Source organism: Microvirga sp. GCM10011540 (assembly GCF_042650665.1).
In the GTDB taxonomy this organism is placed as follows: Bacteria; Pseudomonadota; Alphaproteobacteria; order Rhizobiales; family Beijerinckiaceae; genus Microvirga; species Microvirga lenta.
In genome coordinates, this window is the sequence record NZ_JBHSBQ010000024.1 from 53,398 (window position 1) to 165,039 (window position 111,642).

General features: G+C 62.3%; 106 protein-coding genes, 1 tRNA gene and 2 pseudogenes (2 of these 109 cut by a window edge). 60 read left to right on the forward strand and 49 right to left on the reverse strand.

Translation table 11 applies throughout. From position 1 onward, the window contains the following. The 3 genes from ACFOYU_RS08695 to ACFOYU_RS08705 form a co-directional block, all read right to left on the reverse strand. Window positions 1-317: the 5' portion of a hypothetical protein gene (locus tag ACFOYU_RS08695; RefSeq protein ID WP_226736638.1), read on the reverse strand. Its footprint begins 670 nt before the window's first position; only the first 317 of its 987 coding nucleotides appear in the window; the start codon lies at window positions 315-317; the stop codon falls past the left edge of the window. Between the two features lie 109 nt (window positions 318-426). Beyond that, window positions 427-1,029 (reverse strand): DUF1134 domain-containing protein, encoded by a 603-nt coding sequence (locus ACFOYU_RS08700; RefSeq protein ID WP_226736636.1) that lies wholly within the window; start codon window positions 1,027-1,029, stop codon window positions 427-429. Window positions 1,030-1,207: 178 nt separating this feature from the next. After that, window positions 1,208-2,098 carry a 3'(2'),5'-bisphosphate nucleotidase CysQ gene (locus ACFOYU_RS08705; RefSeq protein ID WP_377033229.1) on the reverse strand — a complete coding sequence of 297 codons (891 nt, stop codon included), beginning with the start codon at window positions 2,096-2,098 and terminating at the stop codon, window positions 1,208-1,210. 107 nt (window positions 2,099-2,205) lie between these two features. Here ACFOYU_RS08705 and chpT point away from each other — a divergent pair, with 107 nt between their 5' ends. Next, window positions 2,206-2,847, forward strand: a complete 642-nt coding sequence (gene chpT, locus ACFOYU_RS08710; RefSeq protein WP_377033230.1) for a histidine phosphotransferase ChpT — start codon at window positions 2,206-2,208, stop codon at window positions 2,845-2,847. A gap of 80 nt (window positions 2,848-2,927) precedes the next feature. On the opposite strand, the gene ctrA is transcribed toward chpT, so the two are convergent. Continuing rightward, entirely contained in the window at window positions 2,928-3,629 is a 702-nt protein-coding gene (ctrA, locus tag ACFOYU_RS08715) for a response regulator transcription factor CtrA (protein ID WP_226736632.1), read from the reverse strand. Window positions 3,630-4,143: 514 nt separating this feature from the next. On the opposite strand from ctrA, the gene ACFOYU_RS08720 reads away from it, so the two are divergent. Beyond that, the gene (locus tag ACFOYU_RS08720) at window positions 4,144-4,545 is read left to right on the forward strand and encodes a flagellar export protein FliJ (RefSeq protein WP_226736630.1); all 402 of its coding nucleotides are present in this window, start codon (window positions 4,144-4,146) and stop codon (window positions 4,543-4,545) included. 51 nt (window positions 4,546-4,596) lie between these two features. On the opposite strand, the gene ACFOYU_RS08725 is transcribed toward ACFOYU_RS08720, so the two are convergent. Further along, entirely contained in the window at window positions 4,597-5,217 is a 621-nt protein-coding gene (locus ACFOYU_RS08725; RefSeq protein ID WP_377033231.1) for a GNAT family N-acetyltransferase, read from the reverse strand. A gap of 261 nt (window positions 5,218-5,478) precedes the next feature. Here ACFOYU_RS08725 and ACFOYU_RS08730 point away from each other — a divergent pair, with 261 nt between their 5' ends. Further along, window positions 5,479-6,474 carry a lysylphosphatidylglycerol synthase domain-containing protein gene (locus ACFOYU_RS08730; protein WP_226736626.1) on the forward strand — a complete coding sequence of 332 codons (996 nt, stop codon included), beginning with the start codon at window positions 5,479-5,481 and terminating at the stop codon, window positions 6,472-6,474. Window positions 6,475-6,481: 7 nt separating this feature from the next. Beyond that, window positions 6,482-7,315, forward strand: coding sequence for a class I SAM-dependent methyltransferase (locus ACFOYU_RS08735; protein WP_377033232.1), 834 nt, complete (start codon window positions 6,482-6,484; stop codon window positions 7,313-7,315). A 29-nt stretch (window positions 7,316-7,344) separates the two neighbouring features. On the opposite strand, the pseudogene ACFOYU_RS08740 reads toward ACFOYU_RS08735, so the two are convergent. Continuing rightward, a pseudogene (locus ACFOYU_RS08740) lies at window positions 7,345-7,542 on the reverse strand (helix-turn-helix domain-containing protein); the annotation flags it as partial. A gap of 250 nt (window positions 7,543-7,792) precedes the next feature. After that, window positions 7,793-8,068: a DUF1153 domain-containing protein gene (locus ACFOYU_RS08745; RefSeq protein WP_114187418.1), complete on the reverse strand. Its 276-nt coding sequence runs from the start codon at window positions 8,066-8,068 to the stop codon at window positions 7,793-7,795. 229 nt (window positions 8,069-8,297) lie between these two features. Between ACFOYU_RS08745 and mnmA the strand changes: the two genes are divergently transcribed. The 4 genes from mnmA (at window position 8,298) to ACFOYU_RS08765 (ending at window position 10,668) form a co-directional block, all read left to right on the forward strand. Next, window positions 8,298-9,452, forward strand: a complete 1,155-nt coding sequence (mnmA, locus tag ACFOYU_RS08750) for a tRNA 2-thiouridine(34) synthase MnmA (RefSeq protein ID WP_377033233.1) — start codon at window positions 8,298-8,300, stop codon at window positions 9,450-9,452. Window positions 9,453-9,474: 22 nt separating this feature from the next. Continuing rightward, on the forward strand, window positions 9,475-10,116 hold the full coding sequence (locus ACFOYU_RS08755; protein WP_226736620.1) for a class I SAM-dependent methyltransferase: 642 nt from the start codon (window positions 9,475-9,477) through the stop codon (window positions 10,114-10,116). Window positions 10,117-10,199: 83 nt separating this feature from the next. Continuing rightward, the gene (locus ACFOYU_RS08760; RefSeq protein ID WP_226736618.1) at window positions 10,200-10,418 is read left to right on the forward strand and encodes a hypothetical protein; all 219 of its coding nucleotides are present in this window, start codon (window positions 10,200-10,202) and stop codon (window positions 10,416-10,418) included. A 173-nt stretch (window positions 10,419-10,591) separates the two neighbouring features. After that, a tRNA-Met gene (locus ACFOYU_RS08765) sits at window positions 10,592-10,668 on the forward strand. Window positions 10,669-10,891: 223 nt separating this feature from the next. On the opposite strand, the gene ACFOYU_RS08770 is transcribed toward ACFOYU_RS08765, so the two are convergent. The 4 genes from ACFOYU_RS08770 to ACFOYU_RS08785 all read right to left on the reverse strand — a co-directional run bounded on the left by ACFOYU_RS08770 (window position 10,892) and on the right by ACFOYU_RS08785 (window position 14,441). Further along, complete coding sequence (locus ACFOYU_RS08770; RefSeq protein WP_226736588.1) at window positions 10,892-11,818, reverse strand: glycosyl hydrolase; 927 nt, start codon at window positions 11,816-11,818, stop codon at window positions 10,892-10,894. After that, the gene (locus tag ACFOYU_RS08775) at window positions 11,815-12,585 is read right to left on the reverse strand and encodes a TIGR04290 family methyltransferase (protein ID WP_226736586.1); all 771 of its coding nucleotides are present in this window, start codon (window positions 12,583-12,585) and stop codon (window positions 11,815-11,817) included. Before ACFOYU_RS08775 ends, ACFOYU_RS08770 begins: the two co-directional genes overlap by 4 nt. A gap of 155 nt (window positions 12,586-12,740) precedes the next feature. Then, complete coding sequence (locus ACFOYU_RS08780; RefSeq protein WP_377033234.1) at window positions 12,741-13,340, reverse strand: histidine phosphatase family protein; 600 nt, start codon at window positions 13,338-13,340, stop codon at window positions 12,741-12,743. 18 nt (window positions 13,341-13,358) lie between these two features. Then, window positions 13,359-14,441 carry an inositol-3-phosphate synthase gene (locus ACFOYU_RS08785; protein WP_377033342.1) on the reverse strand — a complete coding sequence of 361 codons (1,083 nt, stop codon included), beginning with the start codon at window positions 14,439-14,441 and terminating at the stop codon, window positions 13,359-13,361. Window positions 14,442-14,850: 409 nt separating this feature from the next. On the opposite strand from ACFOYU_RS08785, the gene ACFOYU_RS08790 reads away from it, so the two are divergent. The 14 genes from ACFOYU_RS08790 (at window position 14,851) to ACFOYU_RS08855 (ending at window position 35,066) form a co-directional block, all read left to right on the forward strand. Beyond that, window positions 14,851-15,963 carry an NAD-dependent epimerase/dehydratase family protein gene (locus ACFOYU_RS08790; RefSeq protein ID WP_377033235.1) on the forward strand — a complete coding sequence of 371 codons (1,113 nt, stop codon included), beginning with the start codon at window positions 14,851-14,853 and terminating at the stop codon, window positions 15,961-15,963. After that, complete coding sequence (locus ACFOYU_RS08795; RefSeq protein WP_377033236.1) at window positions 15,960-17,075, forward strand: SDR family NAD(P)-dependent oxidoreductase; 1,116 nt, start codon at window positions 15,960-15,962, stop codon at window positions 17,073-17,075. Before ACFOYU_RS08790 ends, ACFOYU_RS08795 begins: the two co-directional genes overlap by 4 nt. A gap of 202 nt (window positions 17,076-17,277) precedes the next feature. Then, window positions 17,278-18,372, forward strand: coding sequence for a glycosyltransferase family 4 protein (locus tag ACFOYU_RS08800; RefSeq protein ID WP_377033343.1), 1,095 nt, complete (start codon window positions 17,278-17,280; stop codon window positions 18,370-18,372). Then, on the forward strand, window positions 18,369-19,481 hold the full coding sequence (locus ACFOYU_RS08805; protein WP_377033237.1) for a glycosyltransferase: 1,113 nt from the start codon (window positions 18,369-18,371) through the stop codon (window positions 19,479-19,481). The genes ACFOYU_RS08800 and ACFOYU_RS08805 overlap by 4 nt, the downstream gene beginning before the upstream one ends. Then, window positions 19,478-20,572: a glycosyltransferase gene (locus ACFOYU_RS08810; RefSeq protein WP_377033238.1), complete on the forward strand. Its 1,095-nt coding sequence runs from the start codon at window positions 19,478-19,480 to the stop codon at window positions 20,570-20,572. The genes ACFOYU_RS08805 and ACFOYU_RS08810 overlap by 4 nt, the downstream gene beginning before the upstream one ends. After that, entirely contained in the window at window positions 20,569-21,684 is a 1,116-nt protein-coding gene (locus ACFOYU_RS08815; protein ID WP_377033239.1) for a glycosyltransferase, read from the forward strand. The genes ACFOYU_RS08810 and ACFOYU_RS08815 overlap by 4 nt, the downstream gene beginning before the upstream one ends. 106 nt (window positions 21,685-21,790) lie before the next feature. Further along, a complete protein-coding gene (locus ACFOYU_RS08820) occupies window positions 21,791-22,819 on the forward strand; it encodes a UDP-glucuronic acid decarboxylase family protein (protein WP_226736569.1) in 1,029 nt (342 codons plus the stop codon). Window positions 22,820-23,353: 534 nt separating this feature from the next. Further along, the gene (gene asnB / locus ACFOYU_RS08825) at window positions 23,354-25,285 is read left to right on the forward strand and encodes an asparagine synthase (glutamine-hydrolyzing) (RefSeq protein WP_377033240.1); all 1,932 of its coding nucleotides are present in this window, start codon (window positions 23,354-23,356) and stop codon (window positions 25,283-25,285) included. Further along, a complete protein-coding gene (locus ACFOYU_RS08830) occupies window positions 25,278-26,417 on the forward strand; it encodes a glycosyltransferase (RefSeq protein ID WP_377033241.1) in 1,140 nt (379 codons plus the stop codon). Before asnB (ACFOYU_RS08825) ends, ACFOYU_RS08830 begins: the two co-directional genes overlap by 8 nt. A gap of 42 nt (window positions 26,418-26,459) precedes the next feature. Continuing rightward, complete coding sequence (locus ACFOYU_RS08835; protein WP_377033242.1) at window positions 26,460-27,770, forward strand: O-antigen ligase family protein; 1,311 nt, start codon at window positions 26,460-26,462, stop codon at window positions 27,768-27,770. A 387-nt stretch (window positions 27,771-28,157) separates the two neighbouring features. Next, window positions 28,158-30,524 carry a GumC family protein gene (locus ACFOYU_RS08840; RefSeq protein ID WP_377033344.1) on the forward strand — a complete coding sequence of 789 codons (2,367 nt, stop codon included), beginning with the start codon at window positions 28,158-28,160 and terminating at the stop codon, window positions 30,522-30,524. 73 nt (window positions 30,525-30,597) lie between these two features. Continuing rightward, window positions 30,598-32,580 (forward strand): asparagine synthase (glutamine-hydrolyzing), encoded by a 1,983-nt coding sequence (gene asnB, locus ACFOYU_RS08845; protein WP_377033243.1) that lies wholly within the window; start codon window positions 30,598-30,600, stop codon window positions 32,578-32,580. A gap of 60 nt (window positions 32,581-32,640) precedes the next feature. Next, complete coding sequence (locus ACFOYU_RS08850; RefSeq protein ID WP_377033244.1) at window positions 32,641-33,801, forward strand: polysaccharide deacetylase family protein; 1,161 nt, start codon at window positions 32,641-32,643, stop codon at window positions 33,799-33,801. Then, a complete protein-coding gene (locus ACFOYU_RS08855) occupies window positions 33,798-35,066 on the forward strand; it encodes a glycosyltransferase family 4 protein (protein WP_377033245.1) in 1,269 nt (422 codons plus the stop codon). Before ACFOYU_RS08850 ends, ACFOYU_RS08855 begins: the two co-directional genes overlap by 4 nt. Before the next feature lie 30 nt (window positions 35,067-35,096). Here ACFOYU_RS08855 and ACFOYU_RS08860 read toward each other — a convergent pair whose 3' ends face one another. Continuing rightward, a complete protein-coding gene (locus tag ACFOYU_RS08860; protein WP_377033246.1) occupies window positions 35,097-36,128 on the reverse strand; it encodes a glycosyltransferase in 1,032 nt (343 codons plus the stop codon). Window positions 36,129-36,389: 261 nt separating this feature from the next. Here ACFOYU_RS08860 and ACFOYU_RS08865 point away from each other — a divergent pair, with 261 nt between their 5' ends. The 4 genes from ACFOYU_RS08865 (at window position 36,390) to ACFOYU_RS08880 (ending at window position 41,673) form a co-directional block, all read left to right on the forward strand. Next, window positions 36,390-37,478, forward strand: coding sequence for an AraC family transcriptional regulator (locus ACFOYU_RS08865; RefSeq protein ID WP_377033247.1), 1,089 nt, complete (start codon window positions 36,390-36,392; stop codon window positions 37,476-37,478). A 236-nt stretch (window positions 37,479-37,714) separates the two neighbouring features. Continuing rightward, window positions 37,715-39,004, forward strand: coding sequence for a GNAT family N-acetyltransferase (locus ACFOYU_RS08870; RefSeq protein ID WP_377033248.1), 1,290 nt, complete (start codon window positions 37,715-37,717; stop codon window positions 39,002-39,004). Window positions 39,005-39,174: 170 nt separating this feature from the next. Then, a complete protein-coding gene (locus ACFOYU_RS08875; RefSeq protein WP_226736552.1) occupies window positions 39,175-40,404 on the forward strand; it encodes a polysaccharide biosynthesis/export family protein in 1,230 nt (409 codons plus the stop codon). Window positions 40,405-40,494: 90 nt separating this feature from the next. After that, a complete protein-coding gene (locus ACFOYU_RS08880; RefSeq protein WP_377033249.1) occupies window positions 40,495-41,673 on the forward strand; it encodes a GNAT family N-acetyltransferase in 1,179 nt (392 codons plus the stop codon). A gap of 70 nt (window positions 41,674-41,743) precedes the next feature. Here ACFOYU_RS08880 and ACFOYU_RS08885 read toward each other — a convergent pair whose 3' ends face one another. Next, window positions 41,744-43,435 (reverse strand): GNAT family N-acetyltransferase, encoded by a 1,692-nt coding sequence (locus ACFOYU_RS08885; RefSeq protein WP_377033250.1) that lies wholly within the window; start codon window positions 43,433-43,435, stop codon window positions 41,744-41,746. Between the two features lie 415 nt (window positions 43,436-43,850). On the opposite strand from ACFOYU_RS08885, the gene ACFOYU_RS08890 reads away from it, so the two are divergent. The 4 genes from ACFOYU_RS08890 (at window position 43,851) to ACFOYU_RS08905 (ending at window position 48,311) form a co-directional block, all read left to right on the forward strand. Then, entirely contained in the window at window positions 43,851-45,080 is a 1,230-nt protein-coding gene (locus tag ACFOYU_RS08890; RefSeq protein WP_377033251.1) for a sugar transferase, read from the forward strand. A 166-nt stretch (window positions 45,081-45,246) separates the two neighbouring features. Further along, window positions 45,247-46,344 carry a GNAT family N-acetyltransferase gene (locus tag ACFOYU_RS08895; protein WP_377033252.1) on the forward strand — a complete coding sequence of 366 codons (1,098 nt, stop codon included), beginning with the start codon at window positions 45,247-45,249 and terminating at the stop codon, window positions 46,342-46,344. 131 nt (window positions 46,345-46,475) lie between these two features. Then, on the forward strand, window positions 46,476-47,327 hold the full coding sequence (locus tag ACFOYU_RS08900) for a heparin lyase I family protein (protein ID WP_377033253.1): 852 nt from the start codon (window positions 46,476-46,478) through the stop codon (window positions 47,325-47,327). Window positions 47,328-47,591: 264 nt separating this feature from the next. Further along, entirely contained in the window at window positions 47,592-48,311 is a 720-nt protein-coding gene (locus ACFOYU_RS08905; RefSeq protein ID WP_377033254.1) for a LuxR C-terminal-related transcriptional regulator, read from the forward strand. Window positions 48,312-48,444: 133 nt separating this feature from the next. Here the strand turns inward: ACFOYU_RS08905 and ACFOYU_RS08910 are convergent, their stop codons facing one another. Then, window positions 48,445-48,759: a DUF6894 family protein gene (locus tag ACFOYU_RS08910; protein WP_226736538.1), complete on the reverse strand. Its 315-nt coding sequence runs from the start codon at window positions 48,757-48,759 to the stop codon at window positions 48,445-48,447. Window positions 48,760-49,195: 436 nt separating this feature from the next. On the opposite strand from ACFOYU_RS08910, the gene ACFOYU_RS08915 reads away from it, so the two are divergent. Next, window positions 49,196-49,918, forward strand: coding sequence for a LuxR C-terminal-related transcriptional regulator (locus ACFOYU_RS08915; RefSeq protein WP_226736535.1), 723 nt, complete (start codon window positions 49,196-49,198; stop codon window positions 49,916-49,918). Window positions 49,919-49,944: 26 nt separating this feature from the next. On the opposite strand, the gene ACFOYU_RS08920 is transcribed toward ACFOYU_RS08915, so the two are convergent. Further along, on the reverse strand, window positions 49,945-50,871 hold the full coding sequence (locus tag ACFOYU_RS08920; RefSeq protein WP_377033255.1) for an NAD-dependent epimerase/dehydratase family protein: 927 nt from the start codon (window positions 50,869-50,871) through the stop codon (window positions 49,945-49,947). Window positions 50,872-51,135: 264 nt separating this feature from the next. Here ACFOYU_RS08920 and ACFOYU_RS08925 point away from each other — a divergent pair, with 264 nt between their 5' ends. Beyond that, window positions 51,136-52,227, forward strand: coding sequence for a mannose-1-phosphate guanylyltransferase/mannose-6-phosphate isomerase (locus tag ACFOYU_RS08925; protein ID WP_377033256.1), 1,092 nt, complete (start codon window positions 51,136-51,138; stop codon window positions 52,225-52,227). Here the strand turns inward: ACFOYU_RS08925 and ACFOYU_RS08930 are convergent. The 6 genes from ACFOYU_RS08930 to ACFOYU_RS08955 all read right to left on the reverse strand — a co-directional run bounded on the left by ACFOYU_RS08930 (window position 52,224) and on the right by ACFOYU_RS08955 (window position 58,600). Further along, window positions 52,224-53,864 (reverse strand): GMC family oxidoreductase, encoded by a 1,641-nt coding sequence (locus tag ACFOYU_RS08930; RefSeq protein WP_377033257.1) that lies wholly within the window; start codon window positions 53,862-53,864, stop codon window positions 52,224-52,226. The genes ACFOYU_RS08925 and ACFOYU_RS08930 overlap by 4 nt on opposite strands. A gap of 66 nt (window positions 53,865-53,930) precedes the next feature. Beyond that, window positions 53,931-54,896: a branched-chain amino acid ABC transporter permease gene (locus tag ACFOYU_RS08935; protein WP_226736528.1), complete on the reverse strand. Its 966-nt coding sequence runs from the start codon at window positions 54,894-54,896 to the stop codon at window positions 53,931-53,933. Between the two features lie 4 nt (window positions 54,897-54,900). After that, window positions 54,901-55,788: a branched-chain amino acid ABC transporter permease gene (locus ACFOYU_RS08940; protein ID WP_226736526.1), complete on the reverse strand. Its 888-nt coding sequence runs from the start codon at window positions 55,786-55,788 to the stop codon at window positions 54,901-54,903. 7 nt (window positions 55,789-55,795) lie between these two features. Continuing rightward, window positions 55,796-56,503 (reverse strand): ABC transporter ATP-binding protein, encoded by a 708-nt coding sequence (locus ACFOYU_RS08945; RefSeq protein ID WP_226736525.1) that lies wholly within the window; start codon window positions 56,501-56,503, stop codon window positions 55,796-55,798. After that, complete coding sequence (locus ACFOYU_RS08950; protein ID WP_226736523.1) at window positions 56,496-57,254, reverse strand: ABC transporter ATP-binding protein; 759 nt, start codon at window positions 57,252-57,254, stop codon at window positions 56,496-56,498. The genes ACFOYU_RS08945 and ACFOYU_RS08950 overlap by 8 nt, the downstream gene beginning before the upstream one ends. A gap of 134 nt (window positions 57,255-57,388) precedes the next feature. Further along, entirely contained in the window at window positions 57,389-58,600 is a 1,212-nt protein-coding gene (locus tag ACFOYU_RS08955; RefSeq protein ID WP_226736521.1) for an ABC transporter substrate-binding protein, read from the reverse strand. A gap of 330 nt (window positions 58,601-58,930) precedes the next feature. On the opposite strand from ACFOYU_RS08955, the gene ACFOYU_RS08960 reads away from it, so the two are divergent. Continuing rightward, window positions 58,931-60,418 carry an NAD-dependent succinate-semialdehyde dehydrogenase gene (locus ACFOYU_RS08960; RefSeq protein WP_377033258.1) on the forward strand — a complete coding sequence of 496 codons (1,488 nt, stop codon included), beginning with the start codon at window positions 58,931-58,933 and terminating at the stop codon, window positions 60,416-60,418. Window positions 60,419-60,484: 66 nt separating this feature from the next. Here the strand turns inward: ACFOYU_RS08960 and ACFOYU_RS08965 are convergent, their stop codons facing one another. Next, on the reverse strand, window positions 60,485-61,327 hold the full coding sequence (locus tag ACFOYU_RS08965) for an endonuclease/exonuclease/phosphatase family protein (protein ID WP_377033259.1): 843 nt from the start codon (window positions 61,325-61,327) through the stop codon (window positions 60,485-60,487). A 53-nt stretch (window positions 61,328-61,380) separates the two neighbouring features. Then, window positions 61,381-62,193, reverse strand: a complete 813-nt coding sequence (locus ACFOYU_RS08970; protein WP_377033260.1) for an HAD family hydrolase — start codon at window positions 62,191-62,193, stop codon at window positions 61,381-61,383. Between the two features lie 222 nt (window positions 62,194-62,415). Between ACFOYU_RS08970 and ACFOYU_RS08975 the strand changes: the two genes are divergently transcribed. Both ACFOYU_RS08975 and ACFOYU_RS08980 read left to right on the forward strand, forming a co-directional pair. Further along, window positions 62,416-63,459, forward strand: coding sequence for an aldose epimerase family protein (locus ACFOYU_RS08975; RefSeq protein WP_377033261.1), 1,044 nt, complete (start codon window positions 62,416-62,418; stop codon window positions 63,457-63,459). Window positions 63,460-63,493: 34 nt separating this feature from the next. Beyond that, the gene (locus ACFOYU_RS08980) at window positions 63,494-64,744 is read left to right on the forward strand and encodes a glycerate kinase (RefSeq protein ID WP_377033262.1); all 1,251 of its coding nucleotides are present in this window, start codon (window positions 63,494-63,496) and stop codon (window positions 64,742-64,744) included. 34 nt (window positions 64,745-64,778) lie between these two features. Here ACFOYU_RS08980 and ACFOYU_RS08985 read toward each other — a convergent pair whose 3' ends face one another. Then, window positions 64,779-65,558, reverse strand: a complete 780-nt coding sequence (locus ACFOYU_RS08985; RefSeq protein ID WP_226736510.1) for a sensor histidine kinase KdpD — start codon at window positions 65,556-65,558, stop codon at window positions 64,779-64,781. A 349-nt stretch (window positions 65,559-65,907) separates the two neighbouring features. Between ACFOYU_RS08985 and ACFOYU_RS08990 the strand changes: the two genes are divergently transcribed. Further along, window positions 65,908-66,087: a CsbD family protein gene (locus ACFOYU_RS08990; protein ID WP_226736508.1), complete on the forward strand. Its 180-nt coding sequence runs from the start codon at window positions 65,908-65,910 to the stop codon at window positions 66,085-66,087. A gap of 54 nt (window positions 66,088-66,141) precedes the next feature. Here ACFOYU_RS08990 and ACFOYU_RS08995 read toward each other — a convergent pair whose 3' ends face one another. Genes ACFOYU_RS08995 through ACFOYU_RS09005 form a run of 3 tightly spaced genes read right to left on the reverse strand, consistent with a single transcriptional unit; the run spans window position 66,142 to window position 68,177 of the window. Continuing rightward, complete coding sequence (locus ACFOYU_RS08995) at window positions 66,142-66,363, reverse strand: sulfurtransferase TusA family protein (RefSeq protein WP_226736506.1); 222 nt, start codon at window positions 66,361-66,363, stop codon at window positions 66,142-66,144. Window positions 66,364-66,405: 42 nt separating this feature from the next. Further along, window positions 66,406-67,050 (reverse strand): molybdenum cofactor guanylyltransferase MobA, encoded by a 645-nt coding sequence (mobA, locus tag ACFOYU_RS09000; protein ID WP_377033345.1) that lies wholly within the window; start codon window positions 67,048-67,050, stop codon window positions 66,406-66,408. After that, complete coding sequence (locus tag ACFOYU_RS09005; protein ID WP_377033263.1) at window positions 67,050-68,177, reverse strand: P-loop NTPase; 1,128 nt, start codon at window positions 68,175-68,177, stop codon at window positions 67,050-67,052. Before ACFOYU_RS09005 ends, mobA begins: the two co-directional genes overlap by 1 nt. A 254-nt stretch (window positions 68,178-68,431) precedes the next feature. Here ACFOYU_RS09005 and ACFOYU_RS09010 point away from each other — a divergent pair, with 254 nt between their 5' ends. From ACFOYU_RS09010 to ACFOYU_RS09035, 6 genes are all read left to right on the forward strand, one after another. Beyond that, window positions 68,432-68,935, forward strand: a complete 504-nt coding sequence (locus tag ACFOYU_RS09010) for a pyridoxamine 5'-phosphate oxidase family protein (RefSeq protein WP_226736502.1) — start codon at window positions 68,432-68,434, stop codon at window positions 68,933-68,935. Window positions 68,936-69,109: 174 nt separating this feature from the next. After that, on the forward strand, window positions 69,110-70,375 hold the full coding sequence (locus ACFOYU_RS09015) for a PQQ-dependent sugar dehydrogenase (protein WP_377033264.1): 1,266 nt from the start codon (window positions 69,110-69,112) through the stop codon (window positions 70,373-70,375). Window positions 70,376-70,431: 56 nt separating this feature from the next. Continuing rightward, window positions 70,432-70,761, forward strand: a complete 330-nt coding sequence (locus ACFOYU_RS09020) for a cytochrome c (RefSeq protein WP_226736500.1) — start codon at window positions 70,432-70,434, stop codon at window positions 70,759-70,761. A gap of 94 nt (window positions 70,762-70,855) precedes the next feature. Then, window positions 70,856-72,148 (forward strand): nicotinate phosphoribosyltransferase, encoded by a 1,293-nt coding sequence (gene pncB / locus ACFOYU_RS09025; RefSeq protein ID WP_226736498.1) that lies wholly within the window; start codon window positions 70,856-70,858, stop codon window positions 72,146-72,148. Window positions 72,149-72,153: 5 nt separating this feature from the next. Further along, the gene (locus tag ACFOYU_RS09030; RefSeq protein WP_377033265.1) at window positions 72,154-72,918 is read left to right on the forward strand and encodes a LamB/YcsF family protein; all 765 of its coding nucleotides are present in this window, start codon (window positions 72,154-72,156) and stop codon (window positions 72,916-72,918) included. 2 nt (window positions 72,919-72,920) lie between these two features. Continuing rightward, window positions 72,921-73,664, forward strand: a complete 744-nt coding sequence (locus tag ACFOYU_RS09035) for a class I SAM-dependent methyltransferase (protein ID WP_377033266.1) — start codon at window positions 72,921-72,923, stop codon at window positions 73,662-73,664. Here the strand turns inward: ACFOYU_RS09035 and ACFOYU_RS09040 are convergent. Genes ACFOYU_RS09040 through ACFOYU_RS09050 form a run of 3 tightly spaced genes read right to left on the reverse strand, consistent with a single transcriptional unit; the run spans window position 73,661 to window position 76,836 of the window. Next, window positions 73,661-74,542: an alpha/beta fold hydrolase gene (locus tag ACFOYU_RS09040; RefSeq protein ID WP_377033267.1), complete on the reverse strand. Its 882-nt coding sequence runs from the start codon at window positions 74,540-74,542 to the stop codon at window positions 73,661-73,663. The genes ACFOYU_RS09035 and ACFOYU_RS09040 overlap by 4 nt on opposite strands. A 23-nt stretch (window positions 74,543-74,565) precedes the next feature. Continuing rightward, complete coding sequence (gene ade / locus ACFOYU_RS09045; protein ID WP_377033268.1) at window positions 74,566-76,275, reverse strand: adenine deaminase; 1,710 nt, start codon at window positions 76,273-76,275, stop codon at window positions 74,566-74,568. A gap of 15 nt (window positions 76,276-76,290) precedes the next feature. Continuing rightward, window positions 76,291-76,836, reverse strand: a complete 546-nt coding sequence (locus ACFOYU_RS09050; RefSeq protein WP_377033269.1) for a YcbK family protein — start codon at window positions 76,834-76,836, stop codon at window positions 76,291-76,293. A 337-nt stretch (window positions 76,837-77,173) separates the two neighbouring features. On the opposite strand from ACFOYU_RS09050, the gene ACFOYU_RS09055 reads away from it, so the two are divergent. Together ACFOYU_RS09055 and ACFOYU_RS09060 are read left to right on the forward strand one after the other, a co-directional pair. After that, window positions 77,174-77,611 (forward strand): DUF4112 domain-containing protein, encoded by a 438-nt coding sequence (locus ACFOYU_RS09055; protein WP_377033270.1) that lies wholly within the window; start codon window positions 77,174-77,176, stop codon window positions 77,609-77,611. Between the two features lie 2 nt (window positions 77,612-77,613). After that, complete coding sequence (locus ACFOYU_RS09060) at window positions 77,614-78,003, forward strand: hypothetical protein (RefSeq protein ID WP_377033271.1); 390 nt, start codon at window positions 77,614-77,616, stop codon at window positions 78,001-78,003. Between the two features lie 3 nt (window positions 78,004-78,006). Here the strand turns inward: ACFOYU_RS09060 and ACFOYU_RS09065 are convergent, their stop codons facing one another. The 5 genes from ACFOYU_RS09065 to ACFOYU_RS09085 all read right to left on the reverse strand — a co-directional run bounded on the left by ACFOYU_RS09065 (window position 78,007) and on the right by ACFOYU_RS09085 (window position 82,288). Then, the gene (locus ACFOYU_RS09065; protein WP_377033272.1) at window positions 78,007-78,798 is read right to left on the reverse strand and encodes an ABC transporter ATP-binding protein; all 792 of its coding nucleotides are present in this window, start codon (window positions 78,796-78,798) and stop codon (window positions 78,007-78,009) included. Further along, window positions 78,791-79,516 carry an ABC transporter permease gene (locus ACFOYU_RS09070; RefSeq protein ID WP_377033273.1) on the reverse strand — a complete coding sequence of 242 codons (726 nt, stop codon included), beginning with the start codon at window positions 79,514-79,516 and terminating at the stop codon, window positions 78,791-78,793. Before ACFOYU_RS09070 ends, ACFOYU_RS09065 begins: the two co-directional genes overlap by 8 nt. Continuing rightward, on the reverse strand, window positions 79,516-80,238 hold the full coding sequence (locus ACFOYU_RS09075) for an ABC transporter permease subunit (RefSeq protein ID WP_319004797.1): 723 nt from the start codon (window positions 80,236-80,238) through the stop codon (window positions 79,516-79,518). Before ACFOYU_RS09075 ends, ACFOYU_RS09070 begins: the two co-directional genes overlap by 1 nt. Before the next feature lie 140 nt (window positions 80,239-80,378). Beyond that, window positions 80,379-81,224 carry a lysine/arginine/ornithine ABC transporter substrate-binding protein gene (locus ACFOYU_RS09080; protein WP_377033274.1) on the reverse strand — a complete coding sequence of 282 codons (846 nt, stop codon included), beginning with the start codon at window positions 81,222-81,224 and terminating at the stop codon, window positions 80,379-80,381. Between the two features lie 218 nt (window positions 81,225-81,442). Further along, window positions 81,443-82,288: a transporter substrate-binding domain-containing protein gene (locus ACFOYU_RS09085; RefSeq protein ID WP_377033275.1), complete on the reverse strand. Its 846-nt coding sequence runs from the start codon at window positions 82,286-82,288 to the stop codon at window positions 81,443-81,445. Window positions 82,289-82,555: 267 nt separating this feature from the next. On the opposite strand from ACFOYU_RS09085, the gene ACFOYU_RS09090 reads away from it, so the two are divergent. Both ACFOYU_RS09090 and ACFOYU_RS09095 read left to right on the forward strand, forming a co-directional pair. Next, entirely contained in the window at window positions 82,556-84,025 is a 1,470-nt protein-coding gene (locus ACFOYU_RS09090) for an FAD-binding oxidoreductase (protein ID WP_377033276.1), read from the forward strand. Beyond that, entirely contained in the window at window positions 84,022-84,948 is a 927-nt protein-coding gene (locus ACFOYU_RS09095; protein WP_226736472.1) for a sugar kinase, read from the forward strand. Before ACFOYU_RS09090 ends, ACFOYU_RS09095 begins: the two co-directional genes overlap by 4 nt. Before the next feature lie 57 nt (window positions 84,949-85,005). On the opposite strand, the gene ACFOYU_RS09100 is transcribed toward ACFOYU_RS09095, so the two are convergent. From ACFOYU_RS09100 to mbfA, 4 genes and pseudogenes are all read right to left on the reverse strand, one after another. Next, complete coding sequence (locus ACFOYU_RS09100) at window positions 85,006-85,812, reverse strand: DUF4142 domain-containing protein (RefSeq protein WP_226736470.1); 807 nt, start codon at window positions 85,810-85,812, stop codon at window positions 85,006-85,008. A 232-nt stretch (window positions 85,813-86,044) separates the two neighbouring features. Further along, window positions 86,045-86,524 (reverse strand): YbaK/EbsC family protein, encoded by a 480-nt coding sequence (locus ACFOYU_RS09105; RefSeq protein ID WP_377033277.1) that lies wholly within the window; start codon window positions 86,522-86,524, stop codon window positions 86,045-86,047. Further along, window positions 86,521-87,435, reverse strand: coding sequence for a metallophosphoesterase family protein (locus tag ACFOYU_RS09110; RefSeq protein WP_377033278.1), 915 nt, complete (start codon window positions 87,433-87,435; stop codon window positions 86,521-86,523). Before ACFOYU_RS09110 ends, ACFOYU_RS09105 begins: the two co-directional genes overlap by 4 nt. Before the next feature lie 53 nt (window positions 87,436-87,488). Next, window positions 87,489-88,459, reverse strand: a pseudogene (gene mbfA, locus ACFOYU_RS09115) (iron exporter MbfA). Between the two features lie 320 nt (window positions 88,460-88,779). On the opposite strand from mbfA, the gene ACFOYU_RS09120 reads away from it, so the two are divergent. Further along, window positions 88,780-89,262, forward strand: coding sequence for an NUDIX domain-containing protein (locus ACFOYU_RS09120; RefSeq protein ID WP_377033279.1), 483 nt, complete (start codon window positions 88,780-88,782; stop codon window positions 89,260-89,262). A 151-nt stretch (window positions 89,263-89,413) separates the two neighbouring features. After that, the gene (locus ACFOYU_RS09125; RefSeq protein WP_377033280.1) at window positions 89,414-89,923 is read left to right on the forward strand and encodes a GNAT family N-acetyltransferase; all 510 of its coding nucleotides are present in this window, start codon (window positions 89,414-89,416) and stop codon (window positions 89,921-89,923) included. Window positions 89,924-89,925: 2 nt separating this feature from the next. Here ACFOYU_RS09125 and ACFOYU_RS09130 read toward each other — a convergent pair whose 3' ends face one another. Genes ACFOYU_RS09130 through ACFOYU_RS09145 form a run of 4 tightly spaced genes read right to left on the reverse strand, consistent with a single transcriptional unit; the run spans window position 89,926 to window position 96,773 of the window. After that, window positions 89,926-91,998, reverse strand: a complete 2,073-nt coding sequence (locus ACFOYU_RS09130; protein WP_377033281.1) for a hypothetical protein — start codon at window positions 91,996-91,998, stop codon at window positions 89,926-89,928. Window positions 91,999-92,013: 15 nt separating this feature from the next. Beyond that, window positions 92,014-94,815: a DUF4159 domain-containing protein gene (locus ACFOYU_RS09135; RefSeq protein ID WP_377033282.1), complete on the reverse strand. Its 2,802-nt coding sequence runs from the start codon at window positions 94,813-94,815 to the stop codon at window positions 92,014-92,016. Window positions 94,816-94,818: 3 nt separating this feature from the next. Then, a complete protein-coding gene (locus tag ACFOYU_RS09140) occupies window positions 94,819-95,745 on the reverse strand; it encodes a DUF58 domain-containing protein (RefSeq protein ID WP_226736454.1) in 927 nt (308 codons plus the stop codon). A gap of 11 nt (window positions 95,746-95,756) precedes the next feature. Next, window positions 95,757-96,773, reverse strand: a complete 1,017-nt coding sequence (locus ACFOYU_RS09145) for a MoxR family ATPase (protein WP_226736452.1) — start codon at window positions 96,771-96,773, stop codon at window positions 95,757-95,759. 200 nt (window positions 96,774-96,973) lie between these two features. On the opposite strand from ACFOYU_RS09145, the gene ACFOYU_RS09150 reads away from it, so the two are divergent. From ACFOYU_RS09150 to ACFOYU_RS09165, 4 genes are read left to right on the forward strand one after another with little or no spacing between them, the layout of a single operon-like run. Further along, window positions 96,974-97,573, forward strand: a complete 600-nt coding sequence (locus ACFOYU_RS09150) for a DUF1285 domain-containing protein (protein WP_377033283.1) — start codon at window positions 96,974-96,976, stop codon at window positions 97,571-97,573. Further along, window positions 97,573-98,211: a CoA pyrophosphatase gene (locus tag ACFOYU_RS09155; protein WP_226736448.1), complete on the forward strand. Its 639-nt coding sequence runs from the start codon at window positions 97,573-97,575 to the stop codon at window positions 98,209-98,211. The genes ACFOYU_RS09150 and ACFOYU_RS09155 overlap by 1 nt, the downstream gene beginning before the upstream one ends. Then, window positions 98,208-98,465, forward strand: coding sequence for a DUF6111 family protein (locus ACFOYU_RS09160; RefSeq protein WP_226736446.1), 258 nt, complete (start codon window positions 98,208-98,210; stop codon window positions 98,463-98,465). The genes ACFOYU_RS09155 and ACFOYU_RS09160 overlap by 4 nt, the downstream gene beginning before the upstream one ends. After that, window positions 98,462-99,721: a CCA tRNA nucleotidyltransferase gene (locus ACFOYU_RS09165; RefSeq protein WP_377033284.1), complete on the forward strand. Its 1,260-nt coding sequence runs from the start codon at window positions 98,462-98,464 to the stop codon at window positions 99,719-99,721. The genes ACFOYU_RS09160 and ACFOYU_RS09165 overlap by 4 nt, the downstream gene beginning before the upstream one ends. A 3-nt stretch (window positions 99,722-99,724) precedes the next feature. Here the strand turns inward: ACFOYU_RS09165 and hemF are convergent, their stop codons facing one another. Together hemF and ACFOYU_RS09175 are read right to left on the reverse strand one after the other, a co-directional pair. After that, complete coding sequence (gene hemF / locus ACFOYU_RS09170; RefSeq protein ID WP_377033285.1) at window positions 99,725-100,621, reverse strand: oxygen-dependent coproporphyrinogen oxidase; 897 nt, start codon at window positions 100,619-100,621, stop codon at window positions 99,725-99,727. Further along, window positions 100,618-101,112 (reverse strand): tRNA (cytidine(34)-2'-O)-methyltransferase, encoded by a 495-nt coding sequence (locus ACFOYU_RS09175; RefSeq protein WP_377033286.1) that lies wholly within the window; start codon window positions 101,110-101,112, stop codon window positions 100,618-100,620. The genes hemF and ACFOYU_RS09175 overlap by 4 nt, the downstream gene beginning before the upstream one ends. A gap of 97 nt (window positions 101,113-101,209) precedes the next feature. On the opposite strand from ACFOYU_RS09175, the gene ACFOYU_RS09180 reads away from it, so the two are divergent. The 7 genes from ACFOYU_RS09180 to ACFOYU_RS09210 all read left to right on the forward strand — a co-directional run bounded on the left by ACFOYU_RS09180 (window position 101,210) and on the right by ACFOYU_RS09210 (window position 108,306). After that, window positions 101,210-103,057: an ABC transporter ATP-binding protein gene (locus ACFOYU_RS09180; protein WP_377033287.1), complete on the forward strand. Its 1,848-nt coding sequence runs from the start codon at window positions 101,210-101,212 to the stop codon at window positions 103,055-103,057. 187 nt (window positions 103,058-103,244) lie between these two features. Next, complete coding sequence (gene petA, locus ACFOYU_RS09185) at window positions 103,245-103,811, forward strand: ubiquinol-cytochrome c reductase iron-sulfur subunit (RefSeq protein WP_377033288.1); 567 nt, start codon at window positions 103,245-103,247, stop codon at window positions 103,809-103,811. Between the two features lie 36 nt (window positions 103,812-103,847). Next, entirely contained in the window at window positions 103,848-105,128 is a 1,281-nt protein-coding gene (locus tag ACFOYU_RS09190; RefSeq protein ID WP_377033289.1) for a cytochrome bc complex cytochrome b subunit, read from the forward strand. A gap of 23 nt (window positions 105,129-105,151) precedes the next feature. After that, window positions 105,152-106,036 (forward strand): cytochrome c1, encoded by an 885-nt coding sequence (locus ACFOYU_RS09195; RefSeq protein WP_226736432.1) that lies wholly within the window; start codon window positions 105,152-105,154, stop codon window positions 106,034-106,036. A gap of 101 nt (window positions 106,037-106,137) precedes the next feature. Next, window positions 106,138-106,752, forward strand: a complete 615-nt coding sequence (locus ACFOYU_RS09200) for a hypothetical protein (protein ID WP_377033290.1) — start codon at window positions 106,138-106,140, stop codon at window positions 106,750-106,752. 67 nt (window positions 106,753-106,819) lie between these two features. Further along, a complete protein-coding gene (locus ACFOYU_RS09205; protein ID WP_377033291.1) occupies window positions 106,820-107,695 on the forward strand; it encodes an S-methyl-5'-thioadenosine phosphorylase in 876 nt (291 codons plus the stop codon). 65 nt (window positions 107,696-107,760) lie between these two features. Then, complete coding sequence (locus tag ACFOYU_RS09210) at window positions 107,761-108,306, forward strand: adenine phosphoribosyltransferase (RefSeq protein ID WP_226736427.1); 546 nt, start codon at window positions 107,761-107,763, stop codon at window positions 108,304-108,306. Between the two features lie 25 nt (window positions 108,307-108,331). On the opposite strand, the gene ACFOYU_RS09215 is transcribed toward ACFOYU_RS09210, so the two are convergent. The 4 genes from ACFOYU_RS09215 to nfi form a co-directional block, all read right to left on the reverse strand. After that, a complete protein-coding gene (locus ACFOYU_RS09215) occupies window positions 108,332-108,970 on the reverse strand; it encodes a substrate binding domain-containing protein (RefSeq protein WP_377033292.1) in 639 nt (212 codons plus the stop codon). 12 nt (window positions 108,971-108,982) lie between these two features. Further along, window positions 108,983-109,360, reverse strand: coding sequence for a LysR family transcriptional regulator (locus ACFOYU_RS09220; protein ID WP_377033293.1), 378 nt, complete (start codon window positions 109,358-109,360; stop codon window positions 108,983-108,985). Between the two features lie 174 nt (window positions 109,361-109,534). After that, window positions 109,535-110,554: a MaoC family dehydratase gene (locus tag ACFOYU_RS09225; protein ID WP_377033294.1), complete on the reverse strand. Its 1,020-nt coding sequence runs from the start codon at window positions 110,552-110,554 to the stop codon at window positions 109,535-109,537. Between the two features lie 47 nt (window positions 110,555-110,601). Then, window positions 110,602-111,270, reverse strand: a complete 669-nt coding sequence (gene nfi, locus ACFOYU_RS09230) for a deoxyribonuclease V (protein ID WP_377033295.1) — start codon at window positions 111,268-111,270, stop codon at window positions 110,602-110,604. 197 nt (window positions 111,271-111,467) lie between these two features. Between nfi and ACFOYU_RS09235 the strand changes: the two genes are divergently transcribed. Further along, on the forward strand, window positions 111,468-111,642 hold the 5' portion of the coding sequence (locus ACFOYU_RS09235; RefSeq protein WP_377033296.1) for a hypothetical protein. It continues 1,046 nt past the right edge of the window; the window shows 175 of its 1,221 coding nt (coding positions 1-175); the start codon lies at window positions 111,468-111,470; the stop codon falls past the right edge of the window.

The window sequence follows — 111,642 nt, forward strand, 5'->3', positions numbered from 1 at the left end:
ATCGTCTGGTCGCGGTCGGCGACCACTCCTTCGAGCGTCTCGATCCGGACCGCCCTTCGGCCGAGCTCCTCCATGCTCTGGTGCTTGACGGCCAGAGCCTCCTCGGCCTTGCGCTCGATGCGCCGCTGCAGAACCGCGAATTCGGCGCGCAGGTGGTCCTTCTCGGCGGTCAGTTCGGAGACGGACAGCGGAAAGAGAGCCTCGGCCCGCCGACGCGCGAGGCGCTCGGCACGGGCGTTGATGGCTGGGATGATGAGAAGCGCGATCAGGGTTGCCGCAAGAAACCCCAGCGCAAAGATCATGACGGTTTCGACCACGCGGACGCAAACTCCAAGGTGCCTGACCGGAAAAGGCTCAAGCACCTTGCCTTGTGCCTGCGCAGCCTTCCAGAGCTCTTCTGCCCCAGACTGCCGGTTCTAGCGCATTCTAGAACGGATTCCAGGTCGGTTCGGGCGTGAACTTGAGATAGCCCATATTGACGCCGAGCCTCGCGCCGACCCCGGTCCGGATCGGAACGACCACCATTTCGTCGGCCTTCGCGGCCGAAACGCCGAAGCCGCCGATCAGATAGGCCGAGCCGTCGAGGCCGACGAAGCGCCGGTAGAGGGAATCCGTGCTGGGAAGGTTGTAGACCAGCATCATGGTGCGGGCGCCCTCGCCGCCGACGTCGAAGCCGAGGGAGGGCCCCTGCCAGAAGATGCGGCGCTGCCCGGCATTGCGGGTGAAGAGCTTGCCTTCGCCGTAGCGAAGGCCGCCGAAGAAGGCGCCGGAGGCCTCCTGGCCGAGAATATAGCCGTTCGGCTCACCCCACCGGCGCACGGCTTCCTGGACGGCCAGCGCCAGTCCGCGGGCCGCGGAGCCGAAGAACTGATGGCCGGATTCGATCAGATCGTTCGAGTTGTAGGAGTTCGGATCGCCGGGATTGGCCGCATAGGCAGGCTGGATGCTCTGGGCAGCGACCTGGCTGGGCGTGGCGCCGAACAGGGCGGCGGCCGCAGCCGCCACAAGAAACATGTAACGCGAGCGCATGAAGCTATCTCCTCGCAAGAGACGCCGGGCCTGTCGGCTCCGGCACGGGGCGGAGAAGGAGGTCTCGAAGACGAGCTGCAAACCTTCCGTCGAGCCGGGAGCTTAAGCCCATCAACCCTAACAATCTCTGTATGAGGGTCGGCCCGCGGTACCGTGGGCCGATCTTTTCGAGGATGCGCTAGGAGGAGGCTACGGGCAGAGCAAGGCGGGGGGCCAGAGCGACGTCGCCCAGGGCCGCGAAGGGCCCGTTCCGGTAGCCCCGGTCCTCATGGCCGTAGGTCAGGGGGATGCCCCCGGGGCCGACCACGCAGCCGCCGGCGCGGGAGAGGATATGGTCACCCGCAGCCGTGTCCCATTCCATGGTGGGACCGCAGCGGACATAGACATCCGCCTCGCCCGAGGCGATGAGACAGAATTTCAGGGCGGACGATGCCATTCGTCTGGTGCCGATGGAAAGCGTCGAGAGGCAAGCTTCCGTCGCGTCATCCCCATGGCGGCGGCTCACGAGGGCGACCAGATCCTGAGCGGGAGCGGGTCGGGCTTTGACCTCCTTCCAGGCGAGGCTTTCTCCTGCGGAATCGGGGACCGGAGCGGACCGAGTGGTGGTGCCGGCGGCCCAGACGATCCCCATGGCAGGCGCCGCTACGACCGCCGCGATGGGCCTGGAGCCCTGGATGAGGGCGATGTTCACGCTGTACTCGCCGGTCCCCCGGATATAGTCGCTCGTCCCGTCGAGGGGATCGACCAGAAAGAAGTAATCGTCGGGCTCGACGGTGCTGGCGGTTTCCTCGGCAATGACCGGGATGCCGTTCCAGACTTCGCCGATGCGCCGGATGATCAGTTCCTCGGCGGCCAGATCCGCGGCGGTGGTCGGGGTGCCGTCGTCCTTGATCCGGCTTTCGATCAGGGCACGCTCCAGTCGTCGCAGGACGTGCCCGGCTTCCAGGGCGATCCCAGCGAGCCTGAGCGCAATTGCATCGGTATCATTGTCGTCGAGCCGCATCATGGCTTTCCTGCCCGTTCCTGCGCCAGGAGACGATCCGTCATGCCCGCTTTTCAAAGAACTCATTGCCGGTTATCCGGTTCATGTTTTCTTTCCTCGTCAGCTGTCACCATGCCGGTCGAACTCCCGATTTCATGCGTGTATAGCTGAACCTACGTCATTCCGGAGCCCTCATGGCCACGATTTCGCTCGATTCCCTCGACCTCGCCGCTCTTCTCTGCTCGCGCGTCTGCCATGACGTGATTTCTCCCGTCGGAGCGATCGTGAACGGGCTCGAGGTTTTGGAGGACGACAACGACGCTTCCATGCGGGAATTCGCCCTCGACCTGATCCAGAAGAGCGCCAGGCAGGCCTCTGCGCGGCTCCAGTTCGCCCGTCTCGCCTTCGGGGCCGCCGGATCCGCCGGAGCCTCCATCGACCTCGGCGATGCCGAGCAGGTGGCCCGCGGGCTCTTCCTGGACGACAAGATTTCCTTCGCCTGGTCGGCGCCGCGGCTGCTCTTCCCGAAGAACCGGGTCAAGCTCCTCCTCAACCTCATCATGATCGCCATCACGGCCATCCCGCGCGGCGGCTCCATCGCCGCGAACGTGTCGGGCGATGCGGAGCGGTGCGAGTTCATCATCAAGGCGAAGGGGCTCAATGCCCGCATCCCGGCCCATTCGGAGGCTCTGCTCGCCGGCGATTCCGAGAGCGGCACGGTCGATGCGCACGGCATCCAGATCTACTATGCCGGCATGATCGCCCGCGCTTCGGGCATGTCCATCGCGTTCAGCATCGAGGGCGACGAGGTGACGATCCGCGCCGTGACGGAATAGGCGACGGCTCTAACCCGATCGGTCACAACAAAAAGCCCGGCGAAAGCCGGGCTTTTTGTTGGAACTGGGGACGTTCCTGATCAGACGGCCATTCGCACGTCGGAGTCGCCGGGCTCGCGCAGCACATAACCGCGGCCCCAGACCGTCTCGATGTAGTTCTTGCCCTGCGAGGCATTGGCGAGCTTCTTGCGGAGCTTGCAGATGAAGACGTCGATGATCTTCAGCTCCGGCTCGTCCATGCCGCCATAGAGGTGGTTGAGGAACATCTCCTTCGTGAGGGTCGTGCCCTTACGCAGGGAGAGGAGTTCCAGCATCTGGTATTCCTTGCCCGTGAGGTGGACGCGAGCGCCTCCCACTTCGACGGTCTTGGTATCGAGATTGACGATCAGGTCGCCGGTGGTGATGACCGACTGCGCGTGACCCTTGGAGCGGCGCACGATCGCATGGATGCGGGCGACGAGCTCGTCCTTGTGGAACGGCTTGGTCAGGTAGTCGTCGGCGCCGAAGCCCAGGCCCTTCACCTTGTCCTCCGTGCCGGCCATGCCGGACAGAATCAGGATCGGAGTCTTCACCTTCGCGACCCGCAGGGTCCGCAGGACCTCGTAGCCCGACATGTCGGGGAGGTTCAGGTCGAGAAGGATGATGTCGTAGTCGTAAAGCTTGCCGAGGTCGACGCCCTCTTCCCCGAGATCCGTCGCATAGACGTTGAAATTCTCGGACTTCAGCATCAGCTCGATGCTCTGCGCAGTTGCGCTGTCGTCTTCGATCAGAAGTACGCGCATGTTTAATCCCCAGCCCTTGCCCTTGGGCCACTGAGCAACCGTGAGCTGCCCATTCGCCACAGGGCCTGTGGCGAATGCCCTTCTGAACTGATTCGCAACGCTAATGCAGAATGGTTAACAAACCCTGATTCTGACATGCAAGCTCTTAACGACTCGACCTCGACAATCGATCGTCCGAAGCTCCTGCCCTGTGGATTCTGCGTTACCATCCGGAATCGCGCCGCATCATCAGAAAGCTTTGTTCTTGAGGCTTTCAGGCCCCGTCCGGCTGCTCCCCGAAGAGCCGCAGCCGTAACGAGACCAGTCTTAACGAAACCGGTAAACGAAACGTTGACGAACCCGGCCGGTACAGGCTCCACGAGAGCTATTTCCGCCAGTGTCCTGTATTTCCAGAATTTTTTCGCCTCTTCGGTAAGGAAGGGTCAACTTCCATGGGCGATGGTTGCCCATGCCTGGCGGATAACTGAGCGATCCGTGCGGCAGATGAAACAGCGACGTGTGGAGTTCAATCAAGATGAAGTCGCGGGATACGCTCATCCGCCTCAAGCGCTTTCAGGTCGACGATAAACGCCGGAGAGTGGCGCAAATCGAGATGATGATCGCAGAGTTCGACCGCATGGCGGCTGACCTTGATCGAGAAATCGCTGCGGAAGAGCAAAAAGCCGGGATCACTGATCCGAACCATTTCGCCTATCCGACCTATGCCCGCGCCGCTGCACAGCGACGCGACAACCTGCGCCAGTCAGCGGAGAATCTGCATACGCAGCTCGACGATGCCAAGGCCGAACTCGGCGAGGCCTTCGAAGAGCTGAAACGAGCCGAAAGCCTGGAGGACCGGGAGCGCTCCGCCGAGCGCACGCTGGAAACCGTCATCGGTCATACCGGTCAGGCACGCACCCTGCGCGCTTCTGCTTGAAGTCTTGTTACCGATCCTTGCAAGGACGCGCCGGTGCCGGTGCGTCCTTTTTCATTTGGGCCCTGCAAGGACCGGAACGTGCGGCGCCGCCTCGAGAGGAAGAAATCCCAGCAGCCTTGGATCGTCCGCCACCTCGATGGCACGCTTGTAGGCAGTGAAGCCCGAGCGCAGGTAGAAGGTGAGGGCGGAGGGATGGTCGAGCGAGCAGGTATGGACGAAGAAGCGCGAGACCGGCCGGGCGAAGGCGCGCCGGAGCGCCTCGGTCATGAGATAGCGGCCGGCACCTTGGCCGATGATCCCGGGCACAAGCCCGAGGAAAGCCAGTTCTGCTTCATTCTGCGAACGGAAATCGAGTTCGAGGAGGCCGACATCGCCCGTGCCGTCGTTCAAGGCATAGGCCTCGACCGCAGGGTCACCGAGGATTGAGGCCAGATCGCCGTCGGGCATGACCGCACGGCTGAACCAGAGCCAGTCTTCGCCGATCCGGCGGAACAGCCTGCGATAGCGGACGAGATCGTGGTCGATGCGCTCCAGGGACAAGCCTTCCGGGGCCCTCACGGGAGAAAGCCGCGGAGGCTCATGCATCTCCAGGTACGTCACGACCGTGGCGATTTTTCCCGGCGGCAGGTCGGTATAACCGTTCAGGTCGAGCGCTACCGGTCTTGTCGTCATGTCGTCCGCCGCTGGATCTCTCGATGAGGCGAAAGTGCTCTCTCACGGGTGACACGGGAGGGCAACCGAAAGATGGCGGACGCATCGTACCCGGTGAGGGTTCCTGCTCTTCCGGACGGCAGCAGGCGCAGAGGTTCAGCAGCGCTTTCCTGCAGGATTCGGACCGGCTGCGGGTATCGAGTGGTGCGCCTCAATATCCCCTTGCGGCTTCAGAGGTTCTTGGGGCACAGAGGGGGGAAGGGAAGGAGATTGGCCAACTCAATGAAAAATGTGCGTGAGTTCATCTGGCCCGCGATCGGGCTTCTGGCGGTCATCGTTTCCGGTTGGCTTCTTTACAACGAGCTTCGCGGTCTGTCGCTGGACGACGTCTGGGACAGCCTGACGGCGATTCCCGGCGAGCGCTATGCCTTGGCCGGCCTCTCCACCCTCGTCGCCTATATCGCCTTGGCTTGGTACGACCGGATCGCGCTCCTGCACCTGGGCGTTCGCCACATCTCGTGGCTTTTCGTTTCCATCACCTCGTTCACGACCTATGCCCTGTCGCACAATATCGGTGCATCGGTGTTCTCCGGGGCGGTCGTGCGCTACAGGGCCTATACCTCGAAGGGCCTGAGCGCGGCCCAGATCGCGGTGCTGGTCGCTCTCTGCTCCTTCACCTTCGGCCTCGGCACCATTCTGCTCGGCGGCGTGGTCCTGACGCTCGACCCGACGCTCCTGCATAGGCTCGAAGAACTCCTGCCGGCTGCGCTCACGAACCCCGCGACGGCACGGGTCGTCGGTCTGCTGCTCCTCGGATTCGTCGCGCTCTATGCGGCCGGCTCGATCCTGCACCTGCCGCCGCTCGTCATCCGCAAGGCGAAGCTCGAATATCCCCGCCCCGCCATCATGGGGCGGCAGCTCATCGCAGCTCCGCTCGAATTGCTGGGAGCGGCGGGCATCATCTACTTCGCCCTCCCGGCCCAGCTCGAGCCGAGTTTCATCGTAGTGCTGGCCGTGTTCCTGGCCTCGTTCTCGGCGGCTCTCGTCAGCCATGCTCCGGGAGGGCTGGGCGTTTTCGAGCTCGTCTTCCTGACGGCGATGCCCGATATCCCGAAGGCCGACGTCCTGGCCGCCCTCATCGTCTTCCGTCTCTTCTACCTCCTGATCCCGTTCGCGATCTCGCTGATCGTCGTTCTCCTCTTCGAGCGGGCGCGCTTGGCGCAGGCATGGAGAACCCGGGCCGGAGACGGCCAGGTTCCTCCGGCGCCGCTGGCATGAGGGAGCCATGACGTTCCTCGGCCGACGGCTAAGGTTCGGCCTTTCGACCCTCCTGGGTCCAAAGCCCCTGGGGTTCTTTATTCCTTACCGATACGCGGCAAGCGTCACGCCGACCGACTATCCGGCCTTGCGCCCGGTCTTCGAGGCGGCGCGCCCGAGCTTCGCCGATCTTCTCGATACCATCGAAAGCCATGCGGACGACCTCCGACGCATCCTGAAGGGGAGGGGGCCGGCACGGTTCGACCAGGATTGGTTTCCGCGGCTCGATGCTGCGGCCGCCTATGCCCTCGTGCGGCGGGAAAAGCCTCGCCGGATCGTCGAGATCGGCTCGGGCCACTCGACGCGGTTCATGGCCCGAGCGGTGCAGGACGGAGGCCTTGCCACACGCATCATCTGCATCGATCCGTCCCCGCGAGCAGCCCTTGCCCAACTCGACGTCGAGCATCGGCCCATTCTCCTGGAAGAGGCCGATCCTGCCGTGTTCGATGCGCTCCGGGAGGGCGACATCCTCTTCATCGACTCGAGCCATATCGCGATGCCCGGCACCGATGTGGATCGCCTGCTGCTGAACGTTCTGCCGCGCCTCGCTCCCGGCACCCTGATCCACATCCACGACATCACCCTTCCCGATGCCTATCCGGAAGTGTGGTCATGGCGCTCGTACAACGAGCAGATTCCCGTCGGCACGCTGCTTCAGGGCGGGGCCTATGAACTCGTCTTCGCGAGCCACTTCGTCGTCAAGGAGGTTCTGCCGACAATGAAGGGCGGCATCCTGGCCGACCTGCCACTCGGCCCGGGCGCTCACGAGACGAGCCTGTGGCTGCGAAAGCGGGAGAGGTGATCGGCCGTTAGCCTGAGACGATGGTCTTCTCAGGAGACGGTGGACGGTCTCTGCCCCGGCTCCGGCACGAGGATGCCCGCATCCGCATATTCGTTCAGCTTGTTGCGCAGGGTGCGGATCGAGATTCCGAGGAGCTTGGCCGCATGGGTCCTGTTGCCGAGGCAGTGATCCAGCGTGTCGATGATGAGGTGACGCTCCACCTCGGCCACCGTCCGGCCGACGAGCAGATGCCTCGGAGGAGCGGCCGCCGGCCCCTGCGGCGGGACGGAGGACTCCCGGAACTGTCCGTGTGGCGATGTCGACCGGCTCGAAGACGCGGAGGCTGAAGGCAATGCAGGACCTGTCTGGATAGGAATGCTTAGCAACAATTTCCCAATCTATGGTTAGGAATTGCTTAACGTGGCGGCAGGTCGGCGGATAAACGAAAAAGGCGCCGCCCTTTCGGCAGCGCCTGCGATGGAGATCACTGCGAAAGGGTTACTGGCGGTATTGCTGGATGCGCGTGGTGCGGAGTCCGGCGAGGCCGTGCTGGTCGATGGACAGCTGCCAGCTCAGGAATTCCTCCGTGGTCAGCGTATAGCGCTGGCAGGCTTCCTCTAGGCTCAGCAGACCGCCGCGAACGGCGGCAACGACTTCGGCCTTGCGGCGGATGACCCATCGACGTGTGGACGATGGAGGAAGGTCGGCAATCGTCAGGGGACTGCCGTCAGGCCCAATGACATACTTGACCCTTGGGCGGTGGGGTTCGGTCATGATACGCTCACACAAAAATTCAACGACCTCGTTAGGCTCGAAGCTACGCCACGGCGCTTAATGTTTTCCTAAACGCCGCAGGGCCCGTTCCGAGGGTGCCCAGATTTAGCCATAATAGTTAAAGCCCTCTTATTGGCCGCCGCGCTCTGGAACATTGAAACGGCAATCGCTATACAAGGATTTTGGCCCCTCCCGTGCGCCGCCTTGAACGGCGCCTCTGGATGGAACGATGCTCAACTCACTCGGACTTCCCAAGGAGCCGTCCCAGACTCGCGTCGTGGTCGCGATGTCGGGCGGCGTCGACTCTTCCGTCGTGGCGGCGCTTCTCAAGCGCGAAGGCTACGACGTGCTCGGCATAACGCTGCAGCTCTACGACCACGGCGCTGCCGTGCACCGCAAAGGCGCCTGCTGCGCCGGGCAGGACATCTACGATGCCCGCCGCGTTGCGGAGATGATCGGCATTCCCCATTACGTGCTCGATTACGAAGAGCGCTTCCGCGCGGCCGTGATCGACCGCTTCACGCAGAGCTATCTGGCGGGTGAAACCCCGATCCCCTGCGTGGAGTGCAACCGCTCCATCAAGTTCCGGGACCTCCTGGACACCGCCAAGGAGCTCGGAGCGGACATCCTCGCCACGGGCCACTACGTGGCGAGCCGTGCCCTGCCGGACGGACGCCGTGCCCTTCACCGTGCCGCCGACCCGGATCGGGACCAGAGCTACTTCCTCTATGCCACGACGCCCGAGCAGCTGAGCCTCCTCCGGTTCCCGCTCGGCGAACTGCCGAAGGACGAGACGCGGGCGCTGGCCCGGGAGTTCGGTCTCATGGTGGCCGAGAAGGCCGACAGCCAGGACATCTGCTTCGTCACGCAGGGGCGCTACAGCGACGTCATCGAGCGTCTGAAGCCCGGAGCCGTCCAGGGCGGCGAGATCGTCCACGTGGACGGCCGGGTCCTGGGGCGTCACGAGGGCATCATCCATTACACGGTCGGGCAGCGGAAGGGGCTGGGCCTCTCCGTCGGCGAGCCGCTCTACGTGGTCCGGCTGGACGCCAAGGAGGCGCGGGTCGTGGTCGGGCCGCGGGAGGCACTCGCAACCCGCCTGATCCGCATCGGCGACGTGAACTGGCTGGGCGACGAGCCGCTCGAGAGCCTGGGGGAGGGGGGCATGGAGGTGGCCGTGCGCGTCCGCTCCACCAGGGAGCCCCGTCCGGCGATCCTTCGGTTCTCGGGAACCGGCGCTACTGTCGAGCTGTTGTCGGCGGAAGATGGGGTGTCTCCCGGTCAAGCTTGTGTCATCTATGAGAGCGATGCTCCTCGGGCACGGGTGCTTGGCGGGGGCACCATCGCTCGCACCGCAGCCGAAGCCGCGCCCGCCGCGGCCTGAGGCGCTCATCTAGGGAAACTCTATGACGGATGGACCGACCACGGCCCTGATGCGCAAGGCTTATGCGCGTTGGGCCCCGATCTACGACCTTGTCTACGACAAGCTGACCGAGCCGGCCGCCCGCGCCGCCGTCAACGCCGCGGTCGCCTGCGGCCCTAAGGTCCTGGAGGCCGGGGTCGGAACGGGGCTGTCGCTCGGCTATTATCCGAGCCACGCGGAGGTCTATGGGGTCGATTTGTCCGAGGACATGCTGCGCCGTGCTCAGGCGAAGGTCGACAAGCGGGGCCTTACCCACGTGAAGAGCCTGCAGGTGATGGATGTCACCCGCCTCGGTTTCCCGGATGCGATGTTCGATGCCGTCACGGCCCAGTTCATCATCACGCTCGTGCCCGAACCGGAAACGGCCCTGTCGGAATTCGCGCGAGTGCTGAAGCCCGGCGGCGAAATCGTTCTTGCCAACCACTTCGGCCAGCCTTCCGGTCCCGTCGCCGCCATGGAGGAACTGGCCTCGCCCGTGGTCAAAGCCATCGGCTGGAGTTCTGCCTTCAAGGCCTCCCGCGTCGAGGCGTGGGCGCGGGAGACGGGCTTCATGGATGTGGTCGAACTGAAGCCTCTCTTTCCTGCCGGCTTTTTCAAGCTGATGCGCATCAGGAAGCGCGCCTAAAGACCGCGGAAGACGTGACTCCCGCGGCTTCCGCCCTATTTTCAGGGTAGGAATCGATCAATATTCAGCGAAAGTCAGCTCCAATGCGCATCTTCATGTTCGCGTCCCAGGCCAAGGACGATCTTCATGCCTTCGCGGGTGACGAGGCCGGAAGCAAGCTTCCTGCCAAGTATGGCCCATGGGGATTGACCGGTGCGCTCCAGTCCCGGGAAGCGCCGCCGCACAAGTTCTCGCGCCGTGTCATCGAGCAGGCGATCTCGGCCGAGGGATTCCAGCTCTGGCGCACCAAGCCCAAGGGCTGATCCTCCAGGAAGCGGGGCTCTTGCCTCGCTTCCCCTCCTCGTTCGCGGCTGCAGGAGCGGGCGAGGACGCGCAGGCGAGAAAAGATGAACTTGGCCGCGGGTCTTCCTTGACAGGGGGCATCAACCTTCCCTATATCGCCCTGGCCTGACGCGGGGTTCGCCCCGCCATCTGGGGCGGAGTAGCTCAGTTGGTCAGAGCAGAGGAATCATAATCCTTGTGTCGGGGGTTCAAATCCCTCCTCCGCTACCATCCCATCCGGAAAATTCGAAAAGCTTCGGTCAGCCTCTCCTGAGAGGCTTCCGGTTGTCATTCGTGAGCATGGCGGCTTTGCAGGCCGATGCCACGGCCCAGCGCTCAAGCAAGGGGCCTGAGACGGTCGGCCCATGCCGGCGGAGCGGCGTTCCCGGAGCAGCGCGATCCCTGGGCAGACAGGACCTCACGTGCTCCGGTTCGGTCGAGCAGAGCGACTGACTTACAGCACCTCGAGAACCTTCTGCGGCGCAGGAGCAGCCTGGCCGGCATAGCGGCGGATCATGGTGGCGCAGAACTCGGCGAACTCCTCCTTCACCTGGGGAGCGCTCGTATGGTGCGGCGCGATCCCGCGATGCTCAGGCGTAAAGCAGAAGGTCACCGTGACATCGAAATCGGCAAGCGCCTCCATCTGACGGTCGAACCAGTCGAGGGCATTGGGGCGGAAGCTGTCCGCCCAGGACAGGCCCGTACGCAGATGCTTCACGCCGAGGCGCTTCATCCATGCGACGGCGTCGTCCAGACGATGATCCTCGAAATGGAACCACTGGCAGAGCCCCATCTCGGAGGCATGTTTCGCATACTCTTCGAGAGCAGGTTTCGGGGACCCGTCCTCGCGGAGGAGCCCCATGTAGAAATGGCGGTAATAGGATGAGCCTTCCGCCTCGCGGTGCCGGGTCGTCGCGCCCCAGGCGCGAGGGAGATCGTAGAGGCTGTACCAGTGAATCCGAGGCACCTCGCCGATCAGAAGCTCCGCGGTGCGTTTCAGACCCCAGACCTGCACCTCCTCGGCTCCGAAGGTCGAGATTCCGACCTCCGTCACCCAGATCGGCTTGTCCGTCACGGCGCGAATCTCGTCGATCTTGGACGGCCATTCGTGGATCTGCCAGAGGTTCCAGTCCAGGGGAAAGCCATGGACGGCCACGACGTCGATATGGTCGAGAACGCCACGGTTCGACAGATTCTGGATGAACGCGGGATCAATCGGCGAGATGCCGCCGAGAACCCGTGGCAGGGTCGGGTTCTCGGCCTTGATGGCTTGGCCCGCGGCAATGGCCATCTCGGCAAAGAGCCCCCATTCCGGATCGATTTCCGGATCCCAGTGGGATTTATTGTTGGGCTCGTTCCAGATCATTGCGGCTTCAATCATGGCGTGCTCCCTTTGGCCGGGTAGACCGCTCCTGCCCCATGTGGAGCATCGACGCGGCGACAGATGTAAACTTCAGTCTCAGGATGCTGCACGATCTCGAAGCCGGCGCTGCGGAGCATCGCCTCCACGCAGGCTGCGTTCGGCGCCCACCAGTTGGTCGGATCGTCCGCATAACGATGCTCGATGAAGTGCATCTTCGGATACCTGGGATCGTCGAAATGCTCGGTCTCCCAGAAGGTATAGTTCTCCTCGACCGGAAAGGACTCCGCCGAACCGCGCTGCATCGACTGGAAGACGAGCATGTCCTTCGCCACATGCTCGTGGATGAGATCGAGTGCGAGGAGCGGATGGCGCAGATGATAGAGAACCCCCATGAAGAGCACGATGTCGAAGCGCTCTCCGAGCGAGCCGAGGTCGTAGACCGACAGCTTGCGAAACTCGATGTCGTGCCCGGTCTGCTGCGCAGCGAACCGTGCCTGGGCAAGATAGGTGTCGTCGAAGTCCACGCCGAGCACCCGGCTTGCTCCGCGTTTCTTCATCTCGATGGAGTAGAAGCCGCCGTTGCAGCCGATATCGAGAACGGACTTTCCTGTCAGGTCCTGCGGGACGGCGTCGGCGAAGCGCTGCCACTTCACAGCCGGATAGTTGCCGAGGAAGTGGTTCGGCGCAGTCCAGACACCGCCAAGTTCGATGTTGTGAAACCACGGACCCAGCGCCTCGGCTCGCCGGCGGATCTCATCGATGGAAGTTGGATCGATCGCGTTCATGGCAGAACTCTATTCTCTCGTTTCGTCATGGAGGGCGTGATGGAGGGGGCAGAAGGCTGCTCCTGCACCGCGAAGTCCGGCACATCCTGCATTTCTGTCGGGACGGCTCAGGGGCAGGGGCACGAGGAGGGCATAGGGAATGCTGGCATGAGACATCATGCGGCCACCACCTCGTTGAGGCGCAACACCTTCGCGCCCCAATCCGCGACGGTGACGGTGCTGATCGACGCCGGATCGATGTCGAAGCGGCCGTATGCGTCGATCGGCATCCCGAGATAATAGAGCAGCGCCGCCTTGATCACGTCGCAATGGCTCACGAGCACGACCGGACGGCCTGAATAGGTCTTGCGCATCTGCTCCATGGCGCCGACGATCCGGGCCTGAACCTCAAGCATCGTCTCGCCATCGGGAGGCCGCGTGACGCTGCGGGCGCTGTTCCACTGCTTCCAGAGGGGAACATGGGTCAGTTCGTCGAAGCTCATACCCGACCATCCGCCGAATTCGATCTCGACGATGGGCTCGCAGATTTCGAGCGGACGGCCGATGCGGGCTGCGATGGGTTCAGCCGTCTCCCTCGCTCGTTCAAGGGGACTCGTCAGGACCGCGGCGACGCTCTCGTTTGCGAGACGTTCCGAAAGACGTTCGGCCTGAGCCTTGCCGACGGAGCCGAGAGAAACTCCCGGCATGCGTCCGCAGAGAACCGTTCCCACTCTGTCATGGGCGGCATGCCGCACGAGGAAGAAGGTGGTGGTCACGCCTGCATCTCCGCGGCGTCACTCATCGTCGCCATTGATGAACCGAATGGTCCTCTCGCGGGCCTCGCTGTCGGTGAACTGCTGCGGCGGCGATTTCATGAAATAGCTGGAAGGCCCGGTGAGGGCGCCGCCGATCTTGCGGTCCATCGCCAGCTTGGCGCAGCGCACGGCATCGATGACGATGCCCGCCGAGTTCGGCGAGTCCCAGACTTCGAGCTTGAGTTCGACGTTGAGCGGAACTCCGCCGAACGTGGTACCTTCCATGCGGATGTAGGCCCACTTGCGATCGGTGAGCCACGGCACGTGGTCGCTCGGGCCAACGTGAATGTCGCCGGCGGGCAGCGGGATGTCGAGCTGACTCGAGACGGCCTGCGTCTTCGAGATCTTCTTCGATTCCAGCCGCTCACGCTCGAGCATGTTCTGGAAATCGGTGTTGCCGCCGAAATTGAGCTGATAGGTCCGATCGAGGCGAACGCCGCGCTCGCGGAAGAGATTGGCCAGGACGCGATGAACGATGGTGGCGCCGACCTGGCTCTTGATGTCGTCGCCCACGATCGGAAGACCCCTCTCCTCGAAGCGCCTCCGCCATTCGGGATCGGACGCGATGAACACAGGAATGCAGTTCACGAAGGCGCAGCCGGCCTCCAGCGCGCGCTCTGCATACCATTCCGTGGCCTTCTGCGAGCCCACCGGCAGGTAGGACACCAGGACATCCGTTCCCGACTGGCGGAGAACTTCAGTCACATCCGCTTCTTCTTCCTCGGATTCGGCAATCTCATCCCGCAGGTACTTGCCCAGGCCATCGAGCGTCTTGCCCCGGCGAACGATGATCCCGCTTTGGGGGACGGCAGCGAAGCGTTGGGTATTGTTCGGCTCCGCAAAAATCGCATCCGCCACGTCGCGGCCCACCTTGGAGGCATTCACGTCGAAGGCAGCCGATACCTCAACGTCGCTGATGTGATAGCCACCGAGCTCTATGTTCATGAGCCCCGGAATCGGTTCGTTTCCTTTGGCGTCTCGATAGTAGGAGAGCCCCTGCACGAAGGAGGATGCGCAGTTGCCGACGCCGACGATCCCGACACGGACCTTTCCTGAACTCATGGCGGCTTTCCCCTTGTTGGCGGACGGATGCTGGTACTCCTTCAGGCTGGCACAGCCGCAGGCAGTCAGCATCGGGCCCGGCTCCTAGTCCCCAAGCTTAGCCGTCAACGCCGCAACGGCGCAGGTTGTTCCGTCGGGGCCCCCGCGATGAGACTCTTGTCTTTGCCCCGGGCTGCTCAAACTACCCTTCCAGCAGGAACAAAGAAGATGCTTTGGCGTTTGTTTAGCGAAAGGCCAAGCTTGGGCCGGAATCCGTATGGGTCGATCGAGGATGGCTGGTGCTCGCTGTGAAGTCGAGTCTGCATCCGAGAGTATCGACAGCTCATGTGGCTGCCCGGTCGAAGGCGAGGCCTCATTCCCAGTTACCTACCCTCCGACCCCTGGTTCGGAAACCAATCTGGAGTGACCCGTGGCAGATACGATCCTCATTACCGGCGGTGCGGGCTTCATCGGCCGTTATGTCGCGCGGGCCTGCTTGGAGCGAGGGCATCGGGTGCGCGTCCTCGACAGCCTTATCGAGCAGGTGCATGGCGACAGGACGCAGGCCGACGGGCTCGATCCCGAGGTTGAGGTCGTCGTCGGCGACGTTCGTGACGAGACCGCGATCCTGCGCGCGCTCAAGGGTGTGACCAAGGTGGTCCACCTCGCGGCCGAGGTCGGCGTGGGCCAAAGCATGTACGCGGTCGACCGCTATGTCTCGGTGAACGATTACGGCACGGCGGTCTTGTTCCAGCAGCTCATCGACAACCCTGTCAAACGGGTGGTCGTCGCGTCTTCCATGAGCATCTACGGCGAGGGGCTCTACAAGGACGCCGACGGGCGGCTGATGGAAGATGTCGTTCGCGTGCCGCGAGCCAGCGAGAATGCCTCCTGGGATCCGCTCGACGCGCAGGGACGCCCTCTCATTCCGGTTCCCACTCCCGAGTGGAAGCGCCCGGCTCTGGCGTCGGTCTATGCTCTGTCCAAGTACGTGCAGGAGCGCCTGACGCTGACCCTTGCTCCCGCCTATGGCATGGAAGGCGTGGCGCTCAGGCTCTGGAACGTCTACGGGCCCGGACAGGCGCTCTCCAATCCTTATACAGGTGTTCTCGCCATCTTCTCCTCGCGGCTCCACAACGGTCAGCCGCCCATGATCTTCGAGGATGGGCAGCAGCGCCGTGACTTCGTGCATGTCGAGGACGTGGCTCAGGCCTTCCTTCTTGCGCTTGAGCACGAGAAGGCGCCGGGGGGCGTGTTCAATGTCGGCAGCGGCCAGGACCGGACGGTGTGCGAGGTCGCGGAGCTTCTCGGCAAGGCCATGAACCGGCCGATCGAGCCCGAGATCGCCGGCAAGGCCCGCATCGGCGACATTCGCCACTGCATTGCCGATATCAGCAAGATTCAGCAGGAATTGGGCTATGCCCCCCGCCGTGACTTTTCGGCGGGTCTGGCGGAGCTGGCCGAATGGGTTGCGAAGCAGGAGGCCAAGGATCTCGTTCAGGAGGCCCGCAAGGAACTCGAGTCCCGGGGACTCGTCGCATGAGGCAGGACGATCATCCCAGCGCGCCGGCTATTCTGCGCCGCCGCCCGATCCTTGTGACTGGCGGCGCCGGTTTCATCGGATCGAACCTGGCTGACCGCTTCGCGCGCGAAGGCCACGATGTGCTCGTCTACGACGCGCTCGCCCGGCCGGGCGTCGATGCGAACCTGGAGTGGCTCAAGAAGCGTCATCCCGGCAGGATCTCCGCCGTCGTCGCGGACATCCGGGATGAGGCGACGCTTGCCGATGCCGCCCAGGAGGCGCAGGCCGTCTTTCACATGGCCGCTCAGGTGGCGGTCACGACGAGCCTCGTCGATCCGCGTGAGGATTTCGAAATCAACGTCCGCGGAACGTTGAACCTCCTCGATGCGCTCCGTCGGCGCAGCGAACCGGTCCCGCTCGTCTTTGCCTCTACCAACAAGGTCTATGGCGACCTTGCCGATGTCGAACTGGACAAGACGAACGACTCCTATGTGCCGCGCGATCCAGCGATCAGAAATGCCGGCATCGGGGAAGGGCGCCCCCTCGATTTCCACACACCCTATGGCTGCTCCAAGGGCGCGGCCGATCAGTACGTTCTCGACTATGCTCGGTCCTTCGGGGTGCCGACCTGCGTTCTGCGCATGAGCTGCATCTATGGCCAGCGGCAGATGGGCACCGAGGACCAGGGCTGGGTGGCGCATTTCCTGATCCGGGCCTTGAGGGGAGAGCCGATCTCCATCTACGGCGACGGTTGCCAGGTGCGGGACGTCCTCGACATCTCGGATGCCGTCGAGGCTTATGTTTCCGCATGGAGAAACATCGATGCCGTCCAGGGTCGGGCATTCAATCTGGGCGGAGGGCCGGCGAACGCGATCAGCCTCAGACAGCTTCTGTGCCACATCGAGGATCTGCTGGGGCACCCTGTCGAGACGACCTATTCCGACTGGCGTGCGGGTGACCAGCGCTACTACGTCTCCGACACGCGTCTCCTGACCCGCGAGCTCGGGTTGAATGCCCCAACACCTTGGCGCAAAGGCGTTGCCGCCCTTGCCCAGTGGCTGCAGGAGGAAAGGGGACACGGGAAGGCCGGGCAATCCAGTTTCCGCCGCCATGCCGCGGAGGCCTTGTCATGAGATGCGCCTCAAGCTGGACGAGCCCGCTCGCTCAAGCGCAGGAGCAGGTGGCGTGCGGCACGACCAGCAGACAGACAGGCGACCGTCGCTCCCCGGCGGCCAGATGCTCCGGCATTTTCTTCCGTGACCGTGCATTCACACCGAATGGTCTGGAGGCCGCGTGTCTGCAGATTTGAACACTGGCTCAGATCTGCGGGTATTCATGACGGCCGATGCCGTTGGCGGCGTCTGGCAGTATGCCCTCGATCTGGCCGATGGCCTGCGCGCCCATCAGGTGGAAGTCACGCTCGCAGTGCTTGGTCCTGCGCCATCGGAGGATCAGCAGGCGATGGCTGAGGCCGTCGGCGTCAAGCTGATCCTGACGGGACTTCCTCTCGATTGGACCGCCACCCGCCGTAGCGAGGTCGAGGAGGCCGCGAGGATTGCCGCCCGCATCGCCGCGCAGGCTGCCCCGGATCTGATCCACCTCAACAGTCCGGCCTTGGCTGGAGGAGCGGATTTTCCCGCTCCCGTCGTGGCGGTCTGCCATTCCTGCGTCGCCACGTGGTGGCAGGCGGTTCGCTCCGGACCTCTCCCAGACGAATTCACATGGCGCACGGAACTCGTTCGGCAGGGTTACCGTGCGGCAGACATGCTGATAGCTCCGACATTGGCTTTTGCCCGTTCGACAGCAGACATCTACGAGCTCGAGAGAGGGCCCGCCGTCGTACGGAACGGACGGCGTGGAGGGCTGGTCTGCGAGCCGGCATCCTCCGAGCCGGCCGCCTTCACCGCCGGGCGGCTTTGGGACGATGGCAAGAATATCGCCACCATCGATCGTGCTGCCGCGCGGTTGTCGATCCCGGTCTTGGCTGCAGGTCCGCTTGACGGGCCGAACGGCGCCCGCGTTCACGTCGAGCATGTCCGTACGCTGGGCAGGCTGGGCGACGAGGAAATCCGAACCCATCTCAGCAAAAGGCCGATCTTCGTTTCGGCCGCTCGCTATGAACCGTTCGGTCTTGCGGTGTTGGAGGCGGCACAGGCCGGCTGTGCGCTCGTCCTCTCCGACATTCCGACATTCCGCGAACTCTGGGACGGTGTAGCTGCCTTCGTTCCACCTGACGATGACGAGGCACTTGCGAACGCAGTCGAGCATTTCGCTTCACGCTCGGAGCTGCGCGTGCAGCAAGGTCTCGCGGCCCGGGAGCGGGCGAAGAGCTACAGCGTCGAAGCGATGAGCGCCGGCATCTTGGCCGCGTATCGCTCCCTGCTTCAGTCGAAGATCCGTAAATCCTCTCTCGAGGAAGCCGCTGCATGAAAATTGTCTACTTCACCCATTCGCTGGCCTCATGCTGGAATCATGGCAACGCACATTTCCTGCGAGGCGTCCTGCGGGAGCTTGCAAGCCGCGGCCATGAAGTAACGGCTTACGAGCCTGCAGGAGCCTGGAGCCTTGATAACCTCCTGAAGGATCATGGTGAAAAAGGGCTTTCCTCCTATCGCAGTCTTTACCCCGAGTTGTCGTCGAACACGTTCAATGAGGATATCGATCTCGATGAAGCCCTGGCCGGTGCGGATGTGGTCATCGTGCATGAATGGAACGATCCCTGGCTCGTCGCTGCGATTGGCAAGCTGCGCCGCGGGGGAGCGCCCTTCACACTGCTCTTCCACGACACCCACCACAGAGCCGTGAGCGATCCGAAGGCGATCAAGCAGTTCGATCTCGATGGCTATGACGGCGTTCTCGCCTTCGGCGAGACGCTTGCCGAAGTCTACCGTCGCTGGGGCTGGGGCAACCGGGTTTACGTCTGGCATGAGGCCGCCGATACGAAGCTCTTCCGCCCGCCCGCGGAGGAGAGCGATCGGAAAGGGCTCGTCTGGATCGGCAATTGGGGGGACGGCGAGCGCAGTGCTGAGCTGGAGAGTTTTCTCCTGCGGCCGGCGAGGACCGTTGCATTGCCGCTAGAGATCTATGGCGTCCGCTATCCGGAAGAAGCTCTCGCAATGCTCGACCGGTATGGCGTGGCCTATCGCGGCTGGCTGCCGAACGCCCGGGCTCCGGAGGTTTTCGCACGCCACTTGGCAACGGTTCATGTGCCCCGCCGGTTCTACGTCGACATGCTTCCCGGCATCCCGACCATCCGCGTCTTCGAGGCGCTGGCCTGCGGCATTCCACTCGTGTCTGCACCCTGGCAGGACAGCGAGGGGCTGTTCAGGCCCGGGACGGACTACCTGGTTGCCGAGAGTGAGGCGCAGATGGAGCGCCATTTGAGAGCCATCAACAGCGATCCCGATCTCCGGAAGTCCCTGGTGGAGAACGGTTTGGCCGCTATCCGCAACCGCCATTCCTGCGCCCACAGGGTCGATCAGCTTCTTGCCATCCTTGCCACATACGGTGCCGCCGCGCCGACGGAGATGTCCGCATGAAAATCGCGTTTTACGGGTCCAGCCTTCTGTCTTCCTACTGGAACGGGGCCGCCACTTACTACCGCGGCATGCTCAGCGATCTTGCGCGACGCGGATACAGCATCACCTTCTATGAGCCGGATGCCTTCGATCGCCAGAAGCATCGGGACATCGAGCCGCCGGAATGGGCCGAAGTGAAGGTCTATCCTGCAACCGAGGAGGCATTGCGTGCGGTCATCGCGGAGGCGGCCCGGGCCGATGTTGTCGTGAAGGCATCAGGTGTCGGAGTCTTCGACAATGAACTTCTGGAGGGCGTCGTCGCCGCTTCGCGGCCCGAGGCAGTCCGCATTTTCTGGGACGTCGATGCTCCCGCAACGCTCTCCGAGCTGAGGGAAAGTCCGGACCATCCGCTGCATCGCACCATGCCGGCGCTGGATCTCGTTCTCACCTATGGTGGAGGTCCGCCGGTCGTTGAAGCCTATGAGGGGTTCGGTGCACGGCGGTGCATGCCGATCTACAATGCGCTTGATCCTTCGACCCACCATCCTGTTCCGGCGGATGAGCGTTTCAAGGCGGATCTCTCCTTTCTCGGCAATCGTCTCCCGGACCGTGAAGCGCGTGTGGAGCACTTCTTCCTGGAGCCGGCCGCCCGTCTGCCGAATCGCAGCTTCCTCATTGGCGGCAACGGGTGGGAAACGAAGGGAATGCCGGCCAATGTGCGCCACATCGGCCACGTCTACACGCGTGACCACAACGCGTTCAATACAAGCCCGCTGGCCGTTCTCAATATCGCCCGTGATTCCATGGCGACCACAGGCTTTTCCCCCGCGACCCGCGTATTCGAGGCTGCAGGCGCAGGGGCATGCCTGATTACCGATGCCTGGGTCGGCCTAGAGCTCTTTCTCAAAGAAGGCGAGGAGGTTCTCGTCGCGCGTGACGGCAAAGACGTCGCCGACCATGTCGAGGCTCTGACACCGGCACGCGCCAAAGCCATCGGCGATGCGGCGCGAGAGCGCATCTTGAAGGAACACACCTACGCGCGCCGTGGCGCCGAGGTCGACGCCATCCTGCGCCAGCAGGCTTCACAGAAGCAGGAAAGGAGCGTTGCGTGACGAGGCTCCAGGTTGTCGTCATTGGGCTGAGTCTCTCTTCCTCCTGGGGAAATGGCCATGCCACCACGTTTCGGGCGCTGCTAAAGGCTTTCGCCGCACGTGGCCATGAGGTGCTCTTCCTCGAGAGGGACGTCCCCTGGTATGCGGCCCATCGTGACCTCTCGAACCCGGACTTCTGTCAGCTGGAATTCTATACCAGCCTGGCCGATCTCGCTCGCTACAAGGACAAAGTCGCGAATGCCGATGCTGTCATCGTGGGCTCCTATGTGCCGGAAGGCGTCGCTGTCGGCGAATGGGTTCAGAACGCAGCAAAAGGCGTGACGGCCTTCTACGACATCGACACACCGGTCACGCTCGCGAAACTGGAGCGTGGAGACTATGAGTATCTCGCGCCGAAGCTGATCCCTGGTTACGACGTCTACTTCTCGTTCACAGGCGGCCCGACGCTGGATCTCCTCATGGATCACTACGGCTCACCGGCAGCGCGGGCGCTATATTGCTCCGTCGACCCTGAGGTCTACCCCGTATTGAGCCGGGAGAAACGTTGGGACCTCAGCTATCTTGGGACATACAGCCCGGATCGGCAGCCGACACTGGAGCGTCTTCTGGTCGAGACGGCGCGGCGTGTGCCACATATGCGCTTCGTCGTGGCCGGTCCTCAATACCCGGAAGACATTCAATGGCCGGAAAACGTCGAGCGGATAGACCACGTCCCCCCGAGCGATCATCCTGCCTTCTATGCCGCAAGCCGCTTCACTTTGAACGTGACACGCGCGGATATGATCCGCGCAGGCTTCAGTCCGAGCGTACGCCTGTTCGAAGCTGCCGCCTGCGCGACCCCGATCATCTCGGACGTATGGGCGGGTCTCGACACTCTTCTTCTGCCAGGACGGGAGATCATTCTCGCTGAAAGGGCGGATGACGTCATCGAGGCCCTTTGCGGGTGGTCTGATGCCAAGCGCGCGGCGCTTGGAGCCGCCGCTCAAGCAAGAATCCTGGCGGAGCATACCGCAGGTCACCGCGCTCTCTCGATGGAGGGCGGTCTTCTCGAGGCTCTGCATCGCAGAAGCCATGAGCACAGGCCCGTCCTGCAAGCCGCATCCGGAATCTGAGAATAGATTCTATGGATAAGGTTGAACAAATGCCAAGCTTTTGGGTTGGAGCAACAAAGGCTTAAGTCTTCAGTATCGCGTTGTGATCTAGTAAGGAGACGTCTTCATGAAGAACGGCAAAAGCAAGCTCGTCCTTGTCACGGGTGGAGCCGGATTTCTCGGGTCCCACTTGTGCGATGCCCTTCTCAGTGAAGGCGCTCACGTGGTTGCCGTCGATAACTTTCTCACAGGGCGTAAGCAGAATCTCCGTCATCTTGAGCGAGAGCCCCGCTTCGATCTGATCGATAGCGACATCATCAGGCCCCTGCCTGCCCGACTGCGCTCGAAGCGGACGAAGTTCGATCAGATCTTCAATCTGGCGTGCGCAGCGTCACCCCCTCACTACCAAGCCGATCCAGAGCACACGATGCTGACCAGCGTCGTCGGCACTCACAATCTCCTTACCTTTGCCGAGGCAACGGGAGCGCGCTTCTTCCTCGCATCCACAAGCGAGATTTACGGGGATCCCGAAGTCCACCCCCAAACGGAGAGCTATTGGGGCAACGTGAATCCGACCGGCCCGCGGGCCTGCTACGACGAAGGAAAGCGAGCAGCGGAGACGCTGACTTTCGACTTCGAGCGGTCTGGCCGAGCAGAGGTGCGTGTGGCGCGTATTTTCAACACGTACGGTCCCAGGATGCGCGCGGATGATGGTCGCGTCGTCTCCAACGTCATCTGCCAAGCCCTCGCGGGCGACGACATCACCGTCTATGGGGATGGAAGCCAGACCAGGTCGTTCTGCTACGTGTCGGACCTGATCGACGGGTTCATGCGCCTTATGGCCTATGACGGCGTTCTGCCCGGCCCGGTCAATCTCGGCAATCCGGTTGAGCTCACTGTCGGAGATCTGGCAAACCGTGTCCTGTCGATGACCGGCTCTTCCTCCAGGATCGTCAGGCGGCCGTTGCCGGTGGACGATCCCCGTCGCCGCCGTCCTGATATTACCCGTGCAAGACAACTCCTGGGCTGGAACCCGGCGACGCCTCTCGAAAGCGGCCTTAAAGCCACCATCGCCTGGTTCTCCGAGGAGCAGAAGAGCGAGAGCAAATTCACCCGTACTCCCGCGGCGCTCGACGGTGCAATTCCGCTCAGCTAGTGGAGCAGAGCCGCGCGGTCGCATCGGTTCTTGAAAAGAACAGGGATGATTCCTGTGGAACTCCGGATTGGAGAGCTCACATGAATCATCCCTCTATCGGCTGCTCCTTCGTCACGGCTTGACTTGGATTTTATCCTTTTTTGCCGCTACCTCACATGAGGTATTCTCTATAGGAGACAGATCCTCCGCCCGTCCGACCATATGGTCATCCGTCAGTTGCGAATCGACGGTAACAGGTCTGACGGATCGCGAAACGTCGGTTCGTATCGATGCCGTTCAGCCTCAATAATCCTTTCAGTGCAGACAGATAGCAGACATAGGCTTTAACGAGGATCCTTATACGCCTCGTCGGCCGCCATTGAAATGTCGATACATACGAATGGGTGAGCGAGCCACATCTCGTCGCCGGAGCTCAGCCTCCCGCCGGCTCCCCGCGCATTGACCGTCCTGAGTCCCCATGAGAGCTTTTCAGCAGAAAACCCAGCAGATACTCACGGCATTTTTTGCCAGTGCTTGTTCCGTTGAAGGAAAGCCATGTGTGGCATTGCCGGATTCCTCTTCTCGTCTCGGTCGCAGATAAATGATCCGGCTCATGTCCTTCAGAGGATGACAACCAGCCTTGTCAGCCGTGGTCCCGATGACGAGGGGCACTGGCTGGATGTTGCGGCCGGCGTTGCCTTGGGCCATCGGCGCCTCAGCATCATCGACCTGTCCCCGGCAGGCCATCAGCCAATGGCATCCGCGAGCGGGCGCTATGTGCTCACCTTCAACGGAGAGATCTACAACCATCTTGAGATCAGAGAAGAACTGCGTCGAGCCGGCTTCGCAGATTCCGCGGGAGGTGCTTGGAGAGGAACCTCGGATACGGAGAGCCTTCTTGCCGCGATCGAGGCCTGGGGGATCAGAGGAGCGCTCCATCGTTGCGTCGGGATGTTCGCCTTGGCCCTCTGGGACAAGGCTGACCGCTCGCTGACGTTGGCAAGAGACCGGCTTGGCGAGAAGCCTCTCTATTATGGGCACTGGGGCGGGATGTTCGTATTCGCCTCAGAGCTCAAGGCCCTCCATGCAATCCCCGGCTTCTCTCCTTCCACCGATCACGCTGCCGTGTGGCACTATTTCTGTCAGAAGGCGGTGCCTGCACCGTTATCGATCTATGAGGGCATCAGAAAGCTTGGGCCAGGGCAGGTTCTGACCCTGCCTGCCGCCGAGAATCCCACCTTCGGCAATGTCAGGCTGGACGACTACTGGTCTCTCCAGGATGCGCTGCGGGCGGAGCCATTCCGCGGTTCGGCTGAGGATGCCGTGGATGAGTTGAGGCGGCTCATGCTCCAGTCCATCGCATCCCAGATGGTAGCCGATGTGCCAGTCGGAGCTTTCCTGTCGGGGGGCATCGACTCGAGCACGGTTGTCGCTTTGATGCAGTCGGTTTCGGATCGCAAGGTGCAGACCTATTCCATCGGCTTCGAAGAGGCGGGTTTCAACGAAGCGGCTCATGCGGCGCAGGTGGCGAACCACCTTGGAACGCAGCATAAGGAGCTGACTGTCACAGCGGGGGATGCCCTCGCGATGATTCCCAAGCTGGCGGATATATGGGACGAGCCCTTTGCCGACAGCTCCCAGATCCCGACAGCCCTATTGACGGCACTCGCACGTCGTGAGGTCACCGTCGCCTTGAGCGGAGACGGGGGCGACGAGTTGTTCTGCGGCTATAAGCGTCAGCTTACTGCCTCGGCTATCGAGCGGCTTCCGGCCAAGGCCTTGCTGAGCACCCTCCTGCTGGCATTCGGATCGTCGGCCGCTCAGAATGTGCTTCGATCCCTTCCCGTCGGGCAATTGCCGAAGTCGGTTGCGAACCGCCTCAGGATTCTCTCGGAGACACTGGCCTTCGACGACCCTGCTCAGCGCTACATGGCACTAGCATTCCAGCCGGATCAGTGGACGCTCGTTCTCAGCGACCGAAGAGAAGGATACATGAGCGCGGCGGCACCTTCTCTCTCGGCCGGACGAGACATGTTGTCCCTCGCCTCTGCCTTCGACACGCTGACTTACCTCCCCACCGACATCCTTGCGAAGGTCGACAGAGCCGCCATGGCGGTCGGCCTGGAGACAAGAGTGCCGCTGCTCGACCACAGGATCGTCGAATTCGCCTTCTCTCTGCCCTCGTCCTACAAAGTCCGTGGTGGTCGAACCAAATGGCCCCTTCGTCGGATCCTGGAGGGCCATGTTCCGACCGAACTGACGGACAGGCCCAAAATGGGTTTCAGCGTGCCCATTGGCGAGTGGCTCAAGGGCCCTCTCCGGTCCTGGGCCGGGGATCTGCTCTTCGCCAAACAGCATAAGGATGAGTTCCTGAACACGAGGATGGTGGAGAATATCTGGCGGGATCATCAGGCGGGAAGATGGAACTACGAAGATCACCTGTGGCGTGTGCTGATGTTCCGTGCATGGCAGACGCGCTATGAGTGAAAGAAAGGTCAAAGTTCTGGTCTTTATCCCCGCTCTCGTGCCCGGGGGGGCAGAGCGGGTCACTGCGACGCTGCTGCGAAACCTGTCTCGGAGCAGGTTTGATGTTTCCCTTGCAGTGGTGAACCAGCAAAATTCCGTCTTTGCCGACGAGTTGCCAGCCGACATCCCCGTCACGGACCTGAAGGCACCGCGGTTGCGCTACGCGTTGCACAGGATCGTCCGCCATATTTGGCAGGTCAGGCCGGACGTGGTCTTCTCGACAATCGACTACTTCAATGTCGCTTTGGGGAGTACCCGGCACTTCTGGCCACGCCATACACGCTTCATTGCCCGGCCGACCATTCTCTTCAGTGCGGCACTGGAGCGAAACCGCCAGCCCATTCTATGGCGCATGCTTTCCAGGATCGCTCTCTTCAATACCGACCTGATGATCTTTCAGTCCCCGGAAATGGAGCAGGACTACCGGAAATCTCTGAACTGGTTCGGCGGAGCCGCCGCAGTCATTCCCAACCCTCTTGATTTCGCCTTCGTCCGGGAGCGGGCGGCCAGTGGATCAGATGAGCCGAACTATGACCCGAGCATCTTCAATCTCGTCGCTGCAGGAAGACTTGAAGACCAAAAGGGCTTCGATTCAGCCATAGAAGCGATAGCGCTCGCCAGGAACAAGGATCTCCACCTTACGATCCTGGGTGAAGGATCGTTGCGGCAGTCGCTGGAGGATCAAGCTCGGAGGATGGGCGTTGAAGAGCGGGTGCGCCTGATTGGGTACCGGCACAACCCGTATCCCTATTATGCACAAGCCGACGGATTTCTCCTGTCATCGCGCTTCGAGGGATTTCCCAACGTTGTCTTGGAGGCGCTCTCCTGCGGGACGCCCGTCGTAGCGACACCTGTCGCGGGACTGGCTCCCATTCTGGAGAACATTCCTCAGTGCGAGATCACTGCAGATCATACACCTTCCTCCATTGCGGAGGCGATCGACAAATTCCGCAGCCGAGCACATCAGCGAGTGTCTGCGGATGTCGTCAGCCAATTCGATGTGCGGCAGGTCGTGCTGAAATACGAGGAACTATTTGATGCCCGGTCCTTCGCCTTGAGAGGTGTCGGTCGTGGGTGGAGTTTGGCACAATGACTTGCGTGAAGTCGCAGGCACCTGCTCATCGGTGAGGGCTGAATGAAAGCCTCTTTCAGCAATGCGAGCACCGCATCGCATCGGAGGGTCGATCCACTCGGCCTGGGCCTGATGCTGTTCGCAGGGCTGAACCTGAACGGCGTCATTCTGCTGTTCCTGGGAGCGGAAGCGTTCCTGTCGCCGATCATTCTCCTGCTGACGATCATCATGTGCATCAAATATGCGCGGATTGCCTATGTAACTCCAAGTTATTTGCTCTTTGCCCTCACAGTCGCTTCGTACCTGCTCTTTGGAGGATTGGCTGGAATCCTCGGGTCGAGTTTCAATTCAAGCTATATAACATCCTACGGAGCAACGATCCTGCTCGTCTCGGCCATCCATTTCTGGCTGGCCTCCGTCGATGAGGCAGAGCTCACCAGGATTTTGACCATTCTCAAGAACATCCTTCTTGTCTCTTGTGTCATGGTGATCCTATCGGACGTCATCAGGCCCTATCAGGTCACACCGATGATGCCCGGCATTGATGCGGACCAGCTCAGGCAGGGAATGGAGTCGGCCGACCGCGCGTCAGGGTTCTTCGAGAACCCGAACGAAGCGGCGATGATAGCCCTCTACTGTATCGTCCTGATCGCTGCGCTTCCCAGCAGCAGTCTCCCACTGCGACTCGTTCAGGGTGCCGTCGCGGTCGTCGCCCTGATCATGACCTTTTCCAAGGCAGGGATGTTGACGCTCCTTGTTCTCACTGCGCTTTTTCTGCTGACGAGAAGATCATTCATGACCCTCGTCCTTTCCGCAGTCGGCCTCGTTCTTGTCTTCTCGGGTCTCTGGTTCGTATTCGAGAACGATCTCCTCAACCTCTCCTGGGAGCAGCGCGAGCGCCTGTCTGATGTCCTGAACCTGGCAGGCGGTGAGATCAATGAAAGGTCGACAACCGGCCGCAATGTGCTCTTCGAGATGGGCTTCGAGAAGATCACGAGCAACTTCCCCTGGGGAGCAGGGCTCGGCGAGTTCCATGCCATGGAGGGTGGGGTCCGCAAGGTGGCCGGCGGAATTGAGGTCAATGAATGGCTGGGGATTCATAACACCTTTCTCATGATCGCTGGCGAAGGGGGAATGGTTCCTCTCGTGATGCTCCTGGTCTTTCTCCTCTCATTGCTGACCTACGGCGTTTCCGCCCCACATCGAGGCATCGTCTATGGTTTTACGATCATTTTGATGAGCGACATGATGGTATCCCATCATGTCCTGCTCCTCCGCTTTGCCGATATGTTCCTGGGAGTGGTCTTGGCCCTCCTGGCTTTCTCGCCACGCCATGCAAACGTGAAGTACAGCATGCTGCCGCGCATGTCGTAACACCTAGGTCTTATCAGATCCTACCGTCACCGGTGGGCGTCGTGTCTAGTCAGCGGACGTCTGAAGTTCATGTCATTCGAGCGTTATCGTTCTGACTGGAAATTATTTTCCTGGAACATCAAGCGGGGCCTGGAAAACCGCCCGATTACTTCAGCCACTTCTGGAGTAGTCCGAACTCGTCGGTTGCGACGCGTGGCGGGGAGTGGCGCGATGGGGCATTCTTAACCTGTCAAATCTGGAGTGCTGAATCGCCGTCGTCGGCAGACATGCCAAGAATGATGTAATTGCGGGTGCTCGGTAGCATCGCCAATTTGATTGTTGGAATGCCTGCTGGTTTGGCTCGGCGAGCCATGCACTCCAAAGCTCTCAGGACAGGCTTTGGGGATGATGTATCAAGGAAACGATGGAGCTCCTGAGCTTCCTTCTACGTCGCCGCAAAGAGAGCGGCTAGCAGGTGCTGGGGAGCATGCTCCTCAGGCGCCCTACCTGCTCAGAAGCAGCCGCTCTGCCGCGGCAGGCAACCAGCCGCGAGAGCACGGCCCCTCGGAAGCTGGGCAGACAAGATCTCGTCTTGAGCAGCCTCAAGCTCGGCCACCGTCATTGAGAGAGGCTCATGGAACTCCGAGTCGAGGCAGAGGTGACGCTGCCAGAACGATCGGTAGGGTCGTTGGGGCGGTCCGCCGCCATTTCCTGCTTGCTGCTGCAATAGCGATAGGGATGGTCGTGCTGACAACCGGAATCGTGCTGAGCCTCGCCGAAAAGTACACGGCGACGGCACTGCTCGTCGTCGATCAAAGGGATCTCCGCCTCCTGGGACTCGACACGCCTGCTCCTGCGGCCGCTTCGCCAAACGTGGACAGCGAAGTCGAGATCATGAAGTCGCCCAGCATCGCACAAGAAGTCGCATCTCGCCTGAATCTTGCAAGCGATCCTCGTTTCGTTGCGGGCGCCGAAGGTGACGAAAGCGTGATCTCACAGTTCGTAGGTGGCACGCTCAACGTCTTCAAGTCATCGTTGCAGTCAGGATTTGGAATGCTCGGCGATGAAAGCGTCGGCCCTGAGGGACAGGATGCTCTCGAATCCGGGAAGACTGATCCGAATGCCATCGCGGCCAGGGCCCTGCAAAGGATCACGACGGTTCGCAGGCGCGGCTTGACGAACGTGATTGCCATCGACGTCACGGCAGAGAGCCCCTCGGAAGCCGCTCGGCTCGCCAATGCTTATGCGGAGACATATATCGACGGCCAGGTTCGCGCCAAGCTTCGTTCTGCTGAGCGTGCGGAAGCGGCACTTACCGAACGCGTCTCTGAACTCGGCGAAGCCTTGCGTCGTTCCGAGACGCAGATCAAAGCATTTGCAATGGCGCAGGCATCGCAACCTAATGATGATGCCAGCCGCCGCGACGTCGACCGGGTTCAAGGCAGCATCGCCTCCACGACTCGTGAGCTCAACTCGCTGACTACGCGCTTGAGAGAGATCGAGGGTTTCATCGCGTCCCAGAACTATGCCTCACTGGGGCAGTCGCTCTCTATCCCTGAAATGGTTGTTATGGATGAGCAGCGGCGAACTCTCGAGCAGAGGATTCAGCGCCCTTCCGAGGGTGACAGGGAGCGTTCCGATCTCCGCCAGAGGCTGGAACTGGTCAACTCTCAACTGCAGGCTCTCAGCGCACAGCGCATAGAGCCTATCCGGAGACAGTTCGAGGCAGGAAACGAAAGGCTCGCTTTGCTACGCCAGGAGCTGGAGAGAGTCATCCAGAGGACCGACCCCTCGACCGACATCTCGGTCAACCTCTTCCGTCTTCAGCAAGAAGCAGCATCGACACGGCAGCTTTATCAAGAGTATCTCGGCCGCTTGAAGGCATTGGCGCAGCAGAGGAACATCGTTTCTCCCGATGTCCATGTCGTCGCTGCCGCCAGTGCTCCCCCTGTCAAGAGCTTCCCGCCACGTACGATTCTTGTTCTGCTCGGAGGAGCGGCCGGCCTTGTGCTCGCAGTCGGAGCGGCATATGCGCGAGACAATTATCCTGCCAACCTCAAGTCGGAAGATGAGCTTGAGGAGGCAACGGGTCTTCGTTGCTCTGCCATTGTTCCTGCGATCAAGCGAGGCTCCGGACGGGGTGGCGTTGCCCCCGAGGACGAAATCTTCGACCGGCCGACATCGGAGTTCTCCGAAGCAATCCGGAGATTGCGAGTATCCATAGCCGCAGGCAGCGGTGAGAGCTTCAAATCTCTTCTCGTAACATCCTCTCATCCGGCGGAAGGTAAATCGACCATCGCCCTGTCGCTGGCGCGAACGGCTGCTGAGGCAGGTCTCAAGGTTGCCCTCTTGGACTGCAACTTTCGCGATCCGGTTCTGCATACTCGATTGGGATTGGACAACCGCAACGGTCTTGCCCAGCTTCTGCTATCCCCTGGAGTTATATCCGCACCACTGATTTCGGCGGACCCACGTTCCACGTGCTCTGTCATCACCAGTGGGGATCTGGCGGATATTCCACCCGACCGTCCACTTCAATCGGCGCGGCTCGGCAAAATTCTGCGGGAGCTGGGAAGCAATTTCGATCTGATCGTTCTCGATACGCCGTCCGCCGGATTGGTCGCTGATCCGCTCATGCTCGTCCATCATGTCGATGCTGTTCTCGTGGTCGCACGTGCAGGGCGTACTGCGCCGGAGAATGTTCGGAGCCTTGTCGATGAGGTCACACACATAAGTAACAAGAATGTCTTCACTGCCCTGAATTTCGCATCGTGAGAAATGGTGTTGGCGCACTGAAGTGAAACGATTCAGGTGAACGGATCCTGCTCTGGGTTCAGCGGATCATGTGATGGTGGAGGCTGCGATGTGCGGTATAACAGGATATCTCGGCCGGTTTGACGAAGCCGAACTTGAGGGGATGAGCCGCCGGATCGCTCACCGTGGACCTGATGGTGCCGGGCGTTGGGTTTCCGAGGACAGACAAGTCGGTCTGGCGCACCGGCGCCTTTCGATCATTGATCTCACATCCGCCGCTAGTCAGCCCATGGCGGAGGATGACGTCGTGCTCATCTACAACGGCGAGCTCTACAACTATGTCGAGCTGCGTGAAAAGATGATGCAGGCCGGGATCCGCTTCAAAACGCGCTCAGATACGGAGGTCGTTCTCAAGATGTACCTCTGGAAGGGTGTCGATATGTTGACATCCCTCAACGGAATATTCGCGTTCGCGATCTGGGACAAACGATCTCGAACCTTGTTTGCTGCGCGGGATGGGATCGGGGTGAAGCCTTTCTACTACACCGAGACCGCCCGCGGACTTCTGTTCTCCAGCGAGATCAAGTCGTTTCTTGATATCCATGATGTCGATTGGTCCGTCGATCCGGAGGGCTTGCGGGCCTACATGACCTATCACTGGAGTCCCGGTGAGGCGACCATGATCAAGAGTGTGCGAAAGCTGCTCCCAGGTCACGCCTTCGTCGCGCGAGGTCACCGGATCGAGAGGATGTGGTCGTTCTACGATCTGCCTTATGCGAGCGCGCCCCAGGAGATGAGTGCGGAAGAAGCGATATCGATCGTCCATGACGGGGTTAAGAACGCCGTGGAACGTCAGATGGTCGCGGATGTACCTGTCGGAGCATTTCTTTCCGGCGGCCTTGACTCAAGTTCCGTGGTTGCATTCGCGAAAGCGAGCGCCAGGGGCGGCCGGCTACCCTGCTTCACGATTCGCTTTGATCGCGCCGACGCCCGGCAGGAGGGGATTGAGGACGACCTGCCTTATGCTCATCGGGTTGCACGGCATATTGGTGTCGATCTCGAAGAGGTCTCCGTCGGCCCGGAAAGTCTCAACCTTTTGCCTGACATGATCTACATGATGGATGAGCCTCAGGCTGACGTATCGCCCATCAACGCCTATCTCATAAGCTCCGTTGCGCGGCGGCAGGGGATCAAGGTCCTCCTGTCCGGGATGGGGGGCGACGATATCTTTACCGGGTATAGGCGGCATTATGCTCTCGAACAGGAGCGATATTGGCGATGGCTGCCCGGCGCGGCGCGTGCCACTGTCGCGCAATTAGCAAGTCACATGCCCGTGCGCATCCCCCTCATGCGCCAGATGCGCAAAGCGCTTTCCTATGCACATTTGCCACAAAGGGAGCGGATTGCCAGCTACTTCTACTGGGGACACCCTGACCTTGTCGCATCGTTGCTTGCTCCTGACCTAAGACAGGAGCTCGCCGGCGAGGGAGTTGAAGCTCCGCTCATGGCAGCCCTGGAGCGATTGCCGGCAGCAACCTCTCTCACGAACCAGATGCTTTACCTGGATGGAAAGTTCTTCGTACCGGATCACAACCTGAACTTCTTCGACAAGGTGTCGATGGCCTGTGGAGTCGAGTGCAGGGTTCCGCTGCTCGATATCGAACTGGTGAAGATCGCAGCGGCACTTCCGACCCGGTTCAAGCAAGCCGGGAGAGAGGGAAAGTGGGTCTTCAAAAAGGCAATGGAGGCTCATCTGCCTCATCAGGCGATCTATCGCCCGAAGACCGGATTCGGCATGCCTTTGAGAACCTGGATGCGAAATGAGCTCAGAGATCTGCAGGAGGATCTGCTGTCTCCCCAAGTGATACGGAGCCGAGGTTTCTTCGACCCACAGGAGGTCCAGAAGCTTAGAGCTGCCAATGAAAGCGGTCATGTGGATGGATCGTATACATTGCTGTCCCTCATGAGCATCGAATTGTGGGGACGCATCTTCCTAGACCGTACGATGACACCTGCAGCCGGCATTCCCACTTCTGGTGAGAGGCATCTCGACACAGGCATTCCCGAAGTCGCCTGACAGACCTGAGAGTTGCGCTGAACCTGCCTCCATCGGAGGTAACGGACACGAGAGGATACAGTGAGCCATTCATCGAGCAGCTTCGGGCGCCAGGTTCACAAGGATGGATCAGCGGGGATTCTCCCGCACTCGTTGCTTGCTGCCGGCTCCGCTGGTGCGGGGCGTTTGATCAGGCTCCTGTCGACCAACTGGCTGACCGTCATCTGCTACCACCGCGTCTTAGCGCCGGGAGATTTGCTCTTTCAAGGCTACAAGCCGACAATCAGTGCGACGCGGGACAATTTTGCGCAGCAGATGGATTTCCTGCGTATGCATTACAACCCTATCTCTCTGCGTGACCTCGTCGCTTGGCTTGACGAGGGACGGGCAATGCCGCCACGTCCGGTCATCGTTACGTTCGATGATGGTTATCGGGACAATGGAAGCATTGCATGGCCCATCATGCAGGATCGCGGCATTCCTGCCGTTATATTCCTGGCAACGGATCACATCGGGACGGGGCGACCCTTCATCTGGGATCTCGCCGCCTATCTCTTCTCGAAGGCAGATCCGGACACGTTCGACCTCCCACTGATCGGGCAGGCGGAGCTTCGGGCAGCCGCAGAGCGCGATGCCGCAACCGACGCATGGGTGGAGGCCGTTAAGCGCCAGCCTGGATCGAAAAGAACAGATGCCGTTCATGAACTGTCTGTTGCGCTGGATGTGCCCATCCCGTCCCCCAGTACGTTCGAGCACCTCTATCTCAACTGGTCCGAGGTTCGAGATCTCGCCCGACAAGGGGTTGAGTTCGGCGCTCACACGCATACGCATCCGATTCTGACGAGCCTGCCGCAGGAGGAGGCTTCCAGGGAGATCGCCACGTCGGTTGAGCATTTGACGCGTCATCTCGGCGCCAAGCCGCTAGGTTTTGCTTATCCGAATGGTTCCGTAAGAGACTACTCGGCAGCGCATGGAGGAGCGGTCGAAGCTGAAGGGCTTCCACTGGCGTTCAGTCTGGGGCCGGGACCGGTATCCCTTTCACAGGTGCCGCGGCGCCGGATGGCTGTTCCTCGGGTTTACGTCGGAATGCAGGATACGATGCCTCGCTTCATCGCAAAGCTGGCGGGCTTGGCTCGGGTCAGCCATGTCGTCCGTCCTCCGCAATCAACTGCATATCCCTTAAATCGCCTGAAGGTCGCCTTCGAGGCGCGAAGTCAAACACGTGGAGCTGGTTGTTCATGAGAATCATCTATCTTCACCAATACTTTTTCACTCGATCGATGATTGGAGTTGCCGGCAACCGTTCCTACGAGTTCGCGCGACGCTTGGTGGCGATGGGGCATCAGGTCGAGATGGTGACATCTTATACCCATGCCCGGGAGAATGATCCTGCGGAGTGGTTCGAGACAGTGGAGGAAGGAATTCGCGTTCACTGGCTCCCTGTTCCGTACTCGAACAAGATGGGCTTCAGAAAGCGGATACAGGCGTTCTTCCGCTTTGCGGTCGGCGCATCTCGGAAAGCTGCGTCGATCGAGGCAGATGTCGTATTTGCAACCAGCGGACCGCTGACCATTGCACTTCCCGGCATTTATGCCTCTTGGCTGCGTAAGGTCCCGATGGTGTTCGAAGTGCGTGACCTTTGGCCCGAGGGTGCCATTCAGCTCGGAGTTCTTACCAATCCAATTGGGAAGAGGCTGGCTCGTGGACTTGAACGTCTGGCATATGGCTGGGCCCGTCATATTGTGGCGCTTTCTCCCGGAATGCGGGACGGTATTGTAGATGCGGGTGTTCCCGAGAATAAGATCACGGTCATCCCAAACGCTGCGGACTTGGACCTTTTCCATCCGGACATCGATGGCAGCGAGATGAAGAAGAGTATCGGGATTCAGGGGCGCTTTTCGCTCGCGTATATAGGAACGATGGGACTCGCCAACGGTCTTGGGTTCGTCTTGGACGCAGCCGCTGAACTGAAGCGGCGGAACGAAAACGATATCGTCTTCGTCTTGCACGGGGATGGGATGGAGCGAGCAAATCTTGAGGCGCGCGCAATCCGAGAGGGGCTCGATAATGTCGTTTTTTCCGGCCCGACGCCCAAGCACCTTACAGCCGAGGTAGTTGCTGCAGCCGACGTCTGCATGACGATCTTCAAGAATGTTCCGGTGCTTCGAACCTGCTCTCCTAATAAATTGTTCGACGCACTAGCCGCAGGCAAGCCGATCCTCACCAATATGCCAGGGTGGTTAGGTGAGATTGCCGAGGGACAAAGAACGGGTGTTCTCGTAGAGCCGGATAATGCTTCTGACTTCGCCGACAAGGCTGTTTGGATGCGCGACAATCCGCAAACGTTATTGGAGTTCCAGCACAATGCACGCCGTCTTGCAGAGGAGCAGTTTTCGAGAGACGTGTTAGCGCGGCGTCTTGAGGCGACTCTTGCGCAGGCTATGGCGCCGTCCTCACGCCACGCGCCTGTGAAGATCGTGCCTGCAGGCAAGGGTGAGCCTACATAGGGATGTTTATCTCTTGCAGACTATCGCTTATCAGGCCGGCATCAAGCTCTGATAGATCGATAGAACCCGGCTTGTCGTGTTCTCTTCCGATACATCGCCAGCCCGAGTCGAGCCATTGGAACGAGCCCCTGTCTTCAGCACATCAATAATTGCCTCCCCAATGACCTTCGGGTCCGGAGGGACGATTCTGGAGGGCTCAACGCCAGCCAGGAGTTCTTTTACGTCGCCCACGTCAACTGAGACGACAGGCAGATTGCAGGCAATGGCCTCCTTGACGACCGTGGGAGATCCCTCCCAGTCGCTCGTGAGGAGTAAGCAGTCGCATCCATTCATATAGAGCGGGATCTGCTCTGGAGCGACTTTGCTGACCGGGACGAGATCAATGTCGGGAATAGCTGATCGAGCGTGATCGATCGCGCTCTCCGCGAGCGAGAGGCGTTTGCCCGCTGGGCGCCCCCCAAGATTGAAGAAGACCAGTTTGCTGTCCAGGCTCCATCCGAGCTTCCGCCGAGCCTCAAGTTGCGGGATCGGCTTGAACAACGAAAGATCGACGCCATCGAAGATGATGGAGGTGGGGCAGGGGCGAGCCCAAAGCCTGTCTTGGAGCTGCTGACTGACGCATATCACATGTTTTGCTCGTAGCACCGAAACTTGGGAGAAGAGACGACCTACCAGGCTCCGCAGAAAGCCGATGTCGCTTGTCGGGTTCAAATCGCTGCCACGGAAGCTGATGACGAGTGGGTGCGCCGATCCCATCGCGCAGAAAAGCGCCGTCATCGTGCCATAGTGGGCATGCACGATATCGGGATCGAACTGCTTGACGGCTTGCCTGAACCGTCTCAGTTCTCGAAAGACTTCACTGGGCGATGTGCGTGAGGAAAGGAAGAAGGTCCTTACCTTCACGCCTCTCTTCTCGAGAGACGACATTTGGCGCCTGGCGAAAACCATGCTGCTCCGGTCGTTCTCATCGCCTGGAATGACGGCTAACACCCTCGGCATGGCAGCTGCGGAGTTCGGACCGCTCCAAGCGGTATGAGTTGCATTCTCGCTATCGTGGAGCATCTTTCAGCCGTGCCTGTTCCAACTTCGGATAAGAGTCGCGCGCCTGCACGCCGTAGGACAACGAGCATTTCGCCGCTTCGCCCCAGGATGCCCCACAGACTACTTGACTGCCACAGAAGACGTCAGGCTTGTAAGGAGTAGTACCAAGGTGGGTTGGCTCCGTCGTCCATCGGCATTGTTGACTGCTTTCCCTCGTGCGAGACTACATCCCCGGCGCTGATGAAAGGCGTCAATGATTGCTGTCACCGTTAGGCGTCTGACATGCCTCGGGGTAGGAACGACCAGTTGCCGAGAGACGCTCCCGTCAGATCTCCGTCTACAACCGGAGTGCTCTCAAAGCTTGCCGCGGATCGGGCCGCTCTCGCGGGGTTGGACGTAGGTCATTTATTCCGTAAGGCTGGAATTTCAGCCGTGACGGCAACCAGCTCGGAGAGCCGGATCAATGTTCGCAATCAAATTGAGTTTCTCAACGTCACTGCAGAGGCCCTCCAGGACAAGTTGCTGGGGTTCCATCTTGCCAGAGAAAGCGACCTGCGAGAGCTTGGCGCACTCTATTACGTGATGGCTTCAGCCGCTAAACTGGGTGAGACTGTCGACTATGCAGTGCGGTACAGCTTCGTCATCAACGATGCGATTCAAATCCACAAAGCGCCAAATTCACTGTCTATGGAGTTCGAGCACGTGGGCGTGGAGCGCCACATCGATACTCACCAGATCGAATTCTGGGCGACAAGTCTTCTACGTATGGCAAGGATCTTCACAGGACGGGAACTCGTTCCCGTCTCGGCTGAGTTTCTTCATCAGAGCAAGGGCGATGTGTCCGAGCTGGAGCGATACTATGGATGCGGGGTCAATTTCGGATCTCAAAGGGACAGACTCGTCTTCGACCCACAGGATGCTGAACTGCGTAATGCAACGGCAGACCCATTCCTGAACAAATTTCTAGTCGAGTACTATGAAGGGATCCTTGACCGCCGACAGCTGAAACAAAACCCCCTCCGTATCCGGGTTGAGAATGCTATCACTCCTCGCCTGCCGCACGGTGCGGCAGTCGTCGGCAATATCGCGAGCGATCTCGGTATGAGCGCGCGGACGCTGTCGAGAAGGCTTGCCGAAGAAGGGCTGACATTCAGCGGAATCCTCGACGATATTCGTTCGAATCTCGCTATTCGGTATCTGCAGAACAACGATCTGTCGATCTCCCAAATTGCGTGGCTCCTCGGTTACACAGAGGTGAGTTCATTCGTCCACGCCTTCCAGCGCTGGACAGGAAAATCACCGACTCATTTGAGACGACAGATTGTGCAGGGCGATGGCACGGAGGAAAATCACAAAGTGGATTCACAGTAGGTTCTTCGCCTCGAGTGACAGCTCCTCTGGCAAGGATACCGGTGTCACCTCAGGGTTTGTCGACGATCTGCCTCCATATGGGCATATAGGGTTACTCCTTCTGTGGGTGCCATGTTCTATAGAAATTCCCTCAGCGGGTGCGCTAGATTAGAACTGCTTAAGTAACCCGGCGAGCGCATAATACTCTGTAAGACCACGGATACTGGAGCCACTTCGACTGCTGAGGAGAGGCGATTGTGGAATCTTTGCGGACAATCGTTCCTGAATCTGGCGATGTAGGTTTGCCCTATCACGAGCTTGTGGGCCCGGACTCCGCCAGATTTGCCGATTTGTCAGTCATCACGAGTGTTGACGACCTTGCTAGCTACACTGCGGATCTGGAGGACCTTGCGAGCGATCTAGCTGTTCAGAACCCTTCCTATGAGCCGTGGGTATTACTCCCTATCATTAGAGCTTCTGCCGAACGCCGCAGCTTCGTGTTCGTGCTGGCTTTCGAAAGTCACCGGGTGCATGGGCGGCGTTTGGTTGGGTTTTTTCCATTTGAACGGATTTCGATACATTCTTTGATGCCCGTTTCGTGCCTTCGGCTTTGGGCAGATCCTTTCAATTATCTCAATGCCAGATGCGATCCGCTTATCAGGTGCGGAAATGAAGCCTGCATCCAGGACATGCTCAATTGGTTCACGCAGGGCGGTGCCCATGCAGAATTGCTCAATCTGCGCGGTTTGACGGATGGAACTTCCATTGCAACCGCCGTTTCGCGCTACCTATCGACATCAAAGCTGACGCATACTCACAGCACCATCGAATCTCACCTCTACCGGCGCCATGCTGATGCAAGATCTTACATGGATCACGTCTTCTCCACAAAAAGCCAGCAAACCTTGCGCCGGTACGAGAGGCGTCTGCGGGAGCTGGGGCCTATAGAATACTCGGACGTGACGGAGCATACGGATATCGAGGTGCTGGCCGACGAGTTCATCGACCTAGAGGACAGGGGATGGAAGGGGCAGCAAGGAGTATCTGTTGCCTCTTACGGCCATCGCGATCTCGTCAAAGGCCTCCTCTTAGAAGCACATAGACGCAATCGCCTCTCACTGCTGACGCTGCGCATTGCGAAGAAGATCATCGCCGCACGATGCGTGGTTCTGGCGAAGCCAGGCAGTTTCCTGTTCAAGCTGACATATGATGAGAGCGAGACCTACTCGAAGCGATCGCCCGGTCTCCTGTTGGAGCTGGAAGCCATCCGCAGAATGCATTCGGACGGTGAGTTGCTCGGTCATCAGGTCGAGTGGATGGATACCTGCGCGTCGCCCTATTCGTCGATCTTCGGCAGAAGCCGATCCGATGCGCTGAAGGTTCACCGGTTTCTGGTCGCGCGGCCAAGAACCATTGGGGCGATAATGCTCGCGATGCTGCCGCACATGTTGATCCTGAGGGATGCGCTCCGGACGCACGGTTCGCAACTTGTGCATCGGGTGAAAGCTTGGCGCACGCGAAGAGGAGGTGTTCGCGGTGCCACTTAGGACTTGCGTAGAAACGAGCTCCCGTTCAGCCGCCGGTTCTCGGGAAGTCCCCGTTTCGATATCCATCGATCCTGCGCCCAGCCACCTCTTGTGGGCTGAACTGCAGGCAGCCACTCGGGATAGTGTTGATGATGTTCAATCGTAGGAAGTGCCGAAGCGAGCCGCATGGTATGCGCCAGTTGATCCTGATGGCCATAATGCTGGCTCTCTTCATTCCGAGGACGGCATTGGCGGACTATCTCGTGGCGCCCGGGGACACTCTCGAAATTTCGATAGCCAGCCTGCCGGAGTTTCGCCAGAGAACGCAGGTCAACATGGAGGGGCAGATCACTTATCCTCTTGTAGGCAGCATTGGCGTCGCAGGTCTCTCTCTGAGCGATATACAGACAAAGCTGAAGAACGAGTTGGCCAACAAATCAGTCCGCAGCCGTTCTTCCGACGGAACCGAGAGGATCGTCTACGTCTATCCGGAGGAGGTATCCGTCGTCATTGCTGAGTATCGCCCTGTCTATGTCAATGGCGACGTGTCAAAGCCTGGCGAACTACCCTACCGTCCCCGCATGACGGTACGGCAGGCTATAGCTCTCGCCGGAGGCCTGGACACGCTGAGGTTCCGGACACGAGATCCTAACCTTGAGGAGGTGGATCTACGGACAGAGAGTAATCTCCTGCGCGAAGAGCTGATGAGGCAAGAGGTGCTGGTAGCGCGTTTAGCTGCCGAGCTTAAGGGCGAGCCTGAGTTTCAGGTCCGCGATGAGGAGGCTGCGGCTCAGCCGATATCAAGGAACGAAAGGGCTCAGGCTGAGGAACTCAAGCTCGCCCTGATCGATCACGACCGGGAAATAAAATCTCTTGGGCGATCACTGGAGCAAACGCAAGCACAGGCCGCTACGCTCGGACGTCTGCAGGAGCAGCTGACGAAAAGCTATGAGCAGCAGGCGGAGGAGGTCGCCAGGTTAAGGTCATCGTTCGAGCGAGGTCTCGCCTCTGTCGCACGCATCGCGGAAGAGCAAAGAGCCCTCGCATTCGCATCCGAGCGCCTGCTGCAGACCGAGGCGCAGTTGAGCTTGGTAAAGAAGGATGAAGAGGAGCAGCGTCGGCAGCTGCAGAAGGCCGAAGACCAGCGGCGTTTGAAGCTCATGCGCGACCTGCAAGAGGCTGAAACGAAGCTCCATGACCTTAAGGCAAAGATCCGAGCTGCCGATGAAAAGATTCTTTACGTTGGTTCCCTCAGGTCCCGGTTAGCGTCGGATTCGCTCGGCAGGCCCCGCGTCCAGATCTTCCGAAACAGCAAGCAAGCCTGGGAGGGGCGTGAAGTCGATGAGGACACGGAGCTTGTGCCCGGAGACGTTGTAGAAGTCACCCTGCGGCAAGCCCCAGCGATGAGGGCTCTGCCATAGTCTGGCTCAGCCTTCGGGATCTCGGCATGTAGGACTCGAACTATCCCCATTGGTAAATCCACTGCCGCAGAACTTTTTGGAATCTGGTAAATGCAGAATCTGCAGAAGGCTTCGACTTCACACGCTGCGAATTTCCGCCTTCTGCGGGCTGCAGATGTTCGGCCGGAGGACATTTCGGCCTGGAAGACGCTCGTGCAGGAGGCTGTCGAGCCGAATCCGTTCTTCGAGCCTGAATTCGTACTGCCGCTGTCTGAGGCACGGCCGGAAGACAATGTGCACTTGGTGGTCGTGGAACAGGCCAGCCGTTGGACTTTTTGCTTGCCTGTCGTCATCAGGTGGGGGTGGCGCAAGATGCCAGTGCCCGTCATGGCGACATGGCTCAGTCAGTACACTTTCCTTGGAACGCCCTTGATAGCAGCCAGCGAAGGGCCAGCACCCCTGCTTAGGTTGCTTCAGGGAGTGCAGCACGCGCGCGCCGGCCTTTTGGTCTTCGAGTGGGTTGCCGCTAATGGGCCTGTTTCGTCAATGCTGAGGCAAGTGCTGTCGCAATGTGGCAGCCCGTTTGTCCAATGGGAGCGGTATGAACGTGCCGCTCTAGGTCGAGACGTGACGTGCAATCCGCACCTATCGAATAAACGACGCGCGGAATTGGGGCGGAAGCGAAGAGCTCTAGAACGAGAATGTGGTGGTGTGCTGAAGCTCGTTGACCGAACAGGAGATCCATCCGCAGTCGACGAGTTTCTGGAATTGGAGGCGTCAGGCTGGAAGGGGAGTGAAGGCACTGCAATCGCGTCCCGTGCGGCGGACATCGCATTCTTCCGTAAGGCTTGTAGCGCCATGGCGGAGGCGGGCCATCTCCAGATGTTGGCTCTGATGGGGAAGCGGGCGGTAGCGATGCAGTGCAACTTCGTCTCCGGAAACAGCCTTTTCGGCTTCAGGATGTGCTATGATGAGACGCTTTCCCGTTTCTCTCCGGGTGCGTTGTTGTTGTTCGATGCGATTACTCACTTTTATGATAGCAAGGCCGTTTGGTTCGACTCCTGTACTGCTCCGGATAATGAACTGTGCAACCGTCTGATGCATGAGCGTCAGACGGTTGAGACACTCCTCGTCGGAGGCGCGGATCCTATCGGAACGACGCTGGTGGTCACGATGCGAACCGCGTCAGTCCTGCGGCAGGCACGGGGCAACATGAGGAACGCAGGACGCCTATTGAGCTCTCGCCGCTGGATGCATCATCTGCGTGTGCGGCAGGCCGGCAGTGGTTGAGGTTGAGGTTGAGGTTGAGCCAAGATACTCGCCTGAGCCGGATTTGGACGATCGCTGCAGATAATCCTGCTCACATCGAAACAGCTTTTCGGATCGCGGCATCATCCAACTCGTTGCGAGGCGTCATCTCGTGCTGATGGGAACGCGCGTCTGCATCTGCTGGAACCAGGATCGTCTCTACATTCGGTTCTGCTGCTGCATCGGCTAGACGCTGTTCCAGCGAGAGTTGCGCGAGGCCGCGTTTGTGTGCTTCGAGGTGAGTATAGTCGTCCAGCAGCACACAGGAATTTGGCGGCGCCTCAATTGTATCAAAGGGGGCGACCTTGTGACCGCTCTTCGGCAGGCTGAGCCAAGAACAATGCAGGAGAACGCCGCCCTCCACGATTGTGTACGCGCGGTCGCCCGCCTCAAGTCGCTGTGAGGCTGCGAGAAGAAACTCCATCTTGCTCCGGTCATTCCTGCTTTCGGGCTCATAGCACAAAAGATCCGAAATGCAGTTGATGTTGCAGACGTTCCTGGAGCTGATCTGGCGCGCGCGCTCCAGTGAGACGGTGTTGAAGTGCATGATGGGGAGCCTGCCGGTCCTGTAGGTCGATCGCAGAAGTCCGTCCGGGAGCAGACCACGCAAGCCGTAGCGGGAGATTTGCTTTCGATATGAGCTCAGTGCCTGCCCATGACGGCCCAGAGCCTGAGTTGCTGCCGCACGGATCCGTACCCTGAGCCGGTGCCAGAGGAAATCGAAACGGTCGAGATGGACGCTAAGCACATATACCTGATCGTAATGATCTGCCGAGCGATCCTTGTACATATCGCCGCCTGGAGTCAGGTCGAGCTCCAAGAGGCCCTGCCTCCCAAGGGTCTGTGCCAGAAGAAGGATGAGGATCTTTCCAGGGGAGTGTTCCGCGAGAAAAGGGGAATGTGCCAGAACCCCAACCGAGACCGACGTGCGGCTGATCAGGCCGATATTGGCGGCGGCTACGGCATCGCCCACTTTCAAAATCGAGACATGTGCGATGCCCGGCTTTTCCAGAAGCTTCAAACAGAACTCTCTCTTCTGGGGGTCCTCTTTGAAGGGCAGAGACGAGTTGATGGCTCCTTGGCGCAGGTCGCAATACTCGGCAATCGAGTCGATATAACGCTCGAGCTCGCTGCGTGTCCGAACCTCAACGAGCGACAGGGGATCTGTCTTCCTGAGACGGTTGATGCGGCTCTTATTGCTTTTTTTCCTCAATGAATCTTCGACAGAGCTGCCAGGCCCAAGTGTCAGGACCGGGCGCTTCTTCTCGACGATGAATGCTCGCGAGTTGTGCCGCGCCTTGTTGCACCACTGCACTGGGGAGCCAGGCGGAAGATATTGGAGGTGCAGCCGACATCCGGGAAAATCCGATGCCAGAACATCCAAAGCTGCCTCTATGAACGACGTGGAATTGAGATCCGTCGCAATCCAAACCTGATATTCAGCCTGCTCGGCACCCACGTGAACAATCTTGCCGGACGCTCTCTCAATCGCGAGAGGTAGAAGTCCAATAAGTCGTCCGACCTCATCGTGTTCTACGATGAGAAGGGGTTCAAAGCGCATGATGTAGGCTGCAAACCAAGCTTCAGCGAAGCCTGGGGATTGGCATGCGGTGCTCCAAGGGCATTGTTTGACAAGCGCAGACCAAGCCTGTTCGAAGGCTTCGTTGATCAACAATTCTCCGGCCATCTCTCCGCGGATCAGGTCAACGCTGGATCTCCAGGGGTAAATACTTGAGCCGGTCATGCTGTATTTCCCGCGAAAATACGATGGTAAGAGCTATCTTCAGCGGTTCTATGAGAATAGATTGCAAAAGCAAGCTCTAAGGGGGGAAATTTCTGTCATAAATATTTTACAATCGCATGCAAAGCGTGATCAAGCGATAAAAGAATATCTGAAATGATAATGGGTATATTCTGCTGAGTAATGTGAACTACCACCTCAGTATATTTGAACTTCTATAGAATAGGCTGGTTGTCCAGCATATCATGCTCCATAACGTGCAAAGCATCGACATCTGTCTTTTTTGAGGCGGCTGGTTCCATAGAGCGGAACGATCGGGAGGTCATCTGTGGCGAATAGTTCCAAGATTTCCCTCCAGAGCACTGCGAGAGGAACTGGGCTCAGCCCCGCCTATGTGCCTGCGGAAAGGCCCCTCCGCTTGTTCATCGGGCCGGCGATTGCCGCTTTGATAGGGCTGCTTTGTTCGATCCAGTCTGCCTTGTTCCTAGGCTTCATCCTCGGTCTGGGCCCATCGGATTCTCGAATCGTTCTTACTATCGTCACCGTAACGGCGCTCAATACATCGGCGGTGGTCACGATTGCCGCATTCGCCCAAAGGGGCTCCACGTCGCGGCTGCTTCTGGCTTTCATATTTAGTTTCATTGCACATTTTACCTGGTTCGCATTTGCTGCAGGGCTGAAGCAGGACATCGCCTGGAGTTTCGTGCCGGCGACGTACATTGCAGCGGTGGCCTGCAGCATCGCCGTAGATCCATTGCGAAGGATTGCTCGACCGCGAAAGATCGGAGCTGTCGCTGCTGGTCTGTCGCCGGAGATCCTGCGGCGGCTTGATGAGGGCGTCGAGATCATCTCCGATCCTGCCGCTGCCGTTTCCCGGTACGATGTCATACTCGTGGACTTCGGCGTGGCGTTGCCGCCGGAATGGACACGATACATCTCCTTGGCGGCCATGTCGAACTGCGAGCTTCGTCATGTCCGCAACTATGTGATCGACCGTTCCGCATACCTCCTGCCTGAGGATGTCGAGCCTGATGTCCTTCGGCATCATCTTCAAAGAAGCGCGTCATATGCACCGCTCAAACGCTGTATCGACATTGGCGCCTCGCTTCTGATGGCGCCGATAGCTTTCATGCTGGGCGGCGCAGCGGCTTTGGCGATCGCCATCACTATGGGGCGCCCGATTATTTTCGCTCAGGACAGAGTGGGGCGGAACGGCCGAGTATTCCGCATGTACAAACTGCGTACGATGAGCGTGCATAGTACGGGTGGCAAACAGATTGCGACCTCAAAGAGCGACTGCAGGGTAACACCACTCGGCAAGGTACTTCGCCGCTACCGGATCGACGAGTTGCCGCAACTTTTCAATATCATGAAAGGCGATATGAGCCTAATCGGGCCTCGGCCGGAGCAGCCGCAGCTCGTCTCGGAGTACCAGCAGATCATCCCCCATTACGATCTGCGTCACGCCGTACAGCCGGGGCTCTCCGGTTGGGCTCAGGTCAGCTACGGATATGCATCCACGGTCGAAGAAACGCGCGCGAAACTGACATACGACCTGTTCTACGTTCGGGAGTACGGTCTGTCCCTTGATGTCGAGATCGCCGTCGCAACGATCTGGACGCTTCTGGCGGGTCGAAATGTCCGATAACGCCATGGCAGTCGCAGACATTCCGGTCGCCTCTCCACGCGCATACGCTGAACGGACGGACGGGGAGCTGAGGGTGACGACGGCCTCTAATGTCGCAGACCTCGCTCCACATATCGATTGTTGGAACGAGCTCGCCTCAAAGGCTCCTCAGCGGATTCCCTGTCTGATGCCAGGGTGGGTCAAGGCCTTTCTGGAGCATCGCGTAAAGCCTGGGGAGCATTGGCTCTGTAGCTTCGCCTACGAAGGAGAGAGACTCGTCGGTGTGCTGCCCGTCATTGTCAGAGCGCACCCGCTTCTTGGTGCGAGCCGGCCCGTACTGCACACGCTGTATGACGACTTGACACCATCTGGTGATGTCTTGCTGGCTCCCGACCGTGCGGAGGCGGCGCTGCAGTCGCTTTTCTCAGAGCTTCGAAATCTGATCCCTGGTCACCTCGGTCTCACCTTGAGCGGAGTTCGGCAGGGATCTCCTGTTCTGCGGGCCCTCCAACATGGTGCGGATGGCTACGTCAGGTATCGTGGCACACGTTCCTCATACTCATATCTCAATGTGCAAGGCGATTACGGACAGTACTTCGCGGGTCTGGGAAATATGCGCCGCAACCTTAAGCGGTTCCGCAAGAAGCTCGAAGGGCACGGGTCCGTCCTGGTTGAGCTCAGGAAAGGCTACCCGGCGGCAAGTGAGCTCCTGGGCGAGTTCATAGAGCTCGAGGCATCCGGCTGGAAGGGGCGCAATGGAACGGCGATGGCCGACAATCCTGGAGCAGTCGCGTTCTACAAAGCCTTGGCAGAAACCCTGGGGCCGGATGAGGAGTTCGAGTGGTATGTCATTCGGGTCGACAATCGTGTCGTGGCGGCTCAAATGTGCATCCGATGCGGCGAGGCTCTTATGCTGGCCAAGATCGCTTTCGACGAAACCTATGCGGATTGCAGGCCCGGTCATCTCCTGACGGGTGAAGTCTTGAGGGATGTTTTCTCTCGCCAGGATGTCGCGGAGGTGAACCATCTCAGCAATGCCGACTGGGAAGGATTCTGGAGGATGAGCCATGACGAATACGTCGATGTTCATCTCGTGCGAAAAAGCGCTATGTCCACGCTGTTTCAAATGCCTCGCGCGGCGGTACATTTCGCCTACCAAAGTTATGTCCGCCCACGGATCCCGCAGAGGATCAAGAGGATCTATCGCGCGTTCAAGCGAAGAGGCGATCGAAAGCCGCTGCGCAGCGCCACCAGTCGCTCCGTCAGGCAGGATGAGAAGAGATAGACGGCCGAGTTCCAGGTGGCTTCACCTTGCCGGAACCTGAGGGCCACGCTCGAAGCTGCCGAAATGATCCTACGGGGACGGATACAGGAGCTCCCACAATTCTGTCAGCTAAGCGAGCAGAGGAGGCCGGCATGAGGAACATTGGAATCAAGTCTGTGGCGAGGGCCTCTGGATCACGCCTTTCTGGGATTCTCCTGACCACGTACATGCTGCTCTCTGCAACAGTTGCGACGGCCTCGGACTGGCGGCCTGTCATCGCACCTCTCACCATAGGCGGGCATTATTACGAGCCGGCCTCTGCAGCCTCGAATCATCAAGCGATCCAGCTATCCAAATCTCAGACTGCCCTGCTTCGTTTTACGGTCCGCCGAGGGGAGAACTCACGCTGGGATGCGAAAGAAGGATCTGCTGTCGACAGAGCTGAGCTCACGGGGTGGGCTCAGCCTAATCCTCTTGGGAAAGATGTCTGGATCTCCTATGCCCAAAGAATTCTTCCGGGAGAGCCGGTAACATCAAGATGGTGTGTGATCGGCCAGATGCATGCCACGACCCAGGCCGGCGACCGGGGCTCTTCACCGCCGTTCGCCTTGCAGTTGCTGCCTGGCGATGTGTTCATGATATCGACTCGCTACGTTGCCGCGGCAAGACATACAGTTAATCCGGACGAGACGATCCGTTATTCCGGCGCCATCGAACGGGACCGCTGGTATCGGCATGTGTTCCGCTTGCGCTTCGGCTACAAGGGCGATGCCATTCTTCAGTGGTGGCGCGACGGCGTGTTGATGCTCGACCTAACCGATTTCTCCATGGGGTATAATGACCCTGAAGGGCCATACTGGCAGTTTGGGATCTATCGGAATACCTCTCCAGAGGATCTAACGATCGAGTACCGCGACGTCGAAGTCAGTCAGACCTCCTTGGCTCACCGGATCGCTCCGCCTTCATCAAAAGAAACTGCGTCAGACCTGAAATTGATGAGGTAGCTTGCAGGGTATTGGCAGCTCCCAGCGGCGCCTTTAGTCATGAGAAGGGGCGCGGAACTATTTACGCTCTTGGGTAATAAGCGCGGAATTATGTATTATTGGGCCCGTAAAGTCGCGTGCTGCTAAACAGAAATATTAAGCTTTTACTCCTCACGTTGGCGGCCCTGTACCTCAAAAGCGCTAGAACCTACTCCTTTTTCATCAATGGTCGCAAAGAGGTTAATTTGTATAATTGAGGACAGATTTCAAAAAAGGATCTTTCGCATGACACGATCTGCGTCGCTGGTGCCAACGATCCTTGTTTGTAAAAACTCAATGCTTCGAGAAGGGCTGAAGCATACTCTTTCGACTACTCGCTTCAGGGTGTGCTCGGAGGGTGATGGTGACGGTCAGGACGAGACTGACAAGGCTCCATCCCTGTTCGTTGTCGATATCAATCTTCACCAGCAAGCCACTTCCGATTTCATCCGGGATATCAAGAGCCGCTACCCGACTTGCCGCACAGTTGTGTTGGCCGAAGAGTTCGATCTGCAAAGCATGATGTCAATGCTGCAGTCCGGAGCCGACGGCTACTGCCTTTCGACGGTGTCGTGTGAAGTCTTGGTCAAATATCTCGATCTCGTCATGTTGGGAGAAAAAGTATTCCCGTCGAATTCCGTGCTCATGGATTTGTCGGCAGGAAAGCTCTCGCGTGTAGAGCGGCCAGTATCAGCCGAGACGCCGGACAATTTGCAGATTATCTCAGCCGGAGCGCCCATTCGAACGCTCTCGAGCCGAGAGGCGGAGATTCTGCATTGTCTGATGCAGGGCGCCCCCAATAAGATTATTGCGCGAAAGCTTGAAGTTGCGGAAGCCACTGTGAAGGTTCACATCAAGGCGATTCTCAGAAAGATCCGCGTTACGAACCGCACACAGGCTGCCATGTGGGCTGTTGCGCACCTCCCGGCCGCCGGCGCATCCGACGAGTCTTGGGCATCCCGCTGAAGGGCTTGGTTTATGACAGGTGCAAAGCGCGCGAGGTTCTTCGTATTGCTGGATATGAAGAGCCGTCCTGGGCCGTCGGAGCGGGGGTCTGAAATTGACTTTCCCTATGAAAGCGCGTCCAGGGTGTTGGAGATCAGTGCAGGACACCGCCGAGATTGATCGTGAACAGAATGTTCCCGAATGCATCGGTAACTTCGAGGCTCCAATTCGCCCATTCGTTCGAAGCCGAGTCGTCCTCGTCTCGCAATTCGTCTATTGCTTTCAGGGCCTGGATACGGGCTTGCTCGATGTCCCTGACTTCAATCCCATCCTGGTCTGTGATTTTCTCGCTGCCATTTACGAGGTTGAAGTAGCATCTCATCGTTAGGGGCAGAGTCTCCCGCGCAGATTCTGAAATGGTGTTTCTGTGAACTTTAGCGGCCATGCTGTCAGCGCCGATTTCTAACATGTGTTAAGTCTACAGATTTTCACTGTCTAGCCCGATCTGCAGATCTTCCTGCGCTCATGCTGTGGTGCAATTCACCCTCAGGAGGTACGCACGTACCGAATCGCAGGCTCAGTGCAGCAAGCTTGACCGATTTAGCTCCGTAGCAGGAACCAACCCGGAGGCTTGCCTCAAGGCTGTTCGAATAAACGTCCCTTACCGTAAATGAAGTTTTGCATCCTGCAAAGAATTTAATGTTTTTATAGCCTTTCGGACCTCAGTCCAATTGTCCTGAAAGATTTTGTAAGTTAATTTTCTGAGTGATGGGATGTTCGCTGAAGCGGTTGGCGAGCAGGGGCCAGAGGGCTCTAAGATGCGGAAGAATTACGACCAAGACTCTTTGTCCGATCAGAGCGGATCCGAAAGTGGTACATACACGAGATCTGCGGAGGAAACTCAGGTGGGTGATCCGAACGGTGCGGTGGGTGCTCGACTGCAGATTGTCCCAACCCTCTTGGTTGAGCCCAATACATTGCTGAGAGAGGGGCTGAAGAGGATACTATCGGAGACGCCTTATAGTCCCGTTGCATCTGCAGCAAGTCTCGACGAAGTGCGAGGCACCTGGGCAGCCGGCGCCGATCCTTTTCTGCTGATCATGGACGCTGCCAACGATCACGATTCAAAGTGCAATCAGGTCTCGCAGCTCAAGGCGGATCTGCCGACCGCGCGTGTGGTCATGCTCGTCGACTACTACGATCTGAAGCGCGTTCTAGCTGCTTTCCAGGCGGGAGCCGATGGCTATCTCGTCAAGTCTGTCTCATGCGAGGTTCTTGTCAAATCACTCGACCTCGTCATGCTCGGGGAGGCTGTCTTTCCGTCCGCTATCCTCAATCTCCTGCGCGAGCATTCGGCCGTAGAGGATGAAAGCAGTGCCGAGCAGCAGGATGATGATCAGGAAAGCCCTCCCAGAGGCCTGTCTGTTCGCGAGACTGTCATTCTCCGTTGCCTCATGGAGGGAGATTCGAACAAGCTGATCGCACGAAAGTTCGATATCACGGAGGCCACGGTCAAGGTCCACGTCAAGGCGATTCTCCGCAAGATCCGCGCCAAGAATCGGACACAAGCCGCTATCTGGGCAGCAAGTCATCTGCCGTCGAACGGCCGCGGCGCAGCGAGATCGTAATCGGGATAAGGGCGCTTTGTCCGTCCTCATCCCGATGCGATGATCGACTGCAGCCCCTCTCGCAGAGATGTGGAGGGCATCAAGCCGAGTATGTCTTTGAGGCGGGAGGGATCGCCGACGGAGATCATGATGTCCCCGGCTCGTGCCGGTCCATTGGCGACGGTCAACCCTGGCTGAACCAGATCGGCGACGGAGTCGGCAAGCTTTCGGATCGAGGTCGCCTGTCCGGTGCAGACATTGCTGATTTCCGCAGACGCGGTTCTTTGATCAAGCAGTCGCTCCATGGCTCTGCGGCATGCTTTGACGGCATCGGCGACGAAGACGAAATCCCGCACCTGATCTCCCGTTCCGTGGATGAGGACGGGAGCTCCATTGAGAGCGTTGCGCATAAAGACCGCGATCACGCCGGAGTAGGGCGAGTGCGGATCCTGTCGCGGGCCGTATATATTGAAAAAACGAAGACCGAAGGATCTCAGGTCTCTCGTCCTCGCACCGGCTGCTGCGTGCAGCTCCATCGCGTATTTGTCGGCGCCATAGGCCGAGATCGGTCTTTTTGGAGCGTCCTCCTCGATGGGGGTTCGATCAACGTCGCCGTAGATCGCTGACGAGGAGGCATAGACAACGGGGATATTGTGCTCCGCAGCCAGTTCGAAGATGCCGACTGAGGCGGAGAGATTGATGCTGTGGGAGTCGCGCCACTGCTGGGTGCATTTGGGGACCGATGCGACTGCGGCCAGATGAAAGATGCCGGTACATCCCCGGGCTGCTTCCTGGAGCAAGGAGCCATCCCTGATATCTCCCACGATCAGCTCCGCAGCCTCTGTCAGATTGCTGCGATGGCCTGTCGAAAGGTTGTCGAGAACAACAACCTCAGCTCCATCGCCAACCAAGGCCTCTGCCAAATGGGAGCCAATGAAGCCGCAACCGCCGGTTAGCAGAAAGCGCTCGGGCATCGCACACCTCTCGGCAGGTTTTGTTGCGGGAAACGGTCGGCTGAAACTCGTGATCCAGCCAAATCAGGATTTTCAGATCCTTCTTCCACTTTATGAGAACTAGAGATTCTTGCCCAGTCGTACGGGGGATATCTCCTGCGGTAGTTCTTTTTTGAGGATGGCCGATCCATCCCTTGAGTTCGTCGCACAAGCCGATATGTTACTATGATTCATTTTTGGCCTGCTGGGGCAAAGGGAGCAGGCAGCAGCCGTGCCTGTGCGAATATGGGTAAGATCATCCCGGTTCTGCTTTCCGGAGGCGTCGGGGCTCGCTTGTGGCCTCTGTCGGATCGAGTGAGGCCCAAGCAGTTCCTGCCCCTGATTGGATCAATGTCTCCCTTTCAGGAGGCTGTTCAGCGTGTTTGTTGCCCGTCGCTGTTCGAAACGCCTTTGATCATCGCTTCTCTCAAACATCAGTCTCTTGTTGCGGAGCAAATCCGTTCGGCAGGTAATGCGGTCTCAAAGATCATTCTTGAGCCTACTGGGCGCAATACTGCTCCAGCGGCTACCATTGCAGCCATGATTGCTGCCCGGACAGATCCTGATGGCATCATGTTGCTGATGCCTACGGATCATTCGATTGCCGATATTGATGAGTTTCGTTCAACAGTAGCAGCAGGGCTAGAGGCCGCCAAAGCAGGCGCTTTCGTACTGTTCGGGATAAGACCCAATGCTCCAAGCACGGGATTCGGCTATGTCCATGTTGGCAAATCCCAGACGGATGGTTCCGCCCCTCGCAAGGTGCTTGCGTTCAAGGAAAAGCCTGATGCGGAGACAGCAGCGGCCTATCTGCGCTCCGGTGAATACCTCTGGAACAGCGGCATTTTTCTGCTTCCAGTCCGTGAATTCCTGGCCGAGATGGAAAGGCTGGAGCCTGGGCTTCTACGGTCATGTGAGATCGCACTTGCATCCTGCGAGACTGATCAGGGCTGCCTTCGTCTCGATGTGCAGGCCTATGCCGAAGTGCCGAGTCTCTCCATCGATCATGCGGTCATGGAGAAGACCGATCGGGCTGTTATCCTGGAGGCACAATTTAGCTGGCGCGATCTCGGGACGTGGTCGGCTCTTTGGGAAGCCAGTGCGAAGAACCAGGACGGTACTGCTGCTCATGGCGAGACCATTCTGTGCGAGACGCGAAATTGCTATGTCCGATCAGAGGGACCGGTGATTGCGGCGCTAGGAATTCAGGACCTCGTAGTGGTGGCGACGCAGGAGATCGTCCTTATCATGGACAAGAGACGTGATCAGGAAATCACGGCGCTCGTCGAACTCCATGAACTGTCCCCGGGGTCTAAGCCTGGTGAAGTCAGGCGCTAAGCGGACCGCAAGAGCTGCGTGTTCTGTGCAGTCTGGTCTTCCAGGATCATGGCAGCGCCCTTCTCGGCAATCATCATCGTTGGCGAGTTCGTGTTGCCGCTGGTGATGGCCGGCATCACGGAGGCGTCGATGACCCGAAGCCCTTCGATACCCCGGACCCGCAGGCGGGAATCTGTGACGGCGAGCGGGTCGTTCTCCGTTCCCATTTTAGCTGTACCGACTGGATGGAAGATTGTGGTTCCGATATCGCGCGCGCCATGAAGTAGTTCTTCGTCGGTCGTCAGATGGGCGCCCGGCCTGTATTCCTGAGGGTTGTATCTTTGCAGAGCTGGCATCGAGACAATCCTTCGCACGAGGCGCAGCGCGTCGACAGCAACCTGCTGATCTTCCAAAGTGGCGAGATAGTTCGGCCTGATCGAGGGAGGAGCCGACGGATCCGGGCTCCTGAGTTTGACGCTGCCGCGGCTGGTCGGGCGGAGGTTGCAGACGCTCGCCGTAAAGGCCGGGAACGGATGAGGCTCCTCTCCAAACTTGTCGAGCGACAGGGGCTGAATGTGAAATTGGAGGTTCGGAGTGGCGTAATCGGGTGAGGAGCGGGTGAAGGCGCCAAGCTGCGATGGCGCCATGGTCAGCGGGCCCCGCCGAAACAGCGCGTATTCCAGTGCCATATAGCCCTTCTTCACCCAGGAGCGATAATCCTCGTTCAGGGTTCGGACTCCCTCGACGCGGTAGATCGGACGAAGCTGGAGATGGTCCTGGAGGTTCTCGCCCACTCCGGGGAGATGATGGAGCACTTCGATGCCGTTTTGCTGCAGCAGGGCACCGTCTCCGATGCCGGAAAGCTGGAGCAGTTTAGGCGAGGCAATGGCGCCCGCCGATAGAATGACCTCGCGCCTTGCCCGGATCTGGCGCAGTTGGCCGTTCTGGAGAAACTCGACACCGACAGCCCGTCGGCCTTCGAAGAGAATGCGCGTGGCATGCGCATGTGTTTCGACCTTCAGGTTCTGGCGTGAGAGCGCCGGTCTGAGGAAGCCTCGGGCGGCGGACCAGCGCCGACCGTTCTTCTGGTTCACGTGAAAGTAGGCCACGCCCTCATTGCTTCCTGTGTTGAAGTCTTCCGTGCGAGGGATGCCAGCTTCGACGGCAGCCTCGATAAAGGAATCCAACAGCTCCCAACGTATGCGCGGCTGATCCACGCGCCACTCGCCACCGGCGCCGTGGTGCTCTCCTTCGCCGAGATAATGGTCCAGGTGCCGACGGAAGATACCCCTGACGTCGTCCCAGCCCCAGCCCTCGAGGCCCATCTGGCGCCAGTTGTCGTAATCCTCGCGCTGCCCTCTCATGTAGATCATGGCATTGATGGCCGAGCATCCGCCAAGGACCTTGCCGCGTGGATAGTTGAGGGCGCGCCCGTTCAATCCGGGCTCTTCCTCTGTCTTGAACATCCAGTCCGCGCGAGGATTGCCGATCGCGAACAGGTAGCCGACGGGAATATGAAACCAGATCCAGTTATCCTTGCCGCCAGCCTCGAGCAGGCAGACGGTATTTCTCGCATCCCTGGATAGCCTGTTGGCGAGAACGCAGCCCGCCGACCCTGCGCCGACGATCACATAATCGTAAAAATCGTTTGCTGACATGGCTAAGCTCAACAGCAGGCGGTCTTTGTGGAATGGCAGGCCCGCAACCGCTCATTCCCAGAGATTCTAACCTGTTTTACGTTTCATGAGGGCCATTATTTCGCCGACGATGCCCCGGCGGAAGACCAGAACGCAAACGACGAAGATGATGCCGATCAGGACCGTGACGGGAAAGTCCGATGCGGCAAGATAGTTCTGCAGGGCAATCACGAGACCTGCGCCCACGGCAGGCCCTATCAAGGTTCCGATTCCGCCGAGCAGCGTCATGAGGATGACCTCCCCCGACATCTGCCATTGGACATCGGTCAAGGTCGCGAACTGGAAGACAATGGCCTTTGTTGCACCTGCGAGCCCTGCCAGAGCGGCCGACATGACGAAGGCGCCGAGCTTGTAGCGGTCGACACGATAGCCGAGAGAAATAGCTCGTCTCTCGTTCTCCCGGATGGCCTGTAGAATGTTCCCGAAAGGAGAATGCACGATGCGCCAGATGGCAAAGAAGCCGAAGAGGAATACGGCCAGGGTAAAGTAATACATGGCCAGTGGCTGATTGAGATCGATGAGGCCGAGGAGGTGTCCGCGAGGAACGCCCTGGATGCCATCCTCACCATGGGTGAACGGTGCCTGCAGGCAGATGAAGGCAAACATCTGCCCGAGGGCGAGCGTGATCATCGCAAAGTAGATGCCCTGCCGGCGAATGGCCAGAAAGCCCACGATGAGGCCGAGAGCGGCAGCGCCTGCTGCGCCGAGCAGAATTCCGGCCAAAGGCTCCCAGCCCCAAACCTTGACGGCGTGAGCCGTGAAGTATGCGGCGCCGCCGAAGAAAGTCGCATGGCCGAACGACAGCAGACCGACATAGCCGATCAGCAGGTTGAACGCGCAGGCGAAGAGCGCAAAGCACAGCACGTTCATCATGAGAACGGGATAGACCGCGAACGGGGCGGCGACGAGAGCCGCAATGGCGACTGCCCCAAAGACCACGGATAAAGCCCGGGGCCGGGGCTGCTCGGCAAGATACTGTGTTCCGACAGCCATGATGTTACTCCTCTCGGCCGAAGAGGCCCGCCGGCCTGACGAGCAGAACGATGGCCATGATGACGAAGATCACGATGCTCGAAGCTTCAGGGTAGAAAACCTTCGTGAGACCCTCGAGGACGCCCAGCACGTAGCCCGTCACGATGGCTCCGAGGATCGAGCCCATGCCGCCCACGACGACGACGGCGAAAACGATGATGATGAGATTCGAGCCCATGAGAGGACTCACCTGATAGATGGGAGCCGCAAGCACGCCTGCGAGAGCGGCAAGTCCAGCACCAAGTCCATAGGTCAAGGTCAGGAGCCGAGGCACGTTCACGCCGAATGCCTGGACCAGAGTCGCGTTCTCCGTCGCGGCCCGCAGGTAGGCGCCGAGACGAGTCTTCTCGATCAGAAGCCACGTGCCAATGCAAATCACCAGCGATGCGACCACCACCCAGCCGCGATAGATGGGCAGGAACATGAAGCCCAGATTGATGCCTCCTGAGAGTTGGGCGGGAGGTGCGTATGGCTTGCCTGCAGCCCCAAACCAGTAGCGGAACATGCCTTCGAAGATGAGGGCCAGCCCGAATGTCAAAAGCAACCCGTAGAGCGGGTCGATGCTGTAGAGCCGGCTCAACATGGTGCGCTCGATCACAACGGCGACCGCGCCGACGATCAGGGGGGCGAGAATCAGGGCCGGCCAGTAGCCGATGCCCGCATAGTTGAGAAGGAGATACGCGGCGAAGGCGCCGAGCATGTACTGGGCGCCGTGGGCGAAGTTGATGACACGCAGCAGACCGAAGATCACGGCCAGGCCAAGGCTTAAAAGAGCATAGAACGATCCGTTGATGAGACCGATCAGGATCTGCCCGTAAAGGGCAGGGGCGGGAATGCCGAAAATTGTGCTCATGCTTCGTTCACACCCCGAGGACTTCGTGGAGCTGATCCATGTTCGCGTCGAGTTGATGGCCCGGGAAGGAGTTCACCATCCGCCCATCCTCCATGAGGTAGAACCGGTCGGCCACCTTGCGGGCGAAACGAAAGTTCTGTTCCACGAGCAAGATCGTCATGCCGCGTTCCTTCAACTCGACCAGTACATCGCCGATGCGCTGCACGATGACAGGGGCAAGGCCTTCCGTCGGCTCGTCGAGGAGCAGGACCCTCGCGCCTGTTCTCAGGATGCGGGCAATGGCCAGCATCTGCTGCTCTCCACCCGACAGCTTCGTGCCCTGGCTCGTGCGGCGCTCATAAAGATTGGGAAAGAGGCGGTATATCTCGTCGACGCTCATGCCGTTATCCGCCACCGCAGGGGGCAGCATGAGATTCTCGGCAACGTTGAGACTGGCAAAAATGCCTCGCTCTTCGGGGACATAGCCGAGACCTGACTGCGCGACACGGTGGAGCGGCAGATTGAGAAGATCCTGCCCCCGGAGCCGAATGACCCCCTCCCGCCGCCGTAGGATCCCCATGATCGCCCGCAGGGTCGTGGTCTTGCCTGCTCCATTGCGACCGAGCAGGGTCACCGTCTCGCCTTCGCGAATGTCGAGGTCGACCCCGTGCAGGACGTGGCTCTCGCCGTACCAGGCGTTAAGCCCGCGAACTTCCAGAAGAGGCGCCTCAGTCATGCTCGGTTCCCATGTAAGCTTCGCGCACACGCGGGTCCGCGCTGACCGTCTCGTAGGATCCGTCGGCAAGGATCTCGCCTCGCGCCAGAACCGTCACTCTGTCGCATAGATCGGCAACGACATTCAGATTGTGCTCGACCATGAGAACCGTCCGGTCCCGGGCGATGCGACGGATCAGATCGGAAATGCGGCCGATATCTTCATGCCCCATGCCGGCCATGGGCTCGTCGAGCAGCAACATGGCAGGGTCGAGAGCAAGTGTTGTTGCGATCTCGAGTGCACGCTTGCGTCCGTAGGACAGCTCAACGGCAGGCAAATGGGCGTAATTCGCGAGGCCGACGGCGTCGATCAAGGCCATGGCTCGCTCGTCCAGGACCGACAGGGCTGAGGACGAGCGCCAGAACTGGGTTGCCAGATTGGACGGGCGCTGGAGGGCGATGCGGACGTTGTCGAGCACCGTCAGATGAGGAAACACCGCCGAGATCTGGAATGACCGGACAAGTCCGAGGCGGGCGACTTCCGCCGGCTTGAGGGGGGTGATGTCACTGCCGCGAAACGTGATTTGCCCTCGGGTCGGCGTCAGGAACTTGGTCAGCAGGTTGAAGACGGTCGTCTTGCCGGCTCCGTTCGGGCCGATAAGGGCGTGCACCGTCCCCTCGTTGACGGCGATGGTGACGTTGTTCACGGCGACAAAGCCGCGAAATTCCATGGTGAGGCCGGTGGCACTCAAAATTGGCTGGGTACTGACCATCGTACGGTCGATCATCTCGCGCAAGATATAGGCGACAGTGGATGAGAACGATGCGCCGGGCAGAAACCCTGCCGCGCGGTGCACCGTAAACGGACGGCGGGGACGGACATGCCGTCCCCGCCGTCTCGCAAGCCTTACTGAGTCAGCTGACAGCCGCTCTCAGCCGCCTTGATGAAGGCCTCGTCGCCGGGCACCTTGGCGAGCTGGGTGTACATGTCCCACTCGCTCTTGCTCTCTCCCGGCTTCTTCACCTGGAAGAGGTACATGTCGTAGACCATGCGGCCGTTGGGAAGAACCTTGCCGTTCTTGGCGAACACGTCCTCGACAGGCATCTCGTGCAGGGCTTTGGCGACCGGCTCCGTCGCATCCGTTCCGGCCTTCTGAATCGCCTTGAGGTACTGCAGCACGGCCGAATAGGTTCCGACATGGATCATGTTCGGCATGCGGCCGGTCTTTTCCATGAACCTCTTGCCGAACGCGCGGTTCTCGTCGCTCTGATCCCAATACCATCCTTCGGTCAGGGTCAGGCCCTGGGCCGCCTGGAGGCCGAGTCCATGGACTTCCGCCAACGTGAAGAGGAGCGCCGCGAGGCGCTGACCGCTCTGCGTCAGGCCGAATTCAGCGGCCTGCTTGATCGCGTTCGACGTATCGAGGCCGGCATTGGCCATGCCAACCACGTTGGCGCCGGAACTCTGCGCCTGGAGCAGGAACGACGAGAAGTCGTTGGCGCTCAAAGGATGCCGCACGGCCCCGAGAACCTCGCCGCCCTTGGATTTCACGAACTTCGAGGTTTCGTTTTCGAGGGAGTAGCCGAAGGCGTAGTCGGCCGTCAGGAAGAACCATTTGTTGCCGCCATTTTCCACCAGCGCTCCGCCGGTGCCGACGGCCAGGGCGTGCGTATCATAGGCCCAGTGGAAGCCGTAGGGGGAACATTGCTTACCGGTCAGGTCGGTGGTTGCGGCGCCGGTGACGATGTTGATTTTTTTCTTGTCCTTTGAGAGGCCCTGAACCGCGAGAGCCACGGACGAAGTCGTCAGCTCCATGATGGCGTCGACGTTCTCGGCGTCATACCATTGCCGCGCGATGCTGGCGGCCACGTCCGGCTTGTTCTGATGGTCGGCGCTGACGATCTCGATCGGAGCGCCCAGAACCTTTCCGCCGAAATCCTGCACCGCCATGCGCGCGGCCTCGACGGAGTACTTTCCTCCGAAATCGGCATAGACACCCGATTGATCGTTCAGGATGCCGATCTTGACGACGCCGTTTGATACCTGCTGCTGCGCATAGGCCGATGAAGCCAGTACGGTGCAGCTTAGGGCGAACAGAACCTTCTTGAGAACTTTCATTGCTTCCTTCCCTTTCACTCTTGGAAGGCTCATGCGTGCCGAGCCTTCTTGTTATGGCGGTATCGTGGAGCCACGATCGAAGATGGTCAAGGAAGATAGGCGACCTATCCCGCTGAGGAATAAGGCGGAGGTTCATCCTAAAGTCGCACGCCGGACCCGGTCCGAGCCTGCGGGGCGAGCCTGAGCCGGGTCATTCTGCGACCATGGGGTAGCCATTGCATTCAGATCAGCCCTGTTCGGTACTGTCCGGCGGTTCACACGGCTTGTTCAAAAGCTTATATGGCATCTCGCCATCCGCCCTTGCTGTGGGCCTCTTCGTGGAGCCACCCAATGACTGTTCATCAAAAACCCGTCGACCGTCGTGTTCTCGATCTGAAGGATCCCTCGCTTCTCGTAAGCAAAGCTTATGTAGCGGGCGAATGGATCGATGCGCCGGACGGCAAGACCATCCCGGTCACGGACCCCTTCGACGGAGCCCTGATCGCCGAGGTGCCCGATCTCGGCCCCGAGGCGGCCCGCCGCGCCATCGACAAAGCCCATGAGGTGCAGAAGGAATGGGCCGCCCGCACGGCCAAGGAGCGCAGCCAGGTTCTCAAGCGCTGGTACGATCTCATCATGGCCAATGCGGACGATCTGGCCCTCATTCTCACCACGGAGCAGGGCAAGCCGCTGGCCGAAGCCAAGGGCGAGGTGGTTTCCAATGCAGCCTATATCGAGTGGTTTGCCGAAGAGGCCAAACGTATCAACGGCGACATTATTCCTCAGGCGCGTGGCGATCAGCGCATCGTCGTCCTGAAGCAGCCCGTCGGCGTCTGCGCTGCGATCACGCCCTGGAACTTCCCTAACGGCATGATCACCCGCAAGGCTGGTCCCGCTCTGGCCGCCGGTTGCACCATGGTCCTCAAACCGGCTGCACAGACACCGCTCTCGGCCTTCGCGCTCGCCGTCCTGGCGGAGCGGGCGGGGGTCCCGAAGGGAGCCTTTTCCGTTGTGACGGGCGACGCTCAGCCGATCGGCAAGGAATTCTGCCATAATCCGAAGGTCGCCAAGATCACGTTCACGGGCTCGACCAATGTGGGCCGCTGGCTGATGAAGGAGGCCGGAGACAGCATCAAGCGCCTGTCGCTGGAACTCGGCGGAAATGCGCCGTTCATCGTCTTCGACGATGCCGATCTCGATGCGGCGGTCGAGGGGGCGATGATCTCGAAGTTCCGCAATGCGGGTCAGACCTGCGTCTGCGCCAACCGAATCTATGTGCAGGAGGGCGTGGCGGACGCCTTTGCCGAGAAGCTGGTCGCCAAGGCGAAGGAGTTGCGGCTGGGGCGCGGCACGGAGACCGGCGTGAGCATGGGCCCCCTCATCGACGATCGCGCCGTCGCCAAGATGGAGGAGCATGTGGCCGACGCCCTCGCCAAGGGCGGCAAGCTCATTGCCGGCGGCAAGCGGTCCGATCTCGGCAGCACGTTCTTCGAGCCGACCGTGATGACGGGCATCACCCAGTCCATGAAGGTGGCCAAGGAGGAGACCTTCGCACCCTTGGCGCCCATCATCCGCTTCAAGGATGAGGCGGACGTGATCGCCATGGCCAACGACACGGAATTCGGCCTCGCGTCGTATTTCTATGCCAAGGACATGGCGCGGGTCTGGCGTGTCGCAGAGGCGTTGGAGAGCGGCATGGTCGGCGTCAACACGGGGCTCATCGCCAATGAGATGGCGCCCTTCGGCGGTGTGAAACAGTCCGGCCTGGGGCGTGAGGGCTCCAGGTACGGGATCGAAGGGTTCCTCGAACTCAAGTACATCTGCCTGAGCGGCATTTGAGCCATGAGGGGCCCGGTGGAGCGATCCACCGGGCCTTTCAATTCTGGGTGGAGGCGCTCCCGATGCTCACTCCGCCAGCGTCATCGCGATAGGCTGATGGTCGGAGGCCGTCGTCTCCACATCGACGCGGACATCGGCGATCTGATCGGCGATGTCCTCGGAAACGAAGATGAAGTCGCGGCAATGGGGTCCTTGAGGCCATTGCTGGGCGTCGCCCACGCCGGCCGTCGGAGCATGCGGGGCGTTTCCGTGGCGGACGGTCCAGGCATCGACGAAGGAAGAAATATCCGCTGCGATCGGCATCTGCATGCGGGCATAGAGATCGTCTTCCGGGACCAGATTGAAGTCGCCGCAGATGATCGCCCCGACGGGCGCCGCAAGCGTGCGGTAGGGGCCGCTTGAGGTGTCGCGGAACGACAACCGATCTCTCCGCGTGCTCTCGGCATGCAGCTCCCTCATCCGCTCCACCTGCGCGGCCCGTTGGGCCGTGGAGTGGAACTCCAAATGGCATGTCGTGATCCGGACCGGGCCTGACTTAGCGGCAACGGTGACTTCCAATGCCTGACGCTGCATGCTCCTGACCTCGTCCGCAGGCCACGGCAGCATGTGACTGGTGACCTGCAGCACCGGCAGGCGCGAGAGGATCATATTGCCGAAGACCTGGGGAACGCCGTTCTTGTCGAACATCTCGACCGCAGGACGGAAGACGGGAGTGTAGCCGGGAAGGAGGTCCGCCAAGATCCCGGGCTGGTCCTCGCCCCCGTCCTGAGATGGGAAGCCACGCGAGATCTCCTGAAAGCAGAACACATCCGCATCGCAGAGCGAGCGCGCCGTAGCGACGATCCGGCTCAGATCGACTTTGCCATCGCAGCCCAGGCCCCATTGAATATTCCAGGTCACGAGTTTCATCAGAACCATCCTGCGATTGCGGCTTCGATTTATTTCGCACCTCCTGCAAGCATTCAGGCGGAGTCTTTCCGCTGCTTGGCCTGCAGCAGGAAGGCTGCGAGTTCGGCAAAGCCGTCGCCCGAATGTCCTTGCGTGATGTAGGCGGGCTTGTTCTTCAGTCGATGCGCGAAGGTGTGGACGTTGGCGACCCCAACGCTCAGGGGAAAGGCTGCGAACATGGGCTCGTCGTTGGGCGAATCCCCTGCAAAGACCACGCTTTCCTGTGCCTCGTGCCAGCCGATGCCGAAAACCTCGGCCAAGAGAGTCTTTGCCATGCTGAGCTTGTCATAGGCCCCGAACCAACCGTTGACATGAATGGAACTGACCTTCGCCTGTGCCCCGGCCCTTTCGAAGATGGCGACGATCCTGTCCACTTCCGTTTCCGGCAGGGCCGGTACATCCTCGCAAAAGTCGATGGCGAGATCGGCCACCCGATAGGCCTGGTCGCTGGCAAGGGCGGAGCCGGGAACCGTAGTGAGGACCTCCCGTTCGATCTCGCTCAACCGGACACGGTTCTGCTTCAGTTCCTGCGGCTGAGCCCAGAAGTGCTGGTGCATCTTCTTCCGGTGACGGTCGTATCTGAAATAGAACGCGCCGTTCTCGCCGACCACGGCATCCACCGGCCACATGCGGGCGATATGATCGCACCAGCCCGCCGGCCGTCCCGTCACGGGCACGACCGTGAAGCCTGCACGGTGCAGCGCCTCGAGCGCGCCGTAGGCGGAGGCCGTCAGCACTCCTTCCGTCGTGATCGTATCGTCGATATCCGTCAGGACGACACGGACGGCGCGCGCCTGCTCGAGCGGAAACTGCGAGAGGGGTTTCAACGCTCGGCCCCTTTGGATCCGGAGACGTGGCAGAAGGGGAGCAACTTGCGCATAGATAGGCATCCTGAACGGGAATTCCGAGATTTGCCGCGAACGTAGAAGGCGGGTTTCGGCAGATCAAGCAGGGTTGTCGGGACCAAGTCGATTTTCTCCGGCCCTGGTGCTTATATGGTCAGGATCACGAGACGTTTCGGGTTTTCGGCAGCGTACAAGGACAGGGATATGGGGATTGAAAGGACGGTGTTCGGCGCCATCGAGGGGCGGCCTGTCGAGGCCTACCGGCTTGAGAGCGGTGTTCTGCGTGCGCGCGTCATCACCTACGGGGCAATCCTCAGCGAACTGCACGTTCCAGATCGTACCGGCCGCATGGACGACGTTGTGCTCGGCTATGATGATCTGCCGTCCTACCTCCAGTATCGCGGCTCCGCCGGCGCTATCTGCGGGCGCTACGCCAACAGGATCGCCCTGGGGCGGTTCCCGCTTGATGGGGAACTGTACTCGCTCTCCGTCAACGAAGCTCCCAATCACATCCACGGCGGGTTCCGAGGGTTCAACAAGCAGATCTGGACTGCGGAGCCTGACACGGAAGGCAATGCAATTCGCCTGACCTTGGACAGCCCGGACGGGGACGAGGGTTATCCCGGACGCGTGGCCGCATCCGTCACCTACCGCCTGACCGATGAGCCTGCCCTGGAGATCGTCCTGGAGGCGACGACCGATCGGCCGACGATCATCAACTTGGTCTACCATGGCTATTGGAATCTGGCAGGCCACAGCTCAGGCAGCATCCGCGATCAGCATCTCCTCATCGAGGCCGACCACTACACGCCAGTGGGTCCCGGCAAGATCCCGACCGGCGAGATTGCCCCCGTAGCCGGTACGGCGTTCGACTTCAGGAATGAAAGGCCGATCGGCCTGGCCATCGACGACACATCCCAGTTGCCCGAGGCCGGTTACGATCACAACTTCTGTCTCCGGGGGGAGAACGGAAAACTTCGCCGTGCAGCGCGTGCCGTAGACCCGGGTACTGGGCGAGGATTGGAGATCTGGACGGATCGACCCGGCGTCCAGTTCTACACCGCCAATCACTTCGAGAAGACGCCTGCGATCGGGAAGGGCGGGGCCGTCTACGGCAAGCATGCCGGGTTCGCGCTCGAGACGCAGGTCTATCCCAACTCTCCCAACGAGCCGCATTTTCCCAATGCCATCCTCAGGCCGGGCGAGACCTATCGGCATGTCATGCGCGTGCCGTTCTTCACGTCCTGATTTCCTCCCGATGAAAGCCCTGCAAAGGAACGCCATGCCGAACGATTCCGAGATCCTCCATGCGCTGTTCAAGGCGGCACTGAGCGCTGCACTACCGGACGGGAAGTTCGACGGTCGGCTGCCGCCGAAGCCGAAGGGGCGAACCATCGTCGTCGGGGCAGGAAAGGCGTCCGCACGCATGGCTGCGGCCTTCGAGCAGGCCTGGACTCGCACGGGAGCAGGCTGCGAGGGATTGGTCGTCACGCGATACGGGCACGCGGTGCCGACCACCTCCATCGAGGTCGTCGAGGCCTCTCATCCGGTCCCGGACGAGGCGGGACTGAATGCTGCAGGACGCATTCTGCAGCTTGCCGAGAATGCCGGCCCCGAGGATCTCGTGGTCGCTCTCGTCTCTGGCGGGGCCTCGGCGCTCCTTTCTCTCCCGGCAGAGGGGGTGACGCTTGCCGACAAGCAGGCGCTGAACCGGGCGCTCCTGAAGTCGGGCGCCCCCATCGGCGAGATGAACCTGGTGCGCAAGTCCCTTTCGGCCATCAAGGGAGGGCGGCTTGCGGCAAGCGCCGGCAGGGCGCAACTCGTGACGTACCTGATCTCCGACGTACCGGGAGACGATCCGTCCAGCATCGGTTCGGGGCCGACCATTCCCGAGACAGTCGATCCCGAAACGGCTCTTTCGATCCTGCGCAAATACGACATCGATGTACCGCCGCACATAGCCGCAGCCATCAAGGCCAATGCGGTGCATCGTCCTGCCGCAGGCGGCCCGGTGCACATGCTTGCCACGCCGAAGATGGCCCTGGACGCTGCAGCGGCGAAGGCGCGCGAATTCGGGCTCAATCCCCTTGTGCTCGGAGATGCCATAGAGGGGGAGGCGCGGGAGGTGGGGCGCGTGATGGCGGGCATCGCGCATTCCGTCCTGCAGCACGATGAGCCGATTGCTCGCCCCTGCGTTCTCCTCTCGGGCGGAGAGACGACGGTGACGGTCCGCGGCCAGGGGCGGGGCGGGCGCAACGCCGAGTTCCTGCTGGCTCTGGCGCTTGCGCTGAAGGGAGAATGGAGCGTGTCAGCGATGGCATGCGATACGGATGGGATCGACGGATCGGAAGACAATGCCGGAGCGTGGTTCGACGCATCCCTCCTCCCGATTGCGCGGGAGAAAGGGATCGATCTGACATCCCTTCTTGCGGGCAATGATGCTTACACCGCGTTCGAACGGCTCGAGCGGCTTGTGGTGACGGGGCCGACGCTTACGAATGTGAATGATTTTCGGGCCATCCTCATTCGCTAGCAGGAGGGTTGCGGAGCGTCCTTCCGACTTTGCTTCATATGTCGGCGCCGAGATCAACGGGAGACCCGTCGGGGAGGATGAGAGCAACGGTCGTTCCTGCTCCCTCCTTGCTGTCGAGCCTCACGCTTCCCCCGTGCAGCTTGAGAATGTGCCAAACGAGACTCAGTCCCAGCCCTGTTCCGGGCATGTGCTTGACGTTCCGCCCCCGGAAAAAGGGCTGCATGAGGTAGGGGAGATCCCCTTCCGGAACGCCCATCCCCTGGTCGGTGACCTCAATCATGATGTTTCCGTCGCGCTTGCGGCTCCTGACGATGATCGGGCAGTCCACCGGCGAGTACTTCATGGCGTTCGACAGAATGATGGCGAGCGCCTGCTCCAGAAGGACCGGATCGCCGACGAAGACGTCGGGAAGGTCCTGAAGGTCGGTTTGAAAGGGTCTGCTCAGCTCCTGGTTGCGATGCTCCTGGCAGACCCGCCGCACGAGGTTCTCGAGGTTGAACAGGTTGAGACTGGGTGTCAGGGCCCCCGAATTGATCCGGGTATAGGACATGATCGTTTCGATCAATTCTTGGAGGCGCAGGCTTGCACGCCAGATCTTTTCCGACCGCTCCTGAACGTCCTCCGTGCTGAGGCGGTTGGCCCGCCTCATCAGGCCCTGGGCGAGCGTGGAGATTGTCGATAGCGGAGTCATGAGCTGGTGCGCGAGCAGGGACATGCGGTCGAGATGCCGGGAGGGGTCCCGCCGAGCTTCGTTGCCGGGGGGCGTCTTGTTCGGTCGCGGGTGCTTCTCAGGGGGCGTCTTGGACTCGGGCAAGGGATCAGGGCTCAACGTTACATAAGGATATAACGTTTTTATGTCGCTCCCTCGGTTTGTGTAGAGCCTACGAGACGACAGGTGCGGGAGGGCACGCGCCTGAGGTCGAGGAGCGAGAGGTGCCAGCCTCCCCAGCTTGTCTGTAGCGAGCGGAACGCTGCCGGAAGTAGCGCTGGTCCTTATCTGTTGTAACTGTTGCGCTTTTTGGGTGCCGGCCAGGCGGAAAGGGATGTAATCGGCTCGCCTCGTAGGCGAAGTGGCGTGATTTTCTCTACCGATAGTTTTCCGAAACCCTTGCTCTTCTCAAACGTTCCCCTTCGGGTGCTTCGACTATTTGAGGAGAATGATGATGGATAACGATCGCGTCGAAGGCAGCATGAAGAACGTCAAGGGCAAGATGAAGGAAGGTCTCGGCAAGGCCACGGGCGATTCCAAGATGGAATCCGAGGGCAAGATGGATAAGGCCGAAGGCAAGATCCAGAACACCATCGGCGGCATCAAGGATTCCTTCCGCCAGAACAACGATTGATCCGGCGGATCAATCTGCGGATAGGCCCGGCTTCAGGCTGGGCCTTTTGCGTTCTCAGGCCTCCTTACGGATCAGGAAGACCAAGCTGGGGCCGTCCTGTCTCTGATCTTCGATAATGTCACCCGTCTCTCGGACAAGGTTGGGCAGATCGATGGACGACAGAGGATCCGTGGCCACGACGAGGAGCTTCTCGCCGGGCTGCAGCCCGCGGAGGGCCTTGCGGGTTCGCAGAACCGGGAGCGGACATTTCAGGCCTGAAAGATCGAGTTCTATCATGCGGAACCTCGGTGGCCGCTACGTAGACGGCGACGGGGCGTTCTAGCGGCTGTCCGCATCCCCGACAACTCGCTCTGCCTCTGCGAGATCGGCTGCAGTGTTGATGTTGAAGAATGGGTCGGCCGCTTCGATGTTCCACTCGGCGCGGGCTGCACCATGCGTGCCCGCCCATTCTCGTATGCTCTGCAGCTTCCTGGCGACGAGGGCGTCGCGGAGATCCTCCCGCAGGTCCACGGGCCACAATCCGACAGCGTAGTGGGTGCGTGGTCCGGATGAGGCCCAGGCAATGGAGGTGCCGGCTGCGGCCCGCGCTTGGTGCAGGCGTGACACGAGGTCTTCCGGTATGAAGGGCGTGTCGCAGGGGACGCTTGCCACCCATTCAATTCCAGGCTTGGCGGTTGCCGCCCATTCGAGGGCGGCCAGGAGGCCGGCAAGCGGGCCCGGATTGCCGGGGACCGGGTCCGGCACGACCGGCCGACCCAGTCTCTCGAAGCGTTCAGGGTTACCGTTCGCATTGATGACGACCTCATCGCATTGGGGGCTGAGGCGTTCAAGCACATGGTTCAGGAGAGGGCGGCCCCGGAGCAGTTGAAGCGACTTGTCAGCGCCCTCCATTCGCCGTGCGAGGCCTCCGGCCAGGACGACACCGAGAGTCGGGGGATAGACCTGCGGCACGCCCTCCGCCATCACTCGATGACGATGCGGGGAGCCGGCCTCGCCGGGGCGCCGCCGGACAGCGCCGCCCAGATCTGTCCCGCCATGTCTTTGTAGATCCTGGCGTGCGGGCCTTCGGGATCGGTCGCGACCACGGGGCGTCCCGCATCGGACAATTCGCGGATCGACATGTTGAGCGGCACTTCGCCCAGGAAGGGTACGCCCAGACGCTCGGCCTCCGATCGCGCCCCTCCGTGGCCGAAGATGTGCGAACTCTGCCCGCAATGGGGGCACACGAAGGTGGCCATGTTCTCCACGATGCCGAGGATGGGGATCTCGACCCGCTTGAACATGGAAACGCCACGCCTGGCGTCGATCAGGGCCAGGTCCTGCGGGGTGGACACGATCACCGCGCCGGCCAGAGGGGTCGCCTGCGCCATGGTCAGTTGCGCATCCCCGGTGCCGGGGGGCATGTCGACCACGAGCACGTCCAGATCGTCCCAGGCGACCTCGCGCAGCATCTGCGTGATCGCCGACATCACCATGGGGCCGCGCCAGATCATGGCCGCCTCCTCGTCGACCAGGAAGCCGATCGACATCAGCTTGATGCCATAGGCTTCCATCGGTTCGAGGATGCGGCCCTCCAGGAGCTGCGGCTTTCCGTGAACGCCGAACAGCTTCGGCATGGAAGGGCCATAGATGTCCGCATCCAGAAGGCCCACCTTCAGCCCGAGAGCCTTGAGCCCGAGCGCCAGATTGCAGGCGGTGGTGGACTTGCCCACGCCCCCTTTTCCAGAGGCGACGGCAATCACATGCTTGACGCCCGGGATGCGTTGCGTCCTGGGTTGGGCGGCCGCCTGAGGACGCCGGGGCGCCGCGGCGGAGGGAGTTCCCGCTCCAGCGCCGCCAGGGCGGTCCGCGGTAAGGCTGGCGAAGACGCCTTTCACCCCGGGAAGTCCCTGAACGGCGGCCTCCGCGGCCTGGCGCACCCGTTCCATGCCGGCCGCCTCGGACGGGTCGATCGCGATCGAGAACATGACGCGAGCCGCATCGTCGACCACGATGTCGGACAGGCGGCCGGAAGCCACCAGGCTCGTCCCGCCCGCATCGACAGGAATGGTCGAGAGCGCCTGAAGCACATGTTCACGGGTAATTGCCACGATGGAGCCTCCTGCACCGGATCTCGGGATGTCTGCCCGTCATGTATAGCCTGTGCACTCCTGCGTTAAGGCATAAGCGTTCACGCGTGCACGATATCCCGAACCAAAGCGCACCTTGTCCGTTGTTCACCGTGTCCCTTGGAAGTCGGTCTGATCCGGCCGGCGGCCCACGCCGTTGCCTGGCGGGGCTAAGTGGAATTCCCCAATCCGCTGCTGCCGTCCCGAGGGCCTGTGACGAGATCGAGGAGACAAAGATGCACCAACACGGCCATAACGATCCCAACGCGAAGAAGCTCTACGAGCTGATCAAGGACGTGAAGATCGCCATGATGACCACCGTCGATACCGACGGCACTCTCCACAGCCGGCCCATGCACAGCCAGGAAGCCGACGAGCATGGAGATCTCTGGTTCTTCACGCAGATCCAGTCTCCCAAGATCACGGAAGTCTCCCGGGACAACGAGGTCAATCTCGCCTATTCCGACCCGAGCAGTCAGACCTACGTCTCCGTGTCGGGGAAAGCGGAGGTCGTCCGGGACCGCGCGAAGATCGAGGAAAAGTGGTCGGAGCCCCTGCGGGCGTGGTTTCCGGAAGGTGTCGACGACCCGCAGATCGCCCTGATCCGCGTCCACCCGGTCAAGGGCGAGTACTGGGACAGCCCCTCGTCCACCCTGGTTCACCTGTATGGCTACGCCAAAGCTGCCGTAACCGGCCAGCAGCCGGATCCGGGCGATCAGGCGAAAGTCAATCTGCGCTGATATCGGTAGATAGATCTCGAAAGAACTGGGGCCGCCTCGCGGCCCCTTTTCATTTCAGTCTTTCGTCGTTTCATAAGCTTAAGTATAGTGGAATCAGTAGAGTGAACTGCGCAGAAAGATTACGGATCGAACGATAATAACGGTGCTTGAGGGGGCGAACCCGGGGAGGGAACGATGAAAGCCATCTGGCTTGCCGCCGTCTCGACAGTTGCTCTTGCGTCCCAAGTTCTCGCTCAGCCTGCTGCCCAATCGCCGACGAGCAATCTCGAAAAGCTCTCATCCTTCCAGAGTACTGGAACGGTGGAGCCCAAGCCCATTCCACAGGAAGGGCGCCGCGCCGACGCCATTCGGCGCAATCTGGAAAAGATCAAGCTGCCTGAAGGCTTCAAGATCGACCTCTATGCGCTCGTGCCCGACGCACGCCACATGGCAGTCGGTCCTTCGACTGGCGTCGTGTTCGTCGGCACGCGCAAGAACAACGTCTATGTCGCCACCGATCGCGACAAGGACAGGGTGGCCGACGAGGTCAAGCAGTTTGCTCCATCCGTCGCCTTCAAGATTCCGAACGGCGTCTGTTTTTCGCGCGATGGCATCCTGTACGTCGCTGAGCAGAACCGCGTGCTGCAGTTTCCGGCAGCTGAATTCTTCTACGAGGGCCCCGACGTGGCTGCTTTCGTGGTCGCCAAGCAGGGGGATCTCATTCCCGCAGCCGAGGAAAGCTACAATCACACCGCAAGGGTGTGCCGGGTCGGACCGGACAACAAGCTCTACATCGCTCTTGGTCAGCCGTTCAACGTGCCGCCCAAGGACAAGATGGACCTCTACAAGCGCACGGGCATAGGCGGCATCGTCCGCATGGACCAGGATGGCAAGAACAAGGAGGTTTACGCCACCGGTATTCGCAATTCCGTCGGAATGGATTTCAACCCGAGCGACAAGACCTTGTGGTTCACCGACAACCAAGTTGACGGCATGGGCGACGATCAGCCGCCCGGAGAGGTCAACCGGATCACCGAGATGGGACAGGATTTCGGCTTTCCCTATTACGGCGGCGGTGCCATCCGGACAGTCGAGTACAAGGACGACCCGATACCCTCGGGTGTCGTCGCGCCCCAGGTCGAGATGACGGCTCATGCGGCCGATCTCGGGATGGTGTTCTATACCGGGAAAATGTTCCCTCAACAGTATCAGGGCGGCATCTTCTCGGCGCAGCATGGATCGTGGAACCGCACGACTCCTGTCGGTGCCCGGGTCATGTTTACGCCTGCGAAGCCGGATGGCACGGCCGACGAGCCCCGGGTTTTCGCTGAAGGCTGGCTCACGGAAAACGGCGAGTATCTCGGAAGGCCCGTCGACGTCGCCACTCTGCCCGACGGCTCGCTCCTGGTGTCCGACGACACGGCCGGAGCGATCTATCGCATCTCCTACGAGAACCAGTAACCGATCTCCTGGCAGGCATGCTGTGTAGGCATGCCTGCTCCTTTGGGGCTGAAGAGATGAAAAACGTCTGCGCCGTAGCTGTGTTTGGGGGCGTCCTGAGCAGCTTCGTCTCCGTTCCGGCCGATGCGGCGGACCCTCACGCGGGGCGCCAGAAAGTTGTCGTATGCCAGGCATGTCATGGCATGGACGGTCTTTCGAAGAACCCCGAGGCGCCGAACCTCGCCGGTCAGGTTGAAGGCTACTTGGTCAAGACGCTCAAGGATTATCGCTCGCTGGAACGCAGACACGAGTCGATGAACATTGTAGCGAAGGACCTTTCTGACGAGGATATCGCCAACGTGGCCGCCTATTATGCCTCGATTCAAGTCGATGTTCTGCCGCCATAAGATCCGGCAGGGCCGAATCCCGTAGCCGGGCACCCTTTCATCGCAGGCATCCCTTCGCTATTGTCGCGCCTCCGGAAACGGCGAGGAGCAGGCGATGGTGGACATCGCGACCAGGGTCTACAACCATACTTGGAAGATCGATCCGATCGTCCGGTCCGTTCTGGACACGGATTTCTACAAGCTTCTGATGGCGCAGACGATCTTTCGCCGCCATCGGGACGTGCAGGTGACCTTCGGGATCCATAACCGCACCACCCGCATCCGCTTGGGGGATATCATCGACGCGGGCGAGTTGCGGGAGCAGCTTGACCATGTGCGCTCCTTGTCCCTGACCCGGGGTGAGTCCACCTGGCTGCGTGGCAACACGTTCTACGGCAAGCGGCAGATGTTCTCGCCGGAATTCATGGACTGGCTCGAGACCTTCCGCTTCCCCGAGTACCTGCTGGAGAAGCAGAACGGACAATACGTCCTCACCTTCCATGGTCCGTGGATCGAGACCACCATGTGGGAGATCCCGGCGCTCGCCATCCTGAACGAACTGCGCTCGCGCGGCGTCCTCAAGAGCATGGGCAAATTCGAGCTGCAGGTTCTCTATGCCCGCGCCATGACCAGGGTTTGGGAGAAGATCGAGCGGCTGAGGAAGCTGCCGGATCTCTCCATCGCCGATTTCGGCACCCGCCGCAGGCACGGTTATCTTTGGCAGGATTGGTGCGTTCAGGCGATGATCGAAGGGCTCGGGTCCTCCTTCCTCGGCACCTCCAACTGCCTGATCGCATTGAAGCGTGAGGTGGAGGCCGTGGGCACCAATGCCCACGAGCTGCCGATGGTCTATGCCGCTCTTGCCGACAGCGACGAGGAACTGGCTCAGGCCCCCTACCGCGTCCTCGCCGACTGGCAGGAGGATTACCAGGGCAACCTTCTCGTGATCCTGCCCGACACCTACGGCACCACGAACTTCCTGCAGAACGCTCCCGATTGGGTTGCCTCCTGGACCGGTATCCGTGTCGATTCCAAGGAGCCCATCGAAGGCGGCGAGGAGGCTATCGAATGGTGGCGTCAACGCGGCCAGAACCCCAAGGAGAAACTGGCGATCTTCTCCGACGGTCTCGACGTGGAAGTGATCGAGCGCATCCACCGGCACTTCCAGGGCCGCATGCGCATCGGCTACGGCTGGGGCACGCTTCTGACCAACGACTTCCGTGGTCTGGCTCCGGACGGAAGCCTCGATCCGATCTCCATCGTCTGCAAGGTCATCTCGGCTGACGGACGCCCGACGGTGAAGCTGTCGGACAATCCCACGAAGGCCATGGGGCCGAAGGCTGAAATCGAACGCTACAAACGCGTCTTTCAAGTCGGCACGCAACAGGCGCAGCCGGTGCTGGTGTAATACGCATGAAAATCGATCTGAACTGCGATATGGGCGAAGGCTTCGGTCCCTGGCCTATGGGCGACGACGAGGCGATGCTCGACATCGTGTCCTCCGCCAACATCGCCTGCGGCTTCCATGCCGGCGATCCGTCCATCATGTTCCGCACGGCGGAGATCGCGAAGCGGAAAGGCGTCGCCGTCGGCGCGCATCCCGGCTTCAATGACCTCCAGGGGTTCGGACGCCGCGTGATCCGCGGCGACAGCCCGGCCGAGATCGAGCGCATGGTCGCCTATCAGATCGGCGCCATGCAGGCTGTTGCCTCCCTTGCGGGACACAAGGTCACTTACGTAAAAGCCCATGGCTCGCTGAACAACATGGCGAACGAGGACGAGGACTTGGCGCTCGCCATCGCCCGCGCCATCAAGGGCGTGGACGGCAGTCTCGTGAACGTTTGCATGCCGGGACTTCTCATGGAGAAGGCGTCCGAAAAGATCGGCGTGCCCGTGGCGCGCGAGTTCTTCGCGGATCGCACCTACGAGGACAACGGAACCCTGACCAGCCGCAAGAAGCCCGGCTCCGTCCTGCACGACGCCGAGGCCGCGGCCGAGCGCGTGCTGCAGACACTCCAGGAAAGCGCCGTCACGACCGTCACGGGCAAGCGCATTCCCATTCGGATCGATACGGTCTGCGTTCATGGGGATGAGCCGAGCGCCGTCGCGATGGCGCGGACGATCAGGGCGAAGTTCGAGGCGAACGGCATCACCATCGCGCCTTTCACAGAGTTATGACCTTGTCGTTCAAGGACCACTTCTCGACCCGGTCCGGCGATTACGCGGCCTATCGCCCGACATACCCTCCGGCTGTCGTCGATTTCCTGGCAGGTCTCTGTCCGGCTCCCGGTGCGGCACTCGACGTCGGCTGCGGCACGGGACAGCTATCCGTTCTGCTGGCGGAGAGGTTCGACCGCGTCATCGCCACGGATGCAAGTCCGCAGCAGATCGGAAAGGCGCAGCCTCACGCACGTGTCGAGTACCGTGTCGCACCGGCGGAGCAATGTGGCCTTCCACCAGCCTCGGTCGATCTCGTCACCGCAGCCCAGGCCGCCCACTGGTTCGATCTTCCGGCATTCTACGAGGAGGTTCGCCGCGTCGGAAAACCCGGCGCCGTCCTTGCGCTGATCACCTACGGCGTCGTGCGAGCCGATCCGGAGATCGACCCGACGATCCAGCATTTCTACAAGGATGTGGTCGGACCGTATTGGCCACCGGAGCGGCGGCATGTGGAGGGTGGCTACCGCGCCTTCGCATTCCCATTCCAGGAACTCACTGCCCCAGTTCTTGCAATCGAAGTGAGCTGGCGTGCGGAGGATTTCACTGGCTACACGGAAACATGGTCGGCGGTAAAAGAAGCGGAGAAGGCGCTCGGCCGAGAGCCGATCGAGAGCTTTCATCGCGACCTGCTCGAAGCATGGGGCGACCCGGAACGGCGCCGCACGATCCGGTTCCCCTTGTCCTTCCGCGTCGGGCGGCTTTAGAAGCCGGATTCCTTGAACGCCCGGGACAGGAACGGTTCGAGCGCCGCCAGCGTCTCCTCGGGCGCTTCCTCAGCGAGGTAGTGGCCGCAATCGATGCCGTGTCCCTGCACGTCGTCAGCCCAAGCGCGCCACACCTCGCAGACATCGTACCAGCGTTCCAGGCCGTTCCTGAGACCCCACAGGGCCAGCACCGGACAGGCGATGCGCTTTCCGGCCTTCTGGTCCATCTCGTCCAGTTGCATGTCGATGGTCGCGCCCGCACGGTAGTCCTCGCACATGGCGTGGATCGTCTCCGGTTTGGAGTAGCAGCGCCGGTACTCGGCAAGGGCAACCTCGTCGAACATGGAGCGACCGCGGCGCAGATAGAACGCATCGGGATCCGCACCGATCAGCCGCTCCGGCAGATCATGCGGCTGCGCCAGGAAGAACCAGTGCCAGTACCCCATGGCGAAGGCCATGTCCGTGCGCTGGAAATGCTCGGCCGTGGGCAGGATGTCCAGAACCGACAGCGCCACGATGCGTTCCGGGTGATCCAACGCCATCCGGTAGGCACATCTGCCGCCGCGATCATGGCCGACAACGGCGAACCGCTCGAAGCCGAGGACCTGCATGACCTCGACCTGATCCCGCGCCATGGCTCGCTTCGAGTACGGGGCGTGGTCGGCCGTCGTCGGAGGCTTCGAACTGTCGCCGTAGCCGCGCAGGTCGGCGCAGACCACCGTATAGGTTTCTGCCAGACGCGGTGCGATCCGGTGCCACATCGCGTGGGTCTGCGGGTGACCGTGCAGAAGAAGCAGGGGAGGGCCGTTTCCTTTGTGTCGTAGATTGATGACGGCTTCGGATGTTGCGATCTGCCGGTGCGTGAAATCTTCGAACATGTCTCATTCCAAGGCTGACACGATCAGACCAGCTGCATCCTGTCCACATCCACAAGGCCGAAATCGGAGATCTTGAGGTGCGGGATGACCGGCAGCGGCAGGAACGCCACCTGAAGGAAAGGCTCCGCCAGGGTCACTCCGAGGCCCTTGGCCGCGTCCCTCAGAGGATAGAGCGCGTCGCGCACGTCCTCGTAGGTCTTGTCGCTCATGAGGCCTGCGATCGGCAATGCGAGCTCAGCGCGAACGGTGCCGTCGGACACGACCACGAAGCCGCCCTGTATCTCCCGCAGGCGATTGACCGCGACGGCCATGTCGCTGTCATCGGCTCCGACCACGCAGATGTTGTGACTGTCGTGTCCCACCGATGAAGCAATGGCGCCGCGCTTCAACCCGAAGCCCTTTACAAACCCCAAGCCGATATTGTGGTTGATCCCGTGGCGGGCCACGACTGCGACCTTCACCACGTCCTGCCCAGGATCAATCCGGAGCATTCCATTCTGCACGGGCAGGTTCAGGCTCAGATGCTCCGTGATGATCTTTCCCGGAATGACGCCGATGACCTCGGCCTTGCCGGTCGAGCTCTCGACCCGGAACTGCTCAGGCGAAACAGGCGCCGCCTTCACGCTGTTGAGCCCGACGGGAACAATCGTCTCACGGGTCGTGAAAAGCGTCTCATCAACCAGATGCCCGCCGGCGATCACGTCGGAGACGGCGCAGGCTTCGAGATCGTCCAATAGAACGATGTCGGCGCGCTTGCCCGGCGCGATCATGCCTCGGTCGTTCAGGCCGAACGCATGGGCCGCAGTCAGCGAAGCGGCCCTATAGGCGGCCAGCGGCTCGCAGCCCAATGAAATCAGCGTCCGGATCATGAAGTCGAGATGGCCCTCCTCGGCGATGTCGAGGGGGTTGCGGTCGTCGGTGCACAGAGCCAGGAAGGGAGATGTCTGGACCGAGAGGAGCGGCGCCAGCGCATGCAGGTCCTTCGAGACGGAACCTTCGCGGATCAGCACGGTCATGCCCTTGCGGATCTTCTCCAGCGCCTCCTCGGCCGTCGTGGTTTCATGATCGGTGCGGATGCCGGCGGCAAGATAGCCGTTGAGATCGAGGCCGCGTACCAAAGGCGCGTGCCCGTCGATGTGCCGGCCGGCAAAGGCTTCGATCTTCGCCAAGCAAGAGGGATCCGCAGCCAGCAGGCCGGGAAAGTTCATGAACTCCGCAAGGCCGATCACCTTGGGATGGTCGCGGTAGCGGGCCAGATCGCCCGCCTCGATCCGGGCTCCGGATGTTTCCAGATGCGTCGCCGGCACGCAGCTCGAAAGCTGCACGCGTAGATCCATGATCATCCGATCCGCGCACGAGAGAAAATAATCGAACGCCGCGGTGCCGATGACGTTCGCCATTTCATGCGGGTCACAGATCGCCGTCGTCACCCCGTGAGGAAGAACGCAGCGGTCGAACTCCAGCGGCGTGACGAGAGAAGACTCCACATGAAGGTGGGTGTCGATGAAGCCTGGCACTGCGATGCGCCCGCGCCCGTCGATCGTACGTGTGCCCTTGAACCGTCCATAGGTGCCGACGATGGTATCGCGGCAGATGGCGATATCCGTCTGCGCCAGGGATCCTGTCACAAGATCCAGCAGGCGGACGTCGGTGATGACGAGATCGGCGGGAGCGGAGCCGCGGCCCTGGGCGATGCGCGCCGCGGTCGTTGTAGCGTCAGGCTTTCTCGTCATGCAGCTCCAAGGTCCCTACCAGCTCCGGCGCTGTCCATTGTCGATATGGATGATGCCGTTTCGGTAGACCTTAAGGCCACCCACTTCCGGACGCGAGCGTAAATACGCCATCACGCCCCTGGCTCGGGTGCGGACGCGGAAATCGATGGCGCGGCAGGCGAGATGAAGGGATTGCCGTGCGCCGCCAGCCTTACGGTTCCGGGTTCTGCTGCGGTGCGTGGATTCCACGCTGACGGGGCCGAACTTGGCGGCGACCGCTGCAACCACCTCGCGAAGATCGCCAGGAAGGCACTTGGTCGGGGCGCTTGCCCGGACGAGGATCGCTCCCCGCTCCACGAAGGAATAAAAACTGGAGAGGTTTCGCAGGGCGGGGTTGCCGGGACTTGGCAGGCTCCCTGTGGCGCCGGGGTCGAGGCGGTTCTGCGGCGGCAGGTTCGCATACTGGCTCGTCGGAGCGTCGCCCCCTTCCGCAAGAGCCGGTGCAGACAACGCACCGGCCATCAAGGCGCCGGTCACGAACACAAGCGACACTGCTTGATGAAATCGAGGATTGGTGCTCATCGGGTCCTCCCCGTAGTGAGCCCCCACGTTTAACGGTCGTCAGATGACCGCCCTTTTTGGCATTTTGCCTGTTATTGGCCGTTATTCGGCGTTCGAGGCTGTTACTTAGGCCGAATAATCGAAGTTCAATCCCGTGTTGGCAACTATCCCGTGGAGGTAAATCAAATTAATAAACTTTAAGTTGTGGAATTGTGCTTCCTTGTATCGTAAGCGAAACAAAGATATATTATCGAAAAGATATGAAATGTTATTAAGTACGTTAAATCTTGCGCTTCTGCAGGGCAGTACACACATTCCCTCTGTTGCGTTGCAGGAGTTGCGACGTGGAGGAGAATGGATGCACGCTGCTCAGGGCGCCTTTTTCGATGCCATCAAGACTGCCGGCCCTCGCCGGGAGGATGCGATTGCACGCATTACGCTGCTCGCCAAACTGCTGGACAGCGCTTTCTTCGTTCCCGGACTGAACCGACGCGTGGGCATCGATTCCGTGATCGGTCTCGTTCCGGGCGTGGGCGACGCCATTTCGACCCTGCTCGCGAGCTACATCATCTGGGAGGCTCGCCAGCTCGGCCTGCCCCGGTGGAAGATCGCGCGCATGATCGCTAACGTGGCGGTGGATACCGCTGTCGGCGCAATTCCCATCGCCGGCGATCTGTTCGACGTCTACTTCAAAGCCAACGAGCGCAACCTGCGCATCATTCACGAGCATCTCGGCATGCCGAAGCGCGGTCCACGCGAGATCGACGGCACCGCCGTGCGGGTCGAGGAGCGCTGACGATGAGACGCCTGCTCTGGATCGTAGCGTGGGTCGGCGTGGCGGTGTGGTCGCTCTTCGCTTGGGGAGCCTATGGCCTTTTCGACTTCTTCGGCGGCGTTGCCGTGCGTAACGCCGATGTGGTGAGCACTCATCCCGAGACGGTCGAGTGGCTGTCCTGGGGACTGACGATGCTCAAGGGCTTGGGTCTTGCCGCGATCACGATCGTCTGGGCGACCGTGTCACTGCTGATCCTGGCCGTTCCTGCCATCCTGGGGCTCTTCCTGGGGCGGTCCCGAGCCGAGATCCGCTCGGAGGACTGGAACCTGCAACACCGGCACCACCATGCCGACCGGCGGGACGGGGAGGTCCTCCCGCCACAGGCGCCCATGCGCCGGATCGAGAGACGCTGATCCCTAGCGGTGGCTCGAGATGAACTGCTTGAAGCGCTCCGACTTCGGCGCTTCGAACACCTCCGCCGGGCGGCCTTCCTCTTCCACGACGCCCTTGTGCAGGAACACGACCCGGTTGGACACCTCGCGGGCGAAACCCATCTCGTGCGTCACCACGAGCATGGTGCGCCCTTCCTCCGCAAGCGAGCGCATGACACGCAGCACTTCGCCGACCAGTTCCGGATCCAAGGCGGAGGTGGGTTCGTCGAACAGCATCACCTGGGGCCGCATGGCAAGCGCCCTGGCGATCGCTGCGCGCTGCTGCTGACCGCCGGAGAGGTGCGAGGGGTACTGGTTGCGCTTGTCGACGATGCCGACCTTCGCCAGCAGTTCCTCGGCTTCTGCGACGCACTCCGCCTTCGGACGCTTCTGAACGTGCACCGGGGCTTCGATGACGTTCTCCAGGATCGTCATGTGGGACCAGAGATTGAAGCTCTGGAAAACCATCGCGACCTTGGAGCGGATTCGGTCCACCTGCCGCTGATCGGCAGGCTCCATCCCGCGTCGGCTCTTCCTCAGCTTGATCGTCTCGCCGCCGATCTGGACGTCGCCGGAATCCGGCACCTCCAGCATGTTGATGCAGCGGAGCATGGTCGACTTGCCCGAGCCGGATGCGCCCAGGATCGAGATGACGTCGCCTTCCTTCGCGCTGAGCGACACGCCCTTGAGAACCTCCAGCGATCCGAAGCTCTTGCGGAGATTGCTGATGGAGACGGCGGTGGTTTCGGACGACAAGGACGAGACTCCGTTAGACATGGGCGGCCTCCAGACGCGGCTCCACTGCCGGCGGTCGGCGCAGGTGAGGCGAGAGCCACCACTCGATGGCCATGACGATGCGCGTGATGATGAAGTTGATGATCAGGTAGATCAGTCCGGCGACGACGAAGATTTCGACGGCACGGAAGGTCTGCGAGATCAGTTTGGCCGCGATGCCGGTCACTTCCATCATCGTGATGATCGAAGCCAGCGACGTCGCCTTCACCATGAGGATGATCTCGCTGCCATAGGCGGGGAGCGCCTGACGGACCGCGATGGGAAAGACGATGCGGCGGAAGAGCAGGAAGCCCGACATCCCGCAGGCGCGGGCTGCCTCGACCTGCTGGTGCGGCACGGATTGCAGGCCGCCGCGAATGATTTCGCTCGCATAGGCTGCGGTGTTGAGGGTCAGCGCCAGCACCGCGCACCAATAGGGCTCGCGGAAGAAGATCCAGAGCCCCCATTCCTGAAGGGCTGGGCGGAACTGCCCGAGGCCGTAGTAGATCAGGAAGATCTGCACGAGCAGCGGCGTTCCGCGGAACACGAACACATAGGCCTGCGCCACCGTGGCGAGCACGCTCACGCCCGACAAGCGCATGAGCGCGAGGATCATGGCGAAGACCGTGCCGAACGCCACGGAAGTGAAGGCCAGGTTCAGCGTCAGCGGCGCGCCGCTCAGGAGGCTTAGGAAAGTTTCCTTCATGAAGGCGAAATCCATCAGGAAGCCCTCCGGATGCCGCGCATCGAATGGTTTTCCGCACGCTGGAAGAGATACGTGGAAACCCAGGTGATCAGGAGATAGAGCACCGCCGCCGTGAGATAGAAGTCGAACGGGCGGCGCGTGGAGCCGGCCGCGATATGCGACTGGCGCAGCAGCTCGACGAGACCGGTGACGGAGATGAGAGCCGATTCCTTCAGCACCAGCTGCCAGGTATTGCCGAGGCCGGGAATGGCGTAGCGCAGGACCTGGGGGGCGATGATGCGGCGGAACATGAGCCAGCGGTGCATGCCCACGGACCGCGCCGCTTCGATCTCGCCCTTGCTGACGACCTGATAGGCGCCGCGGAAGACTTCGGCCTGGTAGGCGCCCGAGATGATGCCGATGGCGAGGGCGCCGGTGACGAAGGCCGGAACGCCGATGAAACCCTCCGCGCCGAACAGGCTGCCGATGGCGCCGAGCGCCGCGCTGCCGCCGAAATAGAAAAGGTAGATGACGAGGAGGTCCGGGATGCCGCGCAGGACGGTCGTGTATCCGTCGGCGATGCCGCGGATCGCGAGGTTCCCTCCGACCTTCGCCCACGCCACGAACGTTCCGACGACCGAGCCGATGAGAAAGCCGCATACGGCCACGGCGAGGGTCATGCCCGTTGCGGTGAGAAGAGCCCATCCCCAGCCGTTGGGGCCAAAGCCGACGAGCTCGAAGTAGCTCAGCTGCTGCACGCTTCAACTTTCCTGATTTCGTCTCCCCTTCGCCGGAAAGCTAAGGGCGAGACAGCATTCGTCACATCCGGCACCCGTAATGCCGAAACGTCCCGGATCCGTATAGTGCGATCCGGGACGTCGAGATCCGCACGCTCCCGTCAGGCCTGGGGAGTGGCGTCGATCTTGAACCACTTCTCGGACAGCTTCTTCACCGTACCGTCCTTGATGGCGGCCTGGATCGCTTCGTCGAAGGACTTCTTCAACTCGGCATCGTCCTTGCGCATGCCCACCGCGACGCCGCGGCCCAGCACGTCGCCGCGCATGCCCGTTCCGGCGATGACCATGTCCTTGAACTCAGGCTTCTCCTGCGTGGCCTTCAGGGCGCCGTGACCGGCGAAGATGGCGTCGACGCGACCGGCGGTCAGGTCGAGGTCGTGCTGCTCGGTGGTCTTGTACTCGCGGATCTCGACGATGTCCTTCAGGTACTTCTCCAGGAACTGCGAGTTCACGGTCGATCCCTGAACGCCGACGGTCTTGCCCTTCAGGAGCGGCTTCCAGGCCTCGATGGCCTTCTTGGCGGCCTCGGGATCCTTGTCGATGCTCACGGTCGTGCCGGTGCCCGGCAGCTTGGCGAGGGGGGAATCCTTCATCACGCCCCAGCCGTGCGGGGTGGACGCATAGGGAAGCGAGAAGTTGATCACTTCCAGACGCTTGTCGGTGATGTTCATGCCGGCCATGATGGCGTCGTACTTCTTGGCCTGCAGCGCCGGAATGATGCCGTCCCAGTCCTGGGCCATGATCTCGCACTTCACCTTCATGCGCGCGCACAGGTCGTTGGCCAGATCGATCTCGAACCCTTCGAGCTTGCCGCCGGGGCCGGTGAAGTTCCACGGAGCGTAGGCGCCCTCGGTGGCAATCTTGACAGTCCTCTCCTGCGCCGCCGCTCCGCCAAGCGCAAGAGCAGAGGCCAGAAGTCCAAGGCCGAATGCTTTGAACAGTTTCATCGTCGTTCCCTGTTGGTGGCTTCAACTGAGCCTTTTTCGACGGGACCGCTAGGGCAGGCCCCGCCACTTCGAAAAGCTAACAGTCAAAAGCTAAGCCAGCGCAAGTCCCAATCGTGCCGAATAAAGCGGCCGAAATGGCGTTTTCCGTCGCAGTGGGGCGGATTTCGGACAAAAAAGGCGCGGCCGGAGCCGCGCCTTTCCAATCCTGGATCGAGATCTCAGCTCTTCGGGGTGGTGTCGATCTTGAACCACTTCTCCGACAGCTTCTTCACCGTGCCGTCCTTGATGGCGGCCTGGATGGCCTCGTTGAAGGATTTCTTCAGCTCGGTATCGTCCTTGCGCAGGCCGACGCCCACGCCCTCGCCCAGCATGCCGCCGGTGATGGAGGGGCCGACGAGAACATAGTCCTTGAACTCGGGCTTCTCCAGCGTGCCGATGATGGCCGTGGCGTCGGCGAGGACGGCGTCGATGCGGCCTGCAGCCAGATCGAGGTCGTGCTGCTCGGTTGTCTTGTACTCACGGACGTCGGCCGTGCCCTTCAGGTACTTATCGGCGAAGTTCGAGTGGATGGTCGATCCCTGGACGCCGACGGTCTTGCCCTTCAGGGTCTGCGCGCTGGCCTGGATGGCCTTCTCGGCCGCAGCCTGCTGGGTGCCGAGGTTATAGGCCTCGCCCGTGCCGGGCATCTTGGCGAGCGGCGAGTTCTTCGCCACGAGATAGCCGTTCGGGGAATTGGCATAGGGGCCGGCGAAGTCGATGACTTCCTTGCGCTTCGGCGTAATGCTCATGCCGGCCATGATGGCGTCGTACTTCTTGGCCTGCAGCGCCGGAATGATGCCGTCCCAGTCCTGGGCCATGATCTCGCACTTCACCTTCATGCGCGCGCATAGGTCGTTGGCCAGATCGATCTCGAACCCTTCGAGCTTGCCGCCGGGGCCGGTGAAGTTCCACGGAGCGTAGGCGCCCTCGGTGGCAATCTTGACAGTCCTCTCCTGCGCCGCCGCTCCGCCAAGCGCAAGAGCAGAGCCGACCAGGGCCAGACTGAGGGTTTTGAAGAACGTCATTGTTGTTCCCTTATATTTGGAAGCCCGTGCTGGAGGCGGGCCTTGCTTCCCGCGATCCGGGATCGCGTCGGAACGCAGTAACGGTCAAACTCGAAAAAAAGGCAAGCGCCGGTTGCAGGGGGCGGGCGGCGCCGGGGTGTCCGGTTCCCGCCCTCTAAAAGTGCCGTAACGTCAGATACATCCACCGGGATTGCGGAGACCGGCCCGACAGCCCTTGCGAACCGCGCCGCAAGACGCAATGAGTAGGGACGTTTTCAGGGAGCGGGAATGGCGATCCAGACAAAGGCGGGGGTGGCTCTCCTAGAGGCGCTGGCGGCGCGGCTCGGGGCCGGATCTGTTCTGACGGATGCTGGGGATATCGGCGGCCACCTCGTCGAGAGCCGGGGGCTTTATCAGGGCGAGGCTCTCGCGGTGGTCCGCCCGCGCAATCCCGAGGAGGTCGCGTTCGTGGTCCGCCGATGCGCCGAAGCCGGCATCCCGATCGTGCCGCAGGGCGGCAATACGGGGCTGGTCGGAGGCGGCGTTCCCTATGGCGGCATCGTCCTGTCCCTGGCGCGCCTCGACACCATTCGGGAGGTCGACCCGCTCAACGCGACCATCACCGTCGAGGCGGGCTGCATCCTCAGGTCCGTCCACGAGGCAGCCGAGCGGGTCGGGTATCATTTCCCCCTGTCTCTTCCATCCGAGGGCTCGTGCCGCATCGGCGGCAATCTCGCGACCAACGCGGGGGGAACCGCGGTTCTGCGCTACGGCAACATGCGCGAACTGACGCTGGGGCTCGAGGTCGTGCTCGCCGACGGACGGATCTGGAACGGCCTGAAGGGACTGCGCAAGGACAATACGGGCTACGATCTCCGGAATCTTTTCATCGGCTCCGAAGGCACTCTGGGGATCATCACGGCCGCCGTCCTCAAGCTTTTCCCCAAACCGCAGGCTCGCAGCACCGCCTTCATCGGCTGCTCGTCGCCGCATCGCGCGCTGGCCCTCTTCGAGCACCTGCGTACAGAGGCGGGCGATCACCTGACGACGTTCGAATACATGACGGATTTCGGCCTGGAGATCGTGCTCAAGCACAAGCCCGCCTCGGTCCGTCCGCTGGCTGATCGGCACCCGTCCTATGCCCTGATCGAATTGTCGTCGCCGCAGGCCGATGCCGATCTTCAAGGGCAGCTGGAAACGATCCTCGGAAAGGCTCTCGAAGACGGGCTCATCGAAGACGCGACGATCAGCACGAGCGGCGCGCAGAGCGCGGCCCTCTGGTCTCTGCGCGAGGATCTGTCCGAGGTCCAGCGCCTCGAGGGCGGCTCGATCAAGCACGATGTCTCTGTGCCTGTCTCGCAGGTGGCCGGGTTCATCGAGACGGCTTCAGCAGCCTGCGAAGCGCAAATGCCGGGGATCCGCGTCTGCGCATTCGGCCATTTCGGGGACGGCAACATCCACTTCAACCTGTCCCAGCCCATCGGCATGGACAAGGGTGCCTTCCTGGCCGAGTGGGGACGGTTCAACCGCATCGTCCACGACATCGTCCACCGCATGAACGGGTCCATCTCGGCCGAGCACGGCATCGGCCTCATCAAGCGCGACGAGCTTCCTCTCTACAAGGATCCTGTCGCCCTCGACCTCATGCGCACCCTCAAGCGGACGCTCGATCCGCGGAACATCCTCAATCCCGGCAAGGTCGTCGCCATTGACGCGGACCATCCCGCAACTCTTCCGGCTCTGACAGGACATCCATGAAAACGATCGATCTTTTGGCCATCGGCGAACCGCTGATGGAGTTCGCCGAGGTTCAGCGGAATGGCGAGCGCCTGTATCTGCCGGGCTTCGGGGGCGACGTCTCCAACACGGCCGTCGCGGCCGCGCGCCAGGGCGCGAAGACCGCCATCTTCACAGCGCTGGGGAGCGATCCTTTCGGCCAGGATTTCCTCAGGCTCTGGAGCGAGGAGGGAGTGGATCATTCCTCCGTCATCCTTCGCGAGGACGGGCGGACCGGGGTCTACTTCATCACCTATGGCGAGGAGGGGCACGTCTTCTCCTACGCCCGCGCCGGATCCGCCGCGAGCCTCGTGCGGGCGCGGGAACTTCCTCTGTCGCAAATCGCCGCCGCGCGCGTGCTGCATGCATCGGGCATCAGCCAGGCGATCTCGGAGAGCTGTGCGGATGCGGTCTTCGCCGCCATCCGTCACGCGCGGGAGAACGGCACGGTCGTCAGTTACGACACAAATCTGCGGCTGCGGCTGTGGCCCTTGGACCGGGCGCGCGCCATCATCAACGGGACGGCCGCCCTTTCGGACATCGCCCTGCCGGGGCTCGATGATGCGCGACAGCTGACGGGCCTGGAGCGGCCGGAGGAGATCTGCGCCTTCTATCTCGACCTGGGTTGCGGAATCGTCGCGCTGACGATGGGCAAGTCCGGCACCATGGTCGCCACGTCGGAGCGTGTGGAGGTCATTGCCGCCCGTCCGGTCGAGGCGGTCGACGCCACAGGCGCGGGGGATACCTTCGACGGAGCATTCCTGGCGGAGTGGCTCGCCCATCGCGACCCGTTCCGGGCGGCGGCCTATGCCAATGCGGCGGCCGCTCTGTCGACCCTGGGGCATGGGGCCGTCGCGCCGATGCCCAGGCGCGAGCGGGTCGAGGCATTTCTTCACGCGTCCTGAGATGCGAAACGGCGGGCCCGAGGGCCCGCCGCTGCTGAAGACCTGTCGTGCTGCCGCTTAGCGACGGCGGACTGCCGCGCCGGGCAGGCTGCGGGCTTCGGCGTAGTGATGCTGGAGATGCGGGATGACCTGCACGGCGAACTGGCGGAGAGCCGGATCGTTTCCGGTCTGCGCATAGGTGGTGTAGAGCGCCAGCGCCTGCTCGTGCGCCATGCGCTGATACTGGCCGTAGAGGCGGTCGAACTGCGAGCCGCTGGTGGAGGCCAGCTGGTTCAGCATGGCGGCCTTCTGGGCGTCGAGCTGAACGGGGAGCTGCATCGGCGCAGACGAGATCGCGCCTGTTGCCTGAACGTCGCTCGCAGAGGCCGCTCCGGCCGTCGCGCCGACGCCCGCACCCACCGCAGCGCCGACCGGGCCGCCGACGAGCGCACCCACGCCTGCGCCGGCAAGCGCGCCGCCAGCCGGGCTGGCGCTACCTGCGCCTGCACCGCCTGCAACCGAGCCAGCCGTCGCACCGATGCCGGCGCCGACAGCAGCACCGACCGGACCGCCGACAAGCGCACCGATACCCGCGCCGGCCAGGGTGCCGGACACGGCGCCGCCGATCATCTCACCAGACGCAGCATAGACCGCACGGCCGCCGTTGAGCGCTTCGCTCGTCATGCCGTGATCCCGGATCATCTGCTGTGCATAGCTGCGGACGAGGGAGTTGCGGGAACGCTCGATGGCGAGGCGGCTCGACGCGATCTCGAACGCGTCGGACTGCATGGCCATCATGCGGAAGGTCTGGCTGTCGATCGTCTGCGCGACGGCCGGTGCCGAAACGGTCGCAAACACTGCCGCGAGGGCAAGATATTTCTTCATGGGAAGAGCTCCTGTTTCCGGGTTGCAGATCGCCGCGGCAAGCCGAACGGGCTCGCGAAAGGCATAGGTGGCTGCTGCACCCCGTCAACGACGAAGCATCTGGGCGGTTCCAAAATAGGAAATAATCTTGTCATAGTACAAGCTTGACCGTTAAGCTTGGCCTATTGACGAAGATTGTGCGCGTATACAGAAGAAAGGAAGCTCAAGTCTTTACGTTGTTGGGCGGGAGCGCTCAGGCAACTGCGATGACTTCGGCGCCGGTCGCCTGCATGAGAGCTTTGGGGTCTGTCGAGAACACCGCGCGCGGTGTGCCTGCCGCCGCCCAGACGATGTCGTGCCCGAGCAGGTCGCGATCGATCAACGTGCGCAGGGGCATGGCATGTCCGAAAGGCGGGATGCCGCCGATGGCATAGCCCGTCCACGAACGCACCTGCGCCGCATCCGGGCGGAGCAGCGCCTCGCCGATGTGCCCGGCCACTCCCTCTTCGTCGACACGGTTCTTGCCCGACACGAGAAGCAGATAGGGCTGTCCGCTCCCGGCGCCCTGAAACACCAGGGACTTTACGATCTGCGCCACATCGCACCCGCAGGCTGCCGCGGCCTCCTCGGCGGTGCGTGTCGATTGCGGCATTTCCAGAATCGAGATCGAGAGGCCCAGCCTTTCGGCGGCGGCCTGGACCCGCTGGCTGCTCGAGGTCAGGGGAGCGTTCATGGGCCCTCGTGAGGTTGACGGATGCGGCCGAGGGAGAGCATGCCCATGCCGCCGACGCTGCCGTCGGGCCTCAGGCCGCGCAATTCCGCCTTGAGGAGAAAGCCCGTTTCATCCTGCTCGACGGTGAAGAGATGGTAGCCCGCCGTGTGGGTCAGGGTGCCGCCCCGCGCCGAGGCGGAGGGAGCCCCGACGACCGGCACGGGACCGCGCGGGCCATCGAGATGCGCCAGGGAGCCCACATGGTTGTGTCCATGGAGAACCAGCTCCGCGCCGACGCGGCGGATGATGTCCTCGAACTTGTGGGCATCGGTCAGGTTGCGGCCCGGCTGGGCACCGCCCACGTGGGGCGGGTGGTGAATGAGGACGATGCGGAAGCAGGATGGATCCTTGCCCAACTCGCTTAGGATCTCCTCCGCGACCGCGCGCTGCTTCGACCCGACGCGGCCGCTCGCCACGAAGGGCAGGGTTGGAATGGCGGAGGAGAGCCCGATCATCGCGATCGGGCCGTAGCGGCGCAGGAAGGGAAACGCACCCTCCGATCCGTCGTCTCCGCGGGTCCAGGGCGACACCTCCTTCAACAGGCCTTCGAGCGAGCCCATCACATAGGCATCGTGATTGCCGGGAACGAAGCTGACCCGGGACGGATCGCCGAGGCCTTCGAGGAACACGCGCGACGTCGCCCATTCGCTCGGCAGGCCGATATTGCAGGTGTCGCCGGTGCAGGTGATGTGATCGGGTTTCTGATCGTGAATGTCGGCGACGAGCTCCGCCAGAAGCTCCATGTCGTGCATGTCCTGGCGGCTGCGGTGCCAGTTGTACCAGCCGGTAAGGCGCTTGCTCATCAGATGGCGGAGCTTCGGCCTCGGCAGCGGTCCCACATGCGGGTCGGTCAGATGGGCGATGCGAAACATGATGGCTCGGATGTAGAGGCTGGGTTGAGACTTCGTCGAGCCGCATCGCTGCGTCAAGCGCTGCCGATGAAGATACCGGCCAGGAGAACCAGGACGCCTCCGACGATCACCTGATATGTGGCGCTCAGGAAAGGCGTGTCCATGTATTTCGTTCGGATCCACGAGATTGCGACGAGTTCCGCCGCCACGACGACGGCCGCGATGCTCGTCGCCAGCAGGAACGCATTCGGCCAGGAATCGGGCACGAGATAGGGCAGGGTGTGGCCGATGCCGCCGGCGGCGGTCATGAAGCCGCAGACGAGCCCCCGCAGCCACGGCGAACCTCGCCCGGTGATCTGGCCGTCGTCGGAGAGCGCTTCGGTCAGGCCCATGCTGATTCCCGCTCCGACGGATGCGGCGAGGCCGACCAGGAAGGTCTCCTTGTTGTTCTGCGTGGCGAAGGCTGCGGCGAAGAGCGGCGCGAGAGTCGAAACGGACCCGTCGATCAGGCCCGCCAGCCCCGGCTGCACGTATTGCAGCACGAAGAGCCGTTTGCGGGCGGCCTCTTCCGCCGCCTCGGCGTTCTCGGTGAGGTGGGCCTCATGAAGCTGGCTCGCCTTGCGCTCGTGCCGCGCTCGACCTCGGCCAGGCGGGTGAAGAGTTCGCGCACGCCCACATCGAGGGTCTGCCCGGCAGCCGTCTCGTAGAATCGGGCGGCCTGGAGCTCCATGAGCTCCGCCTCCCGGCGCATCTTTGCGAGGTCGAGATGAGGGCTCCACCACACGGCGCGGCGCTTCAGGAAGCCGCGTACATCCTCCCGTCGGATCGGGGGCAGGTGCTCGCCGAAGCGGGAGCGATAGAAGCCGTAGAGAGAGTTACGGTGATCCCGCTCCTCCTCCGCCATGGCGTCGAAGACGCTGGCGGAGGCAGGGAAGTCGGAGCGAAGACGATCTGCGAAACTCTGATAGATTCGCGAGTCTTCCTCTTCGCTGGCAATTGCGAGGGCGACGACCTCGCGCTCCGTCAGCTCGGAAAGGGCCTTCATGGAGACCTCCTGTTTAGAATTATTCTAAACAGATGATCGTCCTACAGCCAAGTCCCTGGAAGGGGCGTCAGTACTGGGCGCCGGGGATCAGGGTCGAATAGATCGAGCGATCCTCCAGGCTCAGAGCCGGAGACCACGTGAAGCGGGAGGAGCGATTGAGAAGAGAGAGGACGAGGGAGAGAAACATTGGAACACCTTTTGTTGGCGCAGTCTTAGTCCTGCGCATCGCGCGGGTCACGCGCCAATTCGGCGCGACAGCCATGCAATTATTGCGGGGCTCCGTTCAGATTTCTGTAATCTTGTTGTGATTCGCTGGTCCAATGTCCGAATCCCACAAACCGAGCCGGTTCCAACGTGTTCTCCAATGGGGATTGCACAGTTACTGGCGCGTCTCGCGCGGCCTGACCCTCGGCGTGCGCGGTGCCGTGCTCGACCCGCAAGGCAGGGTGTTTCTCATTCGGCATACCTATGTCGCGGGATGGCACCTTCCCGGCGGCGGCGTCGAGACGGGCGAGACGCCGCTCCAGGCGTTGAAGCGCGAGCTGCACGAGGAAGCCCGCATCGACATCGCTGCGCCCCCGCAGCTCTTCGGCGTGTTCTTCAATGCCCGCGTGTCCCGGCGCGACCACGTCCTGGTCTACGTGATCCGGGACTTTACGGTGGTCGAGCCCAAGCAGCCGGACCGGGAGATTGCGGAGGCGGGATTCTTTCCGCTCGACGCGCTGCCCGAAGGCACGACGGCCGCGACGCGCCGCCGCCTGGCCGAGATCGTCTCGGGCGAGCCTCTGGCGGAGACATGGTGAGAACCGTTTGCGCAGCGTCGCCGACGCTGCTATGGCCAAGAACCTCCAGGGACAATCCATCCTCATGACACCGATCCGGATCCAGCGACGACGACAGGGCTGACTTCCGTCACGCCGCCACTGTCCTCACCGCCATCTTCCGGGTCCGTCCATGACCGAACTCTCCCTGATCATCCGCTCCGAGCAACCGATCGACGCCGAGGCCATCGAGCGCCTGCACGAGCGCGCCTTCGGGCCCGGGCGTTTCGCCCGCACGGCCTCGCGCCTGCGCGAAGGGGCGCCGCACCTGCTCGACCTCTCCTTCACGGCCCTGGTCGGAACCCTCCTCGTCGGCTCCGTCCGCATGACGCCGGTCCTCGCCGGACAGGAGCGGGCCCTGATGCTCGGGCCCCTGACGGTGGAGCCGGCCTTCGAGAGCAGGGGAATCGGCGCCGCGCTCATGAAGCGCTCTCTTCAGGCGGCGAAGGAGAGGGGGCACACCCTGGTGCTTCTGGTCGGGGACGAGCCCTACTATGCCCGCTTCGGGTTCAAGCGCGTTCCGTCCCGTCACCTCCAGCTTCCCGGCCCGGTCAATCCCGACCGGTTCCTTGCCCTGGAACTGGAGGAGGGGGCTCTGTCCCGTGCCGCCGGACTGGTGGCCCCGCTGCCCGCGACCTCCTGATCTCAGGCCCGGCGGCGGCCCTCGGTGAGCCACGCCGCCAGGGTCGCTCCGATGAGGAGCACGAGTCCGAGGAAGCCGAGCGCCACGGGGAAGACCGACACGCCTCGAACGATGGCGCTTTCGCTCGGTCTGATCCCGATCCAGTCTCCGCCGGAGAAGCGCGAGCCCGAGCGCACCGCGAGGATGCGGGGCACGGTGATACCCTGATCGCCTGCCATGGCCACGCGCCGGACCGACCCGCCCGTGGCGTCCGTGATGGGCTGCAGCGCCTCCACGTTGCTGAACACGTCGGTCAGCTCGCGCGGATTGGCGGGCCCGACGCTGACGAAGGCGATGAGCTCGCCGGAGCGGACGGTGTGAAGTCCGAGCTCGCGGCCTTCCACCTGTGCCGTAAAGAGGCCCGGCCGCGATTCCGTGAGATCGATGCTGGTCTCCGCGCCGCTCGGCGCGGTCAGGGTCACGGGATCCGCGTGCTCGCTCATGGTCTGCCGCTCGATATGGATCTCGCGGCCGGTGACGCTCGCACGCAGGGCCTCCTCTTCGAGGGCGGGCTCCTTCATCAGCCAGTGGGAGAGGCGGCGCAGCAGGTCGAGGTGAGGACCGCCGTCGTTGTAGCCGCGCGCCCAGAGCCAAGCATGGTCGGACAGGAGCAGGGCGACCCGGCCCTTCTCCTCCCGGCGCAGAACCAGGAGTGGAAGGTCGTCGGCGCCCGACATCACGGTCGAGCCGGACTGGACCTGAGAGCCGACGATGCGCAGCCATTCTCCCCAGGCGGGCGGGCTCGTCTCCGAGCCGGGCAGGTCCCGGGTCACGGGGTGCCGCTGGCCGGTCGTCGTGATGCTGGCCTTGTACGGCTCCTCGACGATGCGTCCGTCCGGGGTGCCGGGAATGATCGGGGCAAGGCGCGTCTGGGCGAGGCTGCCGTAGCTGGCGAATTCCGGGCCCGCCGCGACGAGAACCGCGCCGCCCTCGCGCACGTAGCGCACGATGTTCTCGAAATAGCTCGACGGCAGGACGCTCTGGTTGGCGTAGCGATCGAAGATGATCAGGTCGAAATCCTGGATTTTCTGCTGGAACAGCTCCCGCGTCGGGAAGGCGATGAGGGACAGCTCGTTGATCGGTGTTCCGTCCTGCTTCTCCGGCGGGCGCAGGATCGTGAAGTGGACCAGATCCACGTTGGCATCGGACTTGAGAAGGTTGCGCCAGGTCCGCTCGCCGGCATGGGGTTCGCCCGAGACCAGGAGCACCCGGAGCTTCTCGCGAATGCCCTCGATGGGCACCACGGCGCGGTTGTTGGCCTGGGTCAGCTCGCCGGGGAGGCCCTCAACCTCGAGCTCGACCACATTCGTGCCGCCATGCTCGATGAGCGCCTGGATTGAAAAGGGCGTATCGGCCCGCACCTGCTGGCGCGTCAGAACCTGCCCGTCGCGGCGCACGGTCACGAAGGCGGAGCCGGTGCCGCCTCGCTCCATCACCTGGGCGCGGATCGTCTGCTCCTTGCCGACGATGCCGAAGCGGGGAGCTTCGAGAAGCTTGATCTGCCGGTCGCGCTCGTCGGGCCGCCCCGTGATGAGGGCATGAAGCGGAGCCTTGAAGCCGAGCGCGTCGATAGAGGGAGGGATGTCGTGGACGACGCCGTCGGTGACGAAGATCACCCCCGCCAGCCGGTCCGGCGGCACGTCGGCCAGGCCGTTGGAGAGAGCCGCGAAGAGGCGGGTGCCGTCGTCGCCGCCGCCGTCATCGGCCTCGATATAGCGCGGCTCCACGTCGGCGACCGAGCCGAAGCGGCGCTCCAGCTCCGCCCGAACCTGATCCGTCATCTCGCGTCGGTCGCCGAGGGTCTGGGAGGTGGAGCGGTCGATGACCACCGCGACGATGTCCTTCACCTTCTCCCGCTCCTCCTGCACGAGGGCAGGGTTGGCGAGGGCGAGAAGGATCATGCCCAGAGCGATGGCCCTCAGGATCGCGACGGGACCCCGCGACAGCACGGCGACGAGCGCCAGCAATGCGGCGACTGCGCCCACGGCCCAGAGGGCATAGGTGGGAATGAGGGGAGAAAAGCTGATCGAGAGCAATGATTTCTCCTCGACCTACTGTCCAAGGCGTTCGAGCAGTGCCGGAACGTGGACCTGGTCGGCTTTGTAATTGCCGGTAAGCGCGTACATGACGATGTTGACGCCGCCGCGATACGCCATTTCCCGCTGGCGCGGGTCGCTTCCGACGACGGGATAGAGCGCCTCGCCGCGCGGACCGACGGCCCAGGCCGCGGCTAGGTCGTTGGATGTGATGATGATCGGCGAGACCCCGTCGCCGGATCGTGCCGGGCGGGTGCCCTCGTCCTCCGTCTCGGGCGGCAGCGCCTCGACCCATGTCTGGCCCGTGGCGTAGCGGCCCATGAAGTTGTCCAGGATGTAGAACGTCTTCGTCAGCACGTGATCGGCCGGCACGGGCTCCAGTTCCGGTATGTCGAGGGTGGCCAGCATCCGGCGCAGATGCTGCCCTTCGGGGCTCGTGGCGCCGCTGGAGGGGGCGGTAAAGGCGTCGCGCGTGTCGAAGATCACCGTGCCGCCGCCCTTCATGAAGGCATCGATGCGGCGGATGGCGGCCTCCGAGGGAATGGGCCTGCTGGCGACGATCGGCCAGTAGATCAGGGGGTAGAAGGCGATCTCGTCCCGTGCCGGATCGATGCCGATCGGTTCGCCCGGCTGCAGGGCCGTGCGCTGGGCGAGGACCTGGGTCAGACCGGCCAGGCCGGCCCGGCTCGTCTCGTCCACCTGGGCATCGCCGGTGATCACATAGGCGAGCCTCGTCACGAGGGCCGCATCCGTGTTGGCGCGCACGGGCGGCCTCTGCTCCTGCGCCTCCACATTGGCGGCCGGGCCGGTGATCAGAAGCGCCGCCAGAACAAGCGCGGCTCCCGCGCCGGCGCGGCGCATCCGGCCGGTGAGGTTCGCAAGATGCCCGCCGAGCCAGAGCGAGGCGAGGGTGTCGATGAGCAGCAGGATCAGGGCGAGGGTGAAGAGCGGGGCGCGCAGGTCGATGGTCTGAGCGCCGACCAGCCCTGCCATGCGCGCGTTGAGAGGGGCGTAGTCCAGCGGCGCCAGCCGGTCGCCGGCCACCAGGGCATTGACCGCGAGGCTCGAATCTACGGGGCCGTAGAAGCCCGGCGGATGCTCCGCCGTGGCTCTTTCGGCATAGTCCCGCGTCACCGCGCGGGCATTCGCCGGCGGGGACGTGAAGGTGCCGTAGCCGTCCAGGGTGAGGCGTGGCGCCACGGTCTGGTTCTCCGCGTTGCGGGCTTCCGCCCCGACATCGTTCGGCGCACCGGCCAGGGCGGTGATCCGGCGCAGCATGTCCACGAACAGGCCCGACAGAGGCAGGTTGGACCAGGTGGTGTCGCCGGTCACGTGGAAGAGGACCACGAGACCATCGCCTTTCCGGTCCGCGGTCACGATGGGCGTGCCGTCGGCCAGAGAGGCCCATGTCCTGCTGGCGAGATCGCCATCGGGCTCGGCGAGGATCTGGCGGCGGACGCCGATCTCGTCCGGCACGGCCAGGCCGAAGAACGGGCTTTCGCGGGTGAAGGGGGCGAAAGTCTTCGGCGTGTCCCAGGAGAGCGTGCCGCCGAGGTTGCGGCCGCCCCGGCGCAGGCGCACGGGAACGAGATCGTCGTTGCCCGCCGCAAGGCGGGAGCCCGCGAAGCGGAGAAGCAATCCGCCGTTCTCCACGAATTCGGTCACCCTGCCCAAGGTCTCGCGGTCGAGGCCGCCCACATCGGCCAGGACGAGAACCGAGACCTGTTCGTCGATGAGCTGGGACACCGCATCGGCCACGGCGCCGCGGCCGTGCCGGATCTCGCTGTACGGCGAGAGCGCCCGCTCGATGTAGTAGAGGGGCGACAGGAGCGGCTGTGCCTGGTCGGAGGTCCCGCCGAAGACGAGGCCGACCCGGCGGCGCTTGCCGCGCTCGTCGACGAGGCTGACCGCTCCGGCGGAGCCCTCTCCGAGGACTTCGATCCGCGCGATGGCGTTGCGGATCTCCGTCGGCACGTCGAAAGCGGCGGTCGTTTCGGTCGCGTTGCCTTCGAAGCTGAAGCGGGCATCGGCGAGGGGCAGGTTCTTCAGGTCCAGGGCCCGCACGATGCCGGCATCGCGCCCGTTCGGCTCGGCCCGGATGATGCGGGTCGTGAGCTGGCCGCCGGTGTTCTCGACTCCCGCGAGGGCGAGGGCGGAAGCCCGCTCAGCCTTCACCACCGTGATCCGCCGGTCTTCCGCCATCTGAGCCAAGCCTTCGATGAAGCCTTGTCCGTCAACGCCCGCGACCCCGTCGCTGATCCAAACGATTTCCGCGTCCGGGGTCGCTTCCAGATAGCGCCGGATCGGTTCGAGATGGGGCTGGCGGTTCGGCAGGTGGGGCAGCGGCTGGAAGGAGCGCAGGCGCTCCAGGGCGGCCGCCGGGCTCGTCGGCTCGATGGCGACGGGTTCGCCCGCCGCCGCGACGAGAGCCACGGTCCGGCCCTCGCGCCCGGCCGCCTCGATCCGCTCGGAGGCGATGTTCATCCGCTCCCGCCAGTCGTGCGCGGCGGCGAAGCCGTTGTCGAGGACGAGCAGGAGCGGCGCGCGGCTGCTGTCGGCCGCCATCGGGTTCCAGATCGGTCCCGCGGCGGCGATGATGAGAAAGGCCGCGAGGGCGAGACGCAGCAGCAGGAGCCACCAGGGCGTCCGCGCGGGCGTCTCGCGCTCGGGGCGCAGGTCGGCGAGGATCTTCAGCGGCGGGAAATCGACCCGCTTGGGCTGCGGCGGGGTGATGCGCAGCAGCAGCCAGATGGCCGGCAGGGCCGCCAGCGCCGTCAGGACGAGGGGGACCGTGAAGGTGAGGGGTAGTCCCAGCATGAACTAGCGCCCTCCCATGGTGGCGCCGCGGGATGCGGATACGAGGGTCAGAATGCGCAGGGCGGCTTCGCTCGCAGGGCGGTCGGTCCGATGGATGGTCACGGTCCAGCCCCGGCGGCGGGCCATCTCCTCGAGCTCCGCCCGGTGGCGGGCGATGCGCTCCCGATAGGCACGGCCCCAGGAAACGGCATCGCCGATCCGCAGGGACACGCCGTCCTCCAGATCGTGCAGGATGGCCTGGCCCTGGAACGGGAAGGTCTCCTCCACCGGATCGACGACCATCACCAGATGTCCGCGTGCGCCCCGGCTGGAAATGCCTTCGACCACGGTCGCGATCTCGCGCGGAGGCGAAAGGAAGTCGCTGATCAGGACGGCCTCGTGAAGCGGCGCGATCGGTGCCTGCGGCGGCAGATCATCTTCAAGCGCTGTGCGGTCCGCGACCATGGTCTGCGCCATCACTTCCGTGATGCGGCGCGAGGCGCGAGGCGCCATCAGGCCGAGCATCCCCGCCCGCTCGCCGGCCTCGACGAAGCAGTTCGCCAGGGCGAGGCCGAGCACGATGCCGCGCTCGATCTTGGACGCCTGGGCGAGGTCCGACGAGAAGCCCATGGAGGCCGAGCGGTCGATCCAGAACCAGATGGTCTGGGCTGTTTCCCATTCCCGCTCGCGCACGTAGAGCCGGTCGTCGCGTCCGGAGCGGCGCCAGTCGATCCGGTGCGCGGCCTCCCCGGCCACGAAGGGCCGGAACTGCCAGAAGCTCTCTCCCACGCCCGCGCGGCGGCGGCCGTGGACGCCGTGCGACAGGCTGGCGGCGACGCGCCGCGCCTCCAGGACGAGGCGCGGCATCCGCTGCGCCAGGGTGAGGGCGTTTTCCGTCTCGGTGCGGCCGGGAAGGCGCGCGTCTTCGGAAAGGACCCGGACACGGGCCATGATGGGAATCCTCAGCCTGCCAGCCGCGCCGTGAGGCGGCCGATGACGCTCTTGATGGTCTCGCCGTCCGCGCGGGCGGAGAAGGTGAGGGCCATGCGGTGCTTGAGCACCGACTCGGCGAGGGCCACCACGTCGGCAACGGACGGCGCCACGCGCCCCTGGATCAGCGCCCTGGCGCGGACCGCCAGCATCAGCGACTGGCTGGCGCGCGGCCCCGGACCCCACAGAAGCTTGTCGGTCACGCCCTCCACGGTCTCACCTTCGGGACGGGCGGACCGAACCAGATCGAGAATGGCCTCGACGACGCTCTCGCCCACGGGCAGGCGGCGCACGAGGCGCTGCGCGTTCATGAGGGCCTCTGCGTCCATGACGGCGACGGGCCTGTGTTCCTCGGCGCTGGTCGTCTCGATCAGGATGCGCCGCTCGGCGCCGCGGTCCGGGTAGCCGACGTCGATCTGCAGGAGGAAACGGTCGAGCTGAGCTTCGGGCAGGGGATAGGTGCCTTCCTGCTCGATGGGGTTCTGGGTCGCCAGCACATGGAAGGGGCGCGGCAGGTCATGCCGCTCGCCGCCGACGGAGACGTGGTATTCCTGCATGGCCTGAAGCAGGGCGGACTGGGTGCGCGGGCTTGCGCGGTTGATCTCGTCCGCCATGAGGAGCTGGGTGAAGACGGGTCCCTTCACGAACCGGAACGAGCGGCGCCGGTCGGCGCCCTCGTCGAGGATTTCGGATCCGAGAATGTCGGAGGGCATCAGGTCCGGCGTGAACTGGACGCGCCGCGCATCGAGACCGAGGACGGTGCCGAGGGTTTCCACGAGCTTCGTCTTGGCGAGGCCGGGCACGCCCACGAGCAGGCCGTGTCCGCCCGCCAGAAGGGTGATCAGCGTCAGGTCGACCACGTCCTCCTGCCCGAAGATGACCGTATGAATGGCATCCCGGGCACGTCCGACGGTCTCAAGCGTCGTCTCCGCATTTCGAATGATCGCGTCGTCCAGAGCGGTGGGCGCTTGAGCGATGCTGGCCGTCATGAGGTTATCTCCACTCAATAGCATCCGCCCCCGCGGCTAGTGTGCCTTCGGTCGACATCCATATGCAAGCGGGTCGATGCGACGCAGCTTGAGGGAGTGGCGAGCTGGACGGTGTGTTTCGTGACACTATGCTCTAGGAAGTAGCGAATGACAGCCGTTCGTCGATCCTCGAAAACCTTTTTATTGTTCACGCTTATGTCATGACCGATCCCTCAGCCCCTCCTCCAGGAAGCGCCCTGGCCCGCCTCGTCGAGGCGCTCGGTCCCGATGCCGGCCGCAAGGGGCCTCCCCCGGTCGAGCGCTGGAACCCGGCCTATTGCGGCGAGATCGACATGCGCATCGCCGCCGACGGCACCTGGTTCTACATGGGCACCCCCATCAACCGCCCGGCTCTCGTGCGGCTGTTCTCGACCGTGCTCCGCAAGGATCCGGAGCGCTACGTCCTCGTCACCCCGGTGGAGCGGGTGGGGATCGTGGTGGAGGACGTGCCGTTCCTGGCGGTGGAAATGGCGGTCGAAGGGGAGGGGCACGGCCGGCAGATCGCCTTCCGCACCAACGTGGACGACGTGGTGCAGGCGGGGCCCAATCACCCCCTGCGTTTCGAGCGGGATGCGGGCGGCGGCGTCAGGCCCTACGTGCTGGTCCGAGGCGATCTGTGGGCGCGGGCGACGCGGGCGCTCGCCCTGGACCTGATCGCCCTGGGAGAGGAGGAGACGCGGGACGGCGAGGCGCTCTTCGGCGTGCACGTGAAGGACGCGTTCTTTCCCATCGCGCCCGCCTCCGAACTGAGCGCCTCCTGATGGCGGCCACGGAGCTCGATGCGGCGGATTTCCTCAGCCTGGCGGCCGAGCGCCTGCGGCCGGAGCCGCCCGACGCGACGGACGCGCTCGCCAATCCGAGGGGCGACCACTCGCTCGACGGCATTCCCCTGGTCCATCCCCTGAACCCCAAGGCGGCGGCCGTGCTCGTCCCTGTGGTGATGCGCCAGGAGCCGACGCTGCTGTTCACGGAAAGGGCCGCCAATCTGCGCCAGCACTCGGGACAGATCGCCTTTCCCGGGGGCCGTGTCGACCCGACGGACGCTTCCGTCGCAGCCGCGGCCTATCGCGAGGCCCAGGAGGAAATCGGCCTCGAGAGCCGCTTCATCGCTCCGCTGGGTTTCCTCGACCCCTATCTCTCCACCACGAACTATCTGGTCATGCCTCTCGTCGCGAAGGTGACGCCGTCCTACCGGCTCAGCCTCAATCCGCACGAGGTGGCCGATACTTTCGAGGTGCCTCTGGGCTTCCTGATGAATCCCGCCCATCACGAGCTCCATGCCCGGGAGTGGCAGGGGCGCCAGCGCCGCTACTATGCAATTCCCTACGAGGGGCGCTACATCTGGGGGGTAACGGCGGGGATCATCCGCAATCTGTACGAAAGGCTCTATACTTCATGACGCGAGCGATCCTTCAGGAACTGGTGCTGTTTCTCCTGCCTTTCGTCGCTTATGCCGTCTATCTCATGATCCGCCGCCGCAATCCGCTGGTATGGTCCTCCTGGAGCGACCAGTCGGTGTGGCTCATCATCGCCGGCTTGACCTTCGTGGTGATCTCCCTTTTCTCGGCAGGTCTGTTCGCCGATCGGCAGACGGGCGCCTATGTGCCGAGCCATGTCGAGAACGGGCGCATCGTTCCAGGGCAGTTCAAGTGATCCCATCGCTCCATCAGGATGCCCTGAAAGACCTTCTTCGGCGGGCCCCGCTGCGCCGCCTTCTCGAAACCTTCAACACCGGCGAGGAGGAAACGCGCATCGTCGGCGGCGCCGTGCGCAACGCGCTTCTGGGGCGCCCCGTCACGGAAGTGGACTGCGCCACGACGGCGACGCCCGACCTCATGGCGAAGCTCGCCGCAGCGGCCGGCTTCAAGCCGGTGCCGACGGGGATCGACCACGGCACGATCACGGTGATCGTCGAGGGCGAGCCCTTCGAGGTGACGACCCTGCGTGAGGATGTGGAAACGGACGGGCGCCACGCGGTCGTTCGCTTCGGCCGCGATTTCGAGACCGACGCGAAGCGGCGGGACTTCACCATCAACGCCCTGTCGCTCGGCCTCGACGGGCGTCTGCACGATTATACGAACGGCGCCGCCGACCTCGCCGCCCGGCGCGTGCGCTTCATCGGCGATGCGCACAAGCGTATCCGCGAGGACTACCTGCGCATCCTGCGCTTCTTCCGCTTCCATGCGGAATACGCTCAGGGCGAGCCGGATGCGGAGGGGCTTGCGGCATCAGGGGCCGAGAGGCAGGGGCTGACGATCCTCTCCCGCGAGAGGATCAGGCACGAACTCATGAAGCTGCTGGCTGCGCGCCGGGCCGAGGACACGGTCCGCGTCCTCGCCGATCACGGCTTCCTGACCTGGATCCTGGCGGGAGTTGGGGAGTTCGGGCGCTTCGGCAGGATCGCGGCGACCGATGATGGCGGGCCGGTCTCCATCTGGCGCCTGGCGGCCCTGGCGGTCCTGACGGAGGAGGATGCCGACCGGCTGCGGGAGCGGCTGCGCCTTTCCAACGAGGAGCATCGCAGGCTCGCGAGCTACGGCAGACTCGTCGCCCTGCTGAAGACGAGGCCCCTGCCCCTGGACGCCGCAGCCATCCGCCGCCTCGTCGCGGAACATGGGACTGAGACCGTCGCACCTGTGCTGATCGCGACCGCGGGGGAGCCCCTGCCCGTCGTGCAACGGGATGCCTGGGAGGCGCTGAAGAGCTTCCGCAGCGGAGCCGAGCCGGTGCCGGTCTTTCCGCTGCGGGGTGCCGATCTCGTCGCGGGCGGCATCGAGAAGGGGCCGAGGGTGGGCGAACTGATGTCGCAAGCTCGCCAGGCGTGGCTGGCGGAGGGCTGCAGGACGGATGGGGCCTACGCCAAGGACCTGCTCCGGCGGGTCCTGGAGCAGGCCGCGGCCCAGGGCTGAGCGTTACGGCCAGCGCACGGTCGGCGGCATGGACGAGAGGATCGACTCGATGTTGCCGCCGGTCTTCAGGCCGAAGATCGTGCCCCGGTCGTAGAGCAGGTTGAACTCCACATAGCGTCCGCGCCGCACCTGCTGCTCGACCCTGTCGGCTTCCGTCCAGGGGGTGCCCGCGTTGCGCCGGACGATCTCCGGATAGATCCTCAGGAAGGCCTCGCCCACCTCCCGGGTGAAGGCGAGGTCCGCGTCCGCGTCGCCGGTCCAGTGATAATCGTAGAAGATGCCGCCGATGCCGCGGGGCTCGTTGCGGTGCTTCAGGAAGAAGTACTCGTCGCACCAAGCCTTGTATTTCGCGTAATCCGCGGCCGGGCCGTGCCGGTCGCAGGCCTCCTTGAACGCTGCGTGGAAGGCCAGGGTGTCGGGATCGTCCTGGGTGCGGCGCCGGTCCAGGACGGGCGTGAGATCCGCGCCGCCGCCGAACCACGGCTTCGTGGTCACGACGAAGCGGGTGTTCATGTGCACGGTCGGCACGTTGGGGTTCCAGGGATGGGCGATGAGGGAGATGCCGGACGCCCAGAAGCGCGGGTCCTGGTCCGAGCCGGGGATTTGGCCGCGGAATTCCGGCGCGAACTCGCCGTGCACGGTCGAGACATGCACGCCCACCTTCTCGAAGACGCGCCCGCGCATCATCGACATGACGCCCCCGCCGCCGGGATTGCCGCCATGGTCCTTGCGCTCCCAGGGCTTGCGCTCGAAGCGCCCGGGCTCCGACGCCTCCGGCGGGAGGGGCGCCGACACCTCGTCTTCCAGCGCCTCGAAGGCGGCGCAGATCCGGTCCCGCAGGGACACGAACCAGGCGGGGGCTTCGGTTTGAAGGTGCTCGATGGCGGCTTTGTCGGTCATGTGGGGTCGCTTCGGTTGTCTGGAATGGCGGGATGGGGAAACGAATGGGTCTGACGCAAGGCTTCCCCGAGGATCATGGCGGCGGTGACGGCGACGTTCAGCGAACGCAGGCCCGGCTGCATGGGAACCACGACCCGGGCATCGGCCGCGCCGTGCACCTCGTCGGGAACGCCGGCGGATTCCCGTCCGACGAGAATGATGTCTCCGGGCTCGTAGGCAAGGGCGGTATAGGGCACGGCGCCTTTCGTCGTGGCAAGGATCAGCCGGCCCCCGGCCTCCCGACGCCAGGCCTCGAAGGTCCGCCACGAGATGTGGCGCGTGATCGCGGCGCGCTCGAGATAATCCATGCCGGAGCGGCGCAGGTTCCGGTCCGACACGTCGAACCCGGCGGGCTCGATGATCTCGACCGGCACGCCGAGGCAGGCGGCCAGGCGCACCATGGTGCCGGTGTTCTGCGCGATGTCGGGCTGGTAGATGGCAAGGCGGGGCATGGAAGCGTCATCGGGGCAGGGCGCCCTCACGTCAAGTGAACGCTTCGCCGGCCGTCGTGTTAAAGCAAGGGCCGGGAGTCAGGAATCGGGGATCGGGATGTTTCACTGGTTTGAAAAGCAGATCGATCCTTTCGCCCCGTTCGACGAGAGCAGGACGCCTCCGAACACGGTCGGCCGGTTCGCCTGGTCCTACCTGAAGCCTGTCCGCTTCTGGTTCGTCCTGCTCTTCGTGATCGCCCTGCTCGTCGGGCTGTTCGAGGCGTCTCTCTATCTTTTGATCGGCTGGCTGGTCGACCTTCTGACCCGGTCGAGCCCCGAGCGGATCTGGTCCGACCACGGAAACACCCTCCTGCTGGTGGGCGCCGCGATCCTCCTGGTGAGGCCCGTCCTGCATTTCGTGCACGGTCTGGTGTCGAACCAGATCATCGTGCCGCAGACCACCAACATGATCCGCTGGCGGACCCACGTCTATACGCTCGGCCACGCCCTGGGCTATTTCCAGGCCGACTTCGCCGGACGGCTCTCCAACCGGATCATGCAGGCGGGCGGGGCGATCCGGTCCATCGCGGTCACGGTTCTCGACACCCTGCTCTACGTGGCGATCTTCGCCTTTACCGCCCTCGGGGTGTTTTCGAGCGTGAGCCCGTGGCTTGCCCTTCCCATGGGGCTCTGGATCCTCGGCTACATGGGCCTGCTGTATTATTTCGTTCCCCGCGCGAAGGTCCGCTCCCTGGCCGTGGCCAATACCCGCTCGGCTCTCGTGGGGCGGGTGGTCGACAGCTACACCAACATCCTCACCGTCAAGCTTTTTGCCCGCGCAGCGGAGGAGCGTTCTGCCGTCAGCGAGGCCCTGGCCTCCAACACCAAGGCCTTCCTCGATTCCCTGCGCCTCAACACGGGCGTGGCAGGCATTCTCGCCTTCATGAACAGCGCGCTGCTCGTGGCGACCGGGGGATTGGCGGTCTCCCTCTGGAGCCGGGGGCTCATGACCAGCGGCGAGACGGCGGCCGGGCTTGCCCTCGTCATGCGCATCCTCGCCATGTCGGGCTGGGTCATGCACACGGTCCGCGACGTCTTCGAGAATATCGGGGTCGTTCAGGAGAGCATGGAGACCATCGCCCGTCCTCACGGGATCGTGGATGCGCCGGACGCGCCGCAGCTCGAAGTGACGCAGGGGGAGGTGCGCTTCGACCACGTGTCGTTCCATTACGGCCGGGAGGACGGGGTCATCGAGGACCTGAGCCTCACGATCCGCGCCGGGGAGAAGGTCGGCCTCGTGGGCACGAGCGGCGCCGGCAAGACCACGATCACCTCGCTCCTCCTGCGCCTCCACGACCTGGAGAGCGGGCGGATCCTGATCGACGGGCAGGACATCGCCCGGGTCAGCCAGGATTCCCTGCGGGCCTCCATCGCCATGGTGACCCAGGACACCTCCCTGCTGCACCGGTCCATCCGCGACAACATCGCCTATGGCCGGCCCGATGCCCGCGAGCGGGAGATCGAGCAGGCGGCGCGGCTGGCCCACGCCCACGACTTCATCATGGAGCTGGAGGACCACCGGGGCCGGCGCGGATACGACGCCCATGTGGGCGAGCGGGGCGTGAAGCTCTCCGGCGGGCAGCGCCAGCGCATCGCCATCGCTCGGGTGATCCTGAAGGATGCCCCCATTCTCGTGCTGGACGAGGCCACCTCGGCCCTGGATTCCGAGGTGGAGGGCGCCATCCAGGAATCGCTCTCGACCCTCATGGCGGGCAAGACGGTCATCGCCATCGCCCACCGGCTGTCCACCATTGCGGCCCTGGACCGGCTCATCGTCATCGACCAGGGGCGCATCGTGGAGGAGGGCAGCCACGCGGAGCTCCTGCGGCGCGGCGGGCTCTATGCACGGCTCTGGCGGCGCCAGTCCGGAGGCTTCCTCGGAGCCGAGAAAACGGCCGCAAACTGATCCCTTCAGGCTGGAACATCTCCAATCCGGCTATGGACAGGCGGGCTTGGCCGTGCCAAAGAGCCTGCGCGCGGCGACGCCCAGTCGCATTGCGCGCGCGTTGGCGCATATGCTTGTTCAATTCAAAGCATCGCGCCGGTGTCCGGGTTGCCGGCATCAGAGACGCGCGGTTCTCGTTTTTTGACGAATGCTGGAGAGCCAAGTGGCCGAGACCACCACTCACGTTGCTGAGCCGACACGACGCGATTTCCTTTTCATCGCAACGGGCGCAGCTGCTGCCGTCGGCGGCGCAACCCTGGTATGGCCTTTCATCCAGTCCCTGGCGCCCGATGCGGCGACGGTGGCTGCCGGCGCGCCGGTCGAGGTCGACCTGTCACCCATCGCGGCCGGGCAGATCGTCAAGGTCTTCTGGCGCGGCAAGCTCATCTTCGTCCGGAACCGGACGCCTGAGGAGATCAAGGCCGCGGAGGACGTGAACCTCGCCTCCCTGCGCGATCCGCAGCCCGACTCGGCCCGCGTGAAGCCCGATCATGCCCAGTGGCTGGTCGTGTACGGCAACTGCACCCATCTCGGCTGCGTGCCTCTCGGCAACCAGGGCGAATACAACGGCTGGTTCTGCCCGTGCCACGGCTCGGTCTTCGACACCTCCGGCCGCGTCCGCGGCGGCCCGGCGCCGATCAACCTGCCGATCCCGCCCTACGCTTTCGTGAGCGATACGAAGATCATCATCGGTCAAGAAGAAGCTACGGCGTAACCTTTACGCGACGGTCACTGCGATCAGGCGATATCCATGAGTCAGCATTCCACAACCTACGTCCCCAAGAGCTCCTTCGGTAAATGGTTCGAAAGCCGTCTGCCGATCGCCAGCCTCGTCCACTCGTCCTTCATCGCGTTCCCGGTGCCGCGGAACCTGACGTATTTCTGGACGTTCGGCGCGATCCTGGTGTTCATGCTCGTCGCGCAGATCGTGACCGGCGTCTTCCTGGCGATGTACTACACGCCGAATGCCGCGTTGGCGTTCCAGTCCGTCGAGCACATCATGCGCGACGTGAACTACGGCTGGCTGATCCGCTATCTGCACGCCAACGGCGCCTCGATGTTCTTCGTGGCCGTCTACATCCACATCTTCCGTAACTTCTATTACGGGTCCTACAAGGCGCCGCGCGAGGTCCTCTACATCCTCGGCGTCATCATCTTCATCCTGATGATGGCCACGGCCTTCATGGGCTATGTGCTTCCCTGGGGGCAGATGAGCTTCTGGGGCGCCACCGTCATCACCAACCTCTTCTCGGCGCTCCCGGTCGTGGGCGAGACCATCGTGAGCTTCCTCTGGGGCGGCTACTCGGTAGGCAACCCGACCTTGAACCGCTTCTTCTCCCTGCACTACCTGCTGCCCTTCATGATCTTCGGCGTGGTCATCCTCCACGTCTGGGCGCTGCACGTGCCGGGCCAGAACAACCCGACCGGCATTCCGATCAAGTCGGGCAAGGACGCGGTTCCCTTCACGCCTTACGCGACGATCAAGGACATCTTCGCCGTCGTCGTGTTCATGATCTTCTTCGCGTACTGGGTGTTCTACATCCCGAACTACCTCGGCCACGCGGACAACTACATCCCGGCCAATCCGGCCGTGACTCCGGCCCACATCGTGCCCGAATGGTACTTCCTGCCGTTCTACGCGATCCTGCGCGCCATTCCGGACAAGCTCGGCGGCGTCATCGCGATGTTCTCGGCCATTCTGGTGTGGTTCCTGATGCCGTGGCTCGACACGTCGAAGGTCCGCTCGACCGCCTACCGTCCGCTCTACAAGCAGTTCTTCTGGGTCTTCGTCGCCGTCTGCATCCTGCTCGGCTGGCTGGGCGCGAAGCCTGCGGAGGGCTGGTACGTGATCGTGTCGCAGATCGCCACCGCCTACTACTTCATCCACTTCCTGGTCATCCTGCCGGTGCTCGGCTTCGTGGAGCGTCCGCTGCCGCTGCCGAACTCGATCCTCGAATCCGTGATGGGCGTGCAGAAGGGTGGCGCGGGCATGCCGGCCGGCGCCAATGCCGAGCCGCAGTCCAAGGGCTGATGCGAGCGTTGAGGAACAATATCATGATGAAGCGTACCCTTCTCATCGCCGCTGCCCTTCTCGGCCTCTCGGCACCCGCCTATGCCGCCGGCGAGACCCCGGTCCCGCCGCAGCTGAGCTGGTCGTTCCAGGGCCCCTTCGGCACCTTCGACCGGGCCCAGCTCCAGCGCGGCTTCAAGGTCTACCGGGAGGTCTGCGCCTCCTGCCACGGCCTGAGCTACGTCGCCTTCCGCAACCTGTCGCAGCCCGGCGGTCCGGAATTCTCCGAGGCCCAGGTCCGTGCCCTGGCGGCGGAGTACCAGATCCAGGACGGCCCGAACGAGGCCGGCGACATGTTCGAGCGTCCCGGTCGCCCGGCTGATCGCTTCCCGAGCCCGTTCCCGAACGAGAATGCGGCCGCGGCGGCAAACGGCGGCAAGGCTCCGCCGGATCTGTCCCTGATGCCGAAGGCGCGCACCTACGAGCGCGGGTTCCCGTGGTTCATCACCGACGTGTTCCGCCAGTATTCGGAGAACGGCGCCGACTACCTCGTCGCCCTGCTCAACGGCTACACGGAACCGCCGGCCGGTTTCCAGGTGCCGGAGGGGGGCCACTACAACGCCTATTTCCCCGGCCATATCATCGCCATGCCCAAGCCGGTCAGCGACGGCCAGGTCGAGTATCCGAAAGATGCCAATGGCCAGCCGCAGGCGCCCGAGACGGTGGACCAGTACGCCCGCGACCTCACGGCGTTCCTGATGTGGACGGCCGAACCGCACCTCGAGGCCCGCAAGCGCCTGGGCTTCCAGGTGATGCTGTTCCTCATCGTCCTGTCGGTCCTGCTCTACTTCACCAAGAAGAAGATCTGGGCCCGGGTCGGCGGCGAGGTCGAGGGCCACGCGACCCCGCCCATGACGCACAATCCGTAAAAGTCCAAAGGCCCCGGTTTCCGGGGCCTTTTCTTTTCGGGGCCTTCGCGGCAAGACGCATGGAGCGGGACCCGCGTCCCGGGCTGAGCAGCGGAGCGCACTTGAATCCTCTCCTTCCGATCGTCGATACCCTGTACGGGAAGCCGTGCCTCGCCATCCACGTGCAGCCGCAGCTCGCGCCCGATGCGCAGGAGAAGCTCCATGCTCTCCAGCAGGCGGCCATCGCCCATTGGCCCCGTGCCTTCCACGAGGCGCCGCCCCACGCATTCCACGTCACCGTCTATCCCCTCGTGCCGACGACCGACGGCTTCGACAAGGAGGCCTATTGGAGCATGATCGCCGAGCCTGCCCGCCGGCTCGTCGAGGAGCTCGGCTCCGGCGCCGGTCCGCTCGTGCTGGATTTCTTCGAGCTCAAGGTCATGCCGGTCGGCGTCATCGCCGTAGCCAGAGAGGAAAGCGGCTTGATCGGGCGCATCCGGGACAGGATCCTCGCGACCCTTCCGCCGCCTCCCGGGCACGAGCACCGGCACTATGACCTCGTCCACACCACTCTTGCCCGGTTCTCCGATCCGAGTCCCGTACCCGCCGCGGTGGTGCAGCGGATCGAGGCGGTGCCGGTTGCCCTCCCGGTTCGGATCGAGCGCCTCAAGATCTTCCGCGAGACGCTCTTTCCCTGCCTGGTCGGCGAAGAACTCGCGTCGGTTTCGCTCGGCTGACCGGGCTGCTATCTCTTCCCCGGTCCGGGAGTCGAGTCGGCTCCGCGGTGGCGACATCTGAGGTCACATGACGAAAGCAGTGCTGGGCATCATCGGCGGTTCGGGCGTCTACGATCTGCCGGGGCTGGAGGATGTGCGCGAGGAGCGCATCGCGTCTCCGTGGGGCGAGCCTTCGGACGCGCTGCGGATCGGGCGGATTGGCTCGACCGAGGTGGTGTTCCTGGCCCGCCACGGGCGCGGCCACCGGTATTCGCCCTCCGACATCAACTACCGGGCCAATATCGACGCCCTGAAGCGGGCCGGCGTGACCGACCTGATCTCCGTCTCGGCCTGCGGCTCCTTCAAGGTCGAGTACTATCCGGGCTTCTTCGTGCTCGTGGACCAGTTCGTGGACCGCACCTTCCGGCGCGAAACCTCCTTCTTCGGCAAGGGCTGCGTCGCCCATGTGCCCATGGCCCATCCGGTCGGCCCGGGCCTGCAGCAGCGGATCGCCGACGCGGCGGTCGCGGAGGACATCCCCTTCAGCCTCGGAGGGACCTATGTCTGCATCGAGGGGCCGCAATTCTCCACCTATGCCGAGTCGCTCACCTACCAGAGCCACGGCTATGACGTGATCGGCATGACCGCCATGCCGGAGGCCAAGCTCGCCCGCGAGGCCGAAATCACCTACGCGACCATCGCCATGGTCACCGACTACGATTGCTGGCACCCGGAGCACGACGACGTGGACGTGGCCGCCGTCGTCGCCGTCGCCCAGCAGAACGCCAAGAGAGTGGCCGGGCTCATTGCCCGCGTCGCCCGGGATTTCCCGGTCGAGCGCGACACCTGTCCCCACCGCTCGGACCGCGCCCTCGACGGCGCGATCATGACGGTGCCGTCCGCTCGCGATCCCGAGCTTTTGAAGAAGCTCGATGCGGTGGCGGGCCGTATTCTGAAAGCCTGAGGCCGAGAGTGGCGCGCCAGCCGCCCTGCCGATAGGATAAGCCTTCCTAGAACCCGAGTTTATCGATGGACCAGCGTCTCCTCACCGATCTGAAAGCGGCAATCCGCTCGATCCCGGACTACCCGAAGCCCGGCATCGTCTTTCGCGACATCACGACCCTGCTGGGAGACGCGCGGGCCTTCCGGCGTTCGGTGGACGAGCTCGTTCATCCCTTCGCGGGCGGACGGGTGGACAAGGTCGCGGGAATCGAGGCGCGCGGCTTCATCCTCGGGGGCGCGGTGGCCCATCAGCTCTCGGCGGGCTTCGTGCCGATCCGCAAGAAGGGCAAGCTGCCCCACGAGACCGTTCGGATCGCCTATTCGCTGGAATACGGCGTCGACGAGATGGAGATCCACACGGACGCCATCGGCCAGGAGGAGCGCGTCATCCTGGTGGACGACCTCATCGCCACCGGCGGCACCGCCGTTGCGGCGAGCCAGCTCCTGCGCCAGATGGGCGCCAACATCGTGGCCGCCTGCTTCATCATCGATCTGCCCGATCTGGGCGGGGCCCAGAAGCTGCGCGACCTCGGCGTCGAGGTGCGCAGCCTCGTGAGCTTCGAGGGGCATTGATCCGGGGCGGCCGTAGAGGTCGCTGTCACCTTGCTCTCTGAAGGTCGTCGAGGCGCCAAGGAGACGAGCCAAAGCGCGCGACCATAAAGTCGATGAAGGCCCTCACGCGCGGAAGCCGCTGTCGAAGCGCTGGAAAGACAAGGGATACCGGTACGGGCTCGGACTGGTGAACTTCGGTCAGGATCGGCACGAGCCTGCCTTCCCTGATCGCATTCGCCACCACGAGATCCGCAAGCCGGATGATCCCAAGACCCGCAACGCCTAGTGCAAGAACGCCTTCTGCATTGTCGACATTGAGCGGTCCGCGGGTCTCGACGATCTCGATCCCGTCCTGTCGCCGGAAAGGCCACAGCGACAGATGGGGCGATGATGCTACATTGATGCATGAATGGTGCGCCAGATCGGTCGGTTCGAGAGGCGCTCCATGCTGCGCAAGGTAAGCCGGCGAGGCGCAGATCACTCTGCGGATCTCTGCGATACGACGAAAGCCCAATCTTTCGTCTTTGACGGCTCCTATGCGGACGGCGACGTCGACACCCTCCGCGATCACATCGATGACATGGTCCGAGAGGGTGAGATCGAGCCGGATATCGGGAAAGGAGGCATGGAAGTCGGGGAGAGCCGCTGCCAGCTGATGAACGACGAAGGCGATGCTCGCATTCACGCGTAGACGACCCTAAGGACGGCCGCGACCCTCCACAACGGCCGCTTCTGCCTTATCGAGGTCGTCGAGAATGCGCCGCAAGCTTTCCGCGTAAGCTGCCCCTTCCGGAGTCGGGGCGATGCGTCTCGTCGTGCGCTCGAGAAGGCGAACACCGAGGCGCTGTTCCAATCGTGTGACCGCTTTCGAGACTGCCGACGGAGTGAGGCCAAGTGCTTTCGCCGCGGCACTGAAGCCACCGTGGTCCAGGATGGACACAAAGAGCGACATGTCGCCGAGAGGTATGATTTGTGCTTCCTCTTCACGAAAGAAGTTCCGGGGAGCCCGATTATCTCTTTCTGCGGAAACAATACAACCATGGGGTCGCCATTCCTTTCCTGAGGAAGCAGCCATGTCCCCATTCCCAGATGGATTTTCCAGTTATGCCGAAGCCCGGCGTCTCGCGGAAATGGAGCGCGCCCTCGCTTTGCAGGACTTGGCAAGAGACATGAAGCGCCGCATTCGAGCTCTGACGATTAGGCTCGGTCTCCTCCGTAAGGTCGGGACCGTGGAGAAAGTCCTGGAGCCTTAAGCTGGCCGCCGCTCCCAGAACACCGCGCCGTCGAAGGAGAAGACCTCCTCTCCGTGCTGGTTCACGCCCGTGTTGTGATGGGTGGCGATGCCCCAGCCGGGGCGCGAGGCGGAGGCGCGGGCGCCCGTGAAGGTGGACCGATAGGTGATCGTGTCGTCCGCATAGACGGGCTTGAGCCATTTCAGGTTCGTGAAGCCCGGGGAGGGGCCCAGTCGGGCGGGGCGCTCGCCCCTCGCGAGGGCATCGGCGCGCACGCGCTCCCGATGGCCGATCATCAGCTTCATCCAGATGGCGGCCGTATGCCAGCCCGAGGCGCACAGGTCGCCGAACAGGCTGTCCTTCGCGGCGACGGGATCCACGTGGAAGCGTTGCGGATCGAACTGCCTTGCGAAGCGGATGATCTCCTCCGAGCCGAAGGTGTAGGTGCCCAGCTCGACCGTGTCGCCTGCGACGATGTCCTCGAGATAGGGGTTGGCCGTGATGTGGAGCGCCTCGATGGCAGGCGCGGAATCCGGAAGGGACGATGCCGCCGCAGCGAGCGCGCTGCGCCCGGCGCCGGGGGCCGGTTCCGCGTCCCGCCGCCCGAACATGATCCAGTTGCCCTGGGTCATGACCGTCTCGTCGTTCTGGTTCATGAGCTCGAACCGGAACCGGACGAGGCCGATGGACGGCCGGCTCTTCGAGGGGCGGCTCTCCTCGACATTCATGCGCGAGCGCAGGGTATCGCCGGGCCGAACCGGCTTCAGCCATTTCAGCTCGTCGATGCCGGGCGAGCCCATGGAAGTGGAATCGAGGATCCTCCCATCCGCCAGGAGGCGCATGTTGATGCAGGCGGTGTGCCAGCCCGAGCCGATCAGCGTGCCGACGAAGCTGTCCCGGGCGGCGATCTCGTCCACGTGGAAGGGCTGCGGGTCGTATTCCCGCGCGAAGGCCAGGATATCCTCCTTCGAAACCGTGACGGGGCCGAGAACCTCGGTGGTGCCGGGAACGAAATCTTCGAAAGCAAAGTGGGGCATCGGACTTGAATCTGAGGCGAGAAGGCAGGGCGAGGGGCCGTTCGTTCTCAGGGTTCGAACTGCCCAGCGGCGTTGTGCGCCAAGCGGATCGGCTCGGGCAAGCGATATTTCGGCGAGCAGCGCAGGACCAGCTCCGCCGCGGTGGGAATGTCCGCCATATGTCCGGGCGAGATGAACATGGGGTTCTTGGCGCTGCGGGTGCGCAGCGCCACGCCGATGGTCTGCCCCTTGTCGATGAGAGGCGCGGCCGAGCCCTTGTCCTCGGCCAGGTCCTTGTAGCGCCCGCACAGGAGGGTCTTGCCGCAGCCGATGGTGGGCCGCTGCAGCCACAGGCCCATATGGCTCGCGATGCCGATGCGCCGGGGATGGGCGATCCCCATGCCGTCGAAGAGAAACACATCCGGCTCGGCCTCGAGCTTCTCGAACGCCTCCTCCAGCACCGGGCCCTCCCGGAAGCTCAGGAGCCCGGGAATATAGGGAAACGGGGTTGGACGCCGGGCAAGGACGGTTTCGACCGGCAGGAAGCCGGGATAGGTCACCACGACGACCGCGGCCTGGGACTGCTCGTCCTTCACGCTTACATCCACCCCCGCCACCAGCCGGACCGAATCGAGATCGATGGGCTGCGTGGAGTCCACCTCGGCGGCCATTTCCTTCTGGAGGGCGATGGCCTGCGAGGGGGAGAGGTCCCAGGGATGGCGGCGGTGGAGACGCATGACGTGAAGCTCAACGCCTCAGGCGGAGGAACGATCCGGCCACGGTCTGGCTTCGAGGCATCGCGAGGCCGCCGCACCAGCTAAGCCGTGGCGGGCTAAGGAAATTCCCTTAGGGGGAAGGTCTGAATTTTCTCCCCGTGCCGATGGGCCTATACCCGTCGCCGTCAGACGAAAGTCGTAAGAGTCACGAGGATATCATGCAAACCGTGCTCGCCATGAGCGGCTCCGAGCCGCGTGAGCCAAGAACAACCAACGTCCGCTTCGGACGCATTGCCGCCGGTCTCGCGGCCCTCGGCGCCGGCGCTGCCTGGTCGCTGCCGGCTCAGGCGCATGTGAAGTGGTTCGCCCCCTACATCGTCGATGCCGCCCCGC

Excerpts from the sequence above, each read along its gene's own strand:
- ACFOYU_RS08805 (WP_377033237.1), top strand. The coding sequence starts at position 18,369 with ATGAAAATTGTCTACTTCACCCATTCGCTGGCCTCATGCTGGAATCAT.
- petA (WP_377033288.1), top strand. The coding sequence starts at position 103,245 with ATGCTGGAGAGCCAAGTGGCCGAGACCACCACTCACGTTGCTGAGCCG.
- ACFOYU_RS09155 (WP_226736448.1), top strand. The coding sequence starts at position 97,573 with ATGGCGGCCACGGAGCTCGATGCGGCGGATTTCCTCAGCCTGGCGGCC.
- ACFOYU_RS08910 (WP_226736538.1), bottom strand. The coding sequence starts at position 48,759 with ATGTTAGAAATCGGCGCTGACAGCATGGCCGCTAAAGTTCACAGAAAC.
- ACFOYU_RS08820 (WP_226736569.1), top strand. The coding sequence starts at position 21,791 with ATGAAGAACGGCAAAAGCAAGCTCGTCCTTGTCACGGGTGGAGCCGGA.
- ACFOYU_RS08700 (WP_226736636.1), bottom strand. The coding sequence starts at position 1,029 with ATGCGCTCGCGTTACATGTTTCTTGTGGCGGCTGCGGCCGCCGCCCTG.
- ACFOYU_RS09100 (WP_226736470.1), bottom strand. The coding sequence starts at position 85,812 with ATGAAGAAATATCTTGCCCTCGCGGCAGTGTTTGCGACCGTTTCGGCA.
- ACFOYU_RS09095 (WP_226736472.1), top strand. The coding sequence starts at position 84,022 with ATGAAAACGATCGATCTTTTGGCCATCGGCGAACCGCTGATGGAGTTC.
- ACFOYU_RS09140 (WP_226736454.1), bottom strand. The coding sequence starts at position 95,745 with ATGGCCCGTGTCCGGGTCCTTTCCGAAGACGCGCGCCTTCCCGGCCGC.
- ACFOYU_RS08880 (WP_377033249.1), top strand. The coding sequence starts at position 40,495 with ATGCAGAATCTGCAGAAGGCTTCGACTTCACACGCTGCGAATTTCCGC.
- ACFOYU_RS08705 (WP_377033229.1), bottom strand. The coding sequence starts at position 2,098 with ATGAGTTCTTTGAAAAGCGGGCATGACGGATCGTCTCCTGGCGCAGGA.
- ACFOYU_RS09040 (WP_377033267.1), bottom strand. The coding sequence starts at position 74,542 with ATGTTCGAAGATTTCACGCACCGGCAGATCGCAACATCCGAAGCCGTC.
- ACFOYU_RS08840 (WP_377033344.1), top strand. The coding sequence starts at position 28,158 with ATGTATCAAGGAAACGATGGAGCTCCTGAGCTTCCTTCTACGTCGCCG.
- ACFOYU_RS09190 (WP_377033289.1), top strand. The coding sequence starts at position 103,848 with ATGAGTCAGCATTCCACAACCTACGTCCCCAAGAGCTCCTTCGGTAAA.
- ACFOYU_RS08775 (WP_226736586.1), bottom strand. The coding sequence starts at position 12,585 with ATGAACGCGATCGATCCAACTTCCATCGATGAGATCCGCCGGCGAGCC.
- ACFOYU_RS08835 (WP_377033242.1), top strand. The coding sequence starts at position 26,460 with ATGAAAGCCTCTTTCAGCAATGCGAGCACCGCATCGCATCGGAGGGTC.
- ACFOYU_RS08920 (WP_377033255.1), bottom strand. The coding sequence starts at position 50,871 with ATGCCCGAGCGCTTTCTGCTAACCGGCGGTTGCGGCTTCATTGGCTCC.
- ACFOYU_RS08755 (WP_226736620.1), top strand. The coding sequence starts at position 9,475 with ATGACGGATGGACCGACCACGGCCCTGATGCGCAAGGCTTATGCGCGT.
- ACFOYU_RS09055 (WP_377033270.1), top strand. The coding sequence starts at position 77,174 with ATGCACGCTGCTCAGGGCGCCTTTTTCGATGCCATCAAGACTGCCGGC.
- ACFOYU_RS09060 (WP_377033271.1), top strand. The coding sequence starts at position 77,614 with ATGAGACGCCTGCTCTGGATCGTAGCGTGGGTCGGCGTGGCGGTGTGG.
- ACFOYU_RS08945 (WP_226736525.1), bottom strand. The coding sequence starts at position 56,503 with ATGACTGAGGCGCCTCTTCTGGAAGTTCGCGGGCTTAACGCCTGGTAC.
- ctrA (WP_226736632.1), bottom strand. The coding sequence starts at position 3,629 with ATGCGCGTACTTCTGATCGAAGACGACAGCGCAACTGCGCAGAGCATC.
- ACFOYU_RS08760 (WP_226736618.1), top strand. The coding sequence starts at position 10,200 with ATGCGCATCTTCATGTTCGCGTCCCAGGCCAAGGACGATCTTCATGCC.
- ACFOYU_RS09020 (WP_226736500.1), top strand. The coding sequence starts at position 70,432 with ATGAAAAACGTCTGCGCCGTAGCTGTGTTTGGGGGCGTCCTGAGCAGC.
- ACFOYU_RS08905 (WP_377033254.1), top strand. The coding sequence starts at position 47,592 with ATGACACGATCTGCGTCGCTGGTGCCAACGATCCTTGTTTGTAAAAAC.
- ACFOYU_RS09085 (WP_377033275.1), bottom strand. The coding sequence starts at position 82,288 with ATGACGTTCTTCAAAACCCTCAGTCTGGCCCTGGTCGGCTCTGCTCTT.
- ACFOYU_RS08735 (WP_377033232.1), top strand. The coding sequence starts at position 6,482 with ATGACGTTCCTCGGCCGACGGCTAAGGTTCGGCCTTTCGACCCTCCTG.
- asnB (WP_377033240.1), top strand. The coding sequence starts at position 23,354 with ATGTGTGGCATTGCCGGATTCCTCTTCTCGTCTCGGTCGCAGATAAAT.
- ACFOYU_RS09195 (WP_226736432.1), top strand. The coding sequence starts at position 105,152 with ATGATGAAGCGTACCCTTCTCATCGCCGCTGCCCTTCTCGGCCTCTCG.
- ACFOYU_RS08800 (WP_377033343.1), top strand. The coding sequence starts at position 17,278 with ATGACGGCCGATGCCGTTGGCGGCGTCTGGCAGTATGCCCTCGATCTG.
- ade (WP_377033268.1), bottom strand. The coding sequence starts at position 76,275 with ATGACGAGAAAGCCTGACGCTACAACGACCGCGGCGCGCATCGCCCAG.
- ACFOYU_RS08935 (WP_226736528.1), bottom strand. The coding sequence starts at position 54,896 with ATGGCTGTCGGAACACAGTATCTTGCCGAGCAGCCCCGGCCCCGGGCT.
- ACFOYU_RS09180 (WP_377033287.1), top strand. The coding sequence starts at position 101,210 with ATGTTTCACTGGTTTGAAAAGCAGATCGATCCTTTCGCCCCGTTCGAC.
- ACFOYU_RS08855 (WP_377033245.1), top strand. The coding sequence starts at position 33,798 with ATGAGAATCATCTATCTTCACCAATACTTTTTCACTCGATCGATGATT.
- ACFOYU_RS09015 (WP_377033264.1), top strand. The coding sequence starts at position 69,110 with ATGAAAGCCATCTGGCTTGCCGCCGTCTCGACAGTTGCTCTTGCGTCC.
- ACFOYU_RS09125 (WP_377033280.1), top strand. The coding sequence starts at position 89,414 with ATGACCGAACTCTCCCTGATCATCCGCTCCGAGCAACCGATCGACGCC.
- ACFOYU_RS09070 (WP_377033273.1), bottom strand. The coding sequence starts at position 79,516 with ATGGATTTCGCCTTCATGAAGGAAACTTTCCTAAGCCTCCTGAGCGGC.
- ACFOYU_RS08895 (WP_377033252.1), top strand. The coding sequence starts at position 45,247 with ATGCCAGGGTGGGTCAAGGCCTTTCTGGAGCATCGCGTAAAGCCTGGG.
- ACFOYU_RS08745 (WP_114187418.1), bottom strand. The coding sequence starts at position 8,068 with ATGACCGAACCCCACCGCCCAAGGGTCAAGTATGTCATTGGGCCTGAC.
- ACFOYU_RS08930 (WP_377033257.1), bottom strand. The coding sequence starts at position 53,864 with ATGTCAGCAAACGATTTTTACGATTATGTGATCGTCGGCGCAGGGTCG.
- ACFOYU_RS08965 (WP_377033259.1), bottom strand. The coding sequence starts at position 61,327 with ATGAAACTCGTGACCTGGAATATTCAATGGGGCCTGGGCTGCGATGGC.
- ACFOYU_RS09175 (WP_377033286.1), bottom strand. The coding sequence starts at position 101,112 with ATGCCCCGCCTTGCCATCTACCAGCCCGACATCGCGCAGAACACCGGC.
- ACFOYU_RS08940 (WP_226736526.1), bottom strand. The coding sequence starts at position 55,788 with ATGAGCACAATTTTCGGCATTCCCGCCCCTGCCCTTTACGGGCAGATC.
- hemF (WP_377033285.1), bottom strand. The coding sequence starts at position 100,621 with ATGACCGACAAAGCCGCCATCGAGCACCTTCAAACCGAAGCCCCCGCC.
- ACFOYU_RS08960 (WP_377033258.1), top strand. The coding sequence starts at position 58,931 with ATGACTGTTCATCAAAAACCCGTCGACCGTCGTGTTCTCGATCTGAAG.
- ACFOYU_RS08950 (WP_226736523.1), bottom strand. The coding sequence starts at position 57,254 with ATGGTCAGTACCCAGCCAATTTTGAGTGCCACCGGCCTCACCATGGAA.
- ACFOYU_RS08900 (WP_377033253.1), top strand. The coding sequence starts at position 46,476 with ATGAGGAACATTGGAATCAAGTCTGTGGCGAGGGCCTCTGGATCACGC.
- ACFOYU_RS09110 (WP_377033278.1), bottom strand. The coding sequence starts at position 87,435 with ATGTTTCGCATCGCCCATCTGACCGACCCGCATGTGGGACCGCTGCCG.
- ACFOYU_RS08885 (WP_377033250.1), bottom strand. The coding sequence starts at position 43,435 with ATGACCGGCTCAAGTATTTACCCCTGGAGATCCAGCGTTGACCTGATC.
- ACFOYU_RS09090 (WP_377033276.1), top strand. The coding sequence starts at position 82,556 with ATGGCGATCCAGACAAAGGCGGGGGTGGCTCTCCTAGAGGCGCTGGCG.
- nfi (WP_377033295.1), bottom strand. The coding sequence starts at position 111,270 with ATGCGTCTCCACCGCCGCCATCCCTGGGACCTCTCCCCCTCGCAGGCC.
- ACFOYU_RS08810 (WP_377033238.1), top strand. The coding sequence starts at position 19,478 with ATGAAAATCGCGTTTTACGGGTCCAGCCTTCTGTCTTCCTACTGGAAC.
- ACFOYU_RS09210 (WP_226736427.1), top strand. The coding sequence starts at position 107,761 with ATGGACCAGCGTCTCCTCACCGATCTGAAAGCGGCAATCCGCTCGATC.
- ACFOYU_RS08785 (WP_377033342.1), bottom strand. The coding sequence starts at position 14,441 with ATGAGTTCAGGAAAGGTCCGTGTCGGGATCGTCGGCGTCGGCAACTGC.
- ACFOYU_RS09135 (WP_377033282.1), bottom strand. The coding sequence starts at position 94,815 with ATGCTGGGACTACCCCTCACCTTCACGGTCCCCCTCGTCCTGACGGCG.
- ACFOYU_RS08795 (WP_377033236.1), top strand. The coding sequence starts at position 15,960 with ATGAGGCAGGACGATCATCCCAGCGCGCCGGCTATTCTGCGCCGCCGC.
- ACFOYU_RS08730 (WP_226736626.1), top strand. The coding sequence starts at position 5,479 with ATGAAAAATGTGCGTGAGTTCATCTGGCCCGCGATCGGGCTTCTGGCG.
- mobA (WP_377033345.1), bottom strand. The coding sequence starts at position 67,050 with ATGGCGGAGGGCGTGCCGCAGGTCTATCCCCCGACTCTCGGTGTCGTC.
- ACFOYU_RS08865 (WP_377033247.1), top strand. The coding sequence starts at position 36,390 with ATGCCTCGGGGTAGGAACGACCAGTTGCCGAGAGACGCTCCCGTCAGA.
- ACFOYU_RS09050 (WP_377033269.1), bottom strand. The coding sequence starts at position 76,836 with ATGAGCACCAATCCTCGATTTCATCAAGCAGTGTCGCTTGTGTTCGTG.
- pncB (WP_226736498.1), top strand. The coding sequence starts at position 70,856 with ATGGTGGACATCGCGACCAGGGTCTACAACCATACTTGGAAGATCGAT.
- ACFOYU_RS08720 (WP_226736630.1), top strand. The coding sequence starts at position 4,144 with ATGAAGTCGCGGGATACGCTCATCCGCCTCAAGCGCTTTCAGGTCGAC.
- ACFOYU_RS09145 (WP_226736452.1), bottom strand. The coding sequence starts at position 96,773 with ATGACGGCCAGCATCGCTCAAGCGCCCACCGCTCTGGACGACGCGATC.
- ACFOYU_RS08830 (WP_377033241.1), top strand. The coding sequence starts at position 25,278 with ATGAGTGAAAGAAAGGTCAAAGTTCTGGTCTTTATCCCCGCTCTCGTG.
- ACFOYU_RS09205 (WP_377033291.1), top strand. The coding sequence starts at position 106,820 with ATGACGAAAGCAGTGCTGGGCATCATCGGCGGTTCGGGCGTCTACGAT.
- ACFOYU_RS08995 (WP_226736506.1), bottom strand. The coding sequence starts at position 66,363 with ATGATAGAACTCGATCTTTCAGGCCTGAAATGTCCGCTCCCGGTTCTG.
- ACFOYU_RS09080 (WP_377033274.1), bottom strand. The coding sequence starts at position 81,224 with ATGAAACTGTTCAAAGCATTCGGCCTTGGACTTCTGGCCTCTGCTCTT.
- ACFOYU_RS08725 (WP_377033231.1), bottom strand. The coding sequence starts at position 5,217 with ATGACGACAAGACCGGTAGCGCTCGACCTGAACGGTTATACCGACCTG.
- ACFOYU_RS09010 (WP_226736502.1), top strand. The coding sequence starts at position 68,432 with ATGCACCAACACGGCCATAACGATCCCAACGCGAAGAAGCTCTACGAG.
- ACFOYU_RS08770 (WP_226736588.1), bottom strand. The coding sequence starts at position 11,818 with ATGATTGAAGCCGCAATGATCTGGAACGAGCCCAACAATAAATCCCAC.
- ACFOYU_RS09030 (WP_377033265.1), top strand. The coding sequence starts at position 72,154 with ATGAAAATCGATCTGAACTGCGATATGGGCGAAGGCTTCGGTCCCTGG.
- ACFOYU_RS09225 (WP_377033294.1), bottom strand. The coding sequence starts at position 110,554 with ATGCCCCACTTTGCTTTCGAAGATTTCGTTCCCGGCACCACCGAGGTT.
- ACFOYU_RS09220 (WP_377033293.1), bottom strand. The coding sequence starts at position 109,360 with ATGGCTGCTTCCTCAGGAAAGGAATGGCGACCCCATGGTTGTATTGTT.
- ACFOYU_RS09160 (WP_226736446.1), top strand. The coding sequence starts at position 98,208 with ATGACGCGAGCGATCCTTCAGGAACTGGTGCTGTTTCTCCTGCCTTTC.
- ACFOYU_RS08990 (WP_226736508.1), top strand. The coding sequence starts at position 65,908 with ATGGATAACGATCGCGTCGAAGGCAGCATGAAGAACGTCAAGGGCAAG.
- ACFOYU_RS08975 (WP_377033261.1), top strand. The coding sequence starts at position 62,416 with ATGGGGATTGAAAGGACGGTGTTCGGCGCCATCGAGGGGCGGCCTGTC.
- ACFOYU_RS08860 (WP_377033246.1), bottom strand. The coding sequence starts at position 36,128 with ATGCTCCACGATAGCGAGAATGCAACTCATACCGCTTGGAGCGGTCCG.
- ACFOYU_RS08925 (WP_377033256.1), top strand. The coding sequence starts at position 51,136 with ATGGGTAAGATCATCCCGGTTCTGCTTTCCGGAGGCGTCGGGGCTCGC.
- chpT (WP_377033230.1), top strand. The coding sequence starts at position 2,206 with ATGGCCACGATTTCGCTCGATTCCCTCGACCTCGCCGCTCTTCTCTGC.
- ACFOYU_RS08980 (WP_377033262.1), top strand. The coding sequence starts at position 63,494 with ATGCCGAACGATTCCGAGATCCTCCATGCGCTGTTCAAGGCGGCACTG.
- ACFOYU_RS09120 (WP_377033279.1), top strand. The coding sequence starts at position 88,780 with ATGTCCGAATCCCACAAACCGAGCCGGTTCCAACGTGTTCTCCAATGG.
- ACFOYU_RS09065 (WP_377033272.1), bottom strand. The coding sequence starts at position 78,798 with ATGTCTAACGGAGTCTCGTCCTTGTCGTCCGAAACCACCGCCGTCTCC.
- asnB (WP_377033243.1), top strand. The coding sequence starts at position 30,598 with ATGGTGGAGGCTGCGATGTGCGGTATAACAGGATATCTCGGCCGGTTT.
- ACFOYU_RS08875 (WP_226736552.1), top strand. The coding sequence starts at position 39,175 with ATGCGCCAGTTGATCCTGATGGCCATAATGCTGGCTCTCTTCATTCCG.
- ACFOYU_RS09150 (WP_377033283.1), top strand. The coding sequence starts at position 96,974 with ATGACCGATCCCTCAGCCCCTCCTCCAGGAAGCGCCCTGGCCCGCCTC.
- ACFOYU_RS08955 (WP_226736521.1), bottom strand. The coding sequence starts at position 58,600 with ATGAAAGTTCTCAAGAAGGTTCTGTTCGCCCTAAGCTGCACCGTACTG.
- mnmA (WP_377033233.1), top strand. The coding sequence starts at position 8,298 with ATGCTCAACTCACTCGGACTTCCCAAGGAGCCGTCCCAGACTCGCGTC.
- ACFOYU_RS09105 (WP_377033277.1), bottom strand. The coding sequence starts at position 86,524 with ATGAACGCTCCCCTGACCTCGAGCAGCCAGCGGGTCCAGGCCGCCGCC.